Here is a 113,200-nt window from a genome sequence, read left to right on the forward strand (position 1 = left end):
CCGGTCCATCGCCTCGGCCACCGGCGCGGTGTAGTTGGGCCGCACCTCCGCCCAGGTGCCCGCCGCGATCTGCCGGGTGGTGCGGTAGGGGCCGCGGCGCGGGGAGACGTACCAGAACCCCATCGTGACGTTCTCGGGCTGTGGTTCGGGTTCGTCCAGCGCCCCTTCCGTGGCCTGATCGAGCACGAGCACCGCGAGTTCGTCGCTGGCGGCCGTCACCGTCACGTCCGCGCCCCGGCTCCAGCGCGACACGAGCACGGTCCAGCCCTGGCCCTCGGCGAGCGTGGCACTGCGGTCGCTGTCGCGAGCCGAGCGCAGCACGGTGGCGCCGGGCGGCAGCAAGGTGGCCTCCGCCTTGACCCGTTCGATGGAGACGCTGTGCGAGTAGGGCTGCTCGCCGGACGCGAACCGGCCGAGGAAGAGGGCGTCGACGACGTCCGACGGCGAGTCGCTGTCGTCGAGGGTGAGCCGGATCGGCAGCGCGTCGTGCGGGTTGGCTGACATGGCGCCCATGATCCGGCACGGACTGGGCTCCCGCACCCGTGTTTCGCCGGATCGGGTGCTCGGGTTTCCTCCTCAAACCCCTCGTCGGTGAAGGTTCGGAACGGATTCCGCTTCGAACATTCTTGGCATGGACACTTCCAGTCAGGCCGTGCTCGCTGTACCAACGACTCAGGAGTAACCCCCACTAGGAGCCGCACACATGAGCAAGAGCCCGTCGCGCTTCGCCACCCTCACCTCCGCCCTCTTACTCGCCGCGGGCGCCGCCCTGTTCGGCGCCGGCCAGGCGGCCGCCTCCGCCCAGGCCGACTTCGGCTACGTAGCCCTCGGAGACTCGTACTCCTCCGGCGTGGGCTCCGGCAACTACGACAGCGGGAGCGGCAACTGCAAGCGCACGCCCCGGGCCTATCCGGCCCTGTGGGCCGCCGCCCATTCCCCGCAGACCTTCTCCTTCGTCGCCTGTTCCGGCGCCCGGACGGGTGATGTCCTCTCCGGTCAGCTGGGCTCGCTGAACTCCGGCACCGACCTCGTCAGCATCACCATCGGCGGCAACGACGCCGGATTCTCGGACGTCATGACGACCTGTGTGCTCCAGTCCGAGTCCACCTGCGTCAACCGCGTCAACCAGGCCAAGGCGTACGTCGACTCCACCCTCCCCGGTCAACTCGACCAGGTCTACAACGCCATCTCCAGTCGCGCCTCCTCAGCCCACGTGGTGGTCCTCGGCTATCCCCGCTTCTACCAGCTGAACGGTTCCTGCGTCGCGGGACTGACCGAGGGTGAACGCAGCGCCATCAACGGCGCCGCCGACTACCTCAACGCCGCCATCGCCAAACGCGCCGCCGACCACGGCTTCACCTTCGCCTCGGTTGCCGGCGCGTTCACCGGACACGAGATCTGCTCCGGAAGCGCCTGGCTCCACAGCCTCAACTGGGCCGACATCGGGGAGTCCTACCACCCGACGGCCACGGGGCAGTCGAGCGGCTACCTGCCCGTCTTCACCGGCAAGGCATAAGGACGTCCCAGGCCACCCGCGCCGGCCGGCTCCGGCCCCGCGCCGGCGCGGGTGGCCCCGGGCCGGCGCGGGTGGCCCCGGGCCGGTCGCTACGGCGTGCTCCCCGGGTCCGGTGTCGGGCTCGGGGAGCCGGAGGCAGCCGGTGGAGCGGAGGAGGAGACCCCGGTCGTCGGGATCTCCTCCTCGCACGTCACGGAGAAGTCCAGCCAAGCCGAGACCGCCCGTGCGGGTCGGCGCACCTCCAGCCGGACCGCGTCGGAGAAGCCCCCACCGGTACCGCGGCCGGACTCGGTGTGGTCGAACTGTCGGGTCTTGGCGCCGCCCGCCTCGTACGCGACGCTCTGCCAGCCGGCGTCCGAGCCAGCCTCGCCGCGCGTCACCCAGCGGTACTCCACCTCGGTGGGGACGGCGTCCACCTCGATCGTCCCGGTGAAGGCGGGCGCGTCTGCCGGGCGCGGCGGGCAGGCGCCGCGGTAGCCGCCGTGCAGGGTGTGGACGTACAGCGTCACCTTGGGTACGGGCGTCGGGCTGCCGCTCGTCGAGGGCGAGGTGGAGGGGTGGGGCGTCGCACTCGGGGACGCGGGCGCCGAGCCCGTGGGTCCGCTCCCGCCGCTTCCGCCGCTCGCGTCCGTCTTCTCTCGGGCGTCGAGCAGCAGCCGGCCCAGGACGACCACCGCCAGCAACAGCACCACGATCCCGACCGTCAGCACCACCCCGGCCCGCTCCCGTTGGGCTCGCGGAGCCGAGTCCCGCGGGGCGAGGGGCGCCGTGGGCGCCGGGCCGTAGGGGCCCGGCGCCGGGCCCGGCCCGTACACGGGGATCGTCGGAGCGTCCGGCCCTGCCGTCGGGCCGCCCGGGTCCCGTACGGTCCCACCCGCGCCGACGACCCGCAGCATCCGGGCCGCCTCCGCCGCCGACAACCGCTCGGCCGGGTCCTTGCGCAGGAGCCCCTCCAGTACGGGCGCCAGCGGTCCGGCCCGGCGCGGCGGCGGCAGCTCGCCCTCCACCACCGCCCGCAGCGTGGTCAGCGGGGTGTCCCGGCGGAACGGCGAAACCCCCTCGACGGCCGCGTACAGCAGCACCCCGAGCGACCACAGGTCCGAGGCGGGGCCGGGCTCGCGGCCCAACGCCCGCTCCGGTGCGAGGAACTCGGGGGACCCCACCACCTCGCCGGTCATCGTGATCGCCGAAGAGCCCTCCAGGCTCGCGATCCCGAAGTCCCCGAGGAGCACCCGGCCGTCGTTGGCCATCAGTACGTTGGCGGGCTTGACGTCCCGGTGCACCACTCCCGAGTCGTGCGCGGAACGCAGCGCGGCCAGTACCTGCTCGCCGACGTGCGCCGCCCGCTGCGGACTCATCGGCCCCTCGCCCTCCAGCACCTCCGCCAGCGAGAGACCGCGCACCAGCTCCATCACGATCCAGGGGCGGCCCTCCTCGGTGGCCACGTCGTAGACGGTCACCACCCCGCGGTGCGAGACCCGCGCCGCCGCCCAGGCCTCCCGCTCCAACCGCCGGTACATCCGATCGACCTCGGCCGCGTCCAACCCCGCGGGGGCCCGGACCTCCTTCACCGCGACCTCACGGCCGAGCACCTCGTCCCGGGCCCGCCACACGACGCCCATGCCGCCCCGACCCAGCGGACCCAACAGCCGGTACCGGCCGGCGACGACACGCCCGCCCTCATCCACGTTCCCGCTCACCCGAGCCCCCCGAGTCCGTCACCGGATGATCACTCCAAGTTAGCGCAGCGGGCGCCCCTTGACACGGGTGGTGACAGGACTGCCGCGAAGGAGCCCCCGAGGCGCGTCGGACACCCTCCCGTCGATGCGGAGAGTAATCGCCGACTGCGCTGAGTAATCGTCAACTCCCCTGAGGTATAGGGGTAATTCACACCACCGGGATACCCGGGGGCGACGTGGGGACGATAGGGTTAACCTGCCCGGGCCGGGTGCCCTCGTACGGGTGGGGAGAGACATGGAACAGATAGCGATTCGCAGCAGGCCGCCTCGCGTGCCTGCCATCACGTGCGGCAGCAGTGCGACCAGCTCGCGCCTCGACCGCCACCTCGCCGTGCTGGGCGGACCCGCCGTCCCGCACCACGAGGCCGCCGAGGCGACCCTGCTGATGCGCGAACTCACTTCCCGCGACCACACGCACGTCCAGCGGAGCCGGAGCGCGCGCGTCGCGCTGTTCGCGCCGCTGCGCCGGCTGCGGCGCACGCTCTTCGGCAGCCGCCGCTCGTAACTGCCCCTGCGAGGCGGCCGGGTCGTTCCGGCCGCAACCCCGGCCCCGACTTGTCCACGGCTCGTCCAACGGTGTGCCCCGGCTGTGCCCACGGGCCGGCTGCGGCGTGCCCCGGCCCTTCCGGGCGGTCCCTCGGTACCCGCTGTCTCACGGTACCCGGCGGCCCCTCGGCGTTCCGGCAACCCCGCGCGCAGTCTCGTGCCGGGTTGCCGGACTCCGCCGCGAAAAGGGTCTCGCCGTGGCCTCGCCGTCACGAGGCCCCGTCGTCGGACTCCGTTCCCGGTCCCAACCCCCGTCCCTGCTGCCGTTCCCGCTGCCGGCCCGGCTCCTGTCCCGCTCAGGCGATCACACCGTCCCGGCGCAGTGCGGTGATCCCCTCGTCGGTCATCCCCAGGCCCCGTAGCAGCGCGTCGGTGTGCTCGCCCAGCGCGGGCACCGCCCCCATCCTGGGCGGCGGGCCGTCAGGCAGCCCGATCGGCGGCAGCAGCGCCCGCAGCGGACCCGCCGGTGACCCCACCTCCCGCCAGCGGTCGCGAGCGGCCAATTGCGGGTGCGCGGCCAGCCGCGCCACCGAGTTCAGTCGCGCGCAGGCGATGCCCGCCGCCTCCAGGCGCCCGATCGCCTCGTCCGCGTCCAGTCCGGCCAGCGCCTCGGCCACCACCGTGTCGGTCTTCTCCCGGCCCCGGGTACGCACGGCGTTCGTCGCGTACGCCGGATCCTCCGCCAACTCCGGCCGTTGCAGCACGTGTTGGGCGAGGCGGCGCCACTCGCGGTCGTTCTGCACGGACAGCAGGACGCGGTCCCCGTCGGCGGTCGGGTAGGCGTCGTAGGGCGCGATGACGGCGTGCGCGAGGGCCGTCCGTACCGGCTGGCGTCCGCCGTGCATCGTGTGGTGCAGGGGGTGCCCCATCCACTCGGCGAGCGCGTCCAGCATGGACACCTCCACCCGGCCCCCGCGGCCGGTGGTCCCGCGGCGCAGAAGGGCGGCGAGCACCCCCGAGAAGGCGTACATGGCGGCGGCGATGTCGGCAGCCGGAATCCCCGCCTTGACGGGCTGCTCGGGGGTGCCCGTCACCGACACCAGCCCCGCCTCGCACTGGACGAGCATGTCGTAGGCGCGCTTGTGGGCGTACGGGCCCTCGGCGCCGTAGCCGGAGATGTCCACGGCGATCAGCCGCGGGTAACGAGCGCACAGCGCGGCCGAATCGAGACCGAGCCGGGCGGCGGCGCCCTGGGCGAGGTTCTGGACGAAGACGTCGGCGCCGTCCAACAGGCCGTGCAGGACGTCCCTGCCGCGCGGATCCTTGAGGTCCAGCGCGATCGACTCCTTGCCGCGGTTGGCCCAGACGAAGTGCGAGGCGAGGCCCTGGGCGGTGGTGTCGTAGGCGCGGGCGAAGTCGCCGCCGTCGGGACGCTCGACCTTGATCACCCGGGCTCCGAGATCGGCGAGCTGGCGGGTGGCGAAGGGGGCAGAGACGGCCTGTTCGACGGCGACGACGGTGACGCCGTCGAGGGGCAGCGGATCGGCGACGGGCGGCGCGGGGTGCGTATCGGGAGCCATGACAGCCTGCCTACCTGCTGGGACCCGCTCCTGTCATCCGGCACAGTGCCGAGATCTCATCAGGTCCCGTCCCCGGGCTGCCGGTGGTTGGCGGTTGGCGGTTGGTGTCGGTTGCCGGTGGTTGGTGGCCCGGGCGGGGTCGCCGGGGGTGGGCGCGGAGGTGGGTGAACCCGGCGACCCGAGGCTCCCCGCGCACCGCTGCGTCGAGCAAGCCGCACGAGCGGCGGGTCGGCAGTCGTACGGTGCCGACACCGAGCGATCGCCGCGCACCCTCGCCGCCCCGCTCGTGCCGTCGCCCTTCAGTACCGCCGTGGGGCAAGCGGCGCTGCTCCGGACGTGGACAGTGCGGGCGGCACCAGAGGCAAGGGCGCCGCCGGCGCGGTGGCGGCTTCGGCCCGTCGCGTGGGCGTACCTGCCCCTCGGGCTCCCATCGGGGCGCCGGACCGGCTCGACCGGAGCCGGTGCCGCCCGGCCACCGGGATGCCGGGACCCCTACCGGAGCGGCGCCGAGGAGCAGCACACCCGGCCCCGGGCGAGGCGGTCCACCGGCTCACTTCCGCTTGGGCGGGCCGCGTGAAGCGGCGCCCGGAACCCACTCGCCGAACCGACACAGTGCCTGATCCGGTGACAACGGCGCTGTTCAGGGTGGCGCTGATGCCGGCGGGGCCGCCGACGGGCTTAGAGCGCCACCCGCCGGGTGCCCGCGTCGCCCCCGGGCCGCGCTGTTCCGCTTCAAGGTGTCGAGCAGCCAGGCGAACGGCGTGAGGGACCGCTCTGCCGCGGTGTCTCGCAGCCGCCGCGCGGTCCCCTGGTCGAGGACGACCTCGTGGGTGGCGCCGTAGAGGGTGCGTTGCGGCGGTCGTGGCCGGTCGGTGGGCGGCGCTGCCGCTACGAATCCCTCGCCCACGGTCCGCCAGTACGCGGCACACGGACGGGCACCCGCCTCGGCTCGAGCTGCCGGCCGCCGCAGTGCGCGGGTGGCTTCGCGCGGCCACCTCTGGCGGACCGATCGGCACAGTCGCGAGCGCGGTGCGCGTGCCGGGTGGGGGCGCGGGCTGCGGCGCCCCACGCCATGCACCCCCTTGGAACTGCTCGCGCCGCCCGCGCTGCCCATGCCGATGGCAGCGCGGGCGGACGGGCATCCGGGCCGATCTGCGCGATGCGTTCGGCCGCTCGGTGCGGCGGTCTCCGGCCGAGTGGCCGCCGTAGGGCGGCCGGGACCGCCGTACCGTGGCACACCGGGAACCCGCAGGGGTCGACCGGTCGCATCGGCGGGCGGAACGCCACTGCGGCTGGGCGGGGCGGGGCGGCGCTACAGCAGGGCGAACTGGCCGCCCGGCCCCTCCTCCTGGTGGTCCAGGACGGAGGCCGGGCGCCGGGCCCAGCGCGGCGGGGGCAGCACCCCGGCGGCTCCGAGCTCCTCCACCGACAACGTCGGCCCCGGCTCGAACGCCGCTCGCGGCGCAGCCAGATCGGCGAGCAGAGCCAGGGCCGTCACCAATGACAGGAGCTCCGAGGTCCAGGCCTGCGGCCACTCGACGGGGCCCAGCGCCTCCAGCCCCTCCGCCTGTGCCGCCCGGTGCGTGGCGCGGGCGTCGAACCAGGCCTCCAGTACCCGGGCGCCTTGGGCCTCGTACTCCCAGGCGCCCGCCGGGACGGGGGAGATGCTCCCGCCCCCGAGGGTCAGCGTCTCGGTCTCAGGGTCGTAGGCGAGCCCGCCCGGCCAGGTGGTGACCGCCGACCGGACGTACGGCCGGCGCCCGCCGGGCAGCCGGGGCGCGTCCCCGCCCCGCGCCCCGCGCAACTGCACCGCGAGCAGCCGCCGGCCCAGTTCCAGGCCGGCGCGCCAGCGCTCCGGGTCGGCGGCGAGGGGGACCTCGTAGACCCTCCGTGGTCCGGGCCCGGGGCGGGCCGCCGCCAGGATCCAGCACAGGACGTCCTCCGGGGCGACCGGGCCGCCGTAGCGCTCGCCCAGCAGGGCCGGCAGCCCCGGTGCCACGTTGGGTTCCGTACCGCCGGGGCGCCGGTGCAGGGGGCGCACCCGGCCGAGCCGGCCGACCGGGAGGTGGGCGGTGACCAACGGCTCGGGGGCCTCGACGAGGAACAGCTGCTGATCGTCGCGGACCCGCCACAGCTCGGGGCGGGCCGCGTCGATGAGCCGCTGGTCCGGCAGGAGCCACTGCTCGTCGAAGGGGGCGCGCAGGACCCGTACGGGCTGCGGGCAAGGGCCGGGCGCCACCGCGAACGGGGCGGTGGCGGACCGCTGCCCGGGCAGCGCGGCCGCGCCCGTGGCCGGCGTACGTCCCCTGGCCGGGCGGAACAACCGCTCCTGCTCGGCGCCTTCGGCGGCGGCGAGCGCCGTCCAGCGGGCCCGCAGGGTGGCGGCGTCGGGAGCCGCGACCCAGTCCCGTCCCAGGCGCGGGGAGCGAACGGCCCAGGGCATCAGATCGTCCAGCAGCGGGTTCTGCGGCGGTACGTCGGTGCTCACGCGGCCGATGGTATCGACGGCGGGCGGCGGCCGGGCCCGGTCCCGACCGAAGCGTTACGCTCCTTGTATACGTCTATGTGGGCATTTCCGACAGGAGGCGGTCATGAGTCAGTACGACGAATACTCGACCCCGTCGCAGGCCGAGGGCGAGCGCCTCGACGAAGACATGGACGAGAAGGAGAAGGGGCAGCGGCACCCGCAGACCATGCGCGGCACGCCGTCCCAGGCGGAGGGCGAGCGGGGCACGGAGGACGAGGAGAAGAAGCGCTGACCGCGGCGCGGGAACCGGTCGCTCAGGTGGCGTCGACGGTCACGGAGAAGGAGAACCGATCGCCCCGGTAGCGGATGCGTGCGACGTCCACGACCCGCCCGTCCTCGTCGTACGTCACGCCCGTGTAGTGCAGGATCGGGCTGAGCAGCGGGACGCACAGCAGCTCGGCCGTCTCCGGGTCGGCGAGCCGCGCCTCCACGGTGTCGGTGATCCGGCTGATCTTCACACCCACGATGTCCCGGATCACCTTCGTCATCGGCCAGCGCTCCAGATCCGCCGGGTCGATCGCGGAGGCCAGTTCGGGCAGGACCGCGTTCTCCGCCCAGTTGCTCGGCTCGCCGGTCTGGCTGTCATGACGCAGACGACGGTAGGTGACCACCTCGGCCGTGTCCGGGAAGTGCTCCAGCAGGTCCCCGGCCACCGTCACGCGGGCGTGGCCGAGGATCGTCGTACGTTCGCCCGACTGCTGGGCGACGATCGCGTCCACCGAACCGAGCAACCGGACGGGAGCCCCGCGCCGGGCGCCCGGTTCGATGAAGGTTCCGCGCCGCCGGTGCCGGCTGATCAGTCCCTCGCCCTCCAACTCCTTGAGCGCCTGGCGCATCGTCAGCACGCTGACCCCGTAGTGCTCGGCCAACTGCTCCTCGGTGGGCAGCCGCAGCGAGGCGTCCGGGGTGCGGCCCAGTATCGAGGCGCGCAGCGACTGGGAGACCTGGTACCAGAGCGGCAGCTTCCGGTTCAGTACCAGTGAGTCGGGGGCGAAGGCGGTCACGGTGCTTCTCCGTACGGGCGGGACCTGCGGGACTTTGACGACCGACGCCCCTCAGGCGCGGAAGTGGCGCTCCAGACCCTGCCACACGTCGTCGTACCCGCGCTGGAGGTGTTCGGCGCCGGCCGCCTGGGCGGTGGCGGTGACGGGCCAACGGGTCTCGAACATGAAGGCCAGGCCGTCGTCGATCTTCTGCGGCTTCAGCTCCGCGGCGCTCGCGCGGTCGAAGGTCTCTCGGTCCGGTCCGTGCGCGGACATCATGTTGTGCAGCGAGCCGCCGCCGGGCACGAAGCCCTCGGCCTTGGCGTCGTAGGCGCCCTCGATCAGGCCCATGTACTCGCTCATCACGTTCCGGTGGAAGTACGGCGGCCGGAAGGTGTCCTCCCCGACCAGCCAGCGGGGCGCGAAGACGACGAAGTCCACGCCCGCGAGCCCCGGGGTGTCGGAGGGCGAGGTCAGGACGGTGAAGATCGACGGGTCCGGGTGGTCGAAGCTGATGGAGCCGATGACGTTGAAGCGGCGCATGTCGTACACGTACGGGGTGTGCGTGCCGTGCCAGGCGACCACGTCGAGGGGGGAGTGGTCGTAGGTCGCGGACCAGAGGTTCCCGCAGAACTTGTTGACCACCTCGGTCGGACGTTCGACGTCCTCGTACGCGGCCACGGGCGCCCGGAAGTCCCGCGCGGCGGCCAGGCCGTTGGCGCCGATCGGACCGAGGTTCGGGAGCTCGAAGGGCTGCCCGTAGTTCTCGCAGACGTAGCCGCGGGCGTCCGCGTCCAGCAGCTCGACACGGAAGCGGACGCCGCGGGGGATCAGCGCCATCTCGCCCGGGCGGGCGCTGAGCAGACCGAATTCGGTGCGCAGCAGCAGGCCTCCGCGCTCGGGGACGATGAGCAGCTCGCCGTCGGAGTCGCTGAACACCCGATCGGTCATGGGCGCGTTGGCGGCGTAGAGGTGGATGGCCATGCCGATGCGCTGGGTGGCGTCGCCGTTGCCGCCGACGGTCCAGAGTCCGGCCAGGAAATCGGTGCCGGGGGCCGGGTCGGGGAGCGGGTTCCAGCGCAGGCGGTTGGGGTCGGGGACGGTCTCTGTGAAGGGGGCGGTGCGCAGGGCGCCGTTGTCGACGCGGGTGAAGGGCGGGTGCGCCGCCGAGGGGCGGATCCGGTAGAGCCAAGAGCGGCGGTTGTGGGTACGGGGCTCGGTGAACGCGCTGCCGCTGAGCTGCTCGGCGTAGAGGCCGAGCGGGGAACGCTGGGGCGAGTTCCGGCCATGGGGGAGCGCCCCGGGAACGGCCTCGGAGCTGTGCTCGTTCCCGAAGCCGGTGAGGTACGCCAGCCCTTCCGCGATCTTCGAGGCCTGCTCGCTGGTGGTGCCGCCGTCACTCATGCAACGCTCCCGTGTCTGTCGTAGCAATCCTATGCCTGACAGTAGGATTCTGTCCCACCCTGCGTCAACGCCCCCACCCCCCGGGCGTGCCCGCCCGCAACCACCGAACGGACCGCCGCGCCGGGTCCCCCCCGGGCCGGGGACCGCGGCCCCGCGTCGGCCCCCCGGGCCGGGGATCGCGGCCCCGCGTCGGGGACGTCGGGGCGGCACGCAGCACGCGCGCACCGTGGGACTCCGGCGGGGCCAGACCCCGCCGCCCCCCGGGGCCTGGTCGCCCGGACCGCAGATGGTCTCGGCTGCGGCCCCTGAGGGGCAGTCCGCCTTACTGCCCGGCGCGGCGGCAAGGCCCCGCCGGGCAGGGTCCGGTCGCCTGGGCCGGGGCCCCGCTCTGGTCCCTGCGCTGCGGCATGCCTGCGACGGCAAGGCGCCCGGGGCCCGGGTCCGGTTGCCTGGGCCGGGGGCCTTGGCTCTGGTCCCTGCGCTGCGGCATGCCTGACTGCCCGGCGCCGCGGCAAGGCCGCGCCGCCCCCAGGGCCCGATCGCCTGGGCCGAGGATCTCGGCTGCCCTCCCTGCGGCGCCGTCCGCCTGACCGCCTGGCGCGGCGGTCAAGGCACCCCGGGGCCCGAGGGTGCCGGGGTGCGGGGGTTCTTCGACGCGCCGGTCCGGCTTGGTGTTCCCGCGTTTGCCGGGACGCCCGGGGGCGCCGGGGACCCCGGCCCAGGTCCGTGGGGCCTCGGGGCGCCGCACGCGATGGCATACATGCCCGTGCCGTGCGGCCCGACTCCCGCGCGGTGGCAAGGCCGGCCCCCCGATGGGTTGGGGCGCCCGGCCTTGCCGGGAAGTGCGGGGGCGCGCCGCTCACGGTTGGCGCTCCCCCCCCGCGACCCGCGCGCTCAGGTCCCCTGCGCGATCACCACGAGGCCCGGCACGGCCGCACGCGCAGCCTTCGCCGGCTCCGGCTACGGGCGGGGGCCGGTCCCCGTTGGCTCCGCCCCACGCCCCGCCCACGCCCCGCGTCCCCAGGCTCGGTAACGGCACCGCCCAACCTCCGCTGAGTAGGTGGCCCCGGGTCCGAGCGGCTTACCCCTCGCTCACCCCCGGCCACGCCACGCGGCTTTAGCCGGCCTTCGCCCCTGGTGGGGACCGGCAGCCGGAGGCGCCCCCTTGCCTCAGCACGGTGCCCTCGTCGGCGACGGCCCCTGCCCAGCCCCTACCGGACGGGGGCCCACTACCGAGCGGTTTACCTCTCGCTTCGTCCCGCCCTGCCGCACGTGCAGGTTCACCGGCCTTCGGCCCCGGGAAGGGGCCGAAAAACCCGAGGCCCCCCGTTGGCTCCGTCCGACGCCCCCGCCGGGACTCTGGGCACAACCAACCGGCCTGGTCGCCCGGGCTGAGGATCTTGGCTGCGGTCCCTGCGGTGCTGTGCCGCCCGACTGCCCGGCGTGGCGGGCGAGGCACCCTCCGAATATCGGGCGCCCGGGCCGAGCCGGGGATCTCGGCCCGGGTTCGCGGGGCTTAGGGGCGCCGCACGCGATGCCGCGCATGCCCATGCCGTGTGGCCCGGTTCCCCGGCGCGATGCCGGGAGTTGGGGGCGCCGCTCCAAATTCGCGCTCCTCCCACGGCCCGCGCTCGGGCGCCCCCAACGCGATCACGACGCCCCGCCCGGCCGCACGCGCAGCCCTCGCCGGCTCCGGCTCCGCCCCGCGTCCGCGCCCCCGCGCTCGGCAACGGCACTGCCCAACCTCCGCCGAGTGGAGGACCCAGGGCCCGGCGGCCTCGCCCCGGCCGCTAACGGCCCCGGGCCGGGCCGCAGCCATGCCTCCATCGCGCGAACTCCCGCTCAGCGAGACTTACTTCGGCCCGATCCGTGCCCGAGGGGATCCGAAAAGGTGAACATTGCTCTACTCTCTCGCGCATGCCGTGGACCCGCAGGATTCCTGCCGTGCCGGCGGTGCTCCTCGCCGCCCTCCTCGCTCTCCTGTCCCTCCTCGTCGCCGCGCCCACCGCCGCCGCGCACGAGGAGCGCCCCGTCACCCTCCCCGACGGAACCGGCTCCGTACCCCGGTACCGCGCCGCCGAGCCCGACCTGCTGGTCTGCAAGACCGACCGCCCGGACTTCGAGCGCCGGATATCCGCCTTCCCCGAAGACCTCAGGCAGCGCAACCTCGCCCTCTACGAGCGCTGCGAAAAGAGCGGCTACCGCCACCTCCAAGACGCCGTCGATGCCGTGGACCGGGCCGGAATGAACATCGCGATCCTGCCCGGCCTGTACGAGGAGGAGCCCTCGCTCCCCAAGCCGACAGGGGAGTGCGCCCACCTCAAGGCCCCGAACTCCGCACTGGGCTACCAGATCCTGTCGTACGAGCAGCAGGAGCAGTGCCGCCACAACCAGAACCTGGTCGCCATCCTCGGCAAGACGGACCTCCAGATCGAGGGCACCGGCGCCTCCCGCCTGGACGTGGTCATCGACGCCAAGTACCAGAAGCTCAACGCGATCCGCGCCGACAAGTCCAACGGCATCTACTTCCGCAACTTCACCGCCCAACGCACCACCTTCAACTCGCTCTACGTGCTCGCGGGTGACGGCTTCGTCATCGACGACGTACTGACCCGCTGGAACGACGAGTACGGCTTCCTGACCTTCGCCGGCGACCACGGTCTGTACAAGAACTGCGAGTCGTACGGGAACGGTGACTCCGGCATCTATCCCGGCAGTGCCTCCAACATCAACGACGGCCGCGGCTACGACGTCCCGCGCTACTCCATCGAGATCACCGGCTGCCACAGCCACCACAACATGGTCGGCTACTCCGGCACCGCCGGAGACTCGGTCTGGGTGCACGACAACGAGTTCGACCAGAACATGGGCGGCGCCTCGATGGACAGCGCCTTCCCCGGCCACCCCGGTCTCCCGCAAAACCACGCCAAGTTCGAGCGGAACCTCATCCACGACAACAACGCGGACTACTACCCGAACGTCGCGAACGGCACCTGCGCCAAGCCGCCCATCGAGCGCGGCTACGAACAGGGCGTGGTCTGCCCCCAGATCTCCATGCCACCGGGCACGGGCATCATCACCGCGGGCGGCAACTGGAACCTGTACGAGAACAACTGGGTGTACGGACAGCGGCGCGCGGGCTTCTTCCTGAGCGCCGTGCCCGCCTTCATCCGCGGTCAAGAGGCATGGTCGAAGCAGGCGGACACCTCCCACCACAATCGCTACGCCGGCAACATCCTCGGCAAGGACAAGTCGGGTGCCTCCCGCCCCAACGGCATGGACGTGTGGTGGGACGGCCAGGGCAGCGGCAACTGCTGGCAGGAGGGGCCGGACGGCTCGACCCCCGCCACCCTGCCCGAGTGCGGAGACCGCCGCGGATCGGTCTCCGGCGGCTCGGCGCGCCTGGCCGGCGAACCGGTCAAGCTGGTCCAGCTACTCGTCTGCGCCGACTACAACGTCCAAGCGCGCAAACTCCCCGCGGGCTGCGACTGGTACGGCGCCGGCGGCCTGGAGCGGGTGGAGACCCAGATCGCACTCGCCGTCGCCGCCGTGTTGCTGCTGGTCGGCGGTGCGTTGTGGTGGCGCCGCCTTAGGCACTCACGGCTGGGGACAACCGCTTCATTGTTGGGCGCCGCCGGGCTGGTGCTTGACGTCGCCGGCTCCACCACGACGCTCAACCCGACCTTCGTTCCCGCCGTCGCCCTGCTGCTCCTGGGCCTCTGGTGGTCGGGAGTCGGCCTGGCCCTGCGACCGACCCGGCCCTGGTTGGCCCGGCTGACCCTGTTGCTGGGCGCGCTCACCCTGCTCGACGCCTTCGACAAGGCCGTCCTCATGATCCCCTGGATTCCTCTGAGTCCCGCCTGGATACGAGGCCTCGTGGCGGTGCTCTGGATCCTGTGGGCGGTCGTCGCCTCCGCCCGACCGGGCGCCACCCCGGCCCGCCCCGCCGGCCCCGGCGGCGACCCCGACGGCGACCGCGTCCCCGTCCCGGCGGGGCCGGCCCCGACCCTGAGCGCCGCCACCCCGGACTCACCGGACACCACCGCCGGAGGCACCCAGTGACCGACCGCCCCGCCGGGCCTTCTGGCGCCCCCGCTGCCGACCGCGCCACCTGCGACGTCTGCGCCCCCCTTCCCCTCCCCGCCCCCCTCCCCCTCCTCCTTCCCGCCTCCCTTCTCCGCCCCCAGCCGGGCATGCCCCGCCGGATCGCCCACGTCGCCCGGAACGCGGCTCTGGTCGCACTCCTCGTCCTGCTCGCGGGCGGGGCGACGGCCGGCTGCGGGGGCCGGCCCACCACCCACCACAAGCCGGGCACCAGCCACGAGCAGGCCTCCGGCAACGTCGGCACCCTGCTGCCCGCCCAGGACGGCGCCGGCCACCACCTCCGGGAGGTCGCGGCCGAGGGCGCGCCTCAGGTGCGCCTCGCGGCGCGCCCAGACTCGGAAGACGGCTGGAACCTCCAACTGACCGTTTCCAACTTCCGCTTCACCCCCGACAGCACGGGCGGCGCCGCCCTCCCCGGCGCCGGCCACGCCCACCTGGAGCTCGACGGCCGCGAGCTGGCCAGGGTGTACGGCCCTTGGTTCCACCTGCCCGCGGCGCAGGTGCCCGAAGGCGCGCACACCCTCACCGTCCGCTTGTACGCCGACGACCACACCGCCTGGGCCGTCACCGGCAAGGCGGTGGAGGCCTCCATCCCGCTGACCGGCGGCCCCTCCGACGAAGCGGGCCACACCCATCCCGCCCCCACCCCGACTCCGGCGACCGAGAAGGTGGACCGGACCGTCGCCCTCACCGTCCGGGCCGGCAAGGTCACCCCGGCCCCGGGCCGGATCGAGGTGACACACGGCGAACGCGTGGCCCTTCGGGTCACCAGCGACCGCGCGGACACCCTGCACGTCCACGGCTACGACAAGGAACTCGCCCTGCCGGCAGGGCAAGAGGTCACCCTGATCCTGACGGCCGACCGCACCGGTCTGTTCGAGGTCGAGACCCACGAGTCCCGACTCGTCCTGACCCAACTCCTCGTCCGATGACCCCACCGAGACCGTTCCCGGTGCCCACCCTGTGCGCGGGGGGTGACTGCGGTGGCCGGAACGTGGTCCCGCACCCGGCCGATCCGGCCGTCACCTTCCTCGCGCACGGGATCGGATCCCAACACGATCTGCCCATCTCTCCCTTCTATGCCTTCGCCGGGGCCTTCGCCGCGCTGTTCGTCTCCTTCCTCGCCCTCGGCCTGCTCTGGTCCACCTCCCGCTTCCGCGGCGACCGCTCCGGACTCGCCCTGCCCGCCGGGCTCCAGCGGGTGGCCGACGCGCCGGCCACCCGCACCACCCTGCGCGGGCTCGGCCTCGCCGCAGCCCTCGCCGTACTGCTCCACCTCCTCCTCGGTCCCGACGATCCGGCCCGCAACCCCGCTCCCGGCGCCGTCTACGTCCTTCTCTGGGTCGGACTTGTCCCCGCCTCCCTCCTCTTCGGTCCCGTCTGGCGCCTCCTCAACCCCCTGCGCACCCTGCACCGGCTGCTCGCCCGCGCCCTGCCCCGCCCCGCTCTGTCGCTCTCGCCCACGCTCGGCCAATGGCCCGCCGCGGTCGGGCTGTTCGGCTTCACCTGGCTCGAGCTCGTCTCGCCTGATCCCGCATCAACCACCACCCTCCTGATCGCTCTCGGCGGCTACACCGCCCTCCAACTCGCCCTCGCCGCCCGCTTCGGCGAGAACTGGTTCGCCGACGGAGACGCCTTCGAGGCGTACTCCGCCCTCTTGGCCCGCCTCTCCCCGTTCGGCCGCCGCGACGACGGCCGCCTCGTACTGCGCAACCCTTTCCACGGACTCGACGCGACGCCCGAGCGGCCCGGACTCGTCGCCACCGTCTGCGTCCTGCTCGGCTCCACCGCCTACGACGGGTTCTCCGACAACCCCTCCTGGATCAACGCGATACAAACCTCCCCCCTCGGCCGCACCCCCGCGGCCACGCTCGGACTCCTCTGTTCCATCGCCCTCGTCGCCACCCTCTACTGCCTGTGCGCGGCGGCCACCCGCCTCGTCAGCGGCCCGCACCCCGGCCCGCTGACCGCCTTCGCGCACTCACTCGTGCCGATCTCCCTCGGCTATCTCACCGCCCACTACTTCTCCCTTCTCGTCACCGAAGGACCACGCACAGTAATCATGGCATTGGGCACTGACAACGCCCCTGAACCCTTGTCACCACTGGGGCCCGGCGCCCTCGCCGCCCTTCAAGTCGTCGCGGTGGTCGCCGGTCATGTCCTCGGAGTCGTCGCGGCCCACGACCGCTCCGTACGCCTCTTCCCGCCGGCGAAAGCCGTCGCCGGCCAACTGCCGCTGCTGGCGCTGATGATCACTTACACCGTCGGCGGACTCAGCCTCCTGCTGAACTGAGACCGCAGTCCCCAGGACTCGCCAGGAGCGGCATGATGGACCCCGTGCCCCCCGCCCAGCCCATGCGCCGGACCCCGATCCAGCAGCGCAGCGCCGACCGCCTCGCCCGCATCCTGGACGCCTGCGCGGAACTGCTCGACGAGACCGGGTACGAAAACCTCAGCACCCGCGCCGTGGCCCAGCGCGCCGGAGTGCCCATCGGCTCCGTCTACCGCTTCTTCGGGAACAAGCGGGCCATGGCCATCGCCCTCGCGCACCGCAACCTCGACCGTTATGCCGAGGGCATCCAAGAGCGGCTCGCCGCGCTCCCGCGCACCCACTGGCGGCCCGTCGTCGACGCGGTGCTGGACGAGTACCTCGCCATGAAGCGCACCGTCCCCGGCTTCGCCCTCGTGGACTTCGGCGTGCCCGCCCCGCCCCCCGAGGGGCCGGCGGCCGACCCGAACCACCTGGTGGCCGCCCGGCTCACCGAGTTGCTCTCGCGCCACCTCGGGCTCGCTCCCGACGCCGCCCTGGAACGGGCGGTCCTGATCGCCGTCGAAGCCACCGACGCGCTCATCCAACTCGCGTTCCGGACCGACCCGGCCGGAGACCCCGGCATCGTCGCGGAAACGCGGTCCATGATGCAGGCGTACCTCGCCAGGGTGCTGGACTGATCCGCGCCGCCGAAGCGCCGGCCCGTCGTGGCCGTACGTGCCCGGGAAGTCGGAGGGATCCGAATCGGGCGCGGCCCCCTCCCCAACCTCCCTACCGGTCGGTATGCTCGGTGCGCCGTCGGCCCGCCGCCGCAGCCTGCCGCCCTCTGGAGGGTCCATGCCCCGCACCGCCCTGCGCATCTGCCCCCTCTGCGAAGCCACTTGCGGGCTCACCCTCACCATCGAGGGCACCACCGTCACCGGCGCTCGGGGCGACCGCGACGACGTGTTCAGTCGCGGCTTCATCTGCCCCAAGGGCGCCTCCTTCGGCGCCCTCGACGCCGACCCGGACCGCCTGCGCACCCCCCTGGTCCGCCGCGATGGCGTCCTGCGAGAAGCCACGTGGGAGGAGGCATACGACACCATCGCCGCCGCCGTGCCCGCCCTGGTCGGGGAACACGGAGCCCAATCCGTCGGTGTGGTCCTCGGCAACCCCAACGTCCACACCATGGCCGGCGCGCTCTACCCCCCGCTGCTCCTCAAGGCGCTCGGCACCCGAAACCTCTTCACCGCCAGCACCCTGGACCAAATGCCCAAGCACGTCTCCAGCGGGCTGCTCTTCGGCGACCCCTTCGCCATCCCGGTGCCCGACCTCGAACGCACCGACTTCCTCCTCCTGCTCGGCGCCAACCCCGTCGAGTCCAATGGCTCCCTGTGCACCGCTCCGGACTTCCCCGGGCTGCTCAAAGCGCTGCGCGCACGCGGGGGCAAGCTGGTCGTCGTCGATCCCCGCCGCACGCGCACCGCGCGGCTCGCCGACCGGCACCTCGCCCCGCGCCCCGGCAGCGACGCCCTGCTGCTCGCCGCGCTCGCGCACACCCTGCTCGCCGAGGGGCTGGCGGCCCCCGGGCCGCTCGCGGAACAAACCGACGGTCTCGGGGAACTCGGCACCGCGCTCGCGAGTTTCACTCCTGAGGCCGTCGCCCCCGCCTGCGACCTCCCGGCCGCCGAGATCCGTGCCCTCGCCCGCGAACTCGCGGCCGCGCCCACCGCCGCCGTGTACGGGCGGATCGGGAGCTGCACCGTGGAGTACGGCACCCTCGCCAGCTGGCTGGTCGACGTACTGAACGTCCTCACAGGCAACCTCGACCGCCCGGGTGGAGCCCTCTTCCCGCTCCCGGCGGCCGGCCCGCGGCCCCGTCCCGCGGGGCCGGGCAAGGGGTTCGCCATGGGCCGGTGGCACAGCCGGGTCAGCGGCCACCCCGAGGTCAAGAGCGAACTGCCCACAGCCGCGCTGGCCGAGGAGATCGAGACGCCGGGGGAGGGGCGCATCCGCGCGCTGATCGCCATCGCCGCCAACCCGGTGCTGTCCGCCCCCGACGGCCGCCGCCTCGACGAGGCCCTGGCCGGTCTCGACTTCATGGTCAGCGTCGACCCGTACCTCAACGAGACCTCGCGCCACGCCCACGTCGTGCTCCCCCCGCCGCCGCCCAGCCAGAGCGCGCACCACGACTTCGCCTTCAACGGCTTCGCCATCCGCAACCAAGTGCGCTACACCCGGCCGGCCGTGCCTCTCGAAGCCGACCGGCTCGACGAGTGCGAGATCCATGCCCGTCTCGTCCTCGCCGTCTCCGGCACGCACGGCGCCGCCGCGCCGTCCGCCGTCGATGAAATGGCCATCCGGGCCACCCTGCACAAGGAGACCGCCGACCCCCGATCGCCCCTGCACGGCGAGGACCCGGCGCGCCTCGCCGGCCTGCTCACCGGCGAAACCGGCCCCGAGCGGCGGCTCGATCTGATGCTCCGGCTCGGGCCGTACGGTGACCGGTTCGGCAGTGACCCGCGCGCCGAAGCCGCCGCCGAAGCCCGTGCCGAAACGGCTACGGGCGCGTCCGGACGCGGGACCGATGGCGCGGCCGGGGCCGGTCTCAACCTGGAGCGGGTACTCGCGCACCCGCACGGCATCGACCTGGGCCCGATGCGCCCCCGGCTCCCGGGCGTGCTCAGGACCCGCAGCGGCAGGATCGAGCTGCTGCCGGACCCGATCGCGGCCGAGCTGCCCAGGCTGCGCGCGGCGCTCGCCGAACGCCCCGCCGCCCTCGTGCTCGTGGGCCGCCGCCATCTGCGGTCCAACAACAGCTGGCTGCACAACGTCCCCGCCCTGGTCGGAGGTTCCAACCGCTGCACCCTCCAGGTGCACCCCCACGACGCGGACCGGCTCGGGCTCACCGACGGCGGCCGCGCCCGGATCACCGCCGACGGAGGCACCCTTGACGTTCCGGTGGAGATCACCGACACCGTCCGCACCGGAGTGGTGAGCCTCCCGCACGGCTGGGGACACGACCGGGCCGGGTCCAGGCTGTCGGTCGCCGCCGCCGACCCGGGAGCCAACGTGAACCAACTGCTGGACGGCACCCGGCTGGACCCGCTGTCGGGCACCGCCGTCCTCAACGGGTTCCCCGTCGAGCTGACACCCCTGCCCTGAGCTGGGGTTTTGCTCGTATTGCTCACGCTCGCACGTCTTGTTGGCGCAAGGAGGAGGCGCCTACGTTCCCTGCATGCTGACTCTCCTCGGCTTCGCCATGATCGGGACGTTCCTCGTCCTGATCATGATGAAGAAAATGTCGCCCATCGCGGCCCTCGTCCTCATCCCCGCGCTCTTCTGCGTGTTCGCCGGGAAGGGTGCCCACCTCGGCGACTACGTCATCGACGGCGTGGGGAAACTCGCGCCGACCGCCGCCATGCTGATGTTCGCCATCGTCTACTTCGGCGTGATGATCGATGTCGGCCTCTTCGACCCGGTCGTTCGGGGCATCCTGCGCTTCTGCAAGGCCGACCCGATGCGCGTCGTGGTCGGTACCGCTGTGCTCGCGGCGGTCGTCTCGCTCGACGGTGACGGCTCGACCACATTCATGATCACGGTCTCGGCCATGTACCCGCTCTACAAGCGGCTCGGGCTGAGCCTGGTGGTCATGACCGGTGTCGCCGCCACAGCCAACGGCGTCATGAACACCCTGCCCTGGGGCGGTCCCACCGCCCGCGCGGCGACCGCCCTCAAGCTGGACGCCGCCGACATCTTCGTGCCCATGATCCCGGCTCTCGCCGTGGGGCTGGTATGCGTGCTCGTCCTCGCCTACGTGTTGGGTGTGAGGGAGCGCCGACGCGTCGGCACCCTCGCCCTTCCAGGCGAGGACGTACACGAAGACGTGCATGAGGCAGTGATCGTGGCCGAGGCCGGGGCGCCGCCCGTCGCGGTCACGGTCGGTGCAGGTGCAGGCACGAGCGAAGGTGCGACCGCCACCTCGGCCACCGCCTCGGCCGCCGCACCGACCACTCCCGCACCGAACACTCCCGCCCCGGCCACCGCGCCGGTCCCGGCGCCGACCGCCGGGCAGGAGGACGTCGACGGGATGCAAGGCCTCGACCCGACCCGGCCGACCCTCCGCCCCCGCCTCTACTGGTTCAACGCCGCCCTGACCGTCACCCTGCTCACGGCGATGATCATGGAGTTGCTCCCGATCCCGGTGCTCTTCCTGCTCGGCGCCGCCCTCGCCCTCACCGTGAACTTCCCGCACATGCCCGACCAGAAGGCCCGCGTCGCAGCCCACGCCGACAACGTCCTCAACGTGGCCGGCATGGTCTTCGCAGCCGCCGTCTTCACCGGTGTCCTGACCGGCACCGGAATGGTCAAGCACATGGCCGACTGGCTGGTCGGCGCCATTCCCGACGGCATGGGCCCGCACATGGCGCTGGTGACCGGCGTGCTCAGCCTGCCCCTGACGTACTTCATGTCGAACGACGGCTTCTACTTCGGTGTCCTGCCGGTACTGGCCGAAGCCGGCGCCGCCCACGGCGTCTCCTCGCTGGAGATCGCGCGCGCGTCCCTCGTCGGACAGGCACTGCACATGTCCAGCCCACTGGTTCCGGCCGTCTACGTACTCGTCGGCATGGCCAAGGTCGAATTCGGCGACCACACCCGCTTCACAGTGAAATGGGCGGCGCTGACCTCCCTCGTGGTCCTCGCGGCAGGGATGGTTTTCGGCATCATCTGACCAGGCGAACCCTGGCGGCGGTAAAACTACCGTTGCTAGTTTGTAGGCTGTCCGCGAGGTCAGGTCAGCGTCTACACGCTCGCGCGTGCTCGGGAGGAAAGCCATGAAGGCCCACGACGGGATGTACATCGGCGGCGCATGGCGGCCCGCCGCGGGACGCGACCGGATCGAGGTCGTGAACCCGGCCGACGAGCAGGTCATCGGCGGGGTCCCGGCCGGAACCGCGGACGATGTGGACGCCGCGGTACGCGCGGCCCGCGCCGCTCTGCCCGGCTGGGCGGCCACGGCCCCGGCCGAACGGGCCGCCCTGATCGGCGCCCTGCGCGACGTACTGGTCGCCCGCAAGAGCGAGATCGCAGAGACGATCACCGCCGAACTCGGCACCACGCTCGGTTTCGCGGAAGCCGTGCACGTCGGCGCTCCCATCGGGGTCGCCGCCTCCTACGCCGAACTCGCCGCCTCCTACGGCTTCGAGGAGCGCCTGGGCAACTCCACGGTGCTGCTCGAACCGGTCGGTGTGGTCGGGGCGATCACCCCCTGGAACTACCCGCTGCACCAGATCGTTGCCAAGGTGGCACCCGCTCTCGCCGCCGGCTGCACCCTCGTCCTCAAGCCGGCGGAGGACACCCCGCTGACCGCACAGCTCTTCGCCGAAGCCGTGCACGAGGCGGGCATCCCGGCCGGAGTCTTCAACCTGGTGACCGGTACCGGGCCGGTCGCCGGGCAGGCGCTGGCCGAGCACGAGGGAGTCGACCTCGTCTCCTTCACCGGCTCGACCGCCGTCGGCCGCCTCATCGGCGCCACCGCCGGCGCCGCGATCAAGCGTGTCGCCCTCGAACTGGGCGGCAAGTCCGCCAACGTCATCCTGCCCGGAGCCGACCTCGCCAAGGCCGTCTCCACGGGCGTGGCCGACGTCATGCGCAACTCCGGTCAGAGCTGCAACGCGCTCACCCGCATGCTCGTCCACCAGGACCAGTACGAGGAGGCCGTCACGCTCGCGGCCGCCGCCGTCGCCAAATACGCCACGGGCGACCCCACCCAGCCGGGCACCCGCGTCGGCCCGGTCGTCAACGCCAAGCAGCGCGACCGCGTCCGCGCGTACATCGTCAAGGGTGTGGAGGAAGGCGCGCGCCTCGTCGCGGGCGGCCCCGAGGCGCCCCACGAACAGGGGTACTTCGTCGCCCCGACCGTGTTCGCCGACGTCACGCCCGAGATGACCATCGCCCAGGAAGAGATCTTCGGCCCCGTGCTGTCGATCATGCGCTACGAGGACGAGGAGGACGCCCTGCGCATCGCGAACGGCACCGTGTACGGGCTGAGCGGAGCCGTGTGGGCCGCGGACGAGGAGACCGCGGTCGCGTTCGCCCGCCGTATGGACACCGGCCAGGTGGACATCAACGGCGGCCGGTTCAACGTGCTCGCCCCCTTCGGCGGCTACAAGCAGTCGGGGGTAGGCCGCGAGCTGGGCCCGCACGGTCTGGCCGAGTACCTCCAGACCAAGTCCCTCCAGTTCTGAACCCCCGCCCCCACCGGCCCGCCCCCACCGGCCCGCCCCCACCGGGCCACCCGCACCCCGGCCCCCACCGCCCCGCCCCGGCCGGCGCCTGCCCTGCCACGCGCCGCCCTGCCCCGCCCGCCCGCGCCACACCGCCCCGAGAGACGGAAAACGCCCATGGTCCGCGCCGCCATCCTGCCCGCCGTCGGAGCTCCACTGGAGATCCGGGACATCGTGCTGCCCGAACCCGGCCCCGGGCAGGTCCGGGTGCGGCTCGCCGCAGCCGGTGTCTGCCACTCCGACCTCTCCCTCACCAACGGCACCATGCGGGTCCCCGTCCCCGCGGTCCTCGGCCACGAGGGCGCCGGGACGGTGCTCGCGGTGGGGGAGGGCGTCACGCACGTCGCCCCGGGGGACGGGGTGGTGCTCAACTGGGCCCCCTCGTGCGGCGAATGCCACCACTGCCTGATCGGCGAGGTATGGCTCTGCGCGAAGGCCCTCACCGGAGTCGGCGCCGTCTACGCCCACGATGCCGACGGCGCCGACCTGCACCCCGGGCTCAATGTCGCCGCCTTCGCCGAGGAGACGGTCGTCGCCGCGAACTGCGTGCTGCCCGCCCCCGACGGCATCCCGCTCACCGAGGCCGCCCTGCTCGGCTGCGCCGTCCTGACCGGCTACGGCGCCGTCCACCACAGCGCCCAGGTCCGGCCCGGAGAGTCGGTCGCCGTCTTCGGCGTCGGCGGCGTCGGACTGGCCGCCCTGCAGGCCGCGCGGATCGCCCAGGCGGCCCCGATCGTCGCCGTCGACATCTCCCCGGCCAAGGAGGAGCTGGCGCGGGCGGCCGGAGCCACCGAGTTCGTCCTCGCGTCCGACACCACCGCCAAGCAGATCCGCGCCCTCACGGCCGGCCAGGGCGCGGACGTCGCCATCGAGTGCGTCGGCCGGGCGCAGACCATCCGGGGCGCGTGGGAGTCCACGCGACGCGGCGGCCGCACCAGCGTCGTCGGCATCGGCGGCAAGGAGCAGCAGGTCACCTTCCACGCCCTGGAGATCTTCCACTTCGCCCGCACCCTCACCGGGTGCGTCTACGGCAACAGCGACCCGGCCCGTGACCTGCCGGTCATCGCCGACCACGTGCGGGCCGGTCGTCTGGACCTCGGAGCCCTCGTCACCGACCGCATCACCCTCGACGGCATCCCGCGCGCCTTCGACGACATGCTGGCCGGCAAGGGCGGCCGTTCCCTCGTCGTGTTCTAGGCCCCTCTCGCCACGGTTCCCTCCGGCCGGCGCCCGAGGGGTCCCCCGGCCACCGTCGGACAGCTTCCCCGGCTACCACCGGAGGGGGAGCTGTCCCCAGGGCCCGGTGCCACTTCGACGGCGGGGCTCAGGCCGCCTCCCAGGAGCGCCTGCCGTCTTCGGGAACTCCCCGCCGGCGCCCCCCGGCGCCCCCCGGTGTAGGAACGCCCGGCCCCGGGAGGCGCGTCACGACGTCTGCCGCAACGTCTCGTACTGGAGAGCCAAGCCGTCCAAGAGGGCCGACAGGCCCGTCTCGAACGCACCCTCGTCCACCTCACGCTGCCGCTCCGCCAGCAGGTGGGCCTGCCCCAGGTGCGGGTAGTCGCCGGGGTCGTAGGCCGTCCGGTCGTCCACGAAACCCCTGGCGAAGGACGCGACCGCCGAACCCAGGATGAAGTACCGCATCAGGGCGCCGATTCGCGTCGCCTGGGCCGGTGGCCACCCGGCCGCCGTCATTGCGCCGAAGACGGCGTCCGCGACCCGCAGCCCCGCCGGGCGACGGCCGGGCCCGCGTGCCAGTACCGGCACGATGTTCGGATGGTCGGCCAAGGCGGCCCGGTAGGAGTGCGCCCAGTCGTGGAGGGCCTCCCGCCATTCGCAACCCCCGTCGAACATCGACAAGTCGACTCGGCCGCTCACGGAGTCCGCCACCGCCTCCAGGATCTCGTCCTTCGTCCGGAAGTGGTTGTACAGCGAGGGCCCGCTGACCCCGAGCGCGGCCGCCAGTCGCCGAGTCGACACCGCCTCCAGCCCCTCCGCGTCCACCAGCGCGCCCGCCGCCTCGACGATGCGGTCTCTGCTCAGGAGGGGCTTGCGCGGTCTGGCCATGCGCCACATAGTAGGGCCTGACCCCATTAAACTAGCGGTGCTAATTAACCCCACGGTCCGGCCCAGCCCACCCGACTGCGCGCCCCCGAGGACCAGGCACCTCGACGCCCGGAGGCCACGGTGAATCTGGAGCTCAGCGAGGAGCAGACCGCCGTACGCCGGCTCGCCCGCGACTTCACCGAGCGCGAGATCGCCCCGTACGCCGCCGAGTGGGACCGCGCCGAGAGCGTCGACCGGTCCATCGTGCGGAAACTCGGCGACCTGGGCTTCCTCGGCCTGACCGTCCCCGAGCAGTACGGCGGCTCCGGCGGCGACCACCTCGCGTACGCGCTCGTCACCGAGGAACTCGGCCGGGGCGACTCCGCCGTCCGGGGCATCGTCTCGGTCTCCCTCGGCCTCGTCGCCAAGACCATCGCCGCCTGGGGCACCGAGGAGCAGAAGCAGGCCTGGCTGCCCCGCCTGTGCTCCGGCGAGGCGCTCGGCTGCTTCGGCCTGACCGAACCCGACACCGGCTCCGACGCGGGCAACCTCACCACCCGTGCCACGCGCGACGGGGACACGTACGTCCTCGGCGGCAGCAAGATGTTCATCACCAACGGCACCTGGGCCGACGTGGTGCTCCTCTTCGCCCGCACCAACGACGAGCCGGGTCACCGAGGCGTCTCCGCCTTCCTCGTCCCGGCCGACAGCCCCGGTCTGACCCGCCGCGAGATCCACGGCAAACTCGGCCTCCGTGGCCAGGCCACCGCCGAACTCGCCCTCGACGGCGTCCGCGTACCGGCCGGCGCCATGCTCGGCCCCGAGGGCAAGGGCTTCTCCGTCGCCATGTCGGCACTGGCCAAGGGGCGGATGTCTGTCGCGGCCGGCTGCGTCGGCATCGCCCAGGCGGCGCTGGACGCGGCGGTCGCGTACGCGGGCCGGCGCGAGCAGTTCGGCAAGCCCATCGCCCGGCACCAGCTGGTGCAGGAACTCATCGCCGACATCTCCGTCGACGTCGACGCCGCCCGTCTCCTCACCTGGCGCGTCGCCGACCTGATCGACCGGGGTCAGCCCTTCGCCACCGAGGCCTCCACCGCCAAGCTCTTCGCCTCCGAGGCCGCCGTGCGCGCCGCGAGCAACGCCCTCCAGGTGCACGGCGGCTACGGTTACATCGACGAGTACCCCGCCGGCAAGCTGCTGCGCGACGCCCGTGTCATGACCCTGTACGAAGGCACGAGCCAGATCCAAAAGCTTCTCATCGGCCGCGCCCGCACGGGGGTTTCGGCCTTCTGACGGGCCGTCGGAGCCCTCGGGCGTCGATCTGAGTACGTAGGTGAGTACGCGCGCGCATGCGCCCCCGGCCGCCCTGCCGCGACGCTGGACCCATGAACGAGACACCGGTCAAGCAGCAGAACACGGGGGCGTACTACGGCCAGGCCGTCGCCTCCTTCGCCGTCGCCCTCGCCGCTGTAGGGCTGGGGATCTACAACATGGACGCCGACGGCTGGGTCCGCGCCTTCCTCGGCATCGCGGTCCTCTACCTCACCACCTCCGCCTTCACCCTCGCCAAGGTCGTCCGCGACCGCCAGGAGGTCACGCAGATCGTCAGCCGGGTCGACCAGGCCCGAATGGAGAAGATCATGGCGGAGTACGACCCGTTCTCCCCGAAGCAGACCCCCGAACGCCCGGCCGCTCAGCGCTAAGCGCTTGCTCACCCTCCGGTAGGGTGTTGGTTCCTACAAGCCGAAGAGGGTGAGCGAGCGATGGACAGTGCCGGCGCGGCCGAGACCGGCGGCTACCAGCCGTGGTCGGAGGTCACCCCCGACGCCGCCCGGCGGCTCCTGGTCGCAGCCGTCGAGACCTTCGCGGCGCGCGGCTATCACGCCACCACCACCCGGGACATCGCCGCCCGCGCCGGGATGAGTCCGGCCGCGCTCTACATCCACTACAAGACCAAGGAAGAGCTGCTCCACCGGATCAGCAGCATCGGCCACGACAAGGCGCTGGAGATCCTGGAGACGGCCGCCGACCGCCCCGGGACCGCCGCCGAGCGCCTGGTCGAGGCCGTACGGTCGTTCGTGCTGTGGCACGCCGCGCACCACACCACGGCGCGGGTGGTCCAGTACGAGCTCGATGCCCTCGCCCCGGAGCACCGCTCCGAGATCGTGGCGCTGCGCCGGCGCAGCGACGCCGCCGTCCGCCGCATCCTCGCCGACGGCGTCGGGTCCGGGGAGTTCGACGTGCCCGACGTCCCGGGCACCACCCTCGCCGTGCTGTCCCTGTGCATCGACGTGGCCCGCTGGTTCGACGTCGCGGGACGGCGCACGCCCGACGAGGTCGGCGCGCTCTACGCCGACCTCGTGCTGCGCATGGTGACGGCGAAGCCCTGAGTGGCGGCGAAAGCCCCGAGTGGCGGCGGAACCCCTGAGCGGCGGCGAAAGTCCGACCGCGCACGCCGCCACACCTCACACGCCCCGGCAGGCTCAGAAGTAGTACCGGGACACCGACTCCGCCACGCACACCGGCTTCTCGCCGCCCTCCCGCTCGACCGTCACGGCCGCGGTGACCTGCACCCCGCCGCCCGCCTCCCGGACGTCCGTGACCACGGCGGTGGCGCGCAGCCGCGATCCGACCGGCACCGGGGCCGGGAAGCGGACCTTGTCCGTCCCGTAGTTGATGCCCATCCGCATGCCCTCGACCCGCATGATCTGCGGAACCAGGCTCGGCAGCAGTGACAGCGTGAGGTAGCCGTGCGCGATCGTGGAACCGAACGGTCCGTTGGCCGCCCGCTCGGGGTCCACGTGGATCCACTGGTGGTCGCCCGTGGCGTCGGCGAAGAGATCGATGCGCTTCTGGTCCACCTCCAGCCACCCGCTCGGGCCCAACCGCTCGCCGATGGCGGCGCGCAGTTCCTCTGCGGACGCGAAGATCCTCGGTTCGGTCATGCCCTGCCCCTGCCTCTCGCTGATCAAGCTAATAAGCGCTTGCTCAGCATGCTGGGACCGCTCGCCCCTGTCAACGGACCTCCGCCCACGAGTCCCCGCCGCGCCGACTACCCTCGACCGGGTGCCGCAGATTCCCGGAAAGATCCACGAACTCACCGTCGGCCAGCTGTCCGCCCGCAGCGGCGCGGCCGTCTCCGCGCTCCACTTCTACGAGGCCAAGGGCCTCATCAGCAGCCGCCGCACCTCCGGCAACCAACGCCGCTACACCCGCGACGCGCTGCGCCGGGTGGCATTCGTACGCGCCGCCCAGCGGGTCGGCATCCCGCTCGCGAGCATCCGCGAGGCACTGGCCCGGCTCCCCGAGGAACGCACGCCGACCCGCGAGGACTGGGCGGCGCTCTCCGAAGCGTGGCGCACCGAACTCGACGAGCGGATCAAGCAGCTGACCCGGCTGCGCGAGAACCTCTCCGACTGCATCGGCTGCGGCTGTCTCTCGCTGACGACCTGTGCGCTGTCCAACCCCGACGACGTCTTCGGCGAACGCCTCACCGGCTCCCGGCTGTCGTTGTAGCGCCGCGCGTCCACTCCCGGCCGGCCGCCGCCACCAGTTCGGCGTTCGAGCGGGCCGGCCGCCCGTCCGGCAGCAGGAGCACGTCCCCCAAGCCGATGCGCGCACCCGCACCACACCGCGCGGCCAGGCGCACCGCCGGCCACGCGGCGGCGTCCCGCCCGAACAGCAGCCACGGCACGACCGGCGGCCTCCGCGGCCCCGCGACCAAGGCCGCATCCGCCTCCGCCGGCTCGTCCGCCAGCTCGCCCACCAGCCGAACCCGCCCCGCACGCCCCGCCGCCCAGGCCTCCGCGGCCGCCCAGGCCTCCGCGCCAGCCCGGGCCCCCCCGGCCCCGACCGCGGACCGCCCAGCACCACCACCGCGTCCACCGCCACCCCCCGCTCCAGCAGCGCCGACGCCAACCCCCGCGCCCCCGGCTCCGCCCAGCGCACCACCGCCCGCTCCGGCAACACCGTCCAGGACCGCACCCGCTCCAGCCGGCCCACCGGGTCGGGCTCGGCCGCCACGCTCGCCGGCACGCTCAGCGGTACGGAGACCCCCGCGCCCCGCAACACCTCCAGTACCGGCCCGACCACCCGGGGCGAGAGGCTCTCGCGCCCGCACGGCGTCCGGGGATGGACGAGTACCTCCCGGGCCCCCGCGGCGACCGCCCCGAGCGCCGATTCCGCCAACGCCCGCGGCGACATCGGCACCGCGGCCCCGTCGGCCGCGCCCCGCGCGCCGTTCAGCGCGACCTGGAGGCGCGCCGCCACCCGGCCCGCGCCGCCCCGCTCCGTTCCCGTACCGCTCACGCAGCCGATGCCGGATACGTGAGCGCGTCCGCCAACGCCGGTCTGGGCACCACGATCCCGCAGCCCCCGCACACCGGCCCGTCCCAAGCCCACGCGCCTTCCCAGTGCCCGTGCCCGGCGCCCACCGAGGGCCAGCTCAGCTCCTGCTCCCCACAGACCGGGCACGACGTCCCAGGCTCCGACTCCAGCGCCTTCACCAGCCGCCGAAGCACCTCGCCCAGCGTCCCGTCCGGCCGCACCCCCGGGTCCGCGCACCGCACCACCGCGTCCCCGCTGCCACCCCAGGCCCACTCCGGCCGCCGCAGCCCGTCGTGCTTCTCGCGCCTTCTGCGCTCCGCGAACTGGCGCTCGTACTCCAGCCAGACCGCGCGCGCCTCCTCCAGTTCCTCCAACGCCGCGACCATCCGCCCTGGATCGGCAGCCCGGTCCTCTGGGGCGATCCCGTGCCGGTCGCACAGGTGCCACCACGTCGCGCGGTGCCCGTACGGGGCGAACCGCTCCAGACAGCGGCGCAGCGAATGGCGCCGCAACGCACGGTCGTTGCGCCCATCGCGCACCTGGTAGGCCAGACTCCGGAATCCCGCCATGACACCTTCACCTCCGCTGCGCCCACGCCCACACCGACGTCGAGACGCCGTACGAGGTGAACGTCGTCCTACGTCCCGACGTGCCCAACATGCCCGGAGGGATGTGGGCGCATGCGGGGCGGTCGAGGCGTGTGGGTGGCACATGGCCGGAAGTCAGCGCCCCATGCGCCCCGCCGCCACCACGATCCGGGCCAGTTCCTCGTGGCAGATGTCGCTGTGCGCCCCCGTCGGTGCCCCGCCTCTGCGCACGACAGCGCCCGCGTCCACGCTGACGCAACCGGCCGTCGGCAACCCGTCGCGCAGTGCCGCGGCCAGCGTCATCCGGGGCGCGCCCGGCACCGCTTGCACGCCGTCGTGTCCGAGCGCGCCCCACCGCTCGTCCAGACCCAGGACACCGGCCGAATCCCCTGCCATCCGCGAGGCCAGCGGATAGAACACCTTGAGGGCGGTGTCGTACGACGAGTGGCAGGCGACCACCGGGCCGTCCACCGCGCGCTGGAGACCGTGCAGGGCGCCGCCGCGGCTCTTGTCGTGCGGAAGGCGGTCCGTGAAGGCGTAGTGGGAGAAAGCGCCTTGGAGCAGGGTCAGGGACTTCACGTACCGGGCGCTGTCGGGCACCGCCCGCAGGGAGAAGGACACCACCCGCCCGCCGAAGCTGTGCCCGATCAGGTGGACGCGCAGAGTCGGCCGGTGGGCGGCCAGCCGGGCCAGTACGGGCCCCAGACCCCGCTCGCCGATCACCCCGGCCCGCTTCTTCATCTCGTAGTACGTGGCCTGGCGCAGCACTTCCTTGGCGCCGCCCCACAAGGCGCGCATCCCCCCGCCGATCGAGAGGTCCGCCCGATTCGCGGCGCCGCCCGCCTCGATCAGGGCCTCGGTGAAGCGGCGACACACCTCCAGGACGTCCTCGGTGAACATCGCCGGTATGTCCTCACCGGTGGCCGCGGGTACGGCCGCGACCCCGGCCAGCTCCCGCACCAGCGCCCCGAACTCCACGAACGCCGCCTGCGACTGCGGCCGGTCCTCCAACAATTCGGCGATCCGGTCGAGCTCTTCGGCCCGCCCCGGCCAGAACTGCCCCAGGGCGCGCCTGGTGTAGGGGTCCAGCGCCGTCCCGAAACCCGGCTCGGCGAGCGCGCCCGCGACGCCGCGCGGGTCGAAGTCCGGTATCGGCTCGTCCGAGAAGCGGATGGAGGGCCAGAGGACCCCCGCGTACCCGAGTCGGACCGCCGGGCCCACGAGCCCGGGGAACGGTGCGAAGAACCGGTCGTAGAGCAGGGTCGAGGTGGTCGGTTCGCTGTTCCAACCGTGCGCGAAGACCAGCAGGTCGGTGGCCTCCATCCCGTCCAGGGCGGTCCCGGTCCCCGGGGCCGGGTCCCCGTCGGCGTCGAAGACCAGCTCCGCGTACGGAGCCACCCCCACACCCGTACCCCACGCCGCTCCATCCGACATGACGCCCCCCTCCGGGTCCTGCCACCGCGATCGGCGTCCCGCGGCCGGGCGGGCCCGCCCGACCGGTCCCGCGCCGACCCGATCGGGAAGGGACGGCACGTCTCACCGGTACAGGAGGTACCCCTCCCGGACCCTCGCGAACCGGGCCAGCCCCGCCGCCCAGTCGCCGGCGATCTCCTCGACCCCGGCTCCCGCGTCCACCATCGTCCGCACCCGGTCGGAGCCGGTCAGCCGGTCGATCCAGTGGTCCGGCCGCCAGGCGAACCCGCTCCACGTCCGCCGCGCGGTGACCAGCAGTCCGATCCCCGCCCGCACCGGGTCGAAGGCCGCGCGGTCGTGCACGAGCAGCCGGACCCCGCCGCACACCTTCCCGGCGTGCTTGGAGAAGACCGGTGTGAAGTAGGCCTCCCGGAACCACACGCCGGGCAACCCGAGCCCGTTGGCCGCCCGCGCCCACCGCCGGTCGACGCCCTCCGCGCCCAGCACCTCGAAGGGTGTCGTCGTACCCCGCCCCTCGGACAGGTTCGTCCCCTCGAACAGGCAGGTGCCGGGGTAGACGAGGGCGGTGTCCGGGGTCGGCATGTTCGGGCTCGGCGGTACCCACGGCAGCCCCGTCTCGCCGAAGAAGGAGCCCCGGCGCCACCCCGACATCCGTACGGTGCTCAGGGCGAGCGGGCGCCCGGTCGGGAACTCCCCCCGGAACAGCAGCGCCAGTTCGGCGACCGTCATGCCGTGCGCGAGCGCGATCGGCTCGCGCCCCACGCCACTTGCGTACGGCCGGCGGAGCACGGGCCCGGACGCCCGCAGGCCACCGATCGGGTTGGGCCGGTCCAGCACGACCACAGCCTTGCTGGCGAGCGCCGCCGCGCGCATGCAGTCGTACAGGGTCCAGATGTACGTGTAGAACCGCGCGCCCACGTCCTGGACGTCGAAGACGACCGTGTCGATCCCGGCGGCCGTGAAGACGTCCGCGAGGCCCTGCCCGCTCTTGTCGTACGTGTCGTACACGGGCAGTCCGGTGGCAGGGTCCCGGGTCGATCCCTCCGAACCGCCCGCCTGCGCCGTCCCTCGGAAGCCGTGCTCGGGCCCGAACACCGCGACCAGGTCGACCCGTTCGTCGGCGTGGAGGACGTCGACGATGTGACGGGCGTCCGAGGTGAGGCCCGTCGGGTTGGTGACGACCCCGATCCGCTGCCCCGCCAGCGTCCGGTACCCGTCCGCGGCGAGCCGCTCGAACCCGGTACGCACCCGCCCCGCGGCGGCGGCCGCGCCCGCGCCCCCCGCCGCGCCCGCGGCACCCGCCAACCCCAGCACCCCGCGTCGTGACAGCGTCATCCGCACACGCTAGGCGTCGGCCCTCTTCCGATCCGACATACCGACTGGTTAGTCTGCCCGGATCAGCGATACCCCGCCAGCGTCGAAAGGCATCCCGTGAGCGCGTACCAGGACCAGCGAGTCGTCGTCACCGGCGCCGGCGGCGGCATCGGGGCGGCCCTCGCCCACCGCTTCGCCGCCGAGGGGGCCACCGTCGTGGTCAACGACCTCGACCCGGCGAAGGCCGCGGCCGTGGCCGGCGGCATCGGCGCCCGGGCGATCGCCGTCCCCGGCGACGCGTCGGCCGTCGTGGAGGAGGCCCGCGAGGCCCTCGGCGGAACGGTCGACGTCTACTGCGCCAACGCCGGTCTCGCCTCGGGCGGCGACGCCTTCGCCGCCGAAGACGTCTGGGAGGCGGCCTGGGACGTCAACGTCATGGCGCACGTCCGCGCGGCCCGCGCCCTGCTGCCGCACTGGCTGGAGCGCGGCAGCGGCCGTTTCGTCTCCACCGTCTCCGCCGCCGGACTGCTGACCATGATCGGGGCGGCCCCGTACAGTGTCACCAAGCACGGCGCCCTCGCCTTCGCCGAATGGCTCTCGCTCACCTACCGCCACCGCGGCGTCCAGGTCCACGCGATCTGCCCGCAGGGCGTACGCACGGACATGCTGACCGCCGCGGGATCGGCGGGCGAGCTCGTCCTGGCGCCGACCGCGATCGAGCCGGAAGCGGTCGCGGACGCCCTGTTCGACGGCATGGAGAAAGGGCGGTTCTTGATCCTCCCGCACCCGGAGGTGGCCGACTACTACGCGGCCCGCGCCACCGAGCCCGACCGCTGGCTGGCCGGCATGAACCACCTCCAGCAGAAGTGGGAGACCCCGTGACCGCGACCCTCCGCTACGCCGACCGGCCCTGGCTGGCCCTCCTCACCGCCGCCCAGCGGGCCCACGTCACACCCCCGCCCAGCGTGCTGCACGCCTTCCGCACGGCCGTCGGGCGCGCGCCCGACCGCCCGGCGCTCGCCTACTTCGACGGGCGCCTCACCTACGCCGAGACCGACGCGCTCTCCGACGCGGTCGCCGGGCACCTGGCCGCCCGGGGCGTCCGCCGCGGCGACCGGGTCGCGGTCATGCTCCAGAACACCCCGCACTTCGTGCTCGCCGTCCTGGCCGCCTGGAAGGCCGGGGCGATCGTCGTCCCCCTCAACCCCATGTACAAGTCGGGGGAAGTCGGGCACGTCCTGCGCGACTCCGGGGCCACCGCCCTGGTCTGCGACGCCCGGGCGTGGCCCGCGTACCTGCGCGAAGCCGCCCGGGGGAGCGCCGTACACACCACCTTGACGGCGCGCGACACCGACTTCCAGACCCGTGACGACCCACGGGTCCTCACGCCCCACCGGGAGCCCCGGACGGCCGGCCTCCCCACGATCCCGCGCCAGAGCCACCCGGACACCCGCCGCCCGACCGGTGCCACGCCGGCCGCCCCCGCACCCACCGCGCCCAGCGTGAGCGCCCCCGCACCGGCCGCCCCCGCGCCGGCCGTCCCCGCCAGGACCGGCGCCGGTCAGGGCCCCGATGTCGCCGACCTCACCACCGTCGCCCGGCGGGGCCGGCCCGCCCCGCCCGACCCCGGGCTCACCGCCGCCGACACCGCCCTCATCAGCTACACCTCCGGCACCTCCGGCCGGCCCAAGGGCGCGATGAATCCGCACGGCGCCATCGGCTACAACGCGGTCCGCCAGGTCACCGGCCATCCCGTCCCGGAGGGCGCCGTCTACTTCGCGCTCGCCCCGCTGTTCCACATCACCGGCATCGTCTGCGAGCTCGCCGCGTGCTTCGCCAACGCCGGCACCCTCGCCCTCGCCCACCGCTTCGAGGCGGGGGTCGTGCTCGACGCCTTCCTCGAACAGCGCCCCGCCTACACCGTCGGGCCCGCCACCGCCTTCATGGCCCTGGCGGCCCACCCCGCCGCCACGCCGGACCACTTCGCCTCCTTCCGGGTGATCTCCTCGGGCGGAGCGCCCCTACCGCCCGCCCTCGTCGAACGCCTGCGCGCCGACTTCGGCTTCTACCTGCGCAACGGCTACGGGCTCACCGAGTGCACCGCCCCCTGTGCCTCGGTGCCACCCCACCTGGAAGCCCCCGTCGACCCCGTCTCCGGCACCCTGTCGGTCGGTGTCCCGGGCGCGGACACCGTCGTCCGCGTCCTCGACGAGCACGGGGCCGAAGTCCCCTTCGGCGACACCGGCGAGATAGCCGTCCGCGGCCCCCAGGTCGTACCGGGCTACTGGGGCCTGCCCGACGACACCGCGAAAGCGTTCCCGGACGGCGAACTGCGTACCGGCGACGTCGGGTTCATGGACCGCGACGGCTGGCTCTACGTCGTCGACCGGAAGAAGGACATGATCAACGCGTCCGGCTTCAAGGTCTGGCCGCGCGAGGTGGAGGACGTGCTCTACACCCACCCGGCCGTGCGCGAGGCGGCCGTGGTCGGCGTCCCCGACCCCTACCGCGGGGAGAGCGTGAAGGCGTACGTGAGCCTGCGCCCCGGCACCTCCGCCGAGCCCGAGGAACTGTCCGCCTACTGCGCCGAGCGCATCGCCGCGTACAAGTACCCGCGCCAGGTGGAGATCCTGCCTGTCCTTCCGAAGACGACCAGTGGCAAGATCCTGCGACGGGAACTGCGCGGGCGCGGCTGAAAACAGTCGGACGGTCGCACAACGCCCGACGGGCGAGGGAACAGAGAGGAAGGCGAGCGCCATGGCCGCCAGAACCACCACGGAGCCGGAGGGCGCCGCCCCGGAGACACCGGTGCCGCAGCGGCTGTTGGCCGTCGCCACCAGGCTGTTCGCCGAACGCGGCTACGACCGCACCTCCGTCCAGGAGATCGTCGAGGCGGCCGGGGTCACCAAGGGCGCGCTCTACCACTACTTCGGTTCCAAGGACGACCTGCTGCACGAGGTGTACGCGCGCATGCTGCGGCTCCAGCAGCAGCGCCTCGACGCGGTGGCCGATTCCGACGCGCCGGTCGAGGAGCGGCTGCGCGCCGCGGCCGCCGACGTGGTGGTCACCACCATCGAGAACCTCGACGACGCGGCGATCTTCTTCCGTTCGATGCACCAGCTCAGCCCGGACAAGTTCAAGCAGGTGCGGGCCGAGCGCCGACGCTACCACGAGCGTTTCCGCGCGCTGGTCGAGGAGGGCCAGCGCACGGGCGTCTTCTCCGAGGCCACGCCCGCCGACCTGGTGGTGGACTACCACTTCGGGTCCGTGCACCACCTGTCCACCTGGTACCGCGCCGAAGGCCCGCTCACGCCGCAGCAGGTCGCCGATCACCTCGCCGACCTGCTGCTGCGCGCGCTGCGCCCCTGACCCAAGCGCCCGCGGGAGCCGGAGCGGTCACGGCGGTACCGTGCTCAGCGGTACCGCTTCAGCTCCCGGTGCGCCAGCGAGCGCTGGTGCACCTCGTCCGGGCCGTCCGCCAGCCGCAGGGTCCGCGCCGCCGCCCACAGTTCGGCCAGCGGGAAGTCCTGGCTGACCCCGCCCGCGCCGTGCAGCTGCACCGCGTCGTCCAGGATGCGCACGACCGCTCGCGGAGTCGCGATCTTGATGGCCTGGATCTCCGTGTGCGCCCCGCGGTTGCCGACCGTGTCCATCAGCCAGGCCGTCTTGAGGACCAGCAGGCGCAGCTGCTCGACGGTGACCCGGGCGTCCGCGATCCAGTTCTGAACGACGCCCTGAGCGGCCAGTTCCTTGCCGAAGGCCGTGCGGCCGACCGCGCGCCGGCACATCAGCTCGATCGCCCGCTCCGCCATGCCGATCAGCCGCATGCAGTGGTGGATCCGACCCGGACCGAGCCGCGCCTGGGCGATGGCGAAGCCGGACCCCTCCTCGCCGATCAGGTTCGCCGCCGGGACTCGGGCCCCGTCGAAGACGACTTCGGCGTGACCGCCGTGGTCGTGGTCCTCGTACCCGTACACCCGCATGGCGCGCCGGACCTCCACGCCCGGCGTGTCCCGGGGCACCAGGATCATCGACTGCTGGCGGCGCGGGTCCGCGCCGTCCGGTTCGGTCTTGCCCATGACGATGAAGACCTTGCAGTCCGGGTTCATGGCACCCGAGATGTACCACTTGCGGCCGGTGACGACGTACTCGTCCCCCTGCGCGGAGCGCTCGATGCGGGTCTCCACGTTGGTCGCGTCCGAGGAGGCCACTTCGGGCTCGGTCATCGCGAAGGCCGACCGGATCTCACCGGCCAGCAGCGGCTCCAGCCACTGCTTCTTCTGCTCCTCGCTCGCGAACTGTGCCAGCAGCTCCATGTTCCCCGTGTCCGGGGCGGCACAGTTGGTCGCCATCGGCGCGAGGTGCGGGCTGCGGCCGGTGATCTCCGCCAGCGGGGCGTACTGGAGGTTGGTCAGCCCGGCGCCGTACTCCTGCCCGGGCAGGCCGTGCTGGTCGACGAAGAAGAGGTTCCACAGGCCTTGGCGGCGCGCCTCGGCCTTCAGTTCACCGAAGACGGCCGGGGTGTCCCAGGGCGAGGCCAGCCGTGCGCGCTGCTCGGCGGCGACGGGTTCCGCCGGGTAGACGTACTCCTCCATGAACGTGGAGAGCCGTGCGCGGAGTTCCTCGGTACGGGCGTCGAATGCGAAGTCCATGCGGATGCCTCAGCCTTCCTGGAGGGTGTTCAGACCGTGTTCGATGAAGACCGGGACCAGTTCGCCGATCCGGTCGAAGCCCGCGCCGACGGTCTGGCCGAGCGTGAAGCGGTAGTGGATGCCCTCCAGGATCACCGCGAGCTTGAACCACGCGAACGCCGTGTACCAGGCGATCGCCCCGGTGTCCCGGCCCGAGCGGGCGGCGTAGCGCTCGATCAGCTCGGCGGGCGAGGGATGCCCGGGAGCGCCGCTGGTCGTGCTGACGGGGGAGTCGCCCAGCCCGAGGTCGGCGCTGTACATCGCGAGCAACCCGAGGTCGGTCAACGGGTCGCCGAGGGTGGACATCTCCCAGTCCAGTACCGCCCGGATGGTGTCGTCCGGGCCGCCGATCAGGACGTTGTCGAGCCGGAAGTCCCCGTGCACGACGGTGGCGGCGGGGGAGTGGGGCAGGGCCCGCCCGAGCGCGCCGTGCAGTTCGTCGATTCCGGCCAGGTCCCGGCCCCTGGAGGCCGCGAGCTGCTTGCCCCAGCGGCGCAGCTGCCTGTCCAGGAAGCCCTCGGGGCGGCCGAAGTCCCCCAGGCCCACGGCCTCCGGGTCCACCGCGTGCAGGTCGACGAGGGTGTCCACCAGGCCGAGGACGGCCCGGCGGGTGCGGTCGGGGCCCAGCGCGGCGAGCTGGTCGGCCGTGCGGTACGGGACCCCGTCCACGTACTCCATGACGTAGAACGGCGCTCCCAGCACCGACTCGTCCTCGCACAGCAGCACGGTCTCGGGCACCGGCACGGCCGTGCCGTGCAGGGCGCGGATCACCCGGTGTTCGCGCCGCATGTCGTGGGCGGTGGCCAGGACGTGTCCGAGCGGCGGCCGTCGCACGACCCAGCGGGCGGATCCGTCGGTGACCACGTACGTGAGGTTCGACCGGCCGCCCTCGATCAGCCGGCCGCTCAGCTCCCCGGCCACGAGCCCGGGCCGCGCCGCGTCGAGATGGCCGCGCAGCCGGCCCAGGTCGAGGCCGCGTGGGCCGGCCGGCGGCGAGGCTGGTGCTGAGGTCATGTGGCGCACCTCCGTGCGGAGTGGACGACGGTGGGGACGAACGAGAGCCATCATGCCGACCAGTCGGTATGCCGTCCAGTGCCCCGGCCCGGGAAATGCCGGGCGCGGGCCGAAGCCCGCCCGCCCCGGCGCCGTCGCCGACCCCGCCGCCCCTCAGGCGTGGCAGAGTATCGGCGTCCCGCCGTTCATCACCGTCATGTCCCTGAGCACGGCCAGGATGTCCAACGGCGCGCCCTCGGGCTCCCCGGCCAGCTCCGCGTAGGCCCGGTGCAGGTTCGCCACCAGTCGCTCGCTCTCCCGCCAGGCCGCGAACTCGCCCAGGTCGGCCCCCTGGGCGACTTCCAGCGGGCTCAGGCCCTTCGCCCGGCCCTCCCGGGCGAGTTCGGCGACGTGGCGCAGGTACCGCTCGGTGGCGTCGTACGCGGACGCGTCGGTCAGCGGCCCGTGGCCCGGTACGACGGTCTCCGCGCCCAGCGAGCGCAGCAACTCCAAAGCGCGCAGGGACCCCGCCAGCGAACCCATCGCCAGGAACGGCGTCCCCCCGGCGAACACCAGGTCCCCCGTGAAGACGACCCGCTGCCGGGGCAGCCAGACGACGGAGTCCCCGGTGGTGTGCGCGACACCCGGGTGGATGACCCGGACCTCGGTCTCCCCGACGTGCAGGGTCATCCGGTCGCTGTAGGTGAGGGAGGGGGCGGTGATCTCTATGGCACCGAAATCGGTCGCGGGCCAGATCATCTCCAGCTGGTGCCCGGCGGCGAGCTGCTCGGAGCGCGCGTTGTCGTGCGCCAGGACCAGCGCCTCGGGGGCGAACACGCCGTTGCCGTAGGTGTGGTCGCCGTGGTGGTGGGTGTTCACCACGGTCCGCGGCAGCGGTACGCCGGCCGCGGCGACCGCGTCCCGCAGCGCCAGCGCCCGGCGCTCGGTGGCGGCGGTGTCGATGAGCAGCGTCCGGCCGCCGTCACTGACGAACCCGGCGTTGTTGAGGCACCAGCCGCCGTCCGGTTGGACGTAGGCGTACACCCCGGTCGCCGTCTGGACGACGTACGGCTCATCGACGGTCATTCACGCTCTCCCCGGGTCGCTTGACAGGAAATCAGCATCCTGCCGGCCGCCGCGGCGCCGGGGGAGGGCGGGGTCCGGGCCGTGTCAGTGGTGGGCGTACCCGTCAGTGGTCGTCGTAGTGCCCGTCGTGCTCCGCGTGCCGGTGCCCGTCGTGCAGATAGTCCACGTGGTCGCCGTGGGGCACGCTGTCGTGCCCGCACGCGGGGCCGCGCTCGTGCAGGTGGTCCTCGTGCGCCGTGTGCCCCTGGGTCTCGCACTCGTCCCAGTGGCCCGAGTGCTCCCGGTGCAGGTGGCCGTCGTGCGCGTAGTCGACGTGGTCCCCGTGGCGAACCGGGAGGTGACCGCAGTCGGGGCCGTGCGCGTGCTCGTGCAGGGGGTGTTCCTGGTGGAGGGTCGTCATGGCGCCGAGGCTAGTGCGCATCGTCCCTGTATGACCGTCATGTCCCTTGTGGCGCGCAGAAGGCGGATCATCCGCTGGTCCGATCAGAAGATCACCGTCATGGCGAACGCCGCCAGCGCCACCGTGCAGAGCGCCGCCCCCAGCGCCACCCGCGGCGCCAGCACCGGCGGACGGTAGGCCTCCAGCTCGCGGATGCGCCGGTGTGCCACCCCGAGGAACACCAGCCAGAGCAGCCCGATCACGGCCGCCCCACCCACCTCCGGCAGCGAACCCGACCCGCGCAGCGCCTGACGCCCCGCGAGGACCGCCGCCACCGAACACGCCAGCGTCGTACGCCGCCAGGCCAGCCGGGTCCGCTCCGGCTGCAGCCCCGCGTCACGCCTCTCGTCCGGCCCCGGCACCGACCTCACCCCCGGTTCGTCAGGCCCAGCAGGACGACCACCACCATCGCCCCCGCGACCAGCCCCACCCCCAGGCCCAACACCACCGGGAACCGCGACACGGGCAGATCCGCACCCCGCCGCATCGCCCGCTCGCACCGCACCCAGTGGTTCACCGCCCGCAGCGCGCTGGCCGCCCCCACCGCCAGCAGCGCGAAGGACATCCCGACCCGCACCCCCCACCGCAGGTCCGGCAGGAACTGGTCCACCGCGAACCCGCCGCCGACCAGCGCCAGCGCGGTCCGGATCCAGGCCAGGAACGTCCGCTCGTTGGCCAGCGAGAACCGGTAGTCCGGGGTAGCGCCCTCGTCCTTCAACCGCTGGGGGGCGAACCAGAGGCGCACGTCCTTGACCAAGTCGATCACCCGATCAATCTACTGGCGTCACCCCTCGTGCGCGCGCAGCCGCCGGTACGCCTCCAGGCCGTCCGGCACCCACGCCCAGGCACCCTCAGCCACCCGCTGCGCCAGTTCCTCCTCGGAGAGCCACGCGTGCCAGGCCACCTCCGACTCCTGCGGCCGCACCGGAAGCGCGCACCGCACCTCGTGCACGTACGACCACCAGGTGCCGCCCGGCCCCTCGTAGAGGAACTTGAACAGCGGCCGGGGCTGCTCCAGCCCCCGCACCCCGAGCTCCTCCTCCGCCTCGCGCAGCGCCGCTCGCGCGTAGTCCTCCCCGGCGCCCAGCACCCCGCCCACGAACATGTCGTAGTGCGAGGGGAACACCAGCTTCGAGGCGGTCCTGCGGTGCACGAAGACCCGCCCGGCCGCGTCCTCGACCCGTACGAACACGCACCGGTGGATCAGGCCGCGCCCGTACACCTCGCCGCGCGGCGCCCGCCCCGTCACCCGGTCGTCCCGGTCCACCACGTCCAGTACCTCGTCTGCAGCGCTCACGCGATTCATCCAACACCCCTGTTGACGGGTTACCGGTACGTAGCAAAGGATCTGCCCCACCACCGACCGAGGACGGGCAGCCCATGACGTACGACGCAGACGTGATCGTGATCGGAGCCGGGCTCGCGGGGCTCGTGGCCACCGCCGAGCTCGTCGACGCGGGCCGCAAGGTCATCCTGCTCGACCAGGAACCCGAGCAGTCGATCGGCGGGCAGGCGCACTGGTCCTTCGGCGGCCTGCTCTTCGTCGACTCCCCCGAACAGCGCCGGATGCGGATCAAGGACAGCCGCGACCTCGCCCTCCAGGACTGGCTCGGCACCGCCGGGTTCGACCGTGAGGAGGACGCCTGGCCGCGCCGCTGGGCCGAGGCCTACGTCGACTTCGCGGCCGGGGAGAAACGGCCCTGGCTGCACGCCCAAGGGGTCCGCTTCTTCCCCGTCGTCGGCTGGGCCGAACGCGGCGGCTACGACGCCGGCGGCCACGGCAACTCCGTACCCCGCTTCCACATCACCTGGGGCACCGGGCCCGGCCTGGTGGCCCCCTTCGAACGCAGGGTCCGCGCCGGGGTGGCCCGTGGCCTGGTCGAGCCGAGGTTCCGCCACCGCGTCACCGGCCTCTCCCGTACGGCTGGCGCGGTGGACACCGTCAGCGGCGAGATCCTGGAACCCTCCGACGCCGTACGGGGCTCCGCGAGCGGCCGCGTGAGCACCGGCACCTTCTCGCTGCGGGCCCAGGCGGTGATCGTCACCAGCGGAGGCATCGGCGGCAACCACGACCTCGTCCGCGCCCAGTGGCCGGCCCGGCTCGGCACCCCGCCCGAGCGGATGCTGTCCGGGGTGCCGGCCCACGTCGACGGCCTCATGCTCGGCATCGCCGAGGAAGCCGGCGCCAGCCACATCAACAAGGACCGGATGTGGCACTACACCGAGGGCATCGGGAACTGGGACCCGATCTGGGCCCGGCACGGCATCCGCATCCTGCCCGGCCCGTCCTCGCTCTGGCTCGACGCCACCGGCAAGCGGCTGCCCGTACCGCTCTTCCCGGGCTTCGACACGCTCGGCACCCTCGACCACATCATGAGGACCGGCCACGACCACACCTGGTTCGTGCTCAACCAGCGCATCATCGGCAAGGAGTTCGGCCTCTCCGGCTCGGAACAGAACCCCGACCTGACGGGCAAGTCGGTCCGTGACGTCATCGACCGCGCACGCCAGGCCGTACCCGGGCCGGTCAAGGCCTTCATGGACCGCGGCGCGGACTTCGTCGTCGAACGCGACCTCGCCTCCCTGGTGCGCGGCATGAACGCCGTCACCAAGGAGAACCTGCTGGACGAGGCGACCGTCCGCGAGGCGGTCGTGGCCCGGGACCGGGAAATGGCGAACCCCTTCTCCAAGGACGCCCAGGTGACGGCGATCCACGGGGCGCGCAGGTACCTGGGCGACCGCCTGATCCGTACCGCCGCGCCGCACCGCATCCTGGACCCGAAGGCCGGCCCGCTGATCGCCGTCCGGCTGTCCGTCCTGACCCGCAAGTCCCTCGGCGGCCTGGAGACCGACCTTTCCTCCCGGGTACTGACCGGCGACGGCGAGCCGCTCCACGGCGTGTACGCGGCCGGCGAGGCGGCCGGCTTCGGCGGCGGCGGGGTACACGGCTACCGCGCGCTGGAGGGCACCTTCCTCGGCGGCTGCCTCTTCTCGGGGCGCGCGGCGGGCAGGGCCGCGGCCAAGGCGGTGGGCTGAAGGGGCGCCGGCAAGCGCGCCCGCGCCGCGCCGCCCGTACGGCCCCACCCCGGGCCCGCAAGCGCGCCCGCGCCGCGCCGCCCGTACGGCCCCACCCCGGGCCCGCAGGCGCGCCCGCGCCGCGCCGCCCGTACCGAGGGCGCCATTCGGCCACTGATGCCCGGCTCCGTCCAGCGGCCGGCGCGCAGCCCGGGCCCGAGCCGATCGGCCCCCCGCCTTCCACGCCCGTCACCTCGGCGACAGCCCGCGGACAGCCGACGGAGCGCACACCCGCCGTCCGGGGGCCCGCGACGGGCGGCGCCCGGTCCTACGGCCGGCCCGCCCACCGCGCTCGCTCCGTCGCGGTCTTTCCGCAGGTCGGCGGGGCCGGCGGAGGCCGTCCGCGGTGCGCCCCGGACAGGCCGGCCCGGGCCGGGGAGGGGGCGCCCCCGGTTGTCCCGGGGCCGCCGCGGACAGCCCCCGGCCGATGCCGCGCCGGTACGGTCAAACCGGAACAACAGCCTCAACCCGCCCCATGAGCCGTGCACTTGAAACCCGCCACGCGCCGGGCTGGACCTTGACGCGGAGCTGTGCTCACCGGTTTGCTGTGCGTGATCATCCGGTCCCCGACCGGCGCGATCCAGCCGCACCACCCGTACCGCTCGCAGCACCCGTACCGCCCGCACCACCCGAACGACTCCCCGTGCGTGCTCCCGCACGCCGTCCACCCGCGCCGTGTCCAGGAGGGAACCCGCGGATGTCCCCGCCTCCGCCGCCCCTCGGCCGCGCCCGCAAGCGGGACGCCCAGCTCTTCGACCCGGCCCTCTGCGACACGGAACTCGTCGACGTCCGAGCCCAGTTCACCCAGGGCCGGTGGGCCAGGGCCCGCTCCCTCCTCGTCGGCACCGGCGACGACTGGGACCGCCGCGGCCACCGCGTCGTCGTCCTCGCCCAGACCCCGGCCGCCACCGCCTGGGCCCGCGAATGGCTGCTCGCCGAACCCCAGAGCGCCGACGCCGCCACCCTCCTCGCCTGCGCCGCCGTGTTCACCGCACTGCGCGGCAAGGGCGCGCCCGACGCCGCCGACGAGGCCTGCCGCCGGGCCGCCGCACTGCTCCCCGCCGACCCCACCCCCTGGCTCGGCCTGCTCCTGCTCTCCCGCACCTTCGGCACCGAAGAGGAATTCAGCCGCCACTTCGACCAGGTGCGGGCCCGCCACCGCGAACACCACCACGCCCACCACCTCATGGTCGCCAAGCTCGCCGAACGCAACCCCGCCGCCGGCCAGGACCCCCTCCACGAGGTCTACGACTTCGCCGCGTGGGCCGCCGAGGAATCCCCGGCCGACTCACCGCTCGCCGTGCTCCCCGTCATCGCGCACGCCGAGCGCTACCGCGTCCTCGCCGCGATCCACGGCCGCAGCCCCGAGGCTGCCGCCGCGCACTGGGCCGGCCGCCGGGCCCGCCAAGTGCTCCGCTCGGCCTTCGACTGGTGGCTCGAATGGGAACGCGAGGACCACCCCCGCAACCGGGTCGACCTCAACTTCCTGGCCCACGCCAAGCTCTGCGAGGGCCGCCCCGCCGAAGCCGCCGCCCTCTTCCACCGCATCGGCAGCCACGCCACCCGCGCCCCCTGGTCCTACCCCGACCTCGACCCGCACAAGGCGTTCCTCGCCGCGCGCAGCGCCGCGCTCGGCACCGCTTGACCCCTCGGGGATCCCCCGGTCCCCGACGTCCCCCGGCGTCCACGACGCCCCCGCGCTTCCCGAAAGGACACCCCGCCATGCCGACGGGCAGATCCACCACGCTCACCGACCCGTCCGAGATACGGACGTACAAGGGCCAGGACCGGGCGCTGCGCGCCGACCGGCTCGGCACCGCCGGTCTGCTGCTCTCCGTACTCGCCGCCAGCGCGCCCCTGATGGTCGTCGCCGGCGTCATGCCCACGATCTTCGGCGTCATGGGCATCGTCGGCCAGCCCCTGCTGTACGTCGTCCTCGGAGCCGTCCTCGCCCTGTTCAGCGTCGGCTACGCCGAGATGAGCCGACACGTCCACAACGCGGGCGCGTTCTACGCCTACATCGCCCGAGGTCTTGGCCCGACCGCAGGCTCGGCGGCCTCCTTCGTCGCCCTCGTCGCCTACAGCGCCATGCAGGTCGGCGTCTACGGCATCCTCGGCTTCGAGATCTCCGGCCTCTTCGCCACCTACCTCGACATCGAGCTCGCCTGGTGGATCCCCGCCCTGATCGCGGTCGCGGCGACCGGCGCCCTCGGCTGGCTGAAGATCGACCTCAACGCCAAGGTGCTCGGCGTCCTGCTCCTGATCGAATGCGTCCTCGTCGTCGTCTTCGACCTCGCCGCCCTCGGCAAGCCCGGCGCGGAGGGACTCTCGCTGCACGCGTTCAACCCCTCGACGCTCGGCGGAGCCGGCCTCGGCACCGCCCTGTGCTTCTGCATCGCCGCCTTCGTCGGCTTCGAGCAGTCGCCGGTCTACGCCGAGGAGACCAGCAAGCCGCACATCGTCGTCTCCCGCGTCATGTTCCTCGCCGTCGGCTTCGTCGCCCTCTTCTTCGCGCTCAGCGCCTGGGCGCTCACCGTGGCCACCGGACCGGGCGAGGTGGTCAAGACCTCCGCCGAAGCCGGCCCCGGCCTGCTCTTCCAGCTCACCGAGAGCCGCCTCGGCACCGCCTTCACCGACGTCCTGCACGTCCTGTTCGTCACCGGCATGTTCGCCGCCATGCTCAGCTTCCACAACGTGGTCGCCCGCTACGCCTTCGCCATGGGCCGCGAGGGCCTCCTCCCGGCCCCCTTCGGCCGCACCAATGCCGGCACCGGCGCCCCCGCCACCGGCTCGCTCCTGCAGACCGGCATCGCCGCCGTCGTCGTCCTCGCCTTCGCGCTGACCGACGACAAGCCGGCCGGCGATCCGACCGCGCCCGTCCTACACCTGTTCACCTGGATGGGCAGCGTGGGCGCCCTCGGAGTGACCCTCCTCATGGCCGCCGCCTCCTTCGCCGTGATCGCCTTCTTCGTCCGCCGGGGGACCGCCGCCGCGCAGGTCTGGCGGCTCGTCGCGGCCGGCGCGGCGGGCCTCGCGCTGCTGTTCATCGCCGTCTACACCGTCAGGGACTTCGCCGTCCTCGTCGGCGCGGAAGAGGGCTCCGCCCTCAGCTGGGCGCTGCCCGGCATCATCGCCCTCGCCGCGCTCGCCGGCCTGGCACACGGCCTGCTGCTGCGCTCCCGACGGCCCGACGCGCACGCCCGGATCGGCCTGGGCAACGAGGCCTTCCGCCTCGACCAGGCGGCGGACTCCGCCCCGCCCGCCTGACCCCTCCACCCCGCTTTCGAGCGCCCACGAAGCCCCCGGCACCCCTTTCCATGGTCGCCGGGGGCTTGTGCGCACATGACCGCGATTTTGGCGGGCAGCGGAGCCTCATGGTCTCCTGGGGCCACCAACCCTCCGGACCGCGGCACAGGTGAGACCACCCAGCTCCCCTGCGTGGCGGCCGGGACCTGCCTGTCCCACCCACGAAGGCGAAGTCATCCCATGAGTGACAGCACCTTGGCCAAGGCCCCCAGCCCGCCGTCTTCCCCGCACGTCGACGCCGGCGACGAGGGCTACAGCAAGGACCTCAAGTCGCGCCACATCAACATGATCGCGATCGGCGGGGCGATAGGCACCGGCCTGTTCCTGGGCGCCGGAGGCCGGCTCGCCGGCGCCGGACCCTCCCTCGCGATCGCCTACGCGGTGTGCGGGATCTTCGCCTTCTTCGTGGTCCGGGCCCTCGGCGAGCTCGTCCTCTACCGCCCGTCCTCCGGCGCCTTCGTCAGCTACGCCCGCGAGTTCATGGGCGAGAAGGGCGCCTACGCGGCCGGCTGGCTCTACTTCCTGAACTGGTCGACCACCACCGTCGCCGACATCACCGCCGCCGCGACCTACGCCCACTTCTGGGCGATGTTCACCGACGTCCCCCAGTGGGTCCTCGCCTTCATCGCCCTCGCCGTCGTCCTCACCGCCAATCTGATCTCGGTGAAGTACTTCGGCGAGATGGAATTCTGGTTCTCCCTGGTCAAGGTCGCCGCCCTGGTCGTCTTCCTGGCGGTCGGGATCTACCTCGTCGCCACCAGCCACCCCATCGACGGCCACACCCCGGGCCTCGCCTCGATCACCGACAACGGCGGGATCTTCCCCGTCGGCATGGTCCCCATGCTCCTGGTCATCCAGGGCGTGGTCTTCGCGTACGCCTCCGTCGAGCTCTGCGGAGTCGCCGCTGGCGAGACCGAGAACCCCGAGAAGATCATGCCGAAGGCGATCAACTCGATCATGTGGCGCGTCGGCCTGTTCTACGTCGGCTCGGTCGTCCTGCTCGCGCTGCTGCTGCCGTACACCGAGTACTCGTCCGACCAGAGCCCCTTCGTCACCGTCTTCGACAAGCTCGGCATCCCCGGCGCCGCCGGAGTCATGAACCTCGTCGTCCTGACCGCCGCGCTCTCCAGCCTGAACTCCGGCCTCTACTCCACCGGCCGCATCCTGCGCTCGATGGCCATGTCCGGCTCCGCGCCCAAGTTCACCGGCGTGATGAACAAGGGCAAGGTCCCCTACGGCGGCGTCCTGTTCACCGCGGCCTTCGGCGTCGCCGGCGTCGCCCTCAACGCCTACATGCCGAAGGACGCCTTCGAGATCGTCCTGAACTTCGCCTCCCTCGGCATCCTCGGCACCTGGGCGATGGTCATGCTCTGCTCGCTGCACTTCTGGCGCCGGGCGAAGCAGGGCCGCGTGGAGCGCCCCGCCTACCGGCTGCCCTGGGCCCCGTACACCCAGATCGTCACGCTGGTGTTCCTGCTCACCGTGCTGGTCCTGATGTGGTGCGACGGCGGAGTGGGCCGCACGACGGTCCTCTTCGTCCCGGCCATCGCCGCGGCCCTCGTGGGCGGCTGGTACCTCGTCCGCGGCCGCGTCGCGGCGATCGCCGCCGCCCGCGACTGACGACCCGCACGACGACGAAGGACCCCGCTTCGGCGGGGTCCTTCCGTTTCAAGGCGCCGCCCCCGGCTGCCGGAAACGCAGAAAACCCCACACGAAGTGGGGTTCTCTCACTGGTGTCCGAGGGGGGACTTGAACCCCCACGCCCGATAAAGGGCACTAGCACCTCAAGCTAGCGCGTCTGCCATTCCGCCACCCGGACAAGGTGTCTGTCTCGCGGCCCTGCGGCCGTTCCGACGTGGAAAACATTACCAAACATTCCGGGGCCCTCGATCACACCCCCCGGCCACCTGCGAGACCACCGCGGGACGGCCGGGGTCCGCCCTTGGGGAGAGCGCCCCGGAGCGGCAGGATGGGACCGCAGCCGGTACCGATCAGTGGGAGGAACACGTGAGCGAGTCGAGCGCGGGCAGGACCGTCTCCGGTGAGGACGAGGTCGTCGACCTCTGCCGGGACCTCATCCGGATCGACACCAGCAACTACGGGGACCACTCGGGCCCCGGCGAGCGCAAGGCGGCCGAATGGGTCGCGGAGAAGCTGGCCGAGGTCGGGCTGGAGCCGCAGATCTTCGAGTCGCACAAGGGAAGGGCCTCCACGGTCGCCCGCATCGAGGGCGAGGACCCCTCGCGGCCGGCGCTGCTGATCCACGGGCACACCGACGTGGTCCCCGCCAACGCCGCCGACTGGACGTACGACCCCTTCGCCGGTGAGATCGCCGACGGGTGCCTGTGGGGGCGCGGCGCGGTCGACATGAAGGACATGGACGCGATGACGCTGGCCGTCGTACGCGACCGCATGCGCAGCGGCCGCAAGCCCCCGCGCGACATCGTCCTCGCCTTCCTCGCGGACGAGGAGGCGGGCGGCGTCTACGGGGCCCGGCACCTCGTCGACAACCACCCCGGCCTCTTCGAGGGCGTCACCGAGGCGATCGGCGAGGTCGGCGGCTTCTCGTTCACCGTCAACGAGAACCTGCGCCTCTACCTGGTGGAAACTGCCCAGAAGGGCATGCACTGGATGCGGCTCACCGTGGAGGGCACCGCCGGCCACGGTTCCATGACCAACAACGACAACGCGATCACCGAGCTGTGCGAGGCCGTCGGACGGCTCGGACGCCACCAGTGGCCGGTGCGCGTGACCAAGACCGTACGGTCCTTCCTCGACGAACTCTCGGACGCCCTCGGAACCCCGCTCGACCCCGACGACATGGACGCCACCCTCGCCAAGCTCGGCGGCATCGCCAAGATGGTCGGCGCGACCCTGCGCAACTCGGCCGCCCCGACGATGCTGGGCGCCGGCTACAAGGTCAACGTCATCCCCGGCCAGGCCACCGCGCACGTCGACGGCCGCTTCCTGCCGGGCTACGAGGACGAGTTCTTCGCCGACCTCGACCGCATCCTCGGCCCGCGCGTGAAGCGCGAGGACGTCCACGCCGACAAGGCCCTGGAGACGGACTTCGACGGGAAGCTCGTCGACGCGATGCAGGGCGCGCTCACGGCGGAGGACCCGATCGCCCGCGCGGTCCCGTACATGCTCTCGGGCGGTACGGACGCCAAGTCCTTCGACGACCTCGGCATCCGCTGCTTCGGCTTCGCGCCGCTGCGACTGCCGCCCGAATTCGACTTCGCCGGCATGTTCCACGGAGTGGACGAGCGGGTCCCGGTGGACGGGCTGAAGTTCGGTGTTCGCGTACTGGACCGATTCATCGACAACTCCTAACGCCCGGGAATCGGGAAGGTGTGCGGATTCCACTGAGAAGAGTGAATGCGCTCATACGCTCGTAGCCCTGGTGATCCCTCCTCGTTACAGGTGGTGCGGTCCGCGGCTGGGACCGCACTTGCCTACTAGGAGGAACAATGCTCAAGAAGGTTGTCGCCGCTGCGGCTGCCACCGGTGGTCTGGTTCTCGCGGGTGCGGGCATGGCCGCCGCCGACGCGGGCGCCCAGGGTGCGGCCATCGGCTCCCCCGGCGTCCTGTCGGGCAACGTCGTTCAGGTCCCGATCCACATCCCGGTCAACGTGTGCGGTAACACCGTCAACGTGATCGGCCTGCTGAACCCGGCCTTCGGCAACACCTGCGTCAACGGCTGACGCGTCTGAAGTCCTTGGGCCCCGGAACGCATTCCAGCGTTCCGGGGCTGCCGGGCTTTCGGGCCCGCATCTCTTTCACTTCGGCGTCACAGGCGGGGGAGCGTGTACGGCCTGTACGCCGACCGAACGTACACAGCATGGGGACGAGTACAGATGCGACGACCCGTAGTACAGGTCACCAGGAAGACCCTGATCACCATGGCGGCCGCGGGGGGCGCGCTGGCGCTCGGCGGCGGTTACGCGCACGCGGACGCCGGGGCGGCCGGACACGCCGTGAACTCGCCGGGCGTGCTGTCCGGCAACAACGTGCAGGCGCCCGTGGATGTCCCGGTGAACGCCTGCGGCAACACGGTCACCGTGATCGGAGGCCTCAATCCGGCCTTCGGCAACCGCTGCGTCAACCCGGGCGGCCCCGCCAAGCCCGACCACCCGGGCCACCCCGGCAATCCCGGAACGCCGGGCCACCCCGGGCACCCGGGCCACCCCGACGAGCCGTGCGATGACGACCACCCGGGCCACCCGGGCACGCCCGGTCACCCGGGTCACCCGGGTCATCCCGGCAACCCCGGGACACCTGGCAATCCCGGTACGCCTGGCAATCCCGGTACGCCTGGCAATCCCGGTAACCCCGGGACTCCGGGCAACCCGGGAACCCCCGGTACGCCCGGCAACCCCGGTAACCCCGGGACTCCGGGCAACCCCGGTACGCCCGGCAACCCCGGTAACCCCGGGACTCCGGGCAACCCCGGTACGCCCGGCAAGCCGACCGCGCCCGGTCACGGCACGGGGACTCCGGGCACGCCCGGTACCCCCGCGGCGCCCGGCCAGGGCCACGGCGGTGGGCTCGCCGCCACCGGGTCCGGGGACGTCCTGACGGCCGGCCTGCCGCTCGCCGGCGGCCTGCTGCTCGCGGGCAGCGTGCTCTACCGGCGCGCCCGCAACGCCGCCTGACCGGCCGACGACGGGCACACCGGGTGCTGTCGACGCGGGCCCCCCGGCCGGGGGGCCCGCCTCACCACGTGGCGCGGACCTGACGGATGATCCGGCGGCGCAACCGCACGCGGCGACTGCCGTCCCGGAGCAGCGTCAGCCGGTCGAGCTCCCAATGCCCGTACTCGGCGTGGTCGGTCAACAGGCGGGTCGTCTCCTGGCGGGGCACCCCTCGGGGCACGTACAGGTCGACAAATTCGTATTCCGGCATCGCATCTATTGTGCGGGCAGAGGCCTGCTACGGATAGCGTCTGCACTATGTCTGATGCCGCTCTGCCCACTGTTGCCGAGGTACGCGCCGCCGCCGAGGCGGTCAAGGCCGCGCTCGACCGTCACCTCGCCGCGGTCGAGAGCAGGATCGGGGACGATGATCCGGCCGTCTACGCCGCGTTCAACGAGCTCGCCGCCGCCGCCGACGATTACGACGAACTGCTGTACGACCGCTACGACGAGGTCACTCCCTTCGAGATCCCCACCCCCGAGGACGGTGTCCCGTACACCGGCCCCGCCGAGCCCGCCGCGTTCAGCGTGCTCATCCGCCGCGACTACGCCGTGGTCGAACCACAGCGCCTGATCGCCCAGGCCGACCGCGTCGCCGCGCACGACCCGGACGCCGAGTCCGTCGAGGACGGCGGCACCGCCGGAGCGCTGGGCGTCCTCTTCGGGGAGTACGAGCCCGACGAGATCCACTCCCGCTACCGCGAGTTCGGCCTGGAGGAGGGCGACTCCACGCTGTGGATCGCCGCCGCGGAGGAGGTCGCGGAACCGGGCGAGTGGCTCGACTCGCCCTTCGAGCACGCCGACGCGCAGAACGTGCTGCACCGGTTCGACGTGAGTTCCGTGTTCGACGAGGAGCCGGAGGACTTCGAGGACGACGAGGCGACGGACGGGGCCACGGCCCCGGGCCTCACCCCCGCCTGATCACCGCATGACACGGTGAGCCCCCGCCCACATCGGGCGGGGGCTCACCCATTTCGTTACCGCGGCTGCTGCGCCGCGGCCGCCGCGAGCGCCCGCAGCAGGCCCGCCAGCCGCGTCGTGCGCGGCTTGGGCGGTACGTCGGCCACCGCGCGCGCCAGCGCCTGGTCGACGCCGTGGACCACGGACAGGTGCCGCTCGGCGCGCCCGAACGCGGTGTAGACCCAGTCCCGGGACAGCGCGTCCGCAGCGTCCCCGGGCAGCACCACGACCACCGCCGGCCAGCGCGCGCCCACGGCCTGGTGCCCGGTCACGGCCCAGCCGTGCCGGACCGCCGACTCCACCCGCTCCTTCGGTACGACGATCCGCGCGCCCGCCGCGTCCAGCTGAAGCCCCTGCGCGTCGGCCGACACGACCCGGGCGGGCAGGGCCCGGCCGGGCGCGGGCACGTACACCACCTTGTCGCCGGGGTCGAAGCCGCCGAACCGGCCCGGGCCCGGGTTCAGCCGCTCCTTGAGGGCCGCGTTCAGCGCCCGGGTCCCGGCCGAACCGCCGTGGCCCGGCGTGATCACCTGTACATCCCGCGCCGGAATCCCGAAGGCGCGCGGCACCGACTCCGCCACCAGCTGGACCGTGCGGTGCACGGCCTCGCCCGCGTCCCGCACCGGGACGATGACGACCTCCTTGCCGGGGGCGTCGACCTGGTTCAGCTCCCCGATGCCGATGCCCGACACCAGCTCGCCCAGCGGACCGGCATCCGGGACGCGGGAGACGACCTGGGGGCAGGTCCGGGCCGCCAGTACATCGGCGAACACCCGGCCGGGCCCCGCGGAACCCAGCACGGCGGGGTCCCCGGACAACACCAGGCGGGCCCCGTCGGGCACCGACTCCACCAGTGCGGCCGCGCTCTCCACGTCCAGTTGGGGCGCGTCCAGGACGATGAGCAGGTCCAGCGCGAACTGCCCGTCGGCATCCCGTCCGGGGCCCTCGGTCCCGTCGAGCAGGCCCGCCACGGTGACGGCGCCGTCCGCCGGGGCGTGCGCGGCCAGAACGGCCCGCAGGCCGAACCGGCGCGCGGCGGCCAGCAGGGCCGCCGGTTCGGCGCGGGCCGCCTCGCCGCCGCTGTGCGTGATCAGTCCGTGGCCGGAGACGGCCCGGATCAGCTCGACGCCGAGCGGGCCGACGGCGGCCTCTTCCCAGTCCGCGGGGCCGGCGAAGGTGTTGGCCAGCCGGGCCAGTCCGTCGGCCAGGCTCTCCTCGGCCAGCGCGTAGCCCTCCAGCCCCACGAGGACCGTGCCCGGCGGCTCGTTCTGCCCGCCCTGATCGTCCTGCCCGCCCTGATCGTCCAGGCCGCCCTGATCGTCATGTCCGTCCTCCCGGGGCTGCGCGGACGCGGTGTCGGCCGACGGTTCGTGGAAGACCAGTACCGCGCCCTCACCGATGGCATGTTCCAGGGCTCCGGCCGGGTCGGGTACGCCGTACTGGGCCAGCGCCTTCTCCAACACCGGGGCCTCCAGGGCGGTGTGCCCCTTGAGCGCGGCCTGCGTCAGCAGCCAGCCGACCAGGGCGCCGCCGCGGCGCTCGTCCCCCGGTCCGGCCTCGGGGCCCAGCAGGGCGCGCGCGAAGCCGTCGGCCTGGGTGGGGCGTACCCCGGCCACCGTCAGCAGCCGCCAGGGGTTCTCGGTGAGCTGCTCGGCGGCGCCCTCGCCGAGCGCGGCGGCGGCCGCCTCGGCCAGTGCCTCCGGAGCGCCGGCCCGCGCCAGCACGGCCCGTACGCCCTCGACGTCACCGGGCGCGACGACCGGCGCGGGCCCGCGGGGCTGGGGGGGAGTGGGCGCCGCGGCCTTGCGCGGCGCGGCCGGGGCGTCGTCGAAGTACGCGGTGGGAGGCTTGGCGCCGCTCTCGACCGCCCGTACCGCCGCGAGCAGGTCGGCGGCCGGTCCGCTGAGCTTCGCGCCGGCCTCGACGGGCGCCTGCCGCTCCGCCTTGCGCCGGGCGATCCGCTCCCGCTCGATCTTCTGCGCGGCGAGCTCCGCCTGTGCCTCGCTGAGCTCGGGCTTGGCGGGCTCCGCCCTCCCGTCCGCGCCGGCCGGTGCCTCGGCGTCCCCTTCGTCCGTGTCGGCGGAGGTGTGCGCCTCGTCCGCGTCGGCGGAGGTGTCCTCCGCCGACGCCGCGGGTTCCTGCCCGGAGGGTTCCGGGGCGCGCGCGCCCTCGACCGCCTCGGCCCCCGGGCCGGGGTTCTCCGGTTCGTCCGCGGCGGCGGTGGCGGCGGGGTCGGTGCTCACAGCGTGCTCCAGTCCTGATCGGGGTAGCGGTGCACGGGCGCCGACACGTCGTCCAGCGCCCGGCAGATCTCCTCCGGAAGACTAAGGGCCTCCACCGACAGCACCGCCCCGAGCTGCTCGGCCGTACGCGCGCCGACGATCGGCGCGACCACCCCCGGCCGGTCCCGCACCCACGCCAGCGCCACCTGCAGCGGGGTCACCGCCAGCCCGTGCGCGGCCGTCGCCACAGCGTCCACGATCCGGCCCGAGGCCTCGCCCAGGTACGGATCGACGAAGGCCGCCAGGGTCTGCGACGCGCCCCGCGAGTCCGCCGGGGTCCCGGCGCGGTACTTCCCCGTCAGCACCCCGCGCCCCAGAGGCGAGGACGGCAGCAGCCCCACGCCCAGGTCCAGCGCGGCCGGCAGCACCTCGCGCTCCACGCCCCGCTGGAGCAGCGAGTACTCCATCAGCGTCGAGGCGAGCCGGGTCCGGGTCCCGGGCGCCGCGAGCTGCCAGGTGGCCGCCTTCGCCAGTTGCCAGCCGCTGAACCCCGCCACCCCCGCGTACCGGACCCGGCCGCTGGTGACGGCCAGGTCCAGCGCCTGGAGGGTCTCCTCCAGCGGGGTGTGCGGATCGAAGGCGTGCACCTGCCACAGGTCGACGTGATCGGTTCCCAGCCGGGCCAGTGAGGCGTCCAGCGCCGCCAACAGGTGCCCGCGCGAGGCGTCGCACCGCCGGTCGGGGTCCCGCACGGAGCCCGACTTCGTCGCGATCACCAGTTCCCGGCGCGGCACCAGCTTGTCGATCAATTGCCCGAGGAGGTACTCCGCCTCCCCGCCCCCGTACACGTCGGCGGTGTCGACGAGCGTGCCGCCCGCCTCCCAGAAGGTCTTCAACTGTTCTGCGGCGCCCGCCTCGTCCGGTCCCTCCGCGGACCGTCCCCAGGTCAGGGTGCCGAGGCCGATCCGGGACACGCGCAGGCCGGTGCGGCCGAGATGCCTCTGCTCCATGAGCGCTGAGACTACTGGGGCACTGCCGCCGACGACCGGGGCGCGCTACAGTCCCCGCAGACCTACGTTACTGATCGGTAAACCGGTAAGGGGACGACTCATGCGGCTCGGCATCAATCTCGGTTACTGGGGTGCGGGCATGGACGGTGACAACCTCGCCGTCGCCCAGGAGGCCGACCGCCTCGGCTACGACGTCTGCTGGGCGGCCGAGGCCTACGGTTCCGACGCCGCCACGGTCCTGGCCTGGGTCGCCGCCCAGACCGAGCGGATCGACGTCGGCTCGGCGATCTTCCAGATCCCGGCCCGCCAGCCCGCGATGACGGCCATGACCGCCGCCACCCTCGACTCCCTCACCAAGGGCCGCTTCCGGCTCGGCCTCGGCGTCTCCGGACCGCAGGTCTCCGAGGGCTGGTACGGCGTCAAGTTCGACAAGCCGCTCGCCCGCACCCGCGAGTACGTGGAGATCGTCCGCAAGGCCATGAGCCGCGAGCGCCTGTCCTACGAAGGGCAGCACTGGACCCTCCCGCTGCCCGGCGGCCCCGGCAAGCCGATCAAGTTGACCGTGCACCCCGAGCGCGAGCACATCCCGCTGTACATCGCCGCCATCGGACCGAAGAACCTGGAGCAGACCGGCGAGATCGCCGACGGCGCGCTGTTGATCTTCCCGGCCGCCGAGCACTTGGAGGAGACCGCCCTGCGCCACATCCGCGCGGGCCGCGAGAAGGCCGGGCTGACGATGGACGGCTTCGACGTGTGCCCCACCGTCCCGCTCGCCGTCGGCGAGGACGTGGGCGCCCTCGCCGACACGTTCCGCCCGTACACGGCGCTGTACGTCGGCGGGATGGGCAGCCCCAAGCAGAACTTCTACAACCAGCTCGCGCGGCGCATGGGGTACGAGAAGGAGGCCGCCGAGATCCAGACCAAGTACCTGGGCGGCGACAAGGCGGGCGCCGCCGCCGCGGTCCCGCACTCGCTGATCGACTCGACGACCCTGCTCGGCTCCGTGGAGCGGATCGCCGACGGGATGCGCGCCTACGCCGACGCGGGGGTCACCACCCTGACGCTCGCCCCGGCCGGGTTCACCCTCGACGAGCGGGTCACCGCCCTGCGGGCCGGTGTGGAGGCCCTGGAACACGCCGGTCTGGCCTGAACGACGCCCTGCGGCCGTGGTGGGGGCTCGGGGGGTCTTCCCCGCCACGGCCGACACAGCCAACAACGCTCGGGGCGGTCCCGGGGTTACGCCCTGGGGCCACCGTCTTCACTTCGTTCATTCGGCCGAGTCCCACCACCCATCGGTTGCCCGGCCGCCGCATCCGTCCTTGACTCGGAACATGCTCTCTGCCCGCAGCGTTTTCCAGGAGATCGTCGACAACGACGACTCCTTCCAGCTGTTCTGTTCCATCGCCGCCAGCGGGGAGTCCCAGGGCGGCTGGGAGAACGGCCGGATCGCCGCCCTCGTCCCCGAAGGCATGCGCCGGCTCGCCCCCAAGATCACCCGGCACGGCGCCGACGAGGACAAGCACGGACGGATCTTCCGGGCCCTGCTGCGCAAGCGGGGCCTGCCCGCCGTCCCGGTCCCGCCGGAGACGGACTACACGATGCTGCTGGAACGCCGGGGCATCGGCCTCGCCCACGAGAAGCTGCGCCGGGAGGAGCCGCTGACCGAGGAGGACATCGTCGTCTACCTCGCGCACAGCCGCGTCACCGAACAGCGGGCGGCCGACCAGATGGACATGCTGGTCAAGCAATTCGGGGACCACCCCGAGGTCGGCAAGGCCATCCGCGTGATCAGCCACGACGAGGACAACCACCTCGCCTACTGCCACGAGGAACTGCTGGCCCTCGTCCGCGCCGGCCACGGCCGGACCATCCAGCGGGTGCTGCGCGACAGCGCCCTCGCCGAGATCGGCGTCTACCGGGACGTGAGCCTCGCGGTCATGGCCCACATGGCCCGACTGCTGGGGTGGCCCGCGCCCAAGGCGGCCGCCCTCGCCGTGGGAATCCGCGGGATGTACGCCTACGAACGGTTCAGCGGCTGGCACCGCATGGTCGGCCTGCGCATGCCCCGCCGGCGAGACGCGCTGGGCGGCCTGCCGGCGGGCACCCCGGGCTACGCCTGACCCGCCCGGGCGCGACCGGGAGCGGCGCTGCCGGAAGAAGTCCCGGAGCCGCCCGCGGCGCCGCCGGCATAAGTCCTAGGCCCTGTCGTCAAAGTCCCGCCTGGCCCGGGGCGTCCGGTACCGCACCTCGCCGCGTTGTCGGAGCGCCCGAGTACGTCCAGTACACGGGCGCCCCTCCGCCTTGCGATGCACGGCACCGGACACCCCGAGCCTCAACGGCGCTACTTTGACGACAGGGCCTAGTCTTCTGAGTCAGGAATTCTGTTCAGATGTGTAGGCTTGCGGTATGGCGCGGATGGGGCGGCCGAAGGCCGAGTTGAGGTTGTCGGATGAGGAGCGGGCCGCACTCGAGGGGTGGGTGCGGCGCCGTTCCACGCCGCAGGCGTGGGCACTTCGTTGCCGGATCATCCTGGCCTGCGCGGAAGGCGCTTCGAACAAGGATGTAGCGGCCCGGCTCGGCTCGACCGCGCATGCGGTGGGCCGCTGGCGGGCGCGTTTCGTCGAGCACCGGATCGCCGGCCTGGGCGACATGCCGCGATCCGGCGGTCCGCGGTCGGTCACGGACGAGCAGGTCGCCGCTCTGGTCGCCAGGACACTGGAGTCGACACCGAAGAACGCGACGCACTGGTCGACGCGGTCGATGGCGAAGGAAACGGGCCTGTCGCAGTCGACCGTGTCGCGGATCTGGCGGGCGTTCGGCCTGCAGCCGCACCGCTCTGAGACCTTCAAGCTGTCGACCGACCCGTACTTCGTCGACAAGGTCCACGACGTCGTCGGCCTCTACCTCGATCCGCCGGAACGGGCCCTGGTCTTCTGCGTGGACGAGAAGTCCCAGATCCAGGCACTGGACCGCTCGCAGCCCGTCCTGCCGATGATGCCCGGCGTCCCGCAAAGGGTCACGCACGACTACGTCCGGGCCGGCACCACCACCCTCTTCGCCGCCCTGGAGGTCGCCACCGGCAAGGTGATCGGCTCACTCCACCGCCGCCACCGCGCCGAGGAGTTCAAGAAGTTCCTCATCAAGCTCGACAAAGAAGTCCCGGCCGGCCTGGACGTCCACCTGGTGCTGGACAACTACGCCACCCACAAGACCCCGGCCATCAAGACCTGGCTGGTGGCCCACCCCCGGTTCCACCTGCACTTCACACCCACCGGGTCGTCCTGGCTCAACCTCGTGGAGCGGTGGTTCGCCGAGCTGACGAACAAGCAGATACGACGAGGCGTCCACAAGACCGTCCAGGCCCTGGAGCAGGACATCCGGGCCTGGATCGCCGCATGGAACAGTGACCCGAAGCCCTACGTCTGGACCAAGACCGCAGATGAGATCCTCGAACGCCTCGCCAGCTATCTGAACAGAATTCCTGACTCAGGAGACTAGAGCCAGCCGCGGCGCTTGAACATCCGGTGCAGCCCCAGGCAGGCGCCCGCCATGACCACCAGCACCGCCGGATAGCCCCAGCCCTGCCGGAGTTCCGGCATGTGGTCGAAGTTCATCCCGTAGATCCCCGCCACCATCGTGGGGACGGCCGCCATCGCCGCCCACGCGGAGATCTTGCGCATGTCGTCGTTCTGCCGGACGCCCATCTGCGCCAGGTGCGCCGACAGCGCGTCGGACAGCAGCCGGTCCAGTCCCTCGATGTACTCGTTCGCCTTGGTCAGGTGGTCGGCGACGTCGCGGAAGAAGGGCTGGGAGCGCTCCTGCACGAACGGCACGTCGCCGAAGGCCAGCCGGTCCATCGGCTGGAGGAGCGGGCTCGTGGCCCGGCGGAACTCCAGCACCTGCCGCTTGAAACCGTAGATCCGGGCGGCCGTGGTCTGCGTGTTCCGGCTGTCCGAGGCGTTCGGGGCGAACACCTCGGCCTCCAACTCCTCCAGGTCCACCTGCAGCTCCGCCGCCACGTCGATGTAGTGGTCCACCACCGCGTCCGACACCGCGTACAGCACCGCCGTCGGCCCGTGCCGCAGCACCTCCGCGTCCTGCTCCAGGCGGTGGCGTACGGCGGCCAGCGCGGCCCCCTCGCCGTGTCGGACCGTGACCACGAAGGAGTCGCCGATGAACACCATCAGCTCGCCCGTGGTCACCGTGTCGGTGTCGTCGTCATACACGACCGGCTTGAGGACGACGAAGAGCGAATCGTCGTAGACCTCCAGCTTGGGGCGCTGGTGCGCGGTCAGCGCGTCCTCAACCGCCAGTTTGTGCAGCCCGAACTCCTGGCTGACGTGCTCGAATTCGTCCTCCGTGGGCTCGTGCATCCCGATCCACAAGAAGGCGTCACCCGTCGCCCGCGCCTCGGCGAGGGCATCCGAGAAATCCGCGGGGGCCTCGGAGCGGCGGCCGTCCCGGTACATCGCGCAGTCGACTATCACGCGGGGCATTCTCCCTTGACCCGCCCCCCACCCGCACACCGCCGCCACCGCTTAAGGTGGCCCCATGGCCACGCTGATCCTCGTACGGCACGGGCGGTCCACCGCCAACACCGCGGGCTTGCTCGCCGGATGGACCCCGGGAGTGAGCCTGGACGAACGCGGCGCCGAGCAGGCCGCCGCGCTGCCCGGACGCCTCGACGGGGTACCGCTCGCCACCGTGGTCACCAGCCCGTTGCAGCGCTGCCGGGAGACCCTCGCCCCCCTGCTGGCCGCCCGCCCCGGCCTGAGCCTGCACACCGACGAGCGGATCGGCGAATGCCACTACGGCGACTGGTCCGGCCGTAAACTCTCCGAACTCGCCGACGAACCCCTGATGAAGATCGTCCAGCAGCACCCCTCCGCCGCCGCCTTCCCCGGCGGCGAGACGATGCGCGCCATGCAGGCCCGCGCCGTGGACGCCGTACGGGAGTGGAACGCGCGGGTCGAGGAGGAGCACGGCGCCGACGCCGTCTTCCTCATGTGCTCGCACGGCGACATCATCAAGTCCCTCGTCGCGGACGCCCTCGGCATGCACCTCGACCTCTTCCAACGCGTCCACGTCGACCCCTGCTCCGTCACCGCCATCCGCTACACCCCGACCCGCCCGTTCCTGTTCCGCCTCGGCGACACCGGGGACTTCGGCGCCCTCGTGCCGCGCAAATCACCCGAAGACGGCGGGGACGCCGTCGTGGGCGGCGGCGCGGGCGCGGCCTGATCGAACGGCGCAGTAGGGTGGACGGGCCGATACAGGCAGCCCGCCCACGCCCCGCCCCTGCCACCGACACTTGGAGACTGGACGTGCCCCGTCAGGTGTTCCTTTACGACCCGCCGGACCGCTTCGTGGCCGGCACGGTCGGTCTGCCTGGACGCCGTACGTTCTTCCTCCAGGCCTCCTCCGGCACCCGCGTCACCAGCGTCTCCCTGGAGAAGACCCAGGTCGCGGCGCTGGCCGAGCGGATGGACGAACTGCTGGACGAGGTCGTACGGCGCACCGGCGGCAACGCCCCGGTCCCCGCCGCGGCCTCCGTGGAGGCCGCCGACACCGCCCCGCTCGACGTACCCGTCGAGGAGGAGTTCCGCGTCGGCACCATGGCCCTGGCCTGGGACGGCGAGGAACAGCGCATGATCGTCGAGGCGCAGGCGCTCGTCGAACTCGACGCCGACTCCGACGAGGACCTCGCCGAGGCGGAGGAACGCCTGCTCCAGGACGAGGAGAACGGCCCGCCGATGCTGCGCGTGCGCCTCTCCGGCGTCCAGGCCCGCGCCTTCGCCAAGCGGGCCTTGGACGTGGTCAACGCCGGCCGGCCGCCGTGCCCGCTGTGCAGCCTGCCCCTGGACCCCGAAGGGCACGTGTGTCCCCGCCAGAACGGCTACCGGCGCCAGGTGTGAGCGTCGTGAACCCGACCGAGGAACTGCTCGCCAGGGGCGAGCTCACCGTCCGGGGCCGCATCGCCGAGGCCTCCAACGCCGTCCTGCTGTGCACCGTGACGTACGAGGGCGTCAGCGCCGAATGCGTCTACAAACCCGTCAAGGGCGAGCGGCCGTTGTGGGACTTCCCCGACGGCAACCTCGCCCGGCGCGAGCGCGCCGCCTACCTGGTGTCCGAGGCCACCGGCTGGGGGCTCGTACCCGAGACCGTGCTGCGCGAGGGCCCCTACGGCGAGGGCATGGTGCAACGCTGGATCGACGCCGGTGACACGCCCGAGGAGGGGCTGCTGGCACTCGTCGAGGGCGACGAGGCCGGGGACGGTTGGAAGCCGGTCGCCCTCGCCGAGGTGGGGGAGGGGCGCACCGCCCTGCTCGTGCACGCCGACGACCCGAGACTGCGCCGGCTCGCGGTCCTCGACGCCGTCATCAACAACGCCGACCGCAAGGGCGGCCACCTGCTGCCCGCCCCCGACGGCCGGCTCTACGGCATCGACCACGGGGTGACGTTCCACGCCGACGACAAGCTGCGCACGCTGCTGTGGGGCTGGGCCGGCGAGCCCCTGACGGACGAGGCCCGGACCGTACTGACCTCCCTCGCCTCCCAGCTGGCCGACGGGGGCCCCCTCGCCACCCGGCTGGCGGAACTGATCACCGCGGGCGAGCTGGCCGCCGTACGGGCCCGTGTGGCCCTCCTGCTGCGCGAGGGGACGCATCCCCGCCCGTCGGGGCAGTGGCCCGCCATCCCCTGGCCGCCGGTCTGAGTCGTCCTGCGCGCCGTGGGCCCGAAGGCACAGAACCGGCCGGACCGCAAGGGTGGCGATCAAGCCAACAGTGCTGGTCCGGTTCGATGACGGAACATCCGTCCGGTTAGTCTCGAAGCATGCATGCCTGGCCCGCTTCTGAGGTCCCCGCCCTGCCCGGCAAGGGCCGCGACCTCCAGATCCACGACACCGCGACCCAGGGGACGATCACCCTCGCCCCCGGTCCCGTCGCCCGTATCTACGTCTGCGGCATCACGCCGTACGACGCCACCCACATCGGTCACGCGGCCACCTACAACGCGTTCGACCTGGTGCAGCGCGTGTGGCTCGACACCAAGCGGCAGGTTCACTACGTCCAGAACGTCACGGACGTCGACGATCCGCTGCTGGAGCGGGCGCAGCGCGACGGCCACGACTGGACCGAGCTCGCAGAACGCGAGACGGCCCTCTTCCGCGAGGACATGACGGCGCTGCGCATCCTGCCGCCGCGGCAGTACATCGGCGCCGTCGAGGCCATACCCGGCATCGTGCCGCTCGTCGAGCGGCTGCGGGACGCGGGCGCCGCGTACGAGCTCGAAGGCGACGTCTACTTCTCGGTGGAGTCCGACCCGCACTTCGGCGGCGTCTCCAACCTGGACGCCGAGGCCATGCGCCTGCTCTCCGCGGAGCGCGGCGGCGACCCCGAGCGCCCGGGCAAGAAGAACCCGCTGGACCCGATGCTGTGGATGGCCGCACGGCCGGGCGAGCCGAGCTGGGACGGCGGCTCGTTGGGCCGCGGCCGGCCGGGCTGGCACATCGAGTGCGTGGCCATCGCCCTGGACCACCTGGGCATGGGCTTCGACATCCAGGGCGGCGGCTCCGACCTGGCCTTCCCGCACCACGAGATGGGCGCCTCGCACGCCCAGGCGCTGACGGGCGAGTTCCCGATGGCCAAGGCCTACGTGCACGCCGGGATGGTCGCGCTCGACGGCCAGAAGATGTCGAAGTCGAAGGGCAACCTGGTCTTCGTCTCCGCGCTGCGCCGCGCGGGCGTCGACCCGGCCGCCATCCGGCTCGCGCTTCTGTCCCACCACTACCGCGCCGACTGGGAGTGGACGGACGCCGTCCTGGAGGAGGCGCTGGCCCGCCTGGAGCGCTGGCGCGCCGCCGTGTCCCGCCCGGACGGCATCCCGGCGGACGCCCTGGTCGACGAGGTCCGCGAGGCCCTCGCGAACGACCTGGACGCCCCCGCCGCGCTGGCGGCCGTCGACCGCTGGGTGGAGGCCCAGAACGCCTCCGACGGCGACGACGAGTCGGCCCCCGGGCTGGTCTCCCGCACGGTGGACGCGCTGCTGGGCGTGGCGCTCTAACCCGCGCCGCCGTCGTCGCCCGGGTCGCCCGGGCCACGCCCCGGACTTCGTAGTCGGCGGGGCACAACGGACGACGCCGGACCGGCCGCGTGTGCGGCCGGTCCGGCGTTCTCGTGTTCGGCGCTCCGCCCCGCACCCCGCACGCAGCGCTTCGAACGCCGGCGGGGCTGAATCTTTCGGAGCGGGCCCCGACCGGCGCCGCGCCGCGTTTGGACGCCCCCGCCGCGCGGCCGGCCGGGCCGGTCCGTACCGACGGCCGGCCCCGACCGGAGCGACCGGTCTCGCCGGGCCCGCCGGCGCGCGGGACCCGGCACGGGCGGGCGCAGCCCACGGAGGCTCTCGCGTCGGCTCCGCTCCGGCGGGTCACGCCTCCGGGGGAGTGTCCTCCTCGGGCGCCGGCGCCGGTGGGTCCTCGGGCGGCTCCGGGTCCGGCCTCAACCGTGGCTTCGTACGGCCGCTGGACGTGTCCCGCAGGTACGACCCGTCACCGGGCTCCGCGGTCGCGGAAGGGTCCCGCCGCCGCAGGTACCGCTCGAACTCGCGGGCGATCGCGTCCCCCGACGCCTCCGGGAGGTCGGCGGTGTCCCGCGCCTCCTCCAGCGTCTGCACGTACTCCGCCACCTCGCTGTCCTCGGCGGCCAGTTGGTCCACGCCGAGCTGCCACGCCCGCGCGTCCTCCGGCAGTTCGCCCAGCGGGATGCGGATGTCGAGCAGGTCCTCCAGCCGGTTCAGCAGCGCCAGCGTCGCCTTCGGGTTCGGCGGCTGCGACACGTAGTGCGGCACGGCCGCCCACAGCGACACCGCCGGGACGCCCGCGTGCGTACAGGCCTCCTGGAGCACGCCCACGATCCCGGTCGGCCCCTCGTACTTCGTCTCCTCCAGGTCCATCGTCCGCGCCAGGTCGGCGTCCGAGGTGACGCCGCTGACCGGGACCGGCCGGGTGTGGGGGGTGTCCCCCAGCAGCGCGCCCAGGATGACCACCATCTCCACGCCCAGCTCGTGCGCGAAGGCGAGGATCTCGTTGCAGAACGAGCGCCAGCGCATGGACGGTTCGATCCCGCGCACCAGCACCAGGTCGCGCGGCTTCGCACCGCCGATCCGGACCACCGAGAGCCTGGTCGTCGGCCAGGTGATCTTGCGCACCCCGTTCTCCAGCCACACCGTCGGCCGGTTGACCTGGAAGTCGTAGTAGTCCTCGGCGTCCAGAGCCGCGAAGACCTCCCCCTTCCACTCCCGGTCCAGGTGCGTGACAGCACCGGAGGCGGCGTCACCCGCGTCGTTCCAGCCCTCGAACGCGGCCACCATGACCGGGTCGATCAGCTCGGGCACGCCCTCAAGCTCGATCACCCAGGTCTCCTTCCGAAGTTCCCTTGCGTACGTGGGTCAGCCTAAGCCTTGGAGGGACGCCGGCCACAGCCCACGACAGAGGGGCGGTTCCCCCGGAACCGCCCCTCTTCCCCGCCGCGGCGACGGCTACGCCTTGTCGCCCAGCATCTCCTCGACCCGGGTTCGCACCTCGGCGCTGTCGAGGCCGCGGACGGTCACCGTCGTACGCCGGCGCAGCACGTCGTCGACCGTCTCGGCCCACTCGTTGTCACGGGCGTAGGCGACCTGCGCCCAGATCTCCGGCCCGTCCGGGTGGATGCGCTCGGCGAGCGCCGGGTCCTCGTTCGCCAGGCGGGCGATGTCGAAGGCCAGGGAGCCGTAGTGCGAGGCCAGGTGCCGGGCGGTCAGCGGGTCCATCCGCGTGCCGGGCTCCCGGTCCACCAGCAGCCTGTGCGCGACCGCGTTCGGGTTGGCGACACCGGGCAGCGGCACGCGACGCACCAGGGACTTCACCGGCTCCATGTCGTCGGTCAGCGGGCTGCCGGGCAGCTTCGCCAGCTTGTCCATCACCACCCGGCCGATGTGGCGGTACGTCGTCCACTTGCCGCCGGCCACCGACAGCATGCCGCCGGCGCCCTCGGAGACGACCGTCTCGCGCTTGGCCTTCTCGACCCCGCCGGGGCCGCCGGGCAGTACCCGCAGGCCCGCGAAGGCGTAGGTCATCAGCGAGCGGTCCAGGTCCGCGTCCTTCACCGAGAAGGCCGCCTCGTCCAGGATCTGCTGGATGTCGGCCTCCGTGGCGCGCACGTCCGCGGGGTCGCCCTCGTAGACCTCGTCGGTCGTGCCGAGCAGCAGCTGGTCCTCCCACGGCAGGGCGAAGGTGATGCGGTACTTGTCGATCGGGGTGGCCATGGCGGCCTTCCACGGCGACTTGCGCTTCATCACGATGTGCGCGCCCTTGGACAGGCGGATAGACGGCATCGCGTGCTTGTCTTCCATGCTCCGCAGGTGGTCCACCCACGGGCCGGTGGCGTTGAGCACGACGCGCGCGTCGACCCCGAACTCGGTGCCGTCCAGGCGGTCCTTGAGCTCGGCGCCGCTGACCCGGCCGCGCGTCATGCGCAGGCCGGTGACCTCGGCGTGGTTCAGGACGACCGCGCCCGACTCGACGGCCGCGCGGACCGTCATCACGGCCACGCGGGAGTCGTTCATCTGGTGGTCGTAGTAGACCGCGACGGCCTTGAGGTTGTCCGTCTTCAGGCCGGGGTTGTCGGCGACGGCGCGGGCCGGCGATATGACCTTGCCGACGCCGTCCCCGAAGGCCGACAGGGCGGAGTACGCGAAGACGCCCGCGCCCAGCTTCGCGGCGCCGACCGGGCCGCCCTTGTAGACCGGCAGGTAGAAGGTGAGCGGGTTGACCAGGTGCGGGGCCACGTCCTTGGCCAGCACCCGGCGCTCGTGGTGGTTCTCCGCGACCAGCTTGACCGCTCCGGTCTGCAGGTAGCGCAGGCCTCCGTGGACCAGCTTGGAGGAGGCGGAGGAGGTGGCGCCGGCGAAGTCGCCGGCGTCCACCATGGCAACCCGCAGACCCGACTGCGCGGCGTGCCAGGCCACGGACGTGCCCAGGATTCCACCGCCGATGACCAGCAGGTCGTACGTGGCCTTCGCCAGCTGCTCACGGGTCTCGGCGCGGCTCGCGTTGCAGCCCGCGGTCGGGTGCGAACCCAGTGCGGGAACGCTCTGCAGGGTGCTCATGTCTTTTAGCTCCTCGTCGATTGACTCAGCTGAACGCGGTCAGCTGGCGTCTTCGTCGTCGATCCAGCCCATGGACCGCTCGACGGCCTTGAGCCAGTTCTTGTACTCGCGGTCCCGCTGCTCGGCGGGCATCCGCGGGGTCCACTCCGCCGCGCGGCGCCAGTTGGCGCGCAGGGCGTCGGTGTCGGGCCAGAAGCCGACGGCCAGGCCGGCGGCGTAGGCGGCGCCGAGGCAGGTCGTCTCGGCGACCATCGGGCGCACCACGGGGGCGTCCAGGAAGTCCGAGAGGGTCTGCATCAGCAGGTTGTTGGAGGTCATGCCGCCGTCGACCTTGAGGGCGGCGAGCTCGACGCCCGAGTCCTTGGTCATGGCGTCGGTGATCTCGCGGGTCTGCCAGGCGGTGGCCTCCAGCACGGCACGGGCGATGTGCGCCTTGGTGACGTACCGGGTGAGGCCGGCGATCACACCGCGGGCGTCGGAGCGCCAGTACGGGGCGAACAGGCCGGAGAAGGCGGGCACGAAGTAGGCGCCGCCGTTGTCCTCGACGGAGGAGGCCAGCGTCTCGATCTCGGCGGCCGACTTGATCAGGCCCATCTGGTCGCGCATCCACTGGACGAGCGAGCCGGTGACGGCGATGGAGCCCTCCAGGGCGTAGACCGGCTTCTCGTCGCCGATCTGGTAGCCGACCGTGGTCAGCAGGCCGCTGTAGGAGTTGATGATCTTGTCGCCGGTGTTCATCAGCATGAACGTGCCGGTGCCGTAGGTGGACTTCGCCTCGCCCTCGGAGAAGCAGGTCTGGCCGAACAGGGCGGCCTGCTGGTCACCGAGCGCCGAGGCGACCGGGACGCCGGCGAGCACGCCCTCCTTGACGTGGCCGTAGACCTCGGCGGAGGACCGGATCTCGGGGAGGACGTTGAGCGGGACCTCCATGGACTCGGCGATCCGCTCGTCCCACTCCCGCGTGTGGAGGTTCATCAGCATGGTGCGCGAGGCGTTGGTCACGTCGGTGACGTGCACGCCGCCCTCGGTGCCGCCGGTCAGGTTCCAGATGACCCAGGAGTCCATGGTGCCGAAGAGGATGTCGCCGGCCTCGGCGCGCTCCCGCAGGCCCTCGACGTTGTCGAGCAGCCAGCGGACCTTGGGGCCGGCGAAGTAGCTCGCCAGGGGCAGGCCGGTCTCGCGGCGGAAGCGGTCCTGGCCGACGTTGCGGCCGAGCTCCTTGCACAGGGTGTCGGTGCGGGTGTCCTGCCAGACCAGCGCGTTGTGCACCGGCTCGCCGGTGTTCTTGTCCCACAGGAGCGTGGTCTCGCGCTGGTTGGTGATGCCGACGGCCTTGACGTCGGCCGAGGTGAAGCCCGGGATGTCCTGGGCCGCCTTGGTGATGGCCCCGGCGACGACCTCCTGGACGTTGGTCCAGATCTCGGTGGCGTCGTGCTCGACCCAGCCCGGCTTCGGGAAGATCTGCGCGTGCTCCTTCTGGTCGACGGCGACGATGCGGCCGTCGCGGTCGAAGACGATGCAGCGGGAGGAGGTGGTGCCCTGGTCGATCGCGGCGATGAAGGGGCCGGTGCTGCTGGTCATGGTGGCTGCTCCTGGCGGCTCTGGGGTGCGGAATCAGGGGGCGGTGCGGATCTTGCGATACGTGCCGATGCTGATCAGACGAACGCGATGTTGTACAGACCACCGGCGACGGCGGCACCGACGAGCGGGCCGACTACCGGGATCCAGGAGTATCCCCAGTCCGAGCCGCCCTTGTTGGGCAGCGGCAACAGGGCGTGGACGATGCGCGGGCCGAGGTCGCGCACCGGGTTGATGGCGTACCCGGTCGGGCCGCCGAGGGAGAGACCGATGCCGACGACCACGAAGGAGGTGATCAGGACGCCGATGACACCGAGGCCCTTGCCGTCGCCTTGGAGGCCCTGGGTCAAGATCGCCAGGACCAGGACGGCGGTGCCGATGATCTCGGTCAGCAGGTTCTGGACGACGTTGCGGATCTCGGGTCCGGTGGAGAAGATGCCGAGCACGGGGCCGGCCACGTCGTGCGGGTGCGGGTCCTCCGGGCCGAGCTTGGCGTCCCGGATGTGCTCCGGGTCGGCCAGGTGTGCCCGGAACTGTCCGTAGTACGTGGCCCACATCAGGACCGCGCCGATCATGGCGCCGAGCAGCTGGCCCGCGAGGTAGACCGGCACGTCGCCCCACTCGCCGGTCTTGACGGCTATGCCGACGGTGACCGCGGGGTTGAGGTGCGCGCCGGAGAGGGGCGCGGACACGTACGCGGCGATCAGGACGGCGAAACCCCAGCCGAAGGTGATCGCGAGCCATCCCGCGTTGCGGGCCTTGGAGCTCTTGAGCGTGAGGGCGGCGCAGACGCCACCGCCGAGCAGGGTGAGCAGGGCGGTACCGATGGTCTCGCCGATGAAGATGTCGGAGCTGGACACCCGCGACTCCTTTGTCTTACGTCCAGGGGGTGGGCGTACCACCGGGTCCCTCCGGTGGTCCACCGCACTCGGTGAGTGCTGCACCGGTCCTTGGCCTCGTCACACCCTAACGCGTATTGCCGGTAGGTGTTCGACAATGCCGACCGATGAACGGCAGTTTTCCGCCCGGGTGAAGAACGCGTCAAGGGTTGGGCGGGTCACAGATCCGGATCGTTACCGCTCGGTGTGATCGCCCAAATTCGGCCAACTCGTGATCGAAAAATGGCCAAACGCACCCAGATAGCGACCGATGTCGTCCTGGGCGCGATCAAAGCAAGGTCAGAACCGGCCGGCGCCGAGGTCGCGCGAAACCGACCGCGCGCAGTCGCGCACCGACGCGACCAGACTCGCCCGGGGCTCCCCGCCCTCCCCGCACACCCGCTCCACGGCCCCCACGACCGCCACCGCGCCGACCGGCATCCGCCGCCGGTCGTGGATGGGCGCGGCCACCGAGGCGAGGCCCTCCCACGTCTCCTCCACATCGGAGGCCCAGCCGCGCGCCCGGGTCAGGTCCAAGATCTCCTCGAAGCCGACGGCGTCGGTGACGGTGCGGGGCGTGAACGCCTCCCGCTCCACCTCCACCGCCTGGGTGTGGGCCACCGGGTCGTACGCGGACAGCACCTTGCCCAGGGCCGTGGAGTGCAGCGGCTGCATCGCCCCCACCTCCAGCACCTGGCGGCTGTCGTCCGGCCGGAACACGTGGTGCATGATCAGCACCCCGCTCTTGTGGAGCACCCCCACGTACACGCTCTCGCCGCTCGCCCGCGCCAGGTCGTCGGTCCACACCAGCGCCCGCGCCCGCAGCTCGTGCACGTCCAGGTAGCTGTTGCCCAGGCGCAGCAGCTCCGCGCCCAGCTGGTAGCGGCCGGAGGCCGGGTCCTGCTCCACGAAGCCCTCGGCCTGGAGGGTGCGCAGGATGCCGTGCGCCGTCCCCTTGGCGAGCCCCAGGGCGCCGGCCACGTCCGACAGCCCCAACCGGCGCTCGCCACCCGCCAGGAGCCGCAGCATCGCAGCGGCTCGTTCGAGCGACTGGATGTTCCGTGCCATCGTGCAGCCTCCTGCTGACGTAGTTCGACAATGCTGAACACTATCGGTCGATGTCGACCTTGTGCATGCTCGGGGAAGTCTTCGGGACACCTCGGTGCCCCCACCCCCGCTGGAGCCCCGGTGGAGCCAGGCCAAAGAATGCAGTCCGCCACGTGGGACAGCCCCACCGGGTCCCGGCGCACATGGTTACGCTGACCGCGTGCGCCCTTGAGACAGCGAGGGCGCAAAGCCGACAGCCGTCGCATCCCAGGGAGCTTGACCATGGCCTCGTTGCCGAACCCCCCCGCAGACACCCAGACCCGGGCCGACGCCCTCCGAGAGGCGCTCGCCACCCGCGTGGTCGTCGCCGACGGAGCCATGGGGACCATGCTCCAGGCACAGGACCCGACGATGGAGGACTTCCAGCAGCTGGAAGGCTGCAACGAGGTCCTGAACGCGACGCGCCCCGACATCGTGGCCAACGTGCACCGCGAGTACTTCGCGGCCGGCGTGGACTGCGTGGAGACCAACACGTTCGGCGCGAACTTCGCGGCGCTGGCCGAGTACGACATCCCCGACCGCAACTTCGAGTTGTCGCAGGCCGGCGCCCGGATCGCCCGCGAGGTCGCCGACGAGTTCACCGCCTCCACCGGCCGGCAGCGCTGGGTGCTCGGCTCGATGGGCCCGGGCACCAAGCTGCCGACGCTGGGCCACATCGACTACGCGACGATCCGCGACGCCTACCAGATCAACGCCGAGGGCCTGATCACCGGCGGCGCGGACGCCCTGCTGGTGGAGACCACCCAGGACCTCCTCCAGACCAAGTCCTCGATCATCGGCGCCCGCCGCGCGATGGAGGCCCTCGGCGTCTGCGTGCCCCTGATCTGTTCCGTCACCGTCGAGACCACCGGCACCATGCTGCTCGGTTCGGAGATCGGCGCCGCGCTGACCGCGCTGGAGCCGCTCGGCATCGACATGATCGGCCTGAACTGCGCGACCGGCCCCGCCGAGATGAGCGAGCACCTGCGCTACCTGGCCCGCAACGCGCGCATCCCGCTGTCCTGCATGCCCAACGCCGGCCTCCCGGTGCTGGGCAAGAACGGCGCCCACTACCCGCTGTCCGCCCCCGAGCTCGCCGACGCGCAGGAGACGTTCGTGCGCGAGTACGGCCTGTCCCTGGTCGGCGGCTGCTGCGGCACCACGCCCGAGCACCTGCGCCAGGTCGTCGAGCGCGTCCGCGACCTGGCCCCGGCGGAGCGCCGGCCGCAGCCCGAACCGGGCGCGTCGTCCCTGTACCAGACGGTGCCGTTCCGCCAGGACACCTCCTACATGGCGATCGGCGAGCGCACCAACGCCAACGGTTCGAAGAAGTTCCGCGAGGCGATGCTGGAAGCCCGCTGGGACGACTGCGTGGAGATGGCCCGCGACCAGATCCGCGAGGGCGCGCACATGCTCGACCTGTGCGTGGACTACGTGGGCCGGGACGGCGTGGCCGACATGAAGGAGCTGGCCGGCCGCTTCGCGACGGCCTCGACGCTGCCGATCGTCCTGGACTCCACCGAGGTTCCCGTCATCCAGGCGGGTCTGGAGAAGCTGGGCGGCCGCGCCGTCATCAACTCGGTGAACTACGAGGACGGTGACGGCCCGGAGTCCCGGTTCGCGAAGGTGACCGCGCTGGCGCGGGAGCACGGCGCCGCGCTCATCGCGCTGACCATCGACGAGGAGGGCCAGGCCCGCACCGTCGAGCACAAGGTGGCCATCGCCGAGCGGCTGATCGACGACCTGACCGGCAACTGGGGCATCCACGAGTCGGACATCCTCATCGACACCCTCACCTTCACCATCTGCACGGGTCAGGAGGAGTCCCGGGGGGACGGCATCGCGACGATCGAGGCGATCCGCGAGCTCAAGCGGCGCCACCCCGACGTCCAGACCACGCTGGGCCTGTCGAACATCTCCTTCGGTCTGAACCCCGCCGCCCGCGTCCTGTTGAACTCCGTCTTCCTCGACGAGTGCGTCAAGGCGGGCCTGGACTCCGCGATCGTCCACGCGAGCAAGATCCTGCCGATCGCCCGCTTCGACGAGGAGCAGGTCACCACCGCCCTGGACCTGATCTACGACCGGCGCGCCGAGGACTACGACCCGCTCCAGAAGCTGATGGCGCTCTTCGAGGGCGTCAACACCAAGTCGATGAAGGACGGCCGCGCCGAGGAGCTCCTCGCGCTGCCGCTGGACGAGCGGCTCCAGCGCCGCATCATCGACGGGGAGAAGAACGGCCTGGAGGACGACCTGGCCGAGGCCCTGCGCAGCCGCCCCGCCCTGGACATCGTCAACGACACCCTGCTGGAGGGCATGAAGGTCGTCGGTGAACTGTTCGGCTCCGGCCAGATGCAGCTGCCCTTCGTCCTACAGTCCGCCGAGGTGATGAAGACGGCCGTCGCCTACCTCGAACCGCACATGGAGAAGACCGATGACGACGGCAAGGGCACGATCGTGCTGGCCACCGTCCGCGGTGACGTCCACGACATCGGCAAGAACCTCGTCGACATCATCTTGACCAACAACGGCTACAACGTCGTCAACATCGGCATCAAGCAGCCCGTCTCCGCGATCCTGGAAGCCGCCCAGGAACACAAGGCCGACGTGATCGGCATGTCCGGCCTGCTGGTGAAGTCGACCGTGATCATGAAGGAGAACCTGGAGGAGCTCAACCAGCGCAAGCTGGCCGCCGACTACCCGGTCATCCTGGGAGGCGCGGCCCTGACCCGCGCCTACGTCGAACAGGACCTCCACGAGATCTACGAGGGCGAGGTCCGCTACGCCCGCGACGCGTTCGAGGGCCTGCGCCTGATGGACGCCCTGATCGCCGTCAAGCGCGGCGTCCCCGGCGCCGAACTCCCGCCCCTCAAGCAGCGCCGCGTCGCCAAGAGGGACACCCCGCTGCCCCAGGCGGAGGAGCCCGAGGAGCCGGGCGGCCGCTCGGACGTCGCCGTCGACAACCCGGTCCCCACCCCGCCCTTCTGGGGCACCCGCGTCGTCAAGGGCATCCCGCTCAAGGACTACGCCTCCTGGCTGGACGAGGGCGCCCTGTTCAAGGGCCAGTGGGGTCTGAAGCAGGCCCGCGCCGGCGGAGCGACGTACGAGGAACTCGTCGAGTCCGAGGGCCGGCCCCGACTGCGCGGCCTGCTGGAGAAGCTCCACACCGAGAACCTGCTCGAAGCGGCCGTCGTCTACGGCTACTTCCCCTGCGTCTCCAAGGGCGACGACCTGATCATCCTGGACGAGCAGGGCAACGAGCGGACCCGCTTCACCTTCCCGCGCCAGCGCCGCGGCCGACGCCTGTGCCTCGCCGACTTCTTCCGCCCGGAGGAGTCCGGCGAAACCGACGTCGTCGGCCTCCAGGTGGTCACCGTGGGCTCGAAGATCGGCGAGGCCACGGCCAAGCTGTTCGAGTCCGACTCCTACCGCGAGTACCTGGAGCTCCACGGCCTCTCCGTCCAGCTCGCCGAAGCCCTCGCCGAGTACTGGCACGCCCGCGTCCGCGCCGAGCTCGGCTTCGGCGGCGAGGACCCGACCAAGGTCGAGGACATGTTCGACCTCAAGTACCGCGGCGCGCGCTTCTCCCTCGGCTACGGCGCCTGCCCCGACCTGGAGGACCGCGCCAAGATCGCCGACATGCTCCGGCCGGAGCGCATCGGCGTCCACCTCTCGGAGGAGTTCCAGCTCCACCCCGAGCAGTCGACCGACGCGATCGTCATCCACCACCCCGAAGCGAAGTATTTCAACGCACGCTGACGCGGACCGGCGTACACTGATCGGTCCCATACAGGCCGGTCACCTGTTTTCCCCGGGCACGCCTGGGGAGCGCGGTGACCGGCCTTCTCGTCCCCTCCGAGAGGTGTGCGCATGACCAGCACCGTTCCCGCCGCCGTCACCCGTACGACCGACGGTTCGGCCCTGCAGGCGGTACTGCTGGACATGGACGGCACCCTCGTCGACACCGAGGGGTTCTGGTGGGAGATCGAGGAGGAGATCTTCCGCGAGCTCGGCCACCGGCTGGAGGAGGCCTGGCGCGACATCGTCGTCGGCGGCCCCATGAGCCGCAGCGCCGCCTTCCTGATCGAGTCCACCGGCGCCGCCATCGAACTCGCCGAGCTCAGCGTCCTCCTCAACGAGCGCTTCGAGGCGCGGATCGCCGACCAGGTGCCCCTGATGCCCGGCGCCGAGCGGCTGCTGTCCGAGCTGGCCCGGCACAACGTGCCCACCGCACTCGTCTCCGCCTCCCACCGCCGCGTCATCGACCGGGTGCTGCTCACCCTCGGCCGCGACCGCTTCACCATGACGATCGCCGGCGACGAGGTGCCCCGCACCAAGCCGCACCCCGACCCGTACCTCCTCGCCGCCCAGGCCCTCGGCGCGCACCCCTCGCGCTGCGCCGTGATCGAGGACACCGCCACCGGCGTCGCCGCCGCCGAGGCCGCCGGATGCCGGGTCGTGGCCGTGCCCTCCGTGGGACTGATCCCGGCCGCCCCCGGCCGCACCATCGTGCGCTCCCTGGAGGAAGTGGACCTCGCGTTCCTGCGCTCGCTCATCACTCCGATGAACTGAACGCGCACGCTGCGTACCGAATGGAACGGGGCGCCGGCGGGGGTCGGCGGAAGAATCTTCCGTGCGGCGCGACGGAGGCCGAAATTCCATCCCTGTGCGGGTAGTTGCCGTAGGTGAGCTTGGTCACCCGGCGGAACCGTTCCGGGCCCTCCCGCACGCCCCGAACCGTTCCCTTGTGTCCGGATTGATCAGCTCCTGACCCCCTCTGCGCCCACTCCGGCACGAACGGTCAGTCCGCGCCCATGACCGTCCGGTTACGCCCCAACTCCTGCCAGTTCCAGCCATCCCGTCCCAGGCCACTAATGTCGACGCCGGGCACCGCGCCGCACCTCAGCTGTACCGGAGACACACCCCTGTGCCGGTACCGCGTGGACCGATCGTCACACACCGGCCCGATCGTTCCGCCCTGAACGGGCGACCGTCGCGAAGTGCCCTCAACGCCGCTTTGAGCAAGTGCCGGGTGAGGGAGTACTTCCAGCATGAACCGCAAGACCATGGTGCTGACGGCCGCGATAGGCCTGCTCACCCCCGCGCTGTCCGCCTGCGGCAGCGCGAGCGGAGGAGGAGCCGCCTCCGGGGCCATCGTCGTCGGCACCACCGACCGGTTCGAAGCCGCCGACTACGCCCCCGCCCCCTTCGACCCCGCCTACGCCTACGACGCCGGCGCCTGGAACGTCCTTCGCCAGACCGTCCAGACGCTGATGCACACCCCCCGAGGCGGCGGCCGGCCCGTCCCCGAAGCGGCCTCCGACTGCCGCTTCACCGACAGCGGCAACGAGAGCTACCGCTGCACCCTGCGCCCCGGACTCACCTTCGCGAGCGGTGACCCGCTGACGGCCAAGGACGTCAAGTTCTCCATCGACCGCGTCCTCGCCATCAAGGCCGAGAACGGCCCCTCCTCGCTGCTCTCCAGCATCGACACCGTCGAGGCCAAGAGCGCCGACACCGTCGTCTTCCACCTCAAGACCGCCGACGCGACCTTCCCGTACAAGCTCTCCACCCCGGCCGCCGGCATCGTCAGCGCCAAGGACTACGACGCCAAGAAGCTCCGGCCCGGCTTCGCCGTGGACGGCTCAGGCCCGTACACCATGAAGGCCGAAGTCAAGGGAAACCAGCTCGTCCGCGCCGTCTTCACCAAGAACCCGCACTACCAGGGCGACATCAAGCTCCAGAACGACAAGGTCGAACTGCGCTCCTTCGCCGACTCCGAGAGCATGGGCAACGCCCTGCGCGACGGCGCCGTCCAGATGGTCTCCCGCACCCTGTCGCCCGCCCAGATCAGCGCGTTCTCCGCGAAGCCGCCCAAGGGCGTCAAACTGGTCCCGCTGCCCGGCCTGGAAATCCGCTACCTCGGCTTCAACACCGACGCCCCCGTCGTCAAGGACAAGGCCGTCCGGCAGGCCCTCGCCGCCGCCGTCGACCGCAACGCCCTGATCGACAAGGTCTACGGCAAGGCCGCGCAGCCCCTGTACTCACTGGTCCCCACCACCGTCACGGGACACGTGAACTCCTTCTTCAACAAGTACGGCGAGGCCAACACCGCCAAGGCCGCCGACCTGTTGCGCAGCGCCGGGATCAAGACCCCCGTCAAGCTCACCCTCAACTACACCACCGACCACTACGGTGACGGCACCGCCGCCGAGTTCGACGAACTCAAGACCCAGCTGAACTCCACCCAGCTGTTCGACGTCACCGTCCAGGGCAACGCCTGGGCCGACTACCGGCCCGCGCAGAAGAAGGGCGACTACGCCGCCTACGGGCTCGGCTGGTTCCCCGACTACCCGGACGCCGACAACTTCCTCGCCCCGTTCCTGGAGCAGGACAACTTCCTGGGCACGCCGTACGCCAACGCCGCCGTACGCACCAGGCTCATCCCCGAATCCCGGCGCGCGGCCGACCGCACGGTCGCCGTACCCGCGATCACGGAGATGCAGGACATCGTCGCCGACGACGTCCCCGTCCTGCCCCTGTGGCAGGGCAAGCAGTACGTCGCCGCACGCGACGAGATCACCGGGGCGGAGTGGTCGGTCAACGCCATCTCCGACCTCCAGCTGTGGGAACTCGGCCGGGGCGTCGGCGGCTGAGCAAGGCACCAGCCGGCAGCGGGTGTCGCGGGCCGGCGCAACGGAACAGTACGACTGTGAAGGACGTTCGCGTGATGAGACGTAACCAGTGGTTGGCAGCCCCGCTCGGCGCCGCAACCGCCGCCGCGCTGCTCAGCGGTTGCGGGTCGCAGGATGGCTCTGCCGCAGGCAGCGGCAAGGGCGTTGTCATGGGAATATCCGACAAGGTGAAGTCCATCGACCCCGCGTCGGGCTACGACCCGGGTTCCTGGCTCCTCTTCAACAACGTCTTCCAGTCGTTGCTGACCTTCCCCAAGGGCGGCACCACCCCCGAGCCCGACGCCGCCCAGAGCTGCGGCTTCGAAGGCGCCGACAGCAAGGTCTACAAGTGCGTCCTGCGCGCCGGGCTGAAGTTCAGCAACGGCGACGGCCTCACCTCCAAGGACGTCAAGTACTCCTTCGAGCGCACCCTGAAGATCAATGACGCCAACGGCCCGGCCGTCATGCTTTCTTCGATCTCCGGCATCGAGACCCCCGACGCGAAGACCGTCGTCTTCCGCCTCAAGACCTCCGACGCGACCTTCCCCAGCAAGATCGCGGCCGGCGCCGGCGCCATCGTCGACCACACCCAGTACCCGGCCGACAAGCTCCGCACCGACGGCAAGGCCACCGGCTCCGGCGTCTACAAGCTCGACTCCATCAGCGACAAGAGCGCCAACTTCTCGGTCAACGACTCCTACAGCGGCAAGGCCAAGCCGAAGAACACCGGCGTGACCCTGAAGTTCTTCAACGACGACCAGGCCGCCCTCAAGCGGGTCCTGGAAAGCGGCGACGTCGACTTCGCCTTCCGCGGCCTCGCCGCCAAGGACATCGCCACCCTCGCCAACAAGACCGGCGACCAGAAGGTCGAAGTCGTCCAGGGCACCGGCGCCGAAGTCCAGCACCTCGTCTTCAACATGAACGACCCGGTCGCCGGCAAGCTCCCCGTCCGCAAGGCCATCGCCTACCTCGTCGACCGCGAAGCGATCATCAAGCAGGTCTACGACGGCACCGCCACCTCCCTGTACTCGGTCGTCCCCGCCGGCATCGCCTCCCACAACACCGCCTTCTTCGACCGCTACGGCGGCAGCCCCCAGGTCGAGAAGGCCAAGAACGCGCTGCGCGCCGCCAACCTCACCGGCAAGGTGAAGCTCACCCTGTACTCGACGCCCACCCGCTACGGGCCGGCCACCGACCAGGAACTCCAGCTCATCGCCAAGCAGCTCAACGACAGCGGCCTCTTCGAAGCCGACGTCAAGTCCGTCGAGTTCGAGCAGTACGAGAAGGACATCGAAGCAGGCAAGTACGGCGTCTACGTGAAGGGCTGGGTGCCCGACTACCCGGACGCCGACAACTTCACCCAGCCGTTCTTCGGCCCGGACAACGTCCTGCACAACAACTACGACAACAAGGAGATCAGCGGGACCATCATCCCCTCGACCTCCGCGAAGTCCGACCGCACCTCCGCCACCACCGACTTCACCCGGCTCCAGGACATCGTCGCCGACGAGATCCCGCTGCTCCCGCTCTGGCAGGGCAAGCAGTACGCCGTCACCCGGCAGAACGTGACCGGCCTCCAGTGGTCGCTCGACGCCTCGACCGTCTTCCGCTTCTGGGAGATCAGCAAGGGCTGAGGCACGCACGCGAACGGGCCGGCGACCGCGTCACGCGGCTGCCGGCCCGTCGCCGTCACCGGCCGGCCGGGGCTACTGCGCCCCCGGGCGGACCAGACCGCTCTCGTACGCGTACACGGCGGCCTGGACGCGGTCGCGCAGGCCCAGCTTCGTCAACACGTGCCCCACATGCGTCTTCACCGTGGTCTCGCTGACGAACAGGTCCGCCGCGATCTCCGCGTTCGACAGGCCCCGGGCCACCAGCTTGAGCACCTCCACCTCGCGCTCCGTCAGCGTGCCCAAAGCGTCCGGGACGCTCTCCGCGCCCGACGGCAGGTGCCCCGCGTACTTGTCCAGCAGCCGCCGCGTGATGCTCGGCGCCAACATCGCCTCACCGCCCGCCACCACCCGGATCGCCTGCACCAGCTCGTTCGCCGGGGCGTCCTTCAGCAGGAAACCGCTCGCCCCCGCCCGCAGCGCCTCCACCACGTACTCGTCCAGATCGAACGTGGTCAGCACCAACACCTTCGCCGGCCCGTCCCGCCCCGGCCCCGTGATCTGCCGCGTCGCCTCCACCCCGTCCATCCGCGGCATCCGGATGTCCATCAGCACCACGTCGGGCTGTAGCGCCCGCACCTGCTCCAGCGCCTGGAGACCGTCCCCGGCCTCACCGACCACCGCCAGATCCGGCTCCGCCTCCAAAATCATCCGGAAGCCGGTGCGCAACAGCGGTTGGTCATCGACCAGCAGGACGCGGATCGCCACAGGGATACCTCATCTTCGACATCTTCGAACGGCGGCTTCGACGGGCCCCGCCATTCTGCCCTGACCCGACGATCAGGACGCCCCGGGCCCCGTGGCCTCCGCGTCCGCCCTCGAAACGATCTCCAGCGGATACACGGGGGGAGTCCCACCGAACTCTGGACACACCGCCTGATGATCACACCAGCCGCACAGCTTCGTCGGCCGCGGCCGCCACACACCCGTCTCCGTCGCCTCCACGATCGCGTCCCACAGCGCCAGCAGCTTTCGCTCCACCCGCTCCAGGTCCGCCACCACCGGGTCGTACGTCAACACGTCGCCGCTGCCCAGGTACACCAACTGCAACCGCCGGGGCACCACCCCCTTCAACCGCCACACCACCAGCGCGTAGAACTTCATCTGGAACAGGGCGCCCTCCGCGTACTCCGACCGCGGCGCCTTGCCCGTCTTGTAGTCCACGATCCGGACCTCGCCGGTCGGCGCCACGTCCACCCGGTCGATGATCCCGCGCAGCCGCAGCCCCGACTCCAGTTCCGTCTCCACGAAGAACTCCCGCTCCACCGGCTCCAGCCGCGTCGGGTCCTCCAACGTGAACCACCGCTCCACCAGCGCCTCGGCCTCCGTCAGCCAGCGCGCCAACCCCTCGCCCCCGTCACCCGCCGGGAACAGATCCGTCAGCTCCGGCTTGGACTCCAGCAACCGGTCCCACTGCGCCGGGATCAACGCCTTCGCCCGCGGCGCCGTCCGCTCGTGCGCGGGATGGTCGAAGAGCCGCTCCAACACCGCGTGCACCAGCGTCCCCCGCGTCGCCGCCGCGCTCGGCTTCTCCGGCAACTTGTCGATCACCCGGAACCGGTACAGCAGCGGACACCGCATGAAGTCGCCGGCCCGCGAAGGGGACAGCGAAGCAGGCCGCACCGCGCCCGCCGACCCATCGGGCGCGGCATCGGCATCGGCGGCGGCCACGCCGGGAACAGGACCGGGGCTCGTCGTCATGCGTAAAACCCTACGACCCGCCACCGACAGCACGCGCATACCATCGACTCGAAGCCCCCTCGCACTGCATGATCAGAGCATCACACCGCGCTACCACCCCACGACCCACCCGCACAGCGCCCGGCCCCACGCCCCCCACACCACCCGGCGAACCGCCCCACCGGACAGCACCGAACGAAGGACAGCCGTGCCAGACACCGACGAAACCGGCGAGCGCGCACCCAAGCGCTCCGACCCGGGCGGCGGACTCCTCATGGGCCGCCCCTTCGGCGTACCCGTCTACGTCTCGCCCAGCTGGTTCCTGGTCGCCGCCCTCATCACCTGGGTCTTCGGCAACCAGCTCGACCGCGTCCTGCCCGAACTCGGACCGGCCCGCTACCTCGTCTCCCTCTTCTTCGCCGTGGCCTTCTACGCCTCCGTGCTCGTCCACGAACTCGCGCACACCGTCGCCGCCCTGCGCTTCCGCCTCCCCGTGCGCCGCATCCGGCTCCAGTTCTTCGGCGGAGTCTCCGAGATCGAGAAGGAAGCCGAAACCCCCGTCCGCGAATTCGTCCTCGCCTCGGTCGGCCCGCTCCTCTCCCTCCTCCTCGCCGGAGCCTTCTACCTCGGCATGGAAGCCGTCGACGCCCCCACCGTCCCCGGCGTCCTCCTCGCCGGCCTCATGATCTCCAACCTCCTCGTCGCCGCCTTCAACCTCCTCCCCGGCCTCCCCCTCGACGGCGGACGCATGCTCCGCGCCGTCATCTGGGGCATCACCGGGAAACCCATGACCGGCACCGTCACCGCCGCCTGGGTCGGCCGCGGCCTCGCCGTCACCGTTCTCATCGGCCTGCCCCTGGTCACCCAGACCGGGCTCCTCGGCAACCGCGGCCAGGAGATCGGCGGCATGGAAACCGTCATGGACGCCCTCCTCGCCGCGATCCTCGCCGCGATCATCTGGACCGGCGCCGGCAACAGCCTGCGCATGGCCCGCCTGCGCCAACACCTCCCCGAACTCCAGGCCCGCGCCCTCACCCGCCGCGCCATCCCCGTCGAGAACGCCACCCCCCTCTCCGAGGCCCTCCGCCGCGCCAACGAAGCCGGGGCCCGCGCACTCGTCGTCGTCGACGGCCAAGGCGACCCCACCGCCATCGTCCGCGAAACGGCCATCGCCTCCGTCCCCGAACACCGCCGCCCCTGGATCGCCGTCAGCACCCTCTCCCAAGACCTCACCGACGGCATGAAGGTTTCGGCCGACCTCACCGGCGAAGACCTCCTCGACCACCTCCGCGCCACCCCCGCCACCGAATACCTCGTCCTCGAACCCGGCGGCCGGATCTACGGGGTCCTGTCCACCACGGACGTCGAAAAGGCCTTCGTGAAGGCCATGGCGCGGCCCCAGCCCTGAAGCCAATACACTGGTCACATGTCCGAACCGACCGGTGCCGCCCGCCGACGCGGGCCCTTCGAGGTCGGGGACCAGGTTCAGCTCACCGACCCCAAGGGCCGCCACTACACGTTCACGCTCGAAGCCGGGAAGAATTTCCACACCCACAAGGGTTCCTTCCCGCACGACGAGCTGATCGGTGCTCCCGAGGGCAGTGTTGTCCGTACCACGGGAAACGTCGCCTACCTCGCGCTGCGCCCCCTGCTCCCCGACTATGTCCTGTCCATGCCCCGCGGTGCCGCCGTGGTCTACCCCAAGGACGCCGGCCAGATCCTGGCCTTCGCCGACATCTTCCCCGGCGCCCGCGTCGTCGAAGCCGGCGTCGGCTCCGGCTCCCTGAGCAGCTTCCTGCTGCGCGCCATCGGCGACCAGGGCATGCTCCACAGCTACGAGCGCCGCGCGGACTTCGCCGAGATCGCGACCGCCAACGTCGAGCGCTACTTCGGCGGCCCCCACCCCGCGTGGCAGCTGACCGTCGGCGACCTCCAGGACAACTTGTCCGACACCGACGTCGACCGCGTCATCCTGGACATGCTCGCCCCTTGGGAGTGCCTGGAGGCCGTCTCCAAGGCCCTCGTCCCCGGCGGCATCCTCTGCTGCTACGTGGCCACCACCACCCAGCTCTCGCGCACCGTCGAGTCCATCCGCGAATTCGGCTGCTACGCCGAACCGCAGCCCTGGGAATCGATGATCCGCAACTGGCACGTCGAAGGCCTCGCCGTCCGCCCGGACCACCGGATGATCGGCCACACCGGCTTCCTCGTCACCGCCCGCCGCCTCGCCGACGGCGTCGAACCCCCCATGCGCCGCCGCCGCCCCTCCAAGGGCGCGTACGGCGAGGACTACGACGGCCCGGGCAGCCAGAGCCGCGGCGGCGACCGCGACTGACCCACCCGGCTCGCGGCCGCCCGGCGCGGACCCCAACACGAAAGCGCTGTGGCGCAGTTCCCCCACCGAAACGGGAACTGCGCCACAGCGCCTTTTCGTTGACGGGGACGGCGGGGGCGGCCGCCGCCGACACCGGTCCGGACCCACCCGTTCCACCCCGGTGTGAGGTGTGGCACGATGCTGGCACCGCGTCACCCTTCGCACAGGAGACACCCCGCGTGCTGTACAGCCCCACCGAGCCGGCCCCCGAACTGGACACCCTGGCCCACGGTGGCGCCAGACCCATCCACTGGGTCGCCACGGCCACCGCCATGGCCGCCGTCATAGCCGGCGCGGGCCTCCTCCAGCCGGGGCCCGCCACCGGGGCGTCGGTCACCACCGCCGCCGCGGCGGCGCCCGCGGGCCCCCCGGCCGCCGCCCCCGACGCGCACGCCGTCACCTACCCGCTGGACTGCAAGGGAATCCCGCAGGCCGTCACGGCCACCGCCCAAGGCGACCTCGACGGCGACGGACGCCCCGAAACCGTGGCCGCCGTCCGCTGCGACGCGGGCTCCGGCACGCCACCCCACGCCCTCTACGTCCTCACCCTGGACAAGGCCCAAGGAGCCCGCCCCCGCGTGGTGGCCACCCTGCTCGAAGCGGGCCGCCGACAGACCGCCACCGATCTCACCATCAGCGACCGCACCGTGACGGCGCGTCTCCACGGCTACTCCTCGCCGGCGGTCCCGCGCTACAGCCCCGACGTCGAACAGCTCGCCAAGTGGCGCTGGACGGGCGGAAAATTCCGCCAGGAGCTTACCGACTCACGCCCCGGGAGCGTGTGAACCGTCACTCCGCGTCAGGGCCGTACACCTCGACCCGGTCCGAAACGCGGCGAACGTGAATGCAGTCACCCGGGCACTCCTTCGCCGAATCGACCACGTCCCGCAGCAGCGTCAGCGGAACCGGAGTCGTCGCCCCCGGGTCCTGGAGGAGCTCGTCCTCCGCGCTCTTCACGTACGCCAAACCGTCGATGTCCAGCTCGAACACCTCCGGGGCGTACTGCACGCAGATCCCGTCGCCGGTGCACAGGTCCTGGTCGATCCACACCTCCAGCGGCGCCTCGGCCTCGCCGGCGCCCGCGGTCTGGTCGGAGGTTGCCTCCTGCTGCACGGTCATATCTCCTGCCGTTCCCTGCACTGAGTGATCCATCCCGGTCACAACTCGCGACAAGTCGCGCGGGCCCTGACGGGTGTTGAACGCTTCGACCTTACAACCGGCTGCTTTCCGATGCTGCTGGGTGGGTATTTCCTTGGCGAGAGGGAGTACGCAAGGGTGAAGATCGGACACACCCCTACCGTCTTTGTGATCTAGGGGTTTCAATCACCACCAGCCCAGGTAGGGTCAGGAAGCGTCCAGCTCCCCTTGGAGGAGGTGAGGACCGTGGCAGCCCACGACGACGACATCAACCGCGGCATCCGGCCCGGGCGAGGGTCCGAGGACCCCGCCGGCCAGGTTGCCTATCTCGAGCAGGAAATCGCCGTCCTGCGACGCAAGCTCGCCGACTCTCCGCGTCACACGAGGATTCTCGAAGAGCGGATCGTCGAGCTCCAGACGAATCTGGCCGGCGTATCCGCGCAGAACGAACGACTGGCGAATACCCTCCGTGAGGCCCGCGACCAGATCGTGGCCCTCAAGGAAGAAGTCGACCGGCTCGCGCAGCCGCCGGCCGGCTTCGGTGTCTTCCTGCAAGCCAACGAGGACGGCACCGTCGACATCTTCACCGGAGGGCGAAAACTCCGCGTGAACGTCAGCCCCAGCGTCGACCCGGAAGAGCTCCGGCGCGGCCAGGAGGTCATGCTCAACGAAGCGCTCAACGTGGTCGAAGCCATGGAATTCGAGCGCGCCGGGGACATCGTCACCCTCAAGGAGATCCTCGAGGACGGCGAGCGCGCCCTGGTCATCGGGCACACCGACGAGGAAAGGGTGGTGAGGCTCGCCGAGCCGCTCCTGGACATCACCATCCGCCCCGGCGACGCCCTGCTCCTCGAACCCCGCTCCGGCTACGTCTACGAAGTGGTCCCCAAGAGCGAGGTCGAAGACCTCGTCCTCGAAGAGGTCCCGGACATCGACTACGACAAGATCGGCGGCCTGGGCGACCAGATCGAACTGATCCGCGACGCCGTCGAACTCCCCTACCTCTACCCCGACCTCTTCAAAGAGCATGAACTGCGCCCGCCGAAGGGCATCCTGCTCTACGGCCCCCCCGGCTGCGGCAAGACGCTCATCGCCAAGGCCGTCGCCAACTCCCTTGCCAAGAAGGTCGCCGAAGTCACCGGCCGACCCACCGGGAAGTCCTACTTCCTCAACATCAAGGGCCCCGAACTCCTCAACAAGTACGTCGGCGAGACCGAGCGGCACATCCGCCTCGTCTTCCAACGTGCACGCGAGAAGGCGAGCGAAGGGACACCCGTCATCGTCTTCTTCGACGAGATGGAATCCCTCTTCCGCACCCGCGGATCCGGCGTCAGCTCGGACGTGGAGAACACCATCGTCCCCCAGCTGCTCGCCGAGATCGACGGCGTGGAAGGCCTGGAGAACGTCATCGTCATCGGCGCCTCCAACCGCGAGGACATGATCGACCCGGCCATCCTGCGCCCCGGCCGCCTCGACGTGAAGATCAAGATCGAGCGCCCGGACGCCGAGGCCGCGAAGGACATCTTCGCGAAGTACCTCAAGGCCTCCCTGCCCCTGCACACGGACGACCTGTCCGAGCACCAGGGATCCACGGCCGGCACCGTCCACAGCATGATCCAGACGGTCGTCGAGCAGATGTACGCCGAAACCGAGGAGAACCGCTTCCTCGAGGTCACGTACGCCAACGGCGACAAGGAAGTCCTCTACTTCAAGGACTTCAACTCCGGAGCCATGATCCAGAACATCGTGGACCGGGCCAAGAAGATGGCGATCAAGGCCTTCCTCGAACACAACCAGAAGGGCCTGAGGGTCGCCCACCTCCTCCAGGCCTGCGTGGACGAGTTCAAGGAGAACGAGGACCTGCCCAACACCACCAACCCGGACGACTGGGCCCGAATCTCCGGAAAGAAGGGCGAGCGGATCGTATTCATCCGCACCCTCGTCACCGGAAAGCAAGGCGCGGACACCGGACGCTCCATCGACACGGTGGCAAACACCGGTCAGTACCTCTGACAAAGCGGGGCGGCTGCGGATGTCCCGACCGGGGCACCCGCAGCCGACCGCTTTACCGACTGCTTTTCCAGCCGGTGGCAGGACAAATTCAATGACCGAAATGATCTCCCCACCAGCGCGGAGTGGTTCTAGGCTCGTCCCTACCGCAGGTCGCGCAGTGCGGGGACGGACGCCGCACACGACGCATCGGAGCACCAGCGGTACTTGAGCGCCGCTCCCGGACGGGAGCGCCGCCGGGCAAGGAGGGCCGCATGACCGTACGGCGAGTAATGGGGATCGAGACGGAGTACGGGATCTCCGTCCCGGGACACCCGAACGCCAATGCCATGCTCACCTCGTCCCAGATCGTCAACGCCTACGCGGCGGCGATGCACCGGGCGCGCCGAGCCCGCTGGGACTTCGAGGAGGAGAACCCGCTGCGGGACGCCCGTGGCTTCGACCTCGCCCGCGAGGCCGCCGACAACAGCCAGCTGACCGACGAGGACATCGGCCTCGCCAACGTGATCCTCACCAACGGCGCCCGCCTCTACGTCGACCACGCCCACCCCGAATACAGCTCCCCGGAGATCACCAACCCGCTCGACGCCGTCCTCTGGGACAAAGCCGGCGAGCGGATCATGGCCGAGGCCGCCGAACGCGCCGCCCAGCTCCCCGGCGCCCAACCCATCCACCTCTACAAGAACAACACCGACAACAAGGGCGCCTCCTACGGCACGCACGAGAACTACCTGATGAAGCGGGAGACCCCCTTCTCGGACATCGTGCGCCACCTGACCCCCTTCTTCGTCTCCCGCCAGGTGGTCACCGGCGCCGGACGCGTCGGCATCGGCCAGGACGGCCGCGACCACGGTTTCCAGATCAGCCAGCGCGCCGACTACTTCGAAGTCGAGGTCGGCCTGGAGACCACCCTCAAGCGCCCCATCATCAACACGCGCGACGAGCCGCACTCCGACGCCGAGAAGTACCGCCGACTCCACGTGATCATCGGCGACGCCAACCTCTCGGAGATCTCCACCTACCTGAAACTGGGCACGACCGCCCTGGTCCTGTCCATGATCGAAGACGGCTTCATCAACGTCGACCTCGCCGTCGACCAGCCCGTACGCACCCTCCACCAGGTCTCCCACGACCCAGACCTCCAGCACCTCATCACGCTGCGCAGCGGTCGGACACTCACCGCCGTGCAACTGCAGATGGAGTACTTCGAGCTGGCCCGCAAGTACGTGGACGAGCGGTTCGGGACGGACGCGGACGAGCAGACCAAGGACGTCCTCACTCGGTGGGAGGACGTCCTGGGCCGGCTGGAGACCGACCCGATGAGCCTGTCGGGGGAGCTCGACTGGATCGCGAAACGAGAACTGCTGGAGGGCTACCGCAGGCGCGACGGCCTCGACTGGGACGCCGCCCGGCTACACCTGGTGGACCTCCAGTACGCGGACGTACGCCCTGAGAAGGGTCTGTACAACCGCCTGGTGGCCCGCGGCAAGATCAAACGGCTGCTGGAGGAGCCGGCGGTGGAGCGGGCCGAGGGCAAGCCCCCGGAGGACACCCGGGCCTATTTCCGGGGCCGGTGCCTGGAGCAGTACGCGGACGACGTGGCGGCGGCCTCCTGGGACTCGGTGATCTTCGACCTCCCGGGCCACGACTCCCTCCAGCGCGTGCCCACCCTGGAGCCCCTGCGGGGGACGCGGGCGCACGTGAAGGAGCTCCTGGACCGCTGCCGCACGGCGGAGGACCTGGTACGGGTGCTGTCGGGGCGCTGAGCGGGCGCCCAACGCTTTCCGGACCCCGGTCGGGGCTGAAAGGGCCCCGTTTTGGGAATCATGGGAACACCCGGACGTTGTGAAAGTGCGGGGACGAATGTCGGACCCTCCTTGTAGGGTCCGGCATAAGGTCTGATCTTGGGAGTGGTCCCGGTCCGGGACCACTCGACGTGAGCGTGCGAACCGAGCGGGGTGAGGTAGACATGGCGACCAAGGACACCGGCGGCGGACAGCAGAAGGCGACGCGCTCGACCGAGGAGGTCGAGGAGGCCGCGGTCGAGGAATCGACCGACCTCAAGGAACGCCAGGAAAAGCTCTCGGACGACGTCGACTCGGTACTTGACGAAATCGATGATGTGCTCGAGGAAAACGCCGAGGATTTCGTTCGGAGTTTCGTACAAAAAGGCGGCGAATAACTTCGAATCTGAGGCGAATCCGCCACTGTTGCGACATGTCCAAGGGAACGAAGTGGTGCCGCGGGTGCGGCCGGGACGTGCCGCTGAGCGGATTCGCCTCAGACCGCAATCGCGGAGACGGCCTCCAGCCCAGGTGCCGGGAATGCGCGGCCGCCTACAGCGCTCAGCACTACCGGCGCCGACAGGCGGCGATCGGCAAGGCCGTCAAAGAGAAGGTGGAGGTGCCGGTGGGGTGGAAGCTCTGCCGGCTGTGCGGAGAGGCCAAACAGCACAGTGAGTGGCACAAGAACGCCACAGCCTCCGACGGACTGTCCACCCGATGCAAGGCCTGCCGAGCCATCCAGGGCAGGGCGGGTCATCTCAAGCGTTCCTACGGCATCACCGAGGAGGAGCGCGACCTGATGATCGCAGCGCAAGGGGGCCTCTGCGGGATCTGCCAAGAGGCTCCTCCGGAGCACGTTGATCACGATCATCAGACGGGTAAGGTCCGAGGCGTACTGTGCTTCAGCTGTAACGCCGCACTGGGGCAGTTCAAGGATCGGCCGGACGTCATACGGCGTGCAGCCGCTTACGTGGAAGGAAACCTGTGGAACCCAACACTCGTAGCACAGGGCGTCTACCGGCAGCCTTCCTGACGCCGGGGTCCTCGTCCTTCATGGACTTCCTGGGGGCGCACTCGCCCGAGATGCTCCCCGGCAATCGCAAGTTGCCGGAGGGGATCGTCGAGGCGCCGCACGGGACGACCATCGTGGCCGTCACCTTCCCCGGCGGGGTCGTGCTCGCCGGTGACCGGCGGGCGACCATGGGGAACATGATCGCGCAGCGGGACATCGAGAAGGTGTTCCCGGCCGACGAGTACTCCGCCGTCGGCATCGCCGGTACGGCCGGTCTCGCCGTGGAGATGGTGAAGCTGTTCCAGCTGGAGCTGGAGCACTTCGAGAAGGTGGAGGGGACGACCCTCTCGCTGGAGGGCAAGGCGAACCGGCTCTCGACCATGATCCGGAGCAATCTGGGGATGGCGATGCAGGGGCTGGCCGTCGTGCCGCTGTTCGCGGGGTACGACGAGGCCAAGGAGAAGGGTCGGATCTTCTCCTACGACGTGACCGGCGGTCGCTCGGAGGAGCACGGGTTCGCGGCGACCGGTTCGGGCTCGATCTTCGCCAAGGGCTCGATGAAGAAGCTGTACCGTCCCGACCTTACGGAGGAGCAGGCCACCACGCTGGTCGTGCAGGCGCTGTACGACGCCGCCGACGACGACTCGGCGACGGGTGGTCCGGACCTCTACCGTCACATCTATCCCATCGTCACCGTCATCACCGATGAGGGTTTCCGCAGGCTGAGCGACGACGAGTCGCAGGAAATCGCCCGTACGGTCACCAACCGTCGGCTCGAGCAGCCGGACGGCCCGCGCGCCGCCCTGCTCTGACCATCCGTCGCCCCGTAGGACCCAGAAGAAAGGGACGGACAGCCGGTGTCGACTCCGTTCTATGTGTCACCCCAGCAGGCCATGGCCGACCGGGCGGAATACGCCCGGAAGGGCATCGCCCGCGGTCGCAGCCTTGTCGTGCTCCAGTATGCCGACGGCATCGTGTTCGTCGGGGAGAACCCGTCCCGTGCGCTGCACAAGTTCAGCGAGATCTATGACCGGATCGGCTTCGCGGCCGCCGGCAAGTACAACGAGTACGAGAACCTGCGGATCGGTGGTGTGCGGTACGCGGATCTGCGCGGGTACACCTATGACCGTGACGATGTGACGGCCCGTGGCCTGGCGAACGTGTACGCGCAGACGCTCGGCACCATCTTCTCCAGCGCGGGCGAGAAGCCGTACGAGGTGGAGCTGGTCGTGGCCGAGGTCGGTGCGACGGCCGCGGGGGACCAGATCTACCGGTTGCCGCATGACGGGTCGATCGTGGACGAGCACGGTTCGGTCGCGGTCGGTGGCAATGCCGAGCAGATCAGTACGTTCCTCGATCAGCGGCACCAGGACGGCATGACGCTGTCCGAGGCGTTGAAGTTGGCGGTGCAGGCGCTGTCGAGCCAGGCGAACGGCGCGGACAAGTCGATTCCGGCCGAGCGGTTGGAGGTCGCGGTGCTGGACCGGACGCGGCCGCAGCAGCGGAAGTTCAAGCGGATCAGGGGCCGGCAGTTGGCGCGGCTGTTGGAGGCGGACGTACCGGCGGCGGCGCAGGCCGACGCGGTGTCCAATGACGAGGGTCCGGAGGACGACGCGGAGTAGTGCGTTTCGGGGGAGCCCCGGTCCGCCCGTGAGGGTGGGTCGGGGCTTTTCGCGTGTCGGGGTTTCGCGGGTTCAGGCCTTGGGGGCGGGGCCGGAGGAGTCGCGGACGACGAGTTCGACGGGGATGTCGGGGGCGGACCAGTCGGTGCCTTCGAGGACGGCGAGGAGGGCGGTCATGCCCTGGCGGCCGACCTGTTCGGCGGGCAGGCGGACGGTGGTGAGTTCGGGTTCGACGGCGGTGGCGAGGGCGAGGTCGTCGAAGCCGGTGACGGAGAGGTCGTCGGGGACGCGCAGGCCGAGGCGGCGGGCGGCCTTGCAGGCGCCGGCGGCGAGGATGTCGTCGTCGCAGATGACGGCGGTGGGGCGGGTGCCGGGGGTGGTGAGGGCGGCTTCCAGGGCGGTGCGGGCGCCGGTGACGGTGAGGGGGGCGCGTACGGTGCGCAGCTCGGCGGGGGCTTGGAGGAGGTCGGCGAGGGCGCGGGCGCGGATGCGGAAGGTCCAGGAGTCGACGGCGGAGGCGAGGTGGAGGAAGCGGCGGTGGCCGAGGGCGAGGAGGTGCTCGGTGGTTTGGCGCATGCCGTCGGCCATGGCGAGGTTGACGTGGGCGGCGGCGGTGTGTGAGGCGGGGTCGCTGTCGAGCATGACGAGGGGGAGGCCGTTGCCGCCGATGGCGTCGAGGGCGTCGGCGGCCATGGAGGAGGCGATGACTCCGTCGAGGGCGGCGCGGGCGGAGGCGAAGGGGTCGCGGGCGGGGCCGGTGCCGTCGGGGGAGGGGTAGAGGACGACGCCGAAGCCGTGTTCGGCGGCGACTTGGGCGGCGCCGGTGTAGACGCGGGCGAAGAATTCGTTGGTGAGGGCGGGGACGACGAGGAGGGCGGTGCGGGTGCTGCCGAGGCGGAGGTTGCGGGCGGCGAGGTTGGGGCGGTAGCCGATGTGTGCGGCGGTTTCGCGGACGAGGGCGGCGGTGCGTTCGGAGACGCGGCCGCGCCATTTGTCGCCGAGGACGAGGGAGACGGTGGCTTGGGAGACCCCGGCGGCGGTGGCGACGTCCCGGCTGGTGGGTCTCGTCACGCGGGGCTCCTGTTGTCCGAGGTCACGGGGGGTGTGGGGGCTGGGTGGGGTGGGGGTCGTCTGGACTGGCGGGTTGTGGCCATGGTACGTATGGCGGGTCACGTTATACGTATTACTCCGGCTTGTTCCGGGCAGAAAGGGGCGGACATGGCCGCGGGTTATGCGGAGCTGCTCAAAACCCGGCATGCCGCGAGGCTGCTGGCGGGGACGCTCATAGGGCGGCTGCCGAACGCGACGGCGCCGATCGCGATCGTGTTGTTCACCCGGGCGGAGGGTGGCAGCTACAGCCTCGCGGGGGCGTTGGCGGCCGTGTACGGGGTCGCGAACGCGGTGGGGCAGCCGTTGTTGGGTCGGGCGGTGGACCTGTTCGGGCAGCCGCGGGTGCAGTTGCCGGCGGCGGTGGTGTCGGCGCTGGGCATGGTGTGGCTGGCGCTCGCGGGGACGGGGTCGGTGGGTGTGGCGTACCCGGCGGTGGTGGTGGCGGGGTTGTTCACGCCGCCGCTGGAGGGGGGTCTGCGGGCGCTGTGGCCGTCGGTGCTGGGGGGCAGGGAGGAGCGGGTCCATGCCGCGTACGCGATGGACGCGGTGGCCCAGGAGGTCATGTTCACGGTCGGTCCGCTGCTGGTGACCTTGTTCGTGTCGCTGTGGGACCCGGCGGTCGCGCTGGTGCTGCTGAACGCCATCGGGGTGTTGGGCGCGCTGTCGGTGGTGGTGTCGGAGCCTTCGCGGGCGTGGCGTTCGGCGCCGCGTGAGGCGCACTGGCTGGGCGCGTTGCGTTCGCGCGGTCTGCTGGCGTTGCTGGGCGCGTTCTTCTTCGTGGGTACGGCGCTGGGGTCGATCACGGTGGCGGGCATGGCGTACGCGGACGGTCATGGCGGGCAGGCGGTGTACGGCCGGTTGATGGCGGCTCTGGGGTTGGGCGCGCTGGTCGGTGGGGTGCTGTACGGGGCCCGGCAGTGGACGGGGGCGCCGGAGCGGCGGCTGCGGCTGTTGGTGGCGTTGCTGGCGGTGTGTTACCTGCCGTTGACGCTGGTGCCGGGGGCGGTGGCGATGACGGCGCTGACGGCGTTGGCGGGGGTGTTCCTGGCTCCCGCGATCGCCTGTGCGTTCATCGTGGTGGACCGGCACGCGCCGGCGGGGACGGTGACGGAGGCGTTCTCGTGGTTGGTGACCTTCTTCGGGGTGGGGGCGGCGATCGGGACGGCGGCGGCCGGTCCGGCGGTGGAACTGGGGGGTACGGCGGCCGGTTTCGGCGTGGCCGGCGTTGCGGGTGGCGCGGCGCTGCTGGTGCTGATGGCCACTCAGCGGGTGTTGGCGTCGGCCGGGCGCGGCCGGGCTGTGGTGGGGGCGGTCGCGGAGGGTGTGGGGCAGGTCCCGGGGCAGGCCGGTGGGGCCCGTGCGGACGGCGTGTCGGAGCCCTTCGCGGGAAACTGATCCGAACCCCGCTCTCGAACCCGGTTTCAGAAGAGGGCAGAAGGCGTAATGTTCAGTCATGGACCGCCGCATTTTCGGGCTGGAGAACGAGTACGGCGTCACGTGCACGTTCAGGGGACAGCGCCGACTGTCACCTGACGAAGTGGCGCGCTACCTCTTCCGCCGTGTTGTGTCATGGGGCCGCAGCAGCAATGTCTTCCTGCGGAACGGCGCCCGCCTCTACCTCGACGTGGGTTCGCATCCGGAATATGCAACACCCGAATGCGACAACCTGACCGAGCTGGTCACTCACGACAAGGCCGGCGAGCGCATTCTCGAAGGCCTGCTCGTCGACGCCGAACGTCGCCTGCACGAGGAGGGGATCGCGGGCGACGTCTACCTCTTCAAGAACAACACCGACTCGGCGGGCAATTCGTACGGCTGCCACGAGAACTATCTGGTGGCCCGGCACGGTGAATTCTCCCGCCTGGCGGACATCCTCATTCCGTTCCTCGTCACGCGCCAGCTGATCTGTGGTGCGGGCAAGGTCCTGCAGACGCCCCGGGGCGCGGTGTACTGCGTGAGCCAGCGCGCCGAGCACATCTGGGAGGGCGTCAGCTCGGCCACGACCCGGTCGCGGCCGATCATCAACACGCGGGACGAGCCGCACGCGGACGCGGAGCGGTACCGCCGGCTGCACGTGATCGTCGGGGACTCGAACATGTCCGAGACGACCATGCTGCTCAAGGTGGGGGCCACGGACCTGGTGCTGCGGATGATCGAGGCGGGGACCGTGATGCGGGACCTGACCCTGGAGAATCCGATCCGGGCGATCCGTGAGGTCAGCCACGACATCACCGGTCAGCGCAAGGTGCGGCTCGCCAGTGGGCGCGAGGCCTCCGCGTTGGAGATCCAGCGCGAGTACTACGACAAGGCCTTGGACTTCGCCGAGCGTCGGGGCATCCGTACGGGTGTCGTGGAGCAGGTGCTGGAGCTGTGGGGCCGTACCCTCGACGCGATCGAGGCGGAGGACCTGGACCGGATCGGGACCGAGATCGACTGGGTCATGAAGTACCAGCTGATCGAGCGGTACCGGGGCAAGCACAACATGACGATGTCCAATCCGCGGGTCGCCCAGATAGACCTCGCGTACCACGACATCCACCGCCGGCGCGGGCTGTACTACCTGCTGGAGCGCAAGGGGCAGGCGGCTCGGATCTGCAACGACCTCAAGATCTTCGAGGGCAAGTCGGTGCCCCCGCAGACGACGAGGGCCCGGCTGCGCGGCGACTTCATCCGCCGGGCGCAGGAGCAGCGGCGGGACTTCACCGTCGACTGGGTGCACCTGAAGCTGAACGACCAGGCGCAGCGCACGGTGCTGTGCAAGGACCCGTTCCGTTCGGTGGACGACCGGGTGGAGAAGCTGATCGCCGGTATGTAGCGCGCCGGTGGGTGGCGGCAAAGTGTGACATCCCACTGATCTTGGCCGGGGCCCCGTACGCATCTCGTACGGGGCCCCGTCCACGCCTTAGAGTGGCGGGCGACCGTTGCCGTCTGAGATCTGAGGAACACGTGCGCCGACTTGCCGGCCTGCTGGTCGTACCCCTTCTGCTGCTGACGACGGCAGCCTGCGGTGACGACGGCGGCTCCGACTCCGCCCAGATGAAGAACGGGGTGCCCGCGATCACGAAGGGCGCCAAGTTCGGGGAGAAGCCGACCCTGTCGAAGGGGAAGGGCGACCCGCCGAAGCAGTTGAAGGTGGCGGTCATCAGCGAGGGCAAGGGCCCGGTGCTGAAGGCCAAGGACGTCGCCCAGGTCAATTACTACGGCCAGGTGTGGGACGGCAAGGAGCCCTTCGACGAGAGTTTCAGCAAGGGCAAGACCTTCGACGTGACCCTCGGCGCGGGCATGGTCATCAAGGGCTGGGACCAGGGTCTGCAGGGTCAGAAGGTCGGCAGCCGCGTCGAGCTGGTGATTCCGCCGGACCTCGGTTACGGGGCGCAGGGTTCGGGCGACAAGATCAAGCCGAACGCCACGCTCGTGTTCGTGGTGGACATCGTCAAGGGTGCGAGCGTCCCGGTCTCGGCGACGGGCAAGGAAGTGCCGCAGGACGACAAGGACCTGCCGAAGATCGGTACGAACACGGACGGCAAGGAAGTGTCCGTGACCGTCCCGAAGGACAGCGCCCCGCCGACGAAGCTGGTCTCGAACTACGTCCTGGAGAGCGACGGCCCGGTCGTGAAGGACACCGACACGGTCGTGGTGAAGTTCAACGGCAAGACGTGGAAGGACGACAAGACCTTCGAGAGCACGTACGCCACCGACACGGTGGTGACGTGGCCGCTGTCCGATCTGTCGGTCAAGGGTCTCAAGGACGGCATCCTCGGCAAGAAGGCCGGCAGCCGCGTCCTGCTGGTGATCCCGCCGGACCAGGCGTTCGGTGACAAGGAGCAGGGGACGATCCCCGCCAATTCGACGCTGGTGTTCAGCCTCGACATCCTCGCGGTGATGTAAGACTGGTTCCGGTTTCCCCCGGCCCCCGGGCCGGGAGGCGCCCCCTGTTGGTTCGTATGAGGAGCAGTTCCGTGAGCGACAAGCTCGAGAAGCCCGAGATCGACTTCCCCGAGGGCCCCGCCCCGACCGACCTCGTGATCGAGGACATCTGGGTGGGCGACGGCGCCGAGGCCAAGGCCGGCGCGTTCGTCAAGGTCCACTACGTGGGTGTGGCGTTCTCGACCGGCGAGGAGTTCGACGCCTCCTGGAACCGCGGCGCCCCGCTGGACTTCCAGCTGGGTGTCGGCCAGGTCATCAAGGGCTGGGACCAGGGCGTCCAGGGCATGAAGGTCGGCGGCCGCCGCAAGATCACGATTCCCGCGCATCTCGCGTACGGTGACCGTGGCGCGGGCGGCGGCGTGATCGCCCCGGGCGAGACGCTGATCTTCGTCTGTGACCTGATGTCCGCCTGATCGACCGCGCTGTCACAGCCGTGGGGCCCCTGCCGTGAGGCGGGGGCCCTCGCTTTTGCGGGGGACCTCCGGGGCGGTACGGTCACGGTCACGGGTGTGTACGCCGGCGGGTGTACGTGGGGAAGGGCGGAAGGGCGTCGATGGCGATTGCCAAGGCCGAGCGGCTGATGAACCTGGCGTTGTGCCTGCTGGGGACCCGTAGGCCGCTGAGCAAGCGTGAGCTGCGGGCGTCCATCGAGGCGTACTTGGAAGCGGGGAACGACGAGTCCTTCAACCGCATGTTCGAGCGGGACAAGGACGATCTGCGGGAACTCGGTCTGGTGATCGAGACGGTGGAGAACCTGGAGGGCGAGACCGGCTACCTGGCCCGCCGGGACAGCAACCGGCTGCCGCCCGTCTCCCTGGACGCCGAGGAGGCCGCCGCCCTGGGGCTGGCGGCCAAGGTGTGGCAGCAGGCCCGGCTGGCGGGCGCCGCCAGCGGGGCGCTGCAAAAGCTGCGCGCGGGCGGGATGCCGGAGGCCGGCGACCCGTACGAGGGCCAGCACAGCGCGATCGAGCCGCGCATCCCGGTGCACGAGGCGGCCTTCGAGCCGCTGATGCTGGCTTGCCGGGACCGGCGGCCGGTGGTGTTCGACTACCGCAAGTCCACCGCGGCCCACCCCGAGGCCCGACAGGTCGAGCCGTGGGCGCTGGAGTGCTGGCGGGGCCACTGGTACCTGGCGGGCTTCGATCGCGACCGCGGGGCGGAGCGGGTGTTCCGGCTGTCGCGGATCACCGGCAAGGTCCGCTCGCGGGCCGGCAAGTACACCGCGCCGGTGCCGGACGTGGTGACGGTGCGGGAGACCGTGGCGAGCTGGGCCGGTGAGAGCGCGGACCGCACCGCGCGCATCCGGTTGCGCGCCGGGTCCGGATACCCCCTGCGGGCCAAGGCCGCCTCGGTCGAGGAGGGCACCGACGGCTGGGACGAACTGGAGATCCCGTACGGGCACGGTCTGGACGCCTGGCTGGTGGAGTTCGGCCCGGACGTGGTGGTGGTGGAGCCCGCCGACCTGCGTGCGGACGTGGTGGACCGGTTGCGCGCCGTCGCGCTCGGCTGACCGGCCGCGGCGGGGAGCGGCCGCGCCGGGGAAATCCGTACCGCTCGGATGTCATGAACGCACGCCCTGAGGGGGAGACGTACCAGCATGGCTGCGAACGCCATTGACCAGACCCGCCGGATGCTGTCCTTGGTGACGTATCTGCGCGAACGCCCCGGGGCGCACGTCGCCGATGTCGCGCGCGCCTTCGGGATCACCGAGGACGAGCTGATCTCGGACCTCGACGTGCTGCCGATGTGCGGGACGAGTTTCCGGGGCGGGGACCTGCTCGACATCGACACCGACGGGGAGCGCATCTGGTGGCGCAACCCCGACGCGTCGGGGGAGTCGACGGCCGAGCCGCTGCGGTTGGCCGCGGACGAGGCGACCGCGCTTTTGGTGGCCGCCCGCGCGGTGGCGACCCTGCCCGGGCTGCGCGAGAGCGACCGGGACGCCCTGCTGCGGGCCACCGCGAAGCTGGAGGCGGCCGCCGGCGAGGCGGCGGGCGCCAGCTCCCGACTGTCGGTGACCTTCGAGTCCGAGGGCGGGGTCTTCGCGGACGTCGACCGGGCCATCGCGGAGCGCCGGCGGCTCTGGCTGCGCTACTACTCGCCCGCGCGGGACGAGCTGACCGAGCGTACGGTCGACCCGATCCGGCTGTTCGCGGTGGGGCACACGTACATGGAGGGGTGGTGCCACCTCTCCGAGGCCCGGCGCACCTTCCGCCTGGACCGGGTCGCGGAGATCCGGCTGCTGGACGAGCGGGCCGATCCGCCGGCGATCGAGCCCCGCGACCTGTCCGAGGGGCTGGTCCAGCCGGCCGCGGAGGACCCGGAGGTCGTGGTCGAGGTCGGCCCCGGCGGCCGCTGGGTCGCCGAGTACTACCCGCACGACAGCGCCGAGGAACTGGCCGGGGGCGGTCTGCGGATCACGCTGCGCAGCCCGGACCCGGCGTCGCTGCGCCGGCTCGCGCTGCGGCTCGGCCGGGAGGGGCGGATCGTGTCGCCTCCGGAGCTGGCGCAGAGCGCGCGCAGCGCCGCACGAGCGGCACTCGCGGGATACGGGGAACAGGGCTAGGGGGAGCGATGCCGTCATCACCGGGGGGCGCTCCGGTCACCTTCAAGGCGGGGTGTCCGCAGTGCCGGGGGCGTTTCGAGCTCGCGGCGGGCGCGCTGCGCCTGGCGATCGGCGGCAGCCGCCGCAGCACCTTCTACTCGTTCACGTGCCCCGAGTGCGGGGCGCAGGTGCGCAAGCCGGCCGGGGAACGGATCGTGGAGCTGCTCACGGGCGGCGGAGTGAGCACCCTGCGCAGCGTCTGAGGCGCCGGCGGCGCTAGGCTCCTCCCATGATGTGGCCGATGCTCGCAATTGCCCTGGGATTCCTGGGTCTCGTCGTGCTGGCGGTGCCGGCCGTGCGGGTCTTCCTGGAGGTGCGGCGGCTGTCGGCGCAGGTGACCGAGGCCAGCCGCCGGGTCACCGAGGCCGCCGGCGACCTGGAGCGGGCCGCGTCGGACCTGGCCCGCGCCGGTCGGGCCGCGAGCCGGTAGGCGTACCCTCGTAGAAACCTCGGGTACGGGGTCGTACCATCCCCTGACCGGGTCCGGGCCCGACCGCGCCGCAGTGGGCGGAGAGCACCGGGGGATTGCCTGGCGTTAACCCCCGGGGGTTACGATCCATGCAGGAGCGGTGACGGGATCTTCGGCCCGGGCCGCCCGCCACCCCAACCAGCCGTTTCGGTGAGAAGGAAGTCAGCCCATGATCGGCAACCTGAAGCCTCTTGAACTCCTCCTGATCATCGCCGTGGTCTTCCTGCTCTTCGGTGCCAAGAAGCTCCCCGACATGGCGCGCTCCCTCGGTAAGTCGGCCCGCATCCTCAAGAGCGAGGCCAAGGCGATGAAGCAGGACGGGCAGGCCGAGGACGTCGCCGCCGCCCCGGTCGCCGACCAGGCCCCGCAGCAGCCGACCGTCACGCGCACGATCCAGGCCTCGCCCGGTGACGTCACCAGCGCCCGTCCGGTCGGCGAGCCGAACCGCACCACCCAGGGCTGACGGTTCGCGGCCTCACCGGTCACGCCAGTCATCTGCAACGAGACAAGGGACGTGGGTTGCTCAAGTCTGCCCGCAAGCAGGGTCAAGCGAACAAGGACGCCGAAGGGCGTATGCCCCTTGTCGAGCACCTGCGTGAGCTGAGAAACCGCTTGCTGAAGTCGGTCCTGGCGATCCTCGTGATCACCGTGGTGGCGGCCTTCTTCTACAAGCACCTCATCGACTTCATGCTGAAGCCGATGCTGGACTCCGTGGGCTGCACCAACGGTGTGGTCTCGCAGCGCAACGGCCGTCCCTGCGCCGACATGACGGTGAACGGCCTCATCGCGCCGTTCTCGATCGCCCTGAAGGTCTCGCTCACCGCCGGCGTGGTGCTCTCGGCGCCGGTGTGGCTCTACCAGTTGTGGGCGTTCGTCGCCCCCGGTCTGCACAGCCACGAGAAGAAGTACGCCGTCGGGTTCGTGGGGGCCGGAGCGCCGCTGTTCGCGGCCGGCGCCGTCCTCGCGTACAAGATCCTCCCGCAGACCGCGATGATCCTGCTGGAGTTCACGCCGGACAACGCGCGCAACCTGTTGCCGGTCGACGACTACCTCGACCTGGTCACGCGCATGGTCGTCGTCTTCGGTCTCGCCTTCGAGCTGCCGCTGCTGCTGATCCTGCTGAACTTCACCGGTGTGCTGACCGCGAAACGGCTGGCGAGCTGGTGGCGGATCATGGTGCTCGGCATCACGATCTTCGCGGCGTTCGCGACGCCCACCGGTGACCCGCTCACCATGATGTCGCTGGCCGCCCCGATCATCGCCCTGTACTTCCTCGCGCTCGGCCTGTGCCTGATCAACGACCGCAGGCGGGGGCGCCGCAACCCCGACGCCGACCTCGACGACGACGAGGCCTCCGCCCTGGACCTGACGCCCGCGCCCATCGGCGCGGTCGAGGCCGCCCCGCTCCCCTCGGCGCTGCCCGTGCAGGACGACGGCGGGCGCGAGCGGATCAACGGCTACGACGACGCGACCTGACGGGCCCGCGCCCGGGCCCGGCCCCCGGGCCCGGGCGCGGGCCCGGGGCCGGTCATCGAGCTCCCCGTAAAGATCCGACTGTTGTCACAGGCGGCGGGTAGGCTCGAAGACAAGATGACCGAAGAACTCTCACCCGCGCAGCGGTACGCCGCCGCCCGGCTCCGCGCCGCCGAAGAGGCCACCGCCCTGGCTCCCTTCCGCGAGATGTACGAATTCGACCTGGACCCGTACCAGGTCGAGGCCTGCCGGGCCCTGGAGACGGGCAAGGGCGTCCTCGTCGCCGCCCCCACCGGTTCGGGCAAGACGATCGTCGGCGAGTTCGCCGTGCACCTCGCGCTGGCGCAGGGCCGCAAGTGCTTCTACACCACGCCGATCAAGGCGCTGTCGAACCAGAAGTACGCCGACCTCGTCAAGCGCTACGGCGCCGAGAAGGTCGGCCTGCTGACCGGTGACAACAGCGTCAACTCCGAGGCGCCGGTGGTCGTGATGACCACCGAGGTGCTCCGCAACATGCTCTACGCGGGCTCCCAGTCGCTGCGCGGCCTCGGCTACGTGGTCATGGACGAGGTGCACTACCTCTCGGACCGGTTCCGCGGCGCCGTCTGGGAGGAAGTGATCATCCACCTCCCGGAGTCGGTGACCCTGGTCTCGCTCTCCGCCACCGTCTCCAACGCCGAGGAGTTCGGCGACTGGCTCGACACCGTGCGCGGGGACACCGAGGTCATCGTCTCCGAGGAGCGGCCCGTACCGCTGTGGCAGCACGTCATGGCCGGCCGCAAGGTCTACGACCTCTTCGAGGAGGAGTCCGACCACGGCGGCCGGGGCTCCGCCCGCCGCGAGGTCAACCCCGACCTGCTGCGCATGGCGCGGGAGGAGAACAGCCGCACGTACAACCCGAAGGACCGGCGGCGCGGCAAGATGGTCCGCGAGGCCGACCGCGAGCGCGAGCGGCGCTCCCGCGGCCGGATCTGGACCCCCAGCCGGCCCGAGGTCATCGCCCGCCTCGACAACGAGGACCTCCTCCCGGCCATCAACTTCATCTTCAGTCGCGCCGGCTGCGAGGCCGCCGTCCAGCAGTGCCTGTACGCGGGGCTGCGCCTCAACGACGACAGCGCCCGCCTGCGGGTCCGGGAGATCGTCGAGGAACGGACCGCGTCCATCCCCACCGAGGATCTGCACGTCCTCGGGTACTACGAATGGCTGGAGGGGCTGGAGCGGGGCATCGCCGCGCACCACGCCGGAATGCTGCCGACCTTCAAGGAGGTCGTGGAGGAACTGTTCGTCCGGGGCCTGGTCAAGGCCGTCTTCGCCACCGAGACCCTCGCGCTCGGCATCAACATGCCCGCGCGCACGGTGATCCTGGAGAAGCTGGTCAAGTGGAACGGCGAGCAGCACGCCGACATCACCCCCGGCGAGTACACGCAGCTCACCGGCAGGGCCGGGCGGCGAGGCATCGACGTCGAGGGCCACGCGGTGGTGTTGTGGCAGCGCGGCATGGACCCGGTGGCGCTCGCCGGGCTCGCGGGCACCCGTACGTACCCGCTGCGCTCCAGCTTCAAGCCGTCCTACAACATGGCCGTGAACCTCGTGCAGCAGTTCGGGCGGCACCGCTCGCGCGAGCTGCTGGAGACCTCGTTCGCACAGTTCCAGGCCGACCGCTCGGTCGTCGGGATCTCCCGGCAGGTGCAGCGCAACGAGGAGGGCCTGGACGGCTACCGGGAGGGCATGACCTGCCACCTCGGGAACTTCGAGGAGTACGCGCGGCTGCGCCGCGACCTCAAGGACCGCGAGACGGAGCTGGCCAAGCAGGGCGCGGCGCAGCGGCGCGTCCAGGCGGCCGGTTCGCTGGAGAAGCTCAAGCCGGGTGACGTCATCCACGTGCCGACCGGCAAGTTCGCCGGCCTCGCGCTCGTCCTGGACCCGGGCATGCCGGCAGGACGGTCCAACGGGCACCGCGGGTACGAGTACACCGAGGGGCCGCGGCCGCTGGTGCTCACCGTGGAACGGCAGGTCAAGCGGCTCGCCGCGATCGACTTCCCGGTGCCGGTGGAGGCGATCGACCGGATGCGCATCCCGAAGACCTTCAACCCCCGTTCGCCGCAGTCCCGTAGGGACCTGGCGTCCGCGCTGCGGGCCAAGGCCGGGCACATAGTCCCGGAACGGCGCGGGCGCGGGCGGGCCGCCGCGGCCGACGACCGCGAGATCGCCCGGCTGCGCGCCGAGCTGCGGGCGCACCCCTGCCACGGCTGTGACGAGCGCGAGGACCACGCGCGCTGGGCGGAGCGCTACCACCGGCTCAAGCGGGACACCGTGCAACTGGAACGGCGCATCGAGGGGCGGACGAACACCATCGCCCGCACCTTCGACCGGATCCACGCCCTGCTGACCGAGCTGGACTACCTGCGCGAGGACGAGGTCACCGTGCACGGCAAGCGGCTCGCCCGGCTCTACGGGGAGCTGGACCTGTTGGCGTCCGAGTGTCTGCGCGAGGATGTCTGGGAGGGCCTGAACCCGGCCGAACTCGCCGCCTGCGTCTCGGCGTTGGTGTTCGAGGCGCGCCAGTCCGACGACGCGGTGGCGCCCAAGGTGCCGGGCGGCGCGGCGAAGGCGGCGTTGGGCGAGATGGTCCGCATCTGGGGCCGGCTCGACGCGCTGGAGGAGGAACACCGCATCAACCAGGCGGAGGGCGTGGGCCAGCGCGAGCCGGACCTCGGCTTCGCGTGGGCCGCCTACCAGTGGGCGTCCGACAAGAGCCTGGACGAGGTGCTGCGCGAGGCGGAGATGCCGGCGGGCGACTTCGTGCGCTGGTGCAAGCAGGTCATCGACGTGCTCGGGCAGATCGCCGCGGCGGCCCCCTCGTCCTCCGCTCCGCCGTCCTCCCAGGGCGGCAGCACGGTGGCGCGAAATGCCCGTAAGGCCGTGGACCAGCTCCTTCGCGGTGTGGTGGCCTACAGCTCCGTCGGCTAAGCGGATTTGGGTCTTCCTCCGAGAGGCGGGAAGGCCGGATCTCATCTCTTGCCATGATCGATCCGACGTGTCCTGTGCGACGATCGACGCATGAGTGCGGGAGCGGACGAAGGGCCGAGACGGGTCGGTCGACCACGCGCCGATCAGGTGAGACGGCACGGCGACCGGCCGCCGCGCGAGGAACTCCTCTGCGCGGCGGCCGAGTTGTTCACGGTGCACGGGTACGCGGCGACCACCACGCGGACCGTCGCCGAACGGGCCGGAATGCGCCAGGCGACGATGTACCACTACTTCGGCGGCAAGGAGGAACTCCTCGCCGAACTGCTGGAGTCCACGGTCGCGCCCTCGCTGACGCTGGCCCGGCGGCTGGTGGCCGATACCGCACTGCCCGGCGCGCGCCGCCTGTGGGAGCTGTGCCGATCCGATGTGTTGCTGCTGTGCGGAGACCCGTACAACCTGGGCGCGCTCTACCTGTTGCCCGAAGTGGGCGGTGCCCGCTTCGGGCGGTTCCACCGGATGCGCCGGGAACTGCGGGACTCCTACCGGGAGTTGCTGCGCGCGACCTCGGTCGGGGCCGAACTGGCCGGGGACGAGGCCGGCCTGGCGCTGCGCAACGACCTCGTCTTCGGACTCGTCGAGGGCGTCATGCTCGTCCACCGATCCGACCCGGCGCGGCCGGTCGCGGCCTTCGCGGAGGCCGCCGCCGACGCGGCGCTGCGGGTCGCGGGGCTCAGCGAGAAGGCCCGGGGCGGGTGAGCGCGAGGCTGCCCGGGAGTCCGGCGCGGTTCAGGGTCCGGACTCCCAGCCGGGCAGGTCGTCCCAGGCCCGCAGGGTCAGGCCGCTCTCCAGGCGGTGGGCGGTCCCCGTCACAGGGTCGGTGAAGGCGAGGGTGCGGGCCAGTAGTTGGAGCGGGCGCCGGTAGTCCGCGGGATCCGCCGCCGCGGCGACCACCGGGTACACCGGGTCGCCCAGGATCGGCAGGCCCAGACTGTTCATGTGCACCCGCAGCTGGTGGGTGCGCCCGGTACGAGGGATCAGCCGGTAGCAGCCCAGCGCCCCGCGGGTGGCGATCAGCTCCACGACGCTCTCGGCATTGGGCTCGGCGCCGGGTACCTCCACCGCCGCCATCTGTCCGCGGACCTTCTCGATGTGGCTGCGCACCGTACGGGGAAGGCGGACCCGCGGATCGTGCGGGGCGACGGCCTCGTACTCCTTGAACACCTTCCGCTGCTCGAACAGGGACTGGTAGGCGCCGCGGTCCTGCGGACGGACGCTGAACATCACCAGTCCGGCGGTCATCCGGTCGAGGCGGTGCGCCGGGCTGAGGGCGGGCAGCTCCAGCTCCGCGCGCAACCGGGCCAGAGCGGTCTGGAAGACGTGGGTGCCGCGCGGGGTCGTGGCCAGGAAGTGCGGCTTGTCCACGACCAGCAGGTGCGCGTCGCGGTGGACGACACGGATCGGGAACGGCACGACCGGCTCGGGCGGCATGTCCCGGTGGAACCACAGGAACGCGCCCGGCTCGTACGGGTCCCCCGGGCCGAGGACGCGACCGCCGGGGCCGAGCACCCGGCCCGACTCCAACAGGCGCGCCATGGACTCGGCGCCTCGGGTACCGGCGTAGCGGGCGGTCAGGTAGGCGCCGAGGTCGGGCCACAGGCCGTCCGGGTCGGGGGGCAGCCGCAGCCGGACCGGGTCGATGCCGGCCCGCTGGGGCAGGGGCGCTGGAGGGATGTGGGATCTGCGTCTCATCGGGGTCCAGCGTAGGCGCTGCCCGGCCGGCGGCAGGGGGCGGCTACTGCCGGGTGAAGGTCCCCAGGTGGTTGGCGTCGAGGTACTCGATGCGCAGGTTGCCGTCGGTGAAGACCGCTCCGGTGCGGCCGACGGCGTTCTCGCCCCGGGTCTCGAAGCTGAACGTGTCGCCGTCGTAGTGGGTGAGCGGGTAGCGCTGGGGTTTCGGGCCCAGGGAGAGGGTGAGGCCGCTGCCGTCGGGGTTCGCGGTGACGGTGGCCTTGCCGTAGTAGGGGTTGTCGTACGTGCCGGTGTACGCGGAGTCCGCCTTGGCGGGTTTCGCGGTGGCGGGCGGGTGGGCGTAGTCGGTGTGCGAGTGGCCGGTGTCGTCCATCGTCGCGTACAGCTGCGCGAGGAGTCCGAGCCAGTCGGCGGTGGCCTTGCCGTGCTCGGCGAAGTCGAAGAAGTCCAGCGCGACGGCGTCGGCGAGACCGACCGGGGCGCCGTTGGTCAGGACGACGATGCCGAGGCGCTCCAGGGGGAGCATCGTGACGCTGGTGTTGGCGCCGAGGTCGAAGGCGCCGGAGTGGCTCAGGCGCACCCGGCCGGCGGCGTCGTAGCCGACGTTCCAGCCGAGCCCGTAGAACGAGGTCGTACCGGTGGCGTTGACGGGCTGCGAGACGATCTCGGGCAGATGGGTGCGGGCGAGGGTGTCCGCGGGGATGATCCGCTTGCCGTCGAGGGTGCCGCCGGAGAGCTGGAGGCGCATCCAGCGGGCCATGTCGCGGGCGGTGGAGCTGACGCCACCGGCGGGGGCCTGGGCGTCGGGGTCGCGGACGAAGCGCGGGCTCCAGGTGCCGTCGGGGTTCTTGACGTGGGTGGCGGCGCGGTCGGGGGCGTGGGCGAACGCGGAGAACTGGGTGCTGGTACGGGTCATGCCGGCGGGCTTGAAGAGGGTGTCGTCGGCGAGCTTCTGCCAGCTGACGCCGTGGGCCCTGGCGATGGCCTCGGCGGCGGCGGTGAGGCCGAAGTTGGTGTAGGCGTAGCTCGCGCGGAAGGGGGTGAGGGGCTCCAGGCGCAGGTGGTCCAGGATGTACGTCCGGTCGTAGCCGAGGTCTTCGAGGAGGTCTCCGGCGTGGTCGGGGAGGCCGCTGCGGTGGGAGAAGAGGTCGGCCGTCGTGACGTGGTCGGTGACCCAGGGGTCCTTGAGCGCGAAGCCGGGGAGGGTGACGTGGTCGTCCCACTGGGCGGGGTCCTTGAGGACGCCGGCGACGACGGTGGAGGAGACGGGCTTGGAGAGGGAGGCGATCTGGAAGACGGTGTCGGGGTCGACGGTGGCGCTCTCGCCGGTCTTGCGGACGCCGAAGCCCTTGAGGTGGATGACCTTGTCGTTGTGGACGACGGCGACGGAGACACCGGGGACGCCGGTGCGGGCCATCATGGCGGCGACGGTGGCGTCGAGGCGGGCCACGGCCTTGTCGACGGCGGCGTCGGTGAGGAGGGGGTGCGGGGGTGGCGGCGGGGCGGGTGTGGTGGCGGCCGTCGTGGTCGCCACGACGAGGAGGGCGGCGCCGGTGGTGGCGAGTGCGTGAAGGGTACGCATGGGGTCAGTGTCCCGCCGAACGGATGAACCCGCCTGGGGGCTGCGCCGCGGGGGTGGTGGCGCTGCGCGGTCCCGGCTGCGCCGGGCTTGCGGGGCTCCGCCCCGCGCCCCGCGCCTCAAACGCCGGCGAGGCTGGATTTGGCCGGGCTTCAAGCGCCGGTGGGGCTGGGTTTGCCCGCGCCTCAAGCTGGCGAAGCTGGGTTTCCGCGCCGGCGGGGCTGGGTTTCCCGCGCCGGCGAGGCTGAGTTTCCCGGGGCCCGGGCGCCGGCGGGGCTGGGTTTCCCGGGGCTCGGGCCTGGGTGGGGTCAGGCTGCCGTGGCGGGTTCTTGTTCGGCTTCGACCCTGGCGTTCCAGTCGCGCTTTATCGCGCGCCAGGCCTCGTCCGTCTGGCCCAGGCGCCAGTAGCCCGAGATGGAGAGGCGGTCGCGCGGGATGCCGCGGGCCACGCGGAGGTGGTGGCGGAGGTCCTTCACGAAGCCCGCCTCGCCGTGGACGAAGGCGTGGACGTCCCGGGAGGGGAACTCCAGCGCCGAGACCGCCTCCAGCAACGCCTCGCCGATCGGGCGGTCGCCGCGGTGGAGCCAGACCGGGACGACACCGTCAGGGGTGGCGATCTTCTGCTCGTCGGCCGGGCCCTCGATCTCCACGAACGCGCGCACCACCGCGCCGACCGGCATCCGCTCCATCGCCGCGCCGATCGCCGGCAGGGCGCTCTCATCGCCCGCCAGCAGGTGCCAGCCCGCCGTGGGGGAGGGGGCGTAGGCGCCGCCGGGGCCGAGGAAACGTACCTCCTCGCCCGGCTCGACGGCGGCGGCCCAAGGCCCGGCCACGCCCTCGTCGCCGTGCACCACGAAGTCGAGGGCCAGCTCCCGGTGCACCGGGTCCCAACTGCGGACCGTGTACGCCCGCTGGCGCGGCCACTCCTCGCGCGGGTGTTCCGCGCGGATCCGGTCCAGGTCCCAGGGGGCCGCGTAGCGGACGCCTTCGGGGGCGAAGAGGAGCTTCACGTAGTGGTCGGTGAACTCGCCCGCGCCGAATCCGGCCAGGCCGTCACCACCCAGCACCACGCGCACCATGTGCGGCGTCAGCCGCTCGGTGCGTACGACGACGGCGGTGCCGACGGTGCGAACGCGTCCTTCAGCCACGGCTTCTCTCCTGACTCCCCAGAAACTTAGGTTCCCCTAAGTTAGCACCTCAGTGGTGCAGCGCGCTGCTCAGCCTGGCCACGGCTCCGCCCAGACCCCAGCGGCGGGCGAGCGCGTCGACCATCTCGGGCCGGGCCGGCGCCGCCGGGAGCGCCGGGTCGAAGTCGGGAAGCGGGACGTCCGAGGCGACCTTGACCACCTTCGGGGCCACCGCCAGGTACGGCCGCGACTCGTCCAGCCGCTTGCGCTGCGTGGGGGTCAGCTTCGACTTCGGGTCGTCGATCGCCGCGATGATCCCGGCCAGGTCGCCGAACGCGTCCAGCAGCTTCGCCGCCGTCTTCTCGCCGATCCCGGGCACCCCAGGCAGGCCGTCGCTGGGGTCGCCGCGCAGCAGCGCCAGGTCCGCGTAGCCGGGCCCGTCCACCCCGTACTTCTCGCGCAGCCACGCCTCGTCCGTCACCTGGAGCGAGCCGACGCCCTTGAGCGGGTAAAGGACGCGTCGCCGCTTCCCGTCGTCGATCAGCTGGTACAGGTCCCGGTCGCCCGTGACGATGTCCACCGGGCCGGTCGCCCGGGCGGTGAGGGTCCCGATGACGTCGTCCGCCTCGTACCCGGCGACGCCCACCCGGGCGATGCCGAACGCGTCCAGCGCGGCCTCGATGATCGGCACCTGCGGCGTGAGGGTGTCGGGCGTCTCCTCCACGTCGGGGCCGCTCTCGGTTTCCTCGGCGACCCGGTGCGCCTTGTACGACGGGATCAGGTCCACCCGCCACTGCGGTCGCCAGTCGGCGTCCATGCAGGCCACCAGGTCGTCGGGACGGTGGTCTTGGACCAGTCGCCCGATGAAGTCGAGCAGGCCGCGCACGGCGTTGACCGGTGTGCCGTCGGGGGCCTTCACGGAGTCCGGCACGCCGAAGTACGCGCGGAAGTAGAGGGAGGCGGTGTCCAGGAGCATCAGGCGTCGTGTCGTCACGCTGACGATGATGCCGCAGCCGCCCCGTCGGCCGCCGACGTCGGCCGGTCCTGCCGTGAACGCGAATCCGGGGGCGGTTGCTGCGTAAGGTGCTTACAGCACACCGATGTGCGACGAGTGGATTAGGGGAGGGCAGCCCCGACATGAACGGCAAGGACGGCAGGGACGGAAAGATCGGCACGCACGGCAGGGACGAGAAGGAGAAGGACGCCAAGGAGCAACCGCTTCGGGTGGGTGTCGCCGTGCGCAAGCGGCGCCGCGCCCTCCATCTGACCCTGGCCGTCGTATCGGCGCGCAGCGGCCTGTCCGTGCCCTTCCTGAGCCAGATAGAGAACGAGCGGGCCCGGCCGAGCATGCGGTCCCTGGAGCGGGTCGCGGACGCGCTGGAGACCACCGCCGTCGAGTTGCTGGCCGCCTCCGACACCGCGCGCACGGTGGACCTCGTACGGGCCGGGGACGACTCCGGTCTGGCGCCGGCCCCGGGCGTGCGTCCACTCGTACGCGGGCACCACCAACTGCACGCGCTGGAGTTCAGCGGGGACCAGGACGCGGGCCGCGAGTACCAGCACCGCAACGACGAGCTGATGTACGTCGTCGCGGGCGCCTGCCAGGTCGAGGCCGAGGGGCGGGCTTACCGGCTGGAGAACGGCGACGCGCTGTTCCTGTCCGGTGGCGTGCGCCACCGCTGGCGGGCGATGAGCGAGGACACCCGCATCCTGGTGGTGGCGGTGGGGGAGCACATCCACGCGACGTCCGAGCCGCCCTCGCCGGAGCACTGAGCGGCGTGCGGCGGATCGTCTCGCTGGTGCCGTCGCTGACCGAGGCGGTGGCGGTGAGCGCCCCGGGCCTGCTCGTCGGGGTCACCGACTGGTGCACGCGTCCCGAGGACCTCGGGGGAGCGCTGCGGATCGGCGGGACGAAGAACCCCGACGTGTCCGCGATCGTCGGGCTGCGCCCGGACCTCGTCATCGCGAACGAGGAGGAGAACCGGGCCGCCGACCTGGCGGCCCTGCGGGCGGCCGGGGTGCGGGTGCTGGTCACCGAGGTCCGCTCGTTGCCGCAGGCCTTCGGCGAGCTGGACCGGCTGCTGGTCGAGGTGTTGGGGCGGGCGCGACCGGGTTGGCTCGCCGACGCCGAGAAGGCGTGGGCGGCGGTGGAGCCCCCGGCCGCGGTGCGCGCCGTCGTACCGGTGTGGCGGCGACCGTGGATGGTCCTGGGGCGGGACACCTTCGCCGGGGACGTGCTGGGCCGCCTCGGGGTGCGCAACGTCTACGCCGGCCACGCCGAGCGCTACCCGCGCGTGACACCGGCCGAGGCGGACGCCGCGGGCTGCGACCTGGTGGTCCTGCCGGACGAGCCGTACCGGTTCACCGCGCAGGACGGCCCCGAGGCGTTCTCGGGCCTGCCGGCCGCGCTCGTCAGCGGCCGGCACCTGACCTGGTACGGGCCCTCGCTGGCGGAGGCTCCGACGGTACTGGCCGAGGCCCTGCGGGCCGCCCGTTAGCGGGGCAGCAGCCGGCCCGTGAACAGACCGCGCAGGGTGTGCGCGGTGGCGAGGAGCCAGGTGGTGAGCAGGGTCAGGAACAGGGCCCAGGCCAGCCAGGAGAAGGCGGTCAGGTCGGTGTGGCGGGCCAGGCCGGCGGCTCCGGTCACACAGGTGCCGACGGGGAAGGTCAGCGCCCACCAGGTCATCGTGAAGCCCATGCCGGCCCGGGCCGCCCGGAGCAGCATCGCGGCGGCGAGGGCCAGCCACAGCAGGGCGAAGCCCATCACGGGCACCCCGTACACCACGGCGAAGGCCCCGAACGCGTTCGCGTAGGGGGCGCCGATCGACAGGGGGGCCATGTCGGCGAGCTGGTTGACGGCGGTGGTCGACTGGCCGAGGGGGCCCAGGACCAGGAACAGGGTGGGGGTCAGTGCCAGGGGCAGCGGTCCGCTCACGATCAGGCGGCCGAACACCAGTGGCAGCATCGTCAAGGTGGCCAGCAGGCTGAGGCCGAACATGGCGTAGCAGGCCAGCAGCATCGCCTCGCGGGCCTGGCCGGCGGGCAGGTGCGGGATGAGCAGGGGGCCGAGGGCGGCGGAGACCATGGGGGAGACCAGCGGCAGCAGCCATACGGGCGTGGCCTGCCGCGGCTCGACCTCGTGCCGCACCACCATCAGGTAGGGGACCAGTACGGCCATCAGCAGGCCGATCACGGTCCCGGCGGTGTACAGCACGGCGTCGGCGGCGACGGCCGCCGGGGCGCCGATCACGTCCTTGCCGACGAGCAGGGCGCCGGCGCCGACGGCCGGCAGGGCCATGGCCGGGCAGCCGTAGAAGGGGGCGACGGCGGGGTCGAGGAGGTGGGCGCGCGCCTGGTCGCGGTGGTGGAGCCAGTGCCCGGCCCGGGCGGTGAGCAGCACGGCGAGGGCCGCGGCGGACAGGACCCAGACGAGCCGGCAGGCCACCTGCTGACCGGGGAGCTGGTACGGGAGGGTGGCGCCCGCGTTGGCGACGATCGCCGTGCCCATCACGCAGGCGTACCAGTTGGGGCCGAGGTGCCGGAGCGCGGGGGCCTTGTGGGCCCGGGGCGCGGGTTCGGTGGTGGTGCGGGGTCGCACGAGGGTGGTGACCATGGGCCCAGCCTCGTGTCCGGGCGCGGTCGGGGGCAGGGGGAGGTTTCGTATGAGGGCATAAACTGCATTTATGGGTAACGAGGAAGTGGTGCCACTGGCGCACCGCGTGCCGGACCTGGGCGCGCTGGAGCTGCTGCTGGCGGTGGCGCGGGTCGGCAGCCTGAGCGGGGCGGCCCGCCGGTTGGGGATCACCCAGCCGGCGGCGAGCAGCCGGATCCGGGCCATGGAGACCCGGCTGGGCGTGGCCTTGGTGGACCGCTCGCCGCGCGGGTCGACGCTGACGGCGGAGGGCGCCCTGGTCACGGACTGGGCCCGCCGGGTGGTGGAGGCGGCCGAGGCCTTCGACGTGGGCGCGCAGGCGCTGCGCGGGCGGCGGGACTCGCGGCTGCGGGTCGCGGCCAGCATGACGATCGCGGAGTACCTGCTGCCGGGGTGGCTGATCGCGCTGCGGGGACAGCGGCCGGGGACGGCGGTGTCCCTGCACGCGGGGAACTCGGCGCTCGTCGCCGAGCTGGTCCTCTCGCACGAGGCGGACCTGGGCTTCGTGGAGGGCCTCTCTGTACCCGACGGACTGGACTCGGTGGTCATCGCGCAGGACCGGCTCGTGGTGGCGGTCGCGCCGGGGCACGCCTGGGCCCGGCGCTCGCGGGGGGTGGAGGCCGCGGAGCTGGTGGCGACCCCGCTGATCCTGCGCGAGCGGGGGTCGGGGACCCGGCAGGTCCTGGACGCGGCGCTGGCCGCGTCCGGGGGACTGGCGCAGCCGCTGCTGGAGCTCGCGTCCACCACCGCGGTGAAGTCGGCGGCGCTCAGCGGGGCGGGGCCGTGCGTGTTGTCGGAGCTCGCGGTGGGGGACGAGCTGGCGTCCCGGCGGCTGGTGGAGGTCCCGGTCGTCGGGGCGGGGCTGGCGCGGGCGCTGCGGGCCGTGTGGCCGACGGGTGCCCGCCCGGCCGGGCCGGCCCGTGACCTGTTGTCGCTGACCCGGGCCCGCTCCTGAGCGGCGCGAGCCGATCACGGCCGGCCGGAACCCGTGTTCGCCACCGTGACGGTACGGGCGGACAATGGAGGCAGTCGGATCCGAGGAGGCGCGTGATGCGCAAAACGATCGACTGCCGCGAATTCCCGAGTGAATCGAACTGTAGCCTCTTCATGTCGGGCGAGGAGGAGGAACTGGTCCGCGCCGCCGAGCAGCACGCCGTGTCCGTGCACGGGCACGAGGCGAGCCCGGAGCTGCGCGAGCAGCTCAAGACGGCCATGAAGGACGAGGTCCCGCAGCACGCCTGAGGCGCTCGCAGTGCGCCTGAGCCGTCAGACGGCGAGGGCCGGGACGGTGGCGGCCGCCTCCACCAGCGCCGCCATCACCCGGGTGTCCTTGTCGCGCTCAGGGTGCCACTGCACGCCCACCACCCACCGGTCCGGGTCGGGCAGTTCGATGGCCTCGATGGTGCCGTCCAGCGCGTGCGCCGAGACCACCAGCCCGTCGCCCAGCCGGTCCACCGCCTGGTGGTGGTAGGTGGGGACCTCCGCCTCCTCCGGGACCAGGGACGCGTAGCGGGTGCCGTCGACGGGGCGGACCGGGTGCCACGAGGTGACGCCCGGGGTGTGCACATGGCCGTCGATGTGCTGGATCAGCGTGCCCCCCAGGGCCACGTTCAGCGCCTGCATGCCCCGGCAGATGCCGAGCAGCGGGGCGCCGGACTCCAGCGCGGCCCGGATGAGCGCCAGCTCCCACGTGTCGCGGACCGTCGCGGGTGCGCCCGTACGGGGGTCGCGCGCGGCGCCGTAGTGCACCGGGTCCACGTCGGGGCCGCCCGCGACGACCAGGCCGTCCACCCGGCTCAGCACCTCCGCGGCCCGCGACGGTTCGTCCGGGGGCAGCAGGACGGCCGCACCGCCCGCCGCCTGGACGAGTTCGTAGTACCCGGAGGGGACGAGGGAGGTCGCGAGGTCCCACACGCCGTAGCGGGTGGACTCCTCCACGTAGGTGGTGATGCCGATGAGCGGCCTGGGCACGTTTCTACCTCCGGGTGGACGGGAGCCGAGTCGGCGTCAGGATTTCAGTCACGGGTCAATTCCGCCTCGGCTTCGGCCAGCGCCGCGAACTCCTCCTCGGGCGCGGAGGCGACGAGCCGGTGGCGACTGTAGAAGGCGAAGTAGGCGAGGGCGACGGCGTAGACGGCCAACGCGATGAGGGCCGCGTCCTTGTCCACCAGGAAGGTGGCGACCAGTGCCGACAGGGCCAGGGCGAAGGCCACGGACGAGGTGACGGCGCCGCCCGGGGTGCGGTACGGGCGCTCCAGCCCCGGCTCGCGGCGCCGCAGCACGATGTGGGACAGGGCCATCAGGGCGTACGAGATGGTCGCGCCGAACACCGCGATGTTCAACATGCGAGGGCCGTTGCCGGTGGCGGCGGCCAGTGCGAAACCGATCGCGCCGGGTATCAGCAGGCCCAGGTACGGGGCCTTGCGCTTCGAGGTGAGCGACAGGAAGCGCGGCAGGTAGCCGGCGCGCGAGAGCGCGAAGAGCTGGCGGGAACCCGCGAAGATGAGCGAGAAGAAGGAGGCCACGAGTCCGGCGAGACCCGCGTAGTTGACGAAGGTCTTGAGCCAGGACAGGCCGGGGTCGCCCTCCAGCGCGACCACCAGCGGGTTGCCCGCGTCCGTGATGGCGTCCGCGCCGCGCGCGCCGGTGGAGGCCAGGAACGTCATCAGGGCCAGCAGGACGAGGATGCCCATGGAGATCGACAGCGCGCGGGGCATCGAGCGCACCGGGTCCTTGGCCTCCTCGGCCGCCAGCGGGACGCCCTCCACCCCGAGGAAGAACCACATGCCGAAGGGGAACGCGGCCCAGATGCCGAGGAAGCCGAGCGGCAGCCACGAA

General features: G+C 71.9%; 101 protein-coding genes, 1 tRNA gene and 1 pseudogene (2 of these 103 cut by a window edge). 62 read left to right on the forward strand and 41 right to left on the reverse strand.

All coding sequences use genetic code 11. The features are described from left to right. Positions 1-513 carry the start of a DUF5925 domain-containing protein gene (locus ACV7NM_RS25035; RefSeq protein WP_463412380.1) on the reverse strand. 597 nt of this gene lie to the left of the window's left edge, so only the first 513 of its 1,110 coding nucleotides appear in the window; the start codon lies at positions 511-513; the stop codon falls past the left edge of the window. A gap of 190 nt (positions 514-703) precedes the next feature. On the opposite strand from ACV7NM_RS25035, the gene ACV7NM_RS25040 reads away from it, so the two are divergent. After that, the gene (locus ACV7NM_RS25040) at positions 704-1,516 is read left to right on the forward strand and encodes an SGNH/GDSL hydrolase family protein (protein ID WP_463412381.1); all 813 of its coding nucleotides are present in this window, start codon (positions 704-706) and stop codon (positions 1,514-1,516) included. 89 nt (positions 1,517-1,605) lie between these two features. On the opposite strand, the gene ACV7NM_RS25045 is transcribed toward ACV7NM_RS25040, so the two are convergent. After that, positions 1,606-3,216, reverse strand: coding sequence for a serine/threonine-protein kinase (locus ACV7NM_RS25045; RefSeq protein ID WP_463412382.1), 1,611 nt, complete (start codon positions 3,214-3,216; stop codon positions 1,606-1,608). Between the two features lie 274 nt (positions 3,217-3,490). On the opposite strand from ACV7NM_RS25045, the gene ACV7NM_RS25050 reads away from it, so the two are divergent. Further along, the gene (locus tag ACV7NM_RS25050; RefSeq protein ID WP_463412383.1) at positions 3,491-3,760 is read left to right on the forward strand and encodes a hypothetical protein; all 270 of its coding nucleotides are present in this window, start codon (positions 3,491-3,493) and stop codon (positions 3,758-3,760) included. 337 nt (positions 3,761-4,097) lie between these two features. On the opposite strand, the gene ACV7NM_RS25055 is transcribed toward ACV7NM_RS25050, so the two are convergent. Together ACV7NM_RS25055 and ACV7NM_RS25060 are read right to left on the reverse strand one after the other, a co-directional pair. Further along, positions 4,098-5,321 carry a CaiB/BaiF CoA transferase family protein gene (locus ACV7NM_RS25055; RefSeq protein ID WP_463412384.1) on the reverse strand — a complete coding sequence of 408 codons (1,224 nt, stop codon included), beginning with the start codon at positions 5,319-5,321 and terminating at the stop codon, positions 4,098-4,100. Positions 5,322-6,633: 1,312 nt separating this feature from the next. After that, positions 6,634-7,764, reverse strand: coding sequence for a type ISP restriction/modification enzyme (locus tag ACV7NM_RS25060; RefSeq protein ID WP_463414063.1), 1,131 nt, complete (start codon positions 7,762-7,764; stop codon positions 6,634-6,636). A gap of 148 nt (positions 7,765-7,912) precedes the next feature. On the opposite strand from ACV7NM_RS25060, the gene ACV7NM_RS25065 reads away from it, so the two are divergent. Beyond that, entirely contained in the window at positions 7,913-8,080 is a 168-nt protein-coding gene (locus ACV7NM_RS25065; protein ID WP_463412385.1) for a hypothetical protein, read from the forward strand. 22 nt (positions 8,081-8,102) lie between these two features. On the opposite strand, the gene ACV7NM_RS25070 is transcribed toward ACV7NM_RS25065, so the two are convergent. Together ACV7NM_RS25070 and hmgA are read right to left on the reverse strand one after the other, a co-directional pair. Next, the gene (locus ACV7NM_RS25070; RefSeq protein ID WP_463412386.1) at positions 8,103-8,852 is read right to left on the reverse strand and encodes a GntR family transcriptional regulator; all 750 of its coding nucleotides are present in this window, start codon (positions 8,850-8,852) and stop codon (positions 8,103-8,105) included. A 51-nt stretch (positions 8,853-8,903) separates the two neighbouring features. Beyond that, positions 8,904-10,235, reverse strand: a complete 1,332-nt coding sequence (hmgA, locus tag ACV7NM_RS25075) for a homogentisate 1,2-dioxygenase (protein WP_463412387.1) — start codon at positions 10,233-10,235, stop codon at positions 8,904-8,906. A gap of 1,917 nt (positions 10,236-12,152) precedes the next feature. Between hmgA and ACV7NM_RS25080 the strand changes: the two genes are divergently transcribed. From ACV7NM_RS25080 to ACV7NM_RS25115, 8 genes are all read left to right on the forward strand, one after another. Then, positions 12,153-14,297, forward strand: a complete 2,145-nt coding sequence (locus ACV7NM_RS25080; protein ID WP_463412388.1) for a right-handed parallel beta-helix repeat-containing protein — start codon at positions 12,153-12,155, stop codon at positions 14,295-14,297. A gap of 131 nt (positions 14,298-14,428) precedes the next feature. Further along, positions 14,429-15,271 (forward strand): cupredoxin domain-containing protein, encoded by an 843-nt coding sequence (locus ACV7NM_RS25085; protein WP_463414064.1) that lies wholly within the window; start codon positions 14,429-14,431, stop codon positions 15,269-15,271. Next, complete coding sequence (locus ACV7NM_RS25090; RefSeq protein ID WP_463412389.1) at positions 15,268-16,632, forward strand: hypothetical protein; 1,365 nt, start codon at positions 15,268-15,270, stop codon at positions 16,630-16,632. The genes ACV7NM_RS25085 and ACV7NM_RS25090 overlap by 4 nt, the downstream gene beginning before the upstream one ends. Positions 16,633-16,667: 35 nt before the next feature. Continuing rightward, on the forward strand, positions 16,668-17,288 hold the full coding sequence (locus ACV7NM_RS25095) for a TetR family transcriptional regulator (protein WP_463414065.1): 621 nt from the start codon (positions 16,668-16,670) through the stop codon (positions 17,286-17,288). Between the two features lie 157 nt (positions 17,289-17,445). Beyond that, positions 17,446-19,752 carry a molybdopterin-dependent oxidoreductase gene (locus ACV7NM_RS25100; RefSeq protein ID WP_463412390.1) on the forward strand — a complete coding sequence of 769 codons (2,307 nt, stop codon included), beginning with the start codon at positions 17,446-17,448 and terminating at the stop codon, positions 19,750-19,752. Positions 19,753-19,825: 73 nt separating this feature from the next. Further along, positions 19,826-21,319, forward strand: coding sequence for a CitMHS family transporter (locus ACV7NM_RS25105; RefSeq protein WP_463412391.1), 1,494 nt, complete (start codon positions 19,826-19,828; stop codon positions 21,317-21,319). A 103-nt stretch (positions 21,320-21,422) separates the two neighbouring features. Continuing rightward, complete coding sequence (locus tag ACV7NM_RS25110) at positions 21,423-22,835, forward strand: aldehyde dehydrogenase family protein (protein WP_463412392.1); 1,413 nt, start codon at positions 21,423-21,425, stop codon at positions 22,833-22,835. Between the two features lie 156 nt (positions 22,836-22,991). Then, entirely contained in the window at positions 22,992-24,071 is a 1,080-nt protein-coding gene (locus ACV7NM_RS25115; protein ID WP_463412393.1) for a Zn-dependent alcohol dehydrogenase, read from the forward strand. Positions 24,072-24,296: 225 nt separating this feature from the next. Here the strand turns inward: ACV7NM_RS25115 and ACV7NM_RS25120 are convergent, their stop codons facing one another. Then, positions 24,297-24,938, reverse strand: coding sequence for a TetR/AcrR family transcriptional regulator (locus ACV7NM_RS25120; RefSeq protein ID WP_463412394.1), 642 nt, complete (start codon positions 24,936-24,938; stop codon positions 24,297-24,299). A gap of 120 nt (positions 24,939-25,058) precedes the next feature. Between ACV7NM_RS25120 and ACV7NM_RS25125 the strand changes: the two genes are divergently transcribed. The 3 genes from ACV7NM_RS25125 to ACV7NM_RS25135 all read left to right on the forward strand — a co-directional run bounded on the left by ACV7NM_RS25125 (position 25,059) and on the right by ACV7NM_RS25135 (position 27,307). After that, positions 25,059-26,210, forward strand: coding sequence for an acyl-CoA dehydrogenase family protein (locus ACV7NM_RS25125; RefSeq protein WP_463412395.1), 1,152 nt, complete (start codon positions 25,059-25,061; stop codon positions 26,208-26,210). 92 nt (positions 26,211-26,302) lie between these two features. Then, positions 26,303-26,620 carry a YiaA/YiaB family inner membrane protein gene (locus tag ACV7NM_RS25130; RefSeq protein ID WP_463412396.1) on the forward strand — a complete coding sequence of 106 codons (318 nt, stop codon included), beginning with the start codon at positions 26,303-26,305 and terminating at the stop codon, positions 26,618-26,620. A 60-nt stretch (positions 26,621-26,680) separates the two neighbouring features. After that, positions 26,681-27,307, forward strand: a complete 627-nt coding sequence (locus ACV7NM_RS25135) for a TetR/AcrR family transcriptional regulator (RefSeq protein WP_463412397.1) — start codon at positions 26,681-26,683, stop codon at positions 27,305-27,307. Positions 27,308-27,400: 93 nt separating this feature from the next. Here the strand turns inward: ACV7NM_RS25135 and ACV7NM_RS25140 are convergent, their stop codons facing one another. Then, positions 27,401-27,862: a MaoC family dehydratase gene (locus ACV7NM_RS25140; protein ID WP_463412398.1), complete on the reverse strand. Its 462-nt coding sequence runs from the start codon at positions 27,860-27,862 to the stop codon at positions 27,401-27,403. A 121-nt stretch (positions 27,863-27,983) separates the two neighbouring features. Here ACV7NM_RS25140 and soxR point away from each other — a divergent pair, with 121 nt between their 5' ends. Continuing rightward, complete coding sequence (gene soxR, locus ACV7NM_RS25145) at positions 27,984-28,433, forward strand: redox-sensitive transcriptional activator SoxR (RefSeq protein ID WP_463412399.1); 450 nt, start codon at positions 27,984-27,986, stop codon at positions 28,431-28,433. On the opposite strand, the gene ACV7NM_RS25150 is transcribed toward soxR, so the two are convergent. The 5 genes and pseudogenes from ACV7NM_RS25150 to ACV7NM_RS25170 form a co-directional block, all read right to left on the reverse strand. Next, entirely contained in the window at positions 28,408-28,683 is a 276-nt protein-coding gene (locus ACV7NM_RS25150) for a 3-keto-5-aminohexanoate cleavage protein (protein WP_463412400.1), read from the reverse strand. The two genes, soxR and ACV7NM_RS25150, sit on opposite strands and share 26 nt — an antisense overlap. 269 nt (positions 28,684-28,952) lie before the next feature. After that, positions 28,953-29,120 (reverse strand): annotated as a pseudogene (locus ACV7NM_RS25155) (3-keto-5-aminohexanoate cleavage protein); the annotation flags it as partial. 101 nt (positions 29,121-29,221) lie between these two features. Continuing rightward, positions 29,222-29,812, reverse strand: coding sequence for a hypothetical protein (locus ACV7NM_RS25160; RefSeq protein ID WP_463412401.1), 591 nt, complete (start codon positions 29,810-29,812; stop codon positions 29,222-29,224). Between the two features lie 153 nt (positions 29,813-29,965). Then, the gene (locus ACV7NM_RS25165) at positions 29,966-31,264 is read right to left on the reverse strand and encodes a serine-threonine protein kinase (RefSeq protein ID WP_463412402.1); all 1,299 of its coding nucleotides are present in this window, start codon (positions 31,262-31,264) and stop codon (positions 29,966-29,968) included. A 102-nt stretch (positions 31,265-31,366) separates the two neighbouring features. Then, the gene (locus ACV7NM_RS25170; protein WP_463412403.1) at positions 31,367-32,599 is read right to left on the reverse strand and encodes an exo-beta-N-acetylmuramidase NamZ family protein; all 1,233 of its coding nucleotides are present in this window, start codon (positions 32,597-32,599) and stop codon (positions 31,367-31,369) included. A gap of 96 nt (positions 32,600-32,695) precedes the next feature. Between ACV7NM_RS25170 and ACV7NM_RS25175 the strand changes: the two genes are divergently transcribed. The 3 genes from ACV7NM_RS25175 to ACV7NM_RS25185 all read left to right on the forward strand — a co-directional run bounded on the left by ACV7NM_RS25175 (position 32,696) and on the right by ACV7NM_RS25185 (position 35,947). Further along, positions 32,696-33,460: an SDR family oxidoreductase gene (locus ACV7NM_RS25175; RefSeq protein WP_463412404.1), complete on the forward strand. Its 765-nt coding sequence runs from the start codon at positions 32,696-32,698 to the stop codon at positions 33,458-33,460. Beyond that, entirely contained in the window at positions 33,457-35,274 is a 1,818-nt protein-coding gene (locus ACV7NM_RS25180) for an AMP-binding protein (RefSeq protein ID WP_463412405.1), read from the forward strand. The genes ACV7NM_RS25175 and ACV7NM_RS25180 overlap by 4 nt, the downstream gene beginning before the upstream one ends. A gap of 61 nt (positions 35,275-35,335) precedes the next feature. Beyond that, entirely contained in the window at positions 35,336-35,947 is a 612-nt protein-coding gene (locus tag ACV7NM_RS25185) for a TetR/AcrR family transcriptional regulator (protein WP_463412406.1), read from the forward strand. A gap of 44 nt (positions 35,948-35,991) precedes the next feature. Here ACV7NM_RS25185 and ACV7NM_RS25190 read toward each other — a convergent pair whose 3' ends face one another. The 7 genes from ACV7NM_RS25190 to ACV7NM_RS25220 all read right to left on the reverse strand — a co-directional run bounded on the left by ACV7NM_RS25190 (position 35,992) and on the right by ACV7NM_RS25220 (position 41,093). Further along, positions 35,992-37,230, reverse strand: coding sequence for an acyl-CoA dehydrogenase family protein (locus ACV7NM_RS25190; RefSeq protein ID WP_463412407.1), 1,239 nt, complete (start codon positions 37,228-37,230; stop codon positions 35,992-35,994). A 9-nt stretch (positions 37,231-37,239) separates the two neighbouring features. Then, the gene (locus tag ACV7NM_RS25195) at positions 37,240-38,283 is read right to left on the reverse strand and encodes a phosphotransferase family protein (RefSeq protein ID WP_463412408.1); all 1,044 of its coding nucleotides are present in this window, start codon (positions 38,281-38,283) and stop codon (positions 37,240-37,242) included. Between the two features lie 153 nt (positions 38,284-38,436). Continuing rightward, positions 38,437-39,348, reverse strand: a complete 912-nt coding sequence (locus ACV7NM_RS25200; protein ID WP_463412409.1) for an MBL fold metallo-hydrolase — start codon at positions 39,346-39,348, stop codon at positions 38,437-38,439. A 103-nt stretch (positions 39,349-39,451) separates the two neighbouring features. Next, complete coding sequence (locus tag ACV7NM_RS25205) at positions 39,452-39,748, reverse strand: hypothetical protein (protein ID WP_463412410.1); 297 nt, start codon at positions 39,746-39,748, stop codon at positions 39,452-39,454. Between the two features lie 83 nt (positions 39,749-39,831). Beyond that, a complete protein-coding gene (locus ACV7NM_RS25210) occupies positions 39,832-40,149 on the reverse strand; it encodes a DUF202 domain-containing protein (RefSeq protein ID WP_463412411.1) in 318 nt (105 codons plus the stop codon). A gap of 5 nt (positions 40,150-40,154) precedes the next feature. Continuing rightward, positions 40,155-40,553 (reverse strand): YidH family protein, encoded by a 399-nt coding sequence (locus tag ACV7NM_RS25215; RefSeq protein WP_463412412.1) that lies wholly within the window; start codon positions 40,551-40,553, stop codon positions 40,155-40,157. 18 nt (positions 40,554-40,571) lie between these two features. After that, entirely contained in the window at positions 40,572-41,093 is a 522-nt protein-coding gene (locus ACV7NM_RS25220) for an NUDIX hydrolase (RefSeq protein WP_463412413.1), read from the reverse strand. 74 nt (positions 41,094-41,167) lie between these two features. Between ACV7NM_RS25220 and ACV7NM_RS25225 the strand changes: the two genes are divergently transcribed. From ACV7NM_RS25225 to ACV7NM_RS25240, 4 genes are all read left to right on the forward strand, one after another. Beyond that, positions 41,168-42,823: an FAD-binding dehydrogenase gene (locus tag ACV7NM_RS25225; protein ID WP_463412414.1), complete on the forward strand. Its 1,656-nt coding sequence runs from the start codon at positions 41,168-41,170 to the stop codon at positions 42,821-42,823. Positions 42,824-43,559: 736 nt separating this feature from the next. Further along, complete coding sequence (locus ACV7NM_RS25230) at positions 43,560-44,507, forward strand: hypothetical protein (RefSeq protein ID WP_463412415.1); 948 nt, start codon at positions 43,560-43,562, stop codon at positions 44,505-44,507. Between the two features lie 77 nt (positions 44,508-44,584). Further along, on the forward strand, positions 44,585-46,129 hold the full coding sequence (locus ACV7NM_RS25235; protein WP_463412416.1) for an APC family permease: 1,545 nt from the start codon (positions 44,585-44,587) through the stop codon (positions 46,127-46,129). Between the two features lie 219 nt (positions 46,130-46,348). After that, entirely contained in the window at positions 46,349-47,788 is a 1,440-nt protein-coding gene (locus tag ACV7NM_RS25240; RefSeq protein ID WP_463412417.1) for an amino acid permease, read from the forward strand. A gap of 111 nt (positions 47,789-47,899) precedes the next feature. On the opposite strand, the gene ACV7NM_RS25245 is transcribed toward ACV7NM_RS25240, so the two are convergent. Then, a tRNA-Leu gene (locus ACV7NM_RS25245) sits at positions 47,900-47,987 on the reverse strand. Positions 47,988-48,175: 188 nt separating this feature from the next. Between ACV7NM_RS25245 and ACV7NM_RS25250 the strand changes: the two genes are divergently transcribed. From ACV7NM_RS25250 to ACV7NM_RS25260, 3 genes are all read left to right on the forward strand, one after another. Continuing rightward, entirely contained in the window at positions 48,176-49,501 is a 1,326-nt protein-coding gene (locus tag ACV7NM_RS25250) for a M20/M25/M40 family metallo-hydrolase (protein ID WP_463412418.1), read from the forward strand. A gap of 137 nt (positions 49,502-49,638) precedes the next feature. Continuing rightward, on the forward strand, positions 49,639-49,872 hold the full coding sequence (gene chpH, locus ACV7NM_RS25255) for a chaplin ChpH (RefSeq protein WP_463412419.1): 234 nt from the start codon (positions 49,639-49,641) through the stop codon (positions 49,870-49,872). Between the two features lie 153 nt (positions 49,873-50,025). Further along, positions 50,026-50,823 carry a chaplin family protein gene (locus ACV7NM_RS25260; protein ID WP_463412420.1) on the forward strand — a complete coding sequence of 266 codons (798 nt, stop codon included), beginning with the start codon at positions 50,026-50,028 and terminating at the stop codon, positions 50,821-50,823. A gap of 61 nt (positions 50,824-50,884) precedes the next feature. Here the strand turns inward: ACV7NM_RS25260 and ACV7NM_RS25265 are convergent, their stop codons facing one another. Continuing rightward, the gene (locus ACV7NM_RS25265) at positions 50,885-51,073 is read right to left on the reverse strand and encodes a DUF5703 family protein (protein WP_112452273.1); all 189 of its coding nucleotides are present in this window, start codon (positions 51,071-51,073) and stop codon (positions 50,885-50,887) included. A gap of 47 nt (positions 51,074-51,120) precedes the next feature. Between ACV7NM_RS25265 and ACV7NM_RS25270 the strand changes: the two genes are divergently transcribed. After that, positions 51,121-51,783 carry a hypothetical protein gene (locus ACV7NM_RS25270; protein WP_463412421.1) on the forward strand — a complete coding sequence of 221 codons (663 nt, stop codon included), beginning with the start codon at positions 51,121-51,123 and terminating at the stop codon, positions 51,781-51,783. 56 nt (positions 51,784-51,839) lie between these two features. Here ACV7NM_RS25270 and ACV7NM_RS25275 read toward each other — a convergent pair whose 3' ends face one another. Further along, positions 51,840-54,065 carry a helix-hairpin-helix domain-containing protein gene (locus ACV7NM_RS25275; protein ID WP_463412422.1) on the reverse strand — a complete coding sequence of 742 codons (2,226 nt, stop codon included), beginning with the start codon at positions 54,063-54,065 and terminating at the stop codon, positions 51,840-51,842. Then, on the reverse strand, positions 54,062-55,054 hold the full coding sequence (locus tag ACV7NM_RS25280) for an aldo/keto reductase (RefSeq protein ID WP_463412423.1): 993 nt from the start codon (positions 55,052-55,054) through the stop codon (positions 54,062-54,064). The genes ACV7NM_RS25275 and ACV7NM_RS25280 overlap by 4 nt, the downstream gene beginning before the upstream one ends. Positions 55,055-55,154: 100 nt before the next feature. Here ACV7NM_RS25280 and ACV7NM_RS25285 point away from each other — a divergent pair, with 100 nt between their 5' ends. The 3 genes from ACV7NM_RS25285 (at position 55,155) to ACV7NM_RS25295 (ending at position 58,552) form a co-directional block, all read left to right on the forward strand. Next, positions 55,155-56,204, forward strand: a complete 1,050-nt coding sequence (locus ACV7NM_RS25285; RefSeq protein WP_463412424.1) for an LLM class F420-dependent oxidoreductase — start codon at positions 55,155-55,157, stop codon at positions 56,202-56,204. A 181-nt stretch (positions 56,205-56,385) separates the two neighbouring features. Then, the gene (locus tag ACV7NM_RS25290; RefSeq protein ID WP_463412425.1) at positions 56,386-57,174 is read left to right on the forward strand and encodes a ferritin-like domain-containing protein; all 789 of its coding nucleotides are present in this window, start codon (positions 56,386-56,388) and stop codon (positions 57,172-57,174) included. 295 nt (positions 57,175-57,469) lie between these two features. Continuing rightward, positions 57,470-58,552 (forward strand): IS630 family transposase, encoded by a 1,083-nt coding sequence (locus tag ACV7NM_RS25295; RefSeq protein ID WP_463413795.1) that lies wholly within the window; start codon positions 57,470-57,472, stop codon positions 58,550-58,552. Here the strand turns inward: ACV7NM_RS25295 and corA are convergent. Further along, complete coding sequence (corA, locus tag ACV7NM_RS25300) at positions 58,549-59,550, reverse strand: magnesium/cobalt transporter CorA (protein ID WP_463412426.1); 1,002 nt, start codon at positions 59,548-59,550, stop codon at positions 58,549-58,551. The two genes, ACV7NM_RS25295 and corA, sit on opposite strands and share 4 nt — an antisense overlap. A 55-nt stretch (positions 59,551-59,605) precedes the next feature. Here corA and ACV7NM_RS25305 point away from each other — a divergent pair, with 55 nt between their 5' ends. The 4 genes from ACV7NM_RS25305 to mshC all read left to right on the forward strand — a co-directional run bounded on the left by ACV7NM_RS25305 (position 59,606) and on the right by mshC (position 63,118). Further along, positions 59,606-60,295 carry a histidine phosphatase family protein gene (locus ACV7NM_RS25305; RefSeq protein ID WP_463412427.1) on the forward strand — a complete coding sequence of 230 codons (690 nt, stop codon included), beginning with the start codon at positions 59,606-59,608 and terminating at the stop codon, positions 60,293-60,295. Positions 60,296-60,378: 83 nt separating this feature from the next. After that, positions 60,379-60,969 (forward strand): DUF3090 domain-containing protein, encoded by a 591-nt coding sequence (locus ACV7NM_RS25310; protein ID WP_463412428.1) that lies wholly within the window; start codon positions 60,379-60,381, stop codon positions 60,967-60,969. A 5-nt stretch (positions 60,970-60,974) separates the two neighbouring features. Continuing rightward, positions 60,975-61,769 (forward strand): SCO1664 family protein, encoded by a 795-nt coding sequence (locus tag ACV7NM_RS25315; RefSeq protein ID WP_463412429.1) that lies wholly within the window; start codon positions 60,975-60,977, stop codon positions 61,767-61,769. A gap of 119 nt (positions 61,770-61,888) precedes the next feature. After that, a complete protein-coding gene (gene mshC / locus ACV7NM_RS25320; RefSeq protein WP_463412430.1) occupies positions 61,889-63,118 on the forward strand; it encodes a cysteine--1-D-myo-inosityl 2-amino-2-deoxy-alpha-D-glucopyranoside ligase in 1,230 nt (409 codons plus the stop codon). Between the two features lie 363 nt (positions 63,119-63,481). Here mshC and ACV7NM_RS25325 read toward each other — a convergent pair whose 3' ends face one another. The 5 genes from ACV7NM_RS25325 to ACV7NM_RS25345 form a co-directional block, all read right to left on the reverse strand. Then, positions 63,482-64,465, reverse strand: coding sequence for a PAC2 family protein (locus tag ACV7NM_RS25325; protein ID WP_463412431.1), 984 nt, complete (start codon positions 64,463-64,465; stop codon positions 63,482-63,484). Between the two features lie 126 nt (positions 64,466-64,591). After that, positions 64,592-66,199 carry a glycerol-3-phosphate dehydrogenase/oxidase gene (locus ACV7NM_RS25330; protein ID WP_463412432.1) on the reverse strand — a complete coding sequence of 536 codons (1,608 nt, stop codon included), beginning with the start codon at positions 66,197-66,199 and terminating at the stop codon, positions 64,592-64,594. Between the two features lie 39 nt (positions 66,200-66,238). Further along, the gene (gene glpK / locus ACV7NM_RS25335; RefSeq protein WP_463412433.1) at positions 66,239-67,780 is read right to left on the reverse strand and encodes a glycerol kinase GlpK; all 1,542 of its coding nucleotides are present in this window, start codon (positions 67,778-67,780) and stop codon (positions 66,239-66,241) included. Between the two features lie 74 nt (positions 67,781-67,854). Further along, positions 67,855-68,637 (reverse strand): MIP/aquaporin family protein, encoded by a 783-nt coding sequence (locus ACV7NM_RS25340; RefSeq protein ID WP_463412434.1) that lies wholly within the window; start codon positions 68,635-68,637, stop codon positions 67,855-67,857. A 318-nt stretch (positions 68,638-68,955) separates the two neighbouring features. Continuing rightward, a complete protein-coding gene (locus ACV7NM_RS25345) occupies positions 68,956-69,723 on the reverse strand; it encodes an IclR family transcriptional regulator (RefSeq protein ID WP_463412435.1) in 768 nt (255 codons plus the stop codon). Positions 69,724-69,984: 261 nt separating this feature from the next. Here ACV7NM_RS25345 and metH point away from each other — a divergent pair, with 261 nt between their 5' ends. The 4 genes from metH to ACV7NM_RS25365 all read left to right on the forward strand — a co-directional run bounded on the left by metH (position 69,985) and on the right by ACV7NM_RS25365 (position 78,046). Beyond that, the gene (gene metH / locus ACV7NM_RS25350; protein WP_463412436.1) at positions 69,985-73,497 is read left to right on the forward strand and encodes a methionine synthase; all 3,513 of its coding nucleotides are present in this window, start codon (positions 69,985-69,987) and stop codon (positions 73,495-73,497) included. Positions 73,498-73,608: 111 nt separating this feature from the next. After that, on the forward strand, positions 73,609-74,310 hold the full coding sequence (locus ACV7NM_RS25355) for an HAD family hydrolase (RefSeq protein ID WP_463412437.1): 702 nt from the start codon (positions 73,609-73,611) through the stop codon (positions 74,308-74,310). A 479-nt stretch (positions 74,311-74,789) separates the two neighbouring features. Beyond that, complete coding sequence (locus ACV7NM_RS25360) at positions 74,790-76,394, forward strand: ABC transporter substrate-binding protein (protein ID WP_463412438.1); 1,605 nt, start codon at positions 74,790-74,792, stop codon at positions 76,392-76,394. Positions 76,395-76,465: 71 nt separating this feature from the next. Continuing rightward, entirely contained in the window at positions 76,466-78,046 is a 1,581-nt protein-coding gene (locus tag ACV7NM_RS25365) for an ABC transporter substrate-binding protein (protein WP_463412439.1), read from the forward strand. A gap of 72 nt (positions 78,047-78,118) precedes the next feature. Here the strand turns inward: ACV7NM_RS25365 and ACV7NM_RS25370 are convergent, their stop codons facing one another. Both ACV7NM_RS25370 and ACV7NM_RS25375 read right to left on the reverse strand, forming a co-directional pair. Then, complete coding sequence (locus ACV7NM_RS25370) at positions 78,119-78,790, reverse strand: response regulator (protein WP_463412440.1); 672 nt, start codon at positions 78,788-78,790, stop codon at positions 78,119-78,121. Between the two features lie 72 nt (positions 78,791-78,862). After that, entirely contained in the window at positions 78,863-79,783 is a 921-nt protein-coding gene (locus ACV7NM_RS25375; protein WP_463412441.1) for a RecB family exonuclease, read from the reverse strand. Positions 79,784-79,970: 187 nt separating this feature from the next. Between ACV7NM_RS25375 and ACV7NM_RS25380 the strand changes: the two genes are divergently transcribed. From ACV7NM_RS25380 to ACV7NM_RS25390, 3 genes are all read left to right on the forward strand, one after another. Beyond that, positions 79,971-81,170 (forward strand): site-2 protease family protein, encoded by a 1,200-nt coding sequence (locus tag ACV7NM_RS25380; protein WP_463412442.1) that lies wholly within the window; start codon positions 79,971-79,973, stop codon positions 81,168-81,170. A gap of 18 nt (positions 81,171-81,188) precedes the next feature. After that, positions 81,189-82,097 carry a tRNA (adenine-N1)-methyltransferase gene (locus ACV7NM_RS25385; RefSeq protein ID WP_463412443.1) on the forward strand — a complete coding sequence of 303 codons (909 nt, stop codon included), beginning with the start codon at positions 81,189-81,191 and terminating at the stop codon, positions 82,095-82,097. A gap of 218 nt (positions 82,098-82,315) precedes the next feature. Then, positions 82,316-82,921: a hypothetical protein gene (locus tag ACV7NM_RS25390; RefSeq protein ID WP_463412444.1), complete on the forward strand. Its 606-nt coding sequence runs from the start codon at positions 82,316-82,318 to the stop codon at positions 82,919-82,921. Positions 82,922-82,925: 4 nt separating this feature from the next. On the opposite strand, the gene ACV7NM_RS25395 is transcribed toward ACV7NM_RS25390, so the two are convergent. Beyond that, positions 82,926-83,255, reverse strand: a complete 330-nt coding sequence (locus ACV7NM_RS25395) for a ferredoxin (protein ID WP_463412445.1) — start codon at positions 83,253-83,255, stop codon at positions 82,926-82,928. Between the two features lie 264 nt (positions 83,256-83,519). Here ACV7NM_RS25395 and arc point away from each other — a divergent pair, with 264 nt between their 5' ends. From arc to prcA, 6 genes are all read left to right on the forward strand, one after another. Continuing rightward, positions 83,520-85,286: a proteasome ATPase gene (gene arc, locus ACV7NM_RS25400; protein ID WP_136211129.1), complete on the forward strand. Its 1,767-nt coding sequence runs from the start codon at positions 83,520-83,522 to the stop codon at positions 85,284-85,286. Positions 85,287-85,537: 251 nt separating this feature from the next. Beyond that, entirely contained in the window at positions 85,538-87,049 is a 1,512-nt protein-coding gene (gene dop, locus ACV7NM_RS25405) for a depupylase/deamidase Dop (protein WP_463412446.1), read from the forward strand. Positions 87,050-87,252: 203 nt separating this feature from the next. Beyond that, complete coding sequence (locus ACV7NM_RS25410; RefSeq protein WP_030233608.1) at positions 87,253-87,465, forward strand: ubiquitin-like protein Pup; 213 nt, start codon at positions 87,253-87,255, stop codon at positions 87,463-87,465. 35 nt (positions 87,466-87,500) lie between these two features. Continuing rightward, positions 87,501-88,100: an endonuclease VII domain-containing protein gene (locus ACV7NM_RS25415; RefSeq protein ID WP_463412447.1), complete on the forward strand. Its 600-nt coding sequence runs from the start codon at positions 87,501-87,503 to the stop codon at positions 88,098-88,100. Continuing rightward, entirely contained in the window at positions 88,052-88,891 is an 840-nt protein-coding gene (gene prcB, locus ACV7NM_RS25420) for a proteasome subunit beta (protein ID WP_463412448.1), read from the forward strand. The genes ACV7NM_RS25415 and prcB overlap by 49 nt, the downstream gene beginning before the upstream one ends. A 45-nt stretch (positions 88,892-88,936) precedes the next feature. After that, complete coding sequence (gene prcA, locus ACV7NM_RS25425) at positions 88,937-89,701, forward strand: proteasome subunit alpha (RefSeq protein WP_136211123.1); 765 nt, start codon at positions 88,937-88,939, stop codon at positions 89,699-89,701. Positions 89,702-89,773: 72 nt separating this feature from the next. Here prcA and ACV7NM_RS25430 read toward each other — a convergent pair whose 3' ends face one another. Continuing rightward, the gene (locus tag ACV7NM_RS25430) at positions 89,774-90,772 is read right to left on the reverse strand and encodes a LacI family DNA-binding transcriptional regulator (RefSeq protein ID WP_463412449.1); all 999 of its coding nucleotides are present in this window, start codon (positions 90,770-90,772) and stop codon (positions 89,774-89,776) included. A gap of 147 nt (positions 90,773-90,919) precedes the next feature. Between ACV7NM_RS25430 and ACV7NM_RS25435 the strand changes: the two genes are divergently transcribed. The 12 genes from ACV7NM_RS25435 to ACV7NM_RS25490 all read left to right on the forward strand — a co-directional run bounded on the left by ACV7NM_RS25435 (position 90,920) and on the right by ACV7NM_RS25490 (position 103,011). Then, a complete protein-coding gene (locus tag ACV7NM_RS25435; RefSeq protein WP_463412450.1) occupies positions 90,920-92,206 on the forward strand; it encodes an MFS transporter in 1,287 nt (428 codons plus the stop codon). A 58-nt stretch (positions 92,207-92,264) separates the two neighbouring features. Continuing rightward, positions 92,265-93,626, forward strand: coding sequence for a Pup--protein ligase (pafA, locus tag ACV7NM_RS25440; protein WP_136211119.1), 1,362 nt, complete (start codon positions 92,265-92,267; stop codon positions 93,624-93,626). A 131-nt stretch (positions 93,627-93,757) separates the two neighbouring features. Beyond that, positions 93,758-94,699, forward strand: coding sequence for an FKBP-type peptidyl-prolyl cis-trans isomerase (locus ACV7NM_RS25445; RefSeq protein WP_463412451.1), 942 nt, complete (start codon positions 93,758-93,760; stop codon positions 94,697-94,699). A 56-nt stretch (positions 94,700-94,755) separates the two neighbouring features. Next, positions 94,756-95,151 (forward strand): FKBP-type peptidyl-prolyl cis-trans isomerase, encoded by a 396-nt coding sequence (locus ACV7NM_RS25450; RefSeq protein WP_463412452.1) that lies wholly within the window; start codon positions 94,756-94,758, stop codon positions 95,149-95,151. 140 nt (positions 95,152-95,291) lie between these two features. Beyond that, the gene (locus tag ACV7NM_RS25455) at positions 95,292-96,248 is read left to right on the forward strand and encodes a helix-turn-helix transcriptional regulator (protein ID WP_463412453.1); all 957 of its coding nucleotides are present in this window, start codon (positions 95,292-95,294) and stop codon (positions 96,246-96,248) included. Between the two features lie 87 nt (positions 96,249-96,335). Further along, positions 96,336-97,304 (forward strand): helix-turn-helix transcriptional regulator, encoded by a 969-nt coding sequence (locus tag ACV7NM_RS25460; protein ID WP_463412454.1) that lies wholly within the window; start codon positions 96,336-96,338, stop codon positions 97,302-97,304. Positions 97,305-97,312: 8 nt separating this feature from the next. Next, positions 97,313-97,546, forward strand: a complete 234-nt coding sequence (locus tag ACV7NM_RS25465) for a hypothetical protein (RefSeq protein WP_463412455.1) — start codon at positions 97,313-97,315, stop codon at positions 97,544-97,546. Positions 97,547-97,572: 26 nt separating this feature from the next. Beyond that, entirely contained in the window at positions 97,573-97,773 is a 201-nt protein-coding gene (locus ACV7NM_RS25470; protein WP_463412456.1) for a hypothetical protein, read from the forward strand. Between the two features lie 208 nt (positions 97,774-97,981). Next, the gene (gene tatA / locus ACV7NM_RS25475) at positions 97,982-98,275 is read left to right on the forward strand and encodes a Sec-independent protein translocase subunit TatA (protein WP_463412457.1); all 294 of its coding nucleotides are present in this window, start codon (positions 97,982-97,984) and stop codon (positions 98,273-98,275) included. A gap of 56 nt (positions 98,276-98,331) precedes the next feature. Next, entirely contained in the window at positions 98,332-99,288 is a 957-nt protein-coding gene (gene tatC / locus ACV7NM_RS25480) for a twin-arginine translocase subunit TatC (protein WP_463412458.1), read from the forward strand. Between the two features lie 114 nt (positions 99,289-99,402). Further along, on the forward strand, positions 99,403-102,255 hold the full coding sequence (locus tag ACV7NM_RS25485; RefSeq protein ID WP_463412459.1) for a DEAD/DEAH box helicase: 2,853 nt from the start codon (positions 99,403-99,405) through the stop codon (positions 102,253-102,255). Positions 102,256-102,345: 90 nt separating this feature from the next. Next, complete coding sequence (locus ACV7NM_RS25490; RefSeq protein ID WP_463412460.1) at positions 102,346-103,011, forward strand: TetR/AcrR family transcriptional regulator; 666 nt, start codon at positions 102,346-102,348, stop codon at positions 103,009-103,011. A 30-nt stretch (positions 103,012-103,041) separates the two neighbouring features. On the opposite strand, the gene ACV7NM_RS25495 is transcribed toward ACV7NM_RS25490, so the two are convergent. From ACV7NM_RS25495 to ACV7NM_RS25510, 4 genes are all read right to left on the reverse strand, one after another. Beyond that, positions 103,042-104,004 carry a pseudouridine synthase gene (locus ACV7NM_RS25495; RefSeq protein ID WP_463412461.1) on the reverse strand — a complete coding sequence of 321 codons (963 nt, stop codon included), beginning with the start codon at positions 104,002-104,004 and terminating at the stop codon, positions 103,042-103,044. Between the two features lie 43 nt (positions 104,005-104,047). Beyond that, positions 104,048-105,586, reverse strand: coding sequence for a serine hydrolase (locus tag ACV7NM_RS25500; RefSeq protein ID WP_463412462.1), 1,539 nt, complete (start codon positions 105,584-105,586; stop codon positions 104,048-104,050). 305 nt (positions 105,587-105,891) lie between these two features. Beyond that, complete coding sequence (locus tag ACV7NM_RS25505; RefSeq protein WP_463412463.1) at positions 105,892-106,731, reverse strand: siderophore-interacting protein; 840 nt, start codon at positions 106,729-106,731, stop codon at positions 105,892-105,894. 49 nt (positions 106,732-106,780) lie between these two features. Then, positions 106,781-107,686, reverse strand: a complete 906-nt coding sequence (locus tag ACV7NM_RS25510) for a 5'-3' exonuclease (protein WP_463414066.1) — start codon at positions 107,684-107,686, stop codon at positions 106,781-106,783. A 161-nt stretch (positions 107,687-107,847) separates the two neighbouring features. Here ACV7NM_RS25510 and ACV7NM_RS25515 point away from each other — a divergent pair, with 161 nt between their 5' ends. Both ACV7NM_RS25515 and ACV7NM_RS25520 read left to right on the forward strand, forming a co-directional pair. After that, positions 107,848-108,483, forward strand: coding sequence for a helix-turn-helix domain-containing protein (locus tag ACV7NM_RS25515; protein ID WP_463412464.1), 636 nt, complete (start codon positions 107,848-107,850; stop codon positions 108,481-108,483). A gap of 5 nt (positions 108,484-108,488) precedes the next feature. Beyond that, positions 108,489-109,208: a helical backbone metal receptor gene (locus ACV7NM_RS25520; protein ID WP_463412465.1), complete on the forward strand. Its 720-nt coding sequence runs from the start codon at positions 108,489-108,491 to the stop codon at positions 109,206-109,208. Here ACV7NM_RS25520 and ACV7NM_RS25525 read toward each other — a convergent pair. Next, a complete protein-coding gene (locus tag ACV7NM_RS25525; protein WP_463412466.1) occupies positions 109,205-110,323 on the reverse strand; it encodes a TDT family transporter in 1,119 nt (372 codons plus the stop codon). The genes ACV7NM_RS25520 and ACV7NM_RS25525 overlap by 4 nt on opposite strands. 70 nt (positions 110,324-110,393) lie before the next feature. Between ACV7NM_RS25525 and ACV7NM_RS25530 the strand changes: the two genes are divergently transcribed. Both ACV7NM_RS25530 and ACV7NM_RS25535 read left to right on the forward strand, forming a co-directional pair. Beyond that, on the forward strand, positions 110,394-111,317 hold the full coding sequence (locus ACV7NM_RS25530) for a LysR family transcriptional regulator (RefSeq protein WP_463412467.1): 924 nt from the start codon (positions 110,394-110,396) through the stop codon (positions 111,315-111,317). Positions 111,318-111,412: 95 nt separating this feature from the next. After that, positions 111,413-111,604, forward strand: coding sequence for a DUF1059 domain-containing protein (locus ACV7NM_RS25535; RefSeq protein ID WP_463412468.1), 192 nt, complete (start codon positions 111,413-111,415; stop codon positions 111,602-111,604). Between the two features lie 24 nt (positions 111,605-111,628). Here the strand turns inward: ACV7NM_RS25535 and ACV7NM_RS25540 are convergent, their stop codons facing one another. Further along, the gene (locus ACV7NM_RS25540) at positions 111,629-112,333 is read right to left on the reverse strand and encodes a gamma-glutamyl-gamma-aminobutyrate hydrolase family protein (protein WP_463412469.1); all 705 of its coding nucleotides are present in this window, start codon (positions 112,331-112,333) and stop codon (positions 111,629-111,631) included. A gap of 44 nt (positions 112,334-112,377) precedes the next feature. Further along, positions 112,378-113,200, reverse strand: the 3' portion of a protein-coding gene (gene eat, locus ACV7NM_RS25545; protein ID WP_463412470.1) for an ethanolamine permease. It continues 650 nt past the right edge of the window; only the last 823 of its 1,473 coding nucleotides appear in the window; its start codon lies beyond the right edge, outside the window — the gene reads right to left on this strand; the stop codon is at positions 112,378-112,380.

This window comes from Streptomyces sp. Tek67B01 (genome assembly GCF_055231995.1).

What these genes read in the sequence shown, in the direction of transcription:
- ACV7NM_RS25140 (WP_463412398.1), bottom strand. Translation starts at nt 27,862, where the DNA reads ATGACCGAACCGAGGATCTTCGCGTCCGCAGAGGAACTGCGCGCCGCC.
- ACV7NM_RS25495 (WP_463412461.1), bottom strand. Translation starts at nt 104,004, where the DNA reads ATGAGACGCAGATCCCACATCCCTCCAGCGCCCCTGCCCCAGCGGGCC.
- ACV7NM_RS25450 (WP_463412452.1), top strand. Translation starts at nt 94,756, where the DNA reads ATGAGGAGCAGTTCCGTGAGCGACAAGCTCGAGAAGCCCGAGATCGAC.
- ACV7NM_RS25235 (WP_463412416.1), top strand. Translation starts at nt 44,585, where the DNA reads ATGCCGACGGGCAGATCCACCACGCTCACCGACCCGTCCGAGATACGG.
- ACV7NM_RS25330 (WP_463412432.1), bottom strand. Translation starts at nt 66,199, where the DNA reads ATGAGCACCCTGCAGAGCGTTCCCGCACTGGGTTCGCACCCGACCGCG.
- ACV7NM_RS25515 (WP_463412464.1), top strand. Translation starts at nt 107,848, where the DNA reads ATGAACGGCAAGGACGGCAGGGACGGAAAGATCGGCACGCACGGCAGG.
- mshC (WP_463412430.1), top strand. Translation starts at nt 61,889, where the DNA reads ATGCATGCCTGGCCCGCTTCTGAGGTCCCCGCCCTGCCCGGCAAGGGC.
- ACV7NM_RS25410 (WP_030233608.1), top strand. Translation starts at nt 87,253, where the DNA reads ATGGCGACCAAGGACACCGGCGGCGGACAGCAGAAGGCGACGCGCTCG.
- ACV7NM_RS25100 (WP_463412390.1), top strand. Translation starts at nt 17,446, where the DNA reads ATGCCCCGCACCGCCCTGCGCATCTGCCCCCTCTGCGAAGCCACTTGC.
- ACV7NM_RS25165 (WP_463412402.1), bottom strand. Translation starts at nt 31,264, where the DNA reads ATGTCGGATGGAGCGGCGTGGGGTACGGGTGTGGGGGTGGCTCCGTAC.
- ACV7NM_RS25265 (WP_112452273.1), bottom strand. Translation starts at nt 51,073, where the DNA reads ATGCCGGAATACGAATTTGTCGACCTGTACGTGCCCCGAGGGGTGCCC.
- ACV7NM_RS25535 (WP_463412468.1), top strand. Translation starts at nt 111,413, where the DNA reads ATGCGCAAAACGATCGACTGCCGCGAATTCCCGAGTGAATCGAACTGT.
- ACV7NM_RS25160 (WP_463412401.1), bottom strand. Translation starts at nt 29,812, where the DNA reads ATGGCGGGATTCCGGAGTCTGGCCTACCAGGTGCGCGATGGGCGCAAC.
- ACV7NM_RS25200 (WP_463412409.1), bottom strand. Translation starts at nt 39,348, where the DNA reads ATGACCGTCGATGAGCCGTACGTCGTCCAGACGGCGACCGGGGTGTAC.
- ACV7NM_RS25280 (WP_463412423.1), bottom strand. Translation starts at nt 55,054, where the DNA reads ATGGAGCAGAGGCATCTCGGCCGCACCGGCCTGCGCGTGTCCCGGATC.
- dop (WP_463412446.1), top strand. Translation starts at nt 85,538, where the DNA reads ATGACCGTACGGCGAGTAATGGGGATCGAGACGGAGTACGGGATCTCC.
- ACV7NM_RS25105 (WP_463412391.1), top strand. Translation starts at nt 19,826, where the DNA reads ATGCTGACTCTCCTCGGCTTCGCCATGATCGGGACGTTCCTCGTCCTG.
- ACV7NM_RS25085 (WP_463414064.1), top strand. Translation starts at nt 14,429, where the DNA reads ATGCCCCGCCGGATCGCCCACGTCGCCCGGAACGCGGCTCTGGTCGCA.
- ACV7NM_RS25395 (WP_463412445.1), bottom strand. Translation starts at nt 83,255, where the DNA reads ATGACCGTGCAGCAGGAGGCAACCTCCGACCAGACCGCGGGCGCCGGC.
- ACV7NM_RS25360 (WP_463412438.1), top strand. Translation starts at nt 74,790, where the DNA reads ATGAACCGCAAGACCATGGTGCTGACGGCCGCGATAGGCCTGCTCACC.
- ACV7NM_RS25230 (WP_463412415.1), top strand. Translation starts at nt 43,560, where the DNA reads ATGTCCCCGCCTCCGCCGCCCCTCGGCCGCGCCCGCAAGCGGGACGCC.
- ACV7NM_RS25530 (WP_463412467.1), top strand. Translation starts at nt 110,394, where the DNA reads ATGGGTAACGAGGAAGTGGTGCCACTGGCGCACCGCGTGCCGGACCTG.
- ACV7NM_RS25225 (WP_463412414.1), top strand. Translation starts at nt 41,168, where the DNA reads ATGACGTACGACGCAGACGTGATCGTGATCGGAGCCGGGCTCGCGGGG.
- ACV7NM_RS25415 (WP_463412447.1), top strand. Translation starts at nt 87,501, where the DNA reads ATGTCCAAGGGAACGAAGTGGTGCCGCGGGTGCGGCCGGGACGTGCCG.
- ACV7NM_RS25170 (WP_463412403.1), bottom strand. Translation starts at nt 32,599, where the DNA reads ATGACGCTGTCACGACGCGGGGTGCTGGGGTTGGCGGGTGCCGCGGGC.
- corA (WP_463412426.1), bottom strand. Translation starts at nt 59,550, where the DNA reads ATGCCCCGCGTGATAGTCGACTGCGCGATGTACCGGGACGGCCGCCGC.
- ACV7NM_RS25270 (WP_463412421.1), top strand. Translation starts at nt 51,121, where the DNA reads ATGTCTGATGCCGCTCTGCCCACTGTTGCCGAGGTACGCGCCGCCGCC.
- ACV7NM_RS25050 (WP_463412383.1), top strand. Translation starts at nt 3,491, where the DNA reads ATGGAACAGATAGCGATTCGCAGCAGGCCGCCTCGCGTGCCTGCCATC.
- ACV7NM_RS25510 (WP_463414066.1), bottom strand. Translation starts at nt 107,686, where the DNA reads ATGCTCCTGGACACCGCCTCCCTCTACTTCCGCGCGTACTTCGGCGTG.
- ACV7NM_RS25435 (WP_463412450.1), top strand. Translation starts at nt 90,920, where the DNA reads ATGGCCGCGGGTTATGCGGAGCTGCTCAAAACCCGGCATGCCGCGAGG.
- ACV7NM_RS25500 (WP_463412462.1), bottom strand. Translation starts at nt 105,586, where the DNA reads ATGCGTACCCTTCACGCACTCGCCACCACCGGCGCCGCCCTCCTCGTC.
- ACV7NM_RS25055 (WP_463412384.1), bottom strand. Translation starts at nt 5,321, where the DNA reads ATGGCTCCCGATACGCACCCCGCGCCGCCCGTCGCCGATCCGCTGCCC.
- ACV7NM_RS25525 (WP_463412466.1), bottom strand. Translation starts at nt 110,323, where the DNA reads ATGGTCACCACCCTCGTGCGACCCCGCACCACCACCGAACCCGCGCCC.
- ACV7NM_RS25345 (WP_463412435.1), bottom strand. Translation starts at nt 69,723, where the DNA reads ATGGCACGGAACATCCAGTCGCTCGAACGAGCCGCTGCGATGCTGCGG.
- ACV7NM_RS25040 (WP_463412381.1), top strand. Translation starts at nt 704, where the DNA reads ATGAGCAAGAGCCCGTCGCGCTTCGCCACCCTCACCTCCGCCCTCTTA.
- ACV7NM_RS25240 (WP_463412417.1), top strand. Translation starts at nt 46,349, where the DNA reads ATGAGTGACAGCACCTTGGCCAAGGCCCCCAGCCCGCCGTCTTCCCCG.
- ACV7NM_RS25205 (WP_463412410.1), bottom strand. Translation starts at nt 39,748, where the DNA reads ATGACGACCCTCCACCAGGAACACCCCCTGCACGAGCACGCGCACGGC.
- ACV7NM_RS25355 (WP_463412437.1), top strand. Translation starts at nt 73,609, where the DNA reads ATGACCAGCACCGTTCCCGCCGCCGTCACCCGTACGACCGACGGTTCG.
- tatA (WP_463412457.1), top strand. Translation starts at nt 97,982, where the DNA reads ATGATCGGCAACCTGAAGCCTCTTGAACTCCTCCTGATCATCGCCGTG.
- ACV7NM_RS25065 (WP_463412385.1), top strand. Translation starts at nt 7,913, where the DNA reads ATGAGTCAGTACGACGAATACTCGACCCCGTCGCAGGCCGAGGGCGAG.
- glpK (WP_463412433.1), bottom strand. Translation starts at nt 67,780, where the DNA reads ATGACCAGCAGCACCGGCCCCTTCATCGCCGCGATCGACCAGGGCACC.
- ACV7NM_RS25375 (WP_463412441.1), bottom strand. Translation starts at nt 79,783, where the DNA reads ATGACGACGAGCCCCGGTCCTGTTCCCGGCGTGGCCGCCGCCGATGCC.
- pafA (WP_136211119.1), top strand. Translation starts at nt 92,265, where the DNA reads ATGGACCGCCGCATTTTCGGGCTGGAGAACGAGTACGGCGTCACGTGC.
- ACV7NM_RS25260 (WP_463412420.1), top strand. Translation starts at nt 50,026, where the DNA reads ATGCGACGACCCGTAGTACAGGTCACCAGGAAGACCCTGATCACCATG.
- ACV7NM_RS25190 (WP_463412407.1), bottom strand. Translation starts at nt 37,230, where the DNA reads ATGGACTTCGCATTCGACGCCCGTACCGAGGAACTCCGCGCACGGCTC.
- ACV7NM_RS25130 (WP_463412396.1), top strand. Translation starts at nt 26,303, where the DNA reads ATGAACGAGACACCGGTCAAGCAGCAGAACACGGGGGCGTACTACGGC.
- ACV7NM_RS25385 (WP_463412443.1), top strand. Translation starts at nt 81,189, where the DNA reads ATGTCCGAACCGACCGGTGCCGCCCGCCGACGCGGGCCCTTCGAGGTC.
- ACV7NM_RS25295 (WP_463413795.1), top strand. Translation starts at nt 57,470, where the DNA reads ATGGGGCGGCCGAAGGCCGAGTTGAGGTTGTCGGATGAGGAGCGGGCC.
- ACV7NM_RS25110 (WP_463412392.1), top strand. Translation starts at nt 21,423, where the DNA reads ATGAAGGCCCACGACGGGATGTACATCGGCGGCGCATGGCGGCCCGCC.
- ACV7NM_RS25095 (WP_463414065.1), top strand. Translation starts at nt 16,668, where the DNA reads ATGGACCCCGTGCCCCCCGCCCAGCCCATGCGCCGGACCCCGATCCAG.
- chpH (WP_463412419.1), top strand. Translation starts at nt 49,639, where the DNA reads ATGCTCAAGAAGGTTGTCGCCGCTGCGGCTGCCACCGGTGGTCTGGTT.
- ACV7NM_RS25470 (WP_463412456.1), top strand. Translation starts at nt 97,573, where the DNA reads ATGATGTGGCCGATGCTCGCAATTGCCCTGGGATTCCTGGGTCTCGTC.
- ACV7NM_RS25090 (WP_463412389.1), top strand. Translation starts at nt 15,268, where the DNA reads ATGACCCCACCGAGACCGTTCCCGGTGCCCACCCTGTGCGCGGGGGGT.
- ACV7NM_RS25460 (WP_463412454.1), top strand. Translation starts at nt 96,336, where the DNA reads ATGGCTGCGAACGCCATTGACCAGACCCGCCGGATGCTGTCCTTGGTG.
- ACV7NM_RS25120 (WP_463412394.1), bottom strand. Translation starts at nt 24,938, where the DNA reads ATGGCCAGACCGCGCAAGCCCCTCCTGAGCAGAGACCGCATCGTCGAG.
- ACV7NM_RS25220 (WP_463412413.1), bottom strand. Translation starts at nt 41,093, where the DNA reads ATGAATCGCGTGAGCGCTGCAGACGAGGTACTGGACGTGGTGGACCGG.
- ACV7NM_RS25290 (WP_463412425.1), top strand. Translation starts at nt 56,386, where the DNA reads ATGCTCTCTGCCCGCAGCGTTTTCCAGGAGATCGTCGACAACGACGAC.
- ACV7NM_RS25185 (WP_463412406.1), top strand. Translation starts at nt 35,336, where the DNA reads ATGGCCGCCAGAACCACCACGGAGCCGGAGGGCGCCGCCCCGGAGACA.
- ACV7NM_RS25115 (WP_463412393.1), top strand. Translation starts at nt 22,992, where the DNA reads ATGGTCCGCGCCGCCATCCTGCCCGCCGTCGGAGCTCCACTGGAGATC.
- ACV7NM_RS25135 (WP_463412397.1), top strand. Translation starts at nt 26,681, where the DNA reads ATGGACAGTGCCGGCGCGGCCGAGACCGGCGGCTACCAGCCGTGGTCG.
- ACV7NM_RS25465 (WP_463412455.1), top strand. Translation starts at nt 97,313, where the DNA reads ATGCCGTCATCACCGGGGGGCGCTCCGGTCACCTTCAAGGCGGGGTGT.
- ACV7NM_RS25060 (WP_463414063.1), bottom strand. Translation starts at nt 7,764, where the DNA reads ATGCCCTGGGCCGTTCGCTCCCCGCGCCTGGGACGGGACTGGGTCGCG.
- ACV7NM_RS25305 (WP_463412427.1), top strand. Translation starts at nt 59,606, where the DNA reads ATGGCCACGCTGATCCTCGTACGGCACGGGCGGTCCACCGCCAACACC.
- ACV7NM_RS25485 (WP_463412459.1), top strand. Translation starts at nt 99,403, where the DNA reads ATGACCGAAGAACTCTCACCCGCGCAGCGGTACGCCGCCGCCCGGCTC.
- ACV7NM_RS25490 (WP_463412460.1), top strand. Translation starts at nt 102,346, where the DNA reads ATGAGTGCGGGAGCGGACGAAGGGCCGAGACGGGTCGGTCGACCACGC.
- ACV7NM_RS25080 (WP_463412388.1), top strand. Translation starts at nt 12,153, where the DNA reads ATGCCGTGGACCCGCAGGATTCCTGCCGTGCCGGCGGTGCTCCTCGCC.
- ACV7NM_RS25455 (WP_463412453.1), top strand. Translation starts at nt 95,292, where the DNA reads ATGGCGATTGCCAAGGCCGAGCGGCTGATGAACCTGGCGTTGTGCCTG.
- metH (WP_463412436.1), top strand. Translation starts at nt 69,985, where the DNA reads ATGGCCTCGTTGCCGAACCCCCCCGCAGACACCCAGACCCGGGCCGAC.
- hmgA (WP_463412387.1), bottom strand. Translation starts at nt 10,235, where the DNA reads ATGAGTGACGGCGGCACCACCAGCGAGCAGGCCTCGAAGATCGCGGAA.
- ACV7NM_RS25195 (WP_463412408.1), bottom strand. Translation starts at nt 38,283, where the DNA reads ATGACCTCAGCACCAGCCTCGCCGCCGGCCGGCCCACGCGGCCTCGAC.
- ACV7NM_RS25285 (WP_463412424.1), top strand. Translation starts at nt 55,155, where the DNA reads ATGCGGCTCGGCATCAATCTCGGTTACTGGGGTGCGGGCATGGACGGT.